This window comes from Deinococcus arcticus, assembly GCF_003028415.1.
Lineage (GTDB): Bacteria > Deinococcota > Deinococci > Deinococcales > Deinococcaceae > Deinococcus > Deinococcus arcticus.
In genome coordinates this window covers 164,822-277,061 of record NZ_PYSV01000003.1, presented here as the reverse complement: position 1 = coordinate 277,061, position 112,240 = coordinate 164,822, and the positions used below count along the sequence as shown (strand labels likewise).

Annotated in this window: 104 protein-coding genes (2 of these 104 cut by a window edge); 59 read left to right on the top strand and 45 right to left on the bottom strand. The window is 70.0% G+C overall.

Translation table 11 applies throughout. From position 1 onward, the window contains the following. Positions 1-183, top strand: partial view of a hypothetical protein gene (locus C8263_RS04955; RefSeq protein ID WP_233218649.1) — the 3' portion only. Its footprint begins 333 nt before the window's first position; 183 of the gene's 516 nt are visible here — the last part of the coding sequence; its start codon lies off the left edge, out of view; its stop codon occupies positions 181-183. A 304-nt stretch (positions 184-487) separates the two neighbouring features. Here C8263_RS04955 and C8263_RS04950 read toward each other — a convergent pair whose 3' ends face one another. The 3 genes from C8263_RS04950 to C8263_RS04940 form a co-directional block, all read right to left on the bottom strand. Further along, a complete protein-coding gene (locus C8263_RS04950) occupies positions 488-754 on the bottom strand; it encodes a hypothetical protein (protein WP_107136993.1) in 267 nt (88 codons plus the stop codon). Positions 755-1,008: 254 nt separating this feature from the next. Continuing rightward, positions 1,009-2,097 (bottom strand): enolase C-terminal domain-like protein, encoded by a 1,089-nt coding sequence (locus C8263_RS04945; protein WP_107136992.1) that lies wholly within the window; start codon positions 2,095-2,097, stop codon positions 1,009-1,011. Next, the gene (locus C8263_RS04940) at positions 2,094-2,885 is read right to left on the bottom strand and encodes a DEAD/DEAH box helicase family protein (protein WP_107136991.1); all 792 of its coding nucleotides are present in this window, start codon (positions 2,883-2,885) and stop codon (positions 2,094-2,096) included. The genes C8263_RS04945 and C8263_RS04940 overlap by 4 nt, the downstream gene beginning before the upstream one ends. 280 nt (positions 2,886-3,165) lie before the next feature. Here C8263_RS04940 and C8263_RS19450 point away from each other — a divergent pair, with 280 nt between their 5' ends. From C8263_RS19450 to C8263_RS04925, 4 genes are all read left to right on the top strand, one after another. Further along, positions 3,166-3,303, top strand: coding sequence for a hypothetical protein (locus tag C8263_RS19450; RefSeq protein ID WP_199188308.1), 138 nt, complete (start codon positions 3,166-3,168; stop codon positions 3,301-3,303). Between the two features lie 116 nt (positions 3,304-3,419). Further along, complete coding sequence (locus C8263_RS04935) at positions 3,420-5,162, top strand: PRC-barrel domain-containing protein (protein ID WP_107136990.1); 1,743 nt, start codon at positions 3,420-3,422, stop codon at positions 5,160-5,162. Positions 5,163-5,246: 84 nt separating this feature from the next. After that, positions 5,247-6,200 carry a cysteine synthase A gene (cysK, locus tag C8263_RS04930; RefSeq protein WP_107136989.1) on the top strand — a complete coding sequence of 318 codons (954 nt, stop codon included), beginning with the start codon at positions 5,247-5,249 and terminating at the stop codon, positions 6,198-6,200. Between the two features lie 147 nt (positions 6,201-6,347). After that, positions 6,348-6,998: an FMN-dependent NADH-azoreductase gene (locus C8263_RS04925; protein WP_107136988.1), complete on the top strand. Its 651-nt coding sequence runs from the start codon at positions 6,348-6,350 to the stop codon at positions 6,996-6,998. Between the two features lie 82 nt (positions 6,999-7,080). On the opposite strand, the gene C8263_RS04920 is transcribed toward C8263_RS04925, so the two are convergent. After that, positions 7,081-7,866, bottom strand: a complete 786-nt coding sequence (locus tag C8263_RS04920; RefSeq protein ID WP_107136987.1) for a DUF937 domain-containing protein — start codon at positions 7,864-7,866, stop codon at positions 7,081-7,083. Positions 7,867-8,187: 321 nt separating this feature from the next. Here C8263_RS04920 and C8263_RS04915 point away from each other — a divergent pair, with 321 nt between their 5' ends. From C8263_RS04915 to C8263_RS04885, 7 genes are all read left to right on the top strand, one after another. Next, complete coding sequence (locus C8263_RS04915; protein WP_107136986.1) at positions 8,188-9,033, top strand: ABC transporter permease; 846 nt, start codon at positions 8,188-8,190, stop codon at positions 9,031-9,033. Continuing rightward, positions 9,026-9,856, top strand: a complete 831-nt coding sequence (locus C8263_RS04910) for an ABC transporter permease (protein WP_233218648.1) — start codon at positions 9,026-9,028, stop codon at positions 9,854-9,856. The genes C8263_RS04915 and C8263_RS04910 overlap by 8 nt, the downstream gene beginning before the upstream one ends. 81 nt (positions 9,857-9,937) lie before the next feature. Then, the gene (locus tag C8263_RS04905; protein ID WP_107136985.1) at positions 9,938-10,903 is read left to right on the top strand and encodes an ABC transporter ATP-binding protein; all 966 of its coding nucleotides are present in this window, start codon (positions 9,938-9,940) and stop codon (positions 10,901-10,903) included. Continuing rightward, entirely contained in the window at positions 10,900-11,304 is a 405-nt protein-coding gene (locus tag C8263_RS04900; protein WP_107136984.1) for a hypothetical protein, read from the top strand. The genes C8263_RS04905 and C8263_RS04900 overlap by 4 nt, the downstream gene beginning before the upstream one ends. Continuing rightward, positions 11,301-11,699, top strand: a complete 399-nt coding sequence (locus tag C8263_RS04895; RefSeq protein ID WP_146160595.1) for a hypothetical protein — start codon at positions 11,301-11,303, stop codon at positions 11,697-11,699. The genes C8263_RS04900 and C8263_RS04895 overlap by 4 nt, the downstream gene beginning before the upstream one ends. Then, positions 11,696-12,304, top strand: coding sequence for a DNA-3-methyladenine glycosylase (locus tag C8263_RS04890; RefSeq protein ID WP_199188307.1), 609 nt, complete (start codon positions 11,696-11,698; stop codon positions 12,302-12,304). Before C8263_RS04895 ends, C8263_RS04890 begins: the two co-directional genes overlap by 4 nt. A gap of 62 nt (positions 12,305-12,366) precedes the next feature. Then, on the top strand, positions 12,367-13,020 hold the full coding sequence (locus tag C8263_RS04885) for a DNA-3-methyladenine glycosylase (RefSeq protein ID WP_107136982.1): 654 nt from the start codon (positions 12,367-12,369) through the stop codon (positions 13,018-13,020). Here the strand turns inward: C8263_RS04885 and meaB are convergent. Genes meaB through scpA form a run of 3 tightly spaced genes read right to left on the bottom strand, consistent with a single transcriptional unit; the run spans position 12,981 to position 16,374 of the window. Continuing rightward, positions 12,981-13,943, bottom strand: a complete 963-nt coding sequence (meaB, locus tag C8263_RS04880) for a methylmalonyl Co-A mutase-associated GTPase MeaB (RefSeq protein ID WP_107136981.1) — start codon at positions 13,941-13,943, stop codon at positions 12,981-12,983. The two genes, C8263_RS04885 and meaB, sit on opposite strands and share 40 nt — an antisense overlap. Positions 13,944-13,948: 5 nt before the next feature. Further along, a complete protein-coding gene (locus C8263_RS04875) occupies positions 13,949-14,206 on the bottom strand; it encodes a hypothetical protein (protein WP_107136980.1) in 258 nt (85 codons plus the stop codon). A gap of 32 nt (positions 14,207-14,238) precedes the next feature. After that, entirely contained in the window at positions 14,239-16,374 is a 2,136-nt protein-coding gene (gene scpA / locus C8263_RS04870) for a methylmalonyl-CoA mutase (protein WP_107136979.1), read from the bottom strand. Between the two features lie 151 nt (positions 16,375-16,525). On the opposite strand from scpA, the gene rpe reads away from it, so the two are divergent. From rpe to nspC, 4 genes are all read left to right on the top strand, one after another. Continuing rightward, the gene (rpe, locus tag C8263_RS04865) at positions 16,526-17,200 is read left to right on the top strand and encodes a ribulose-phosphate 3-epimerase (RefSeq protein ID WP_107136978.1); all 675 of its coding nucleotides are present in this window, start codon (positions 16,526-16,528) and stop codon (positions 17,198-17,200) included. Positions 17,201-17,203: 3 nt separating this feature from the next. Continuing rightward, positions 17,204-17,932 carry a 2-phosphosulfolactate phosphatase gene (locus C8263_RS04860; protein WP_107136977.1) on the top strand — a complete coding sequence of 243 codons (729 nt, stop codon included), beginning with the start codon at positions 17,204-17,206 and terminating at the stop codon, positions 17,930-17,932. Between the two features lie 56 nt (positions 17,933-17,988). Then, positions 17,989-18,483, top strand: coding sequence for a PsbP-related protein (locus C8263_RS04855; protein ID WP_107136976.1), 495 nt, complete (start codon positions 17,989-17,991; stop codon positions 18,481-18,483). A gap of 78 nt (positions 18,484-18,561) precedes the next feature. Further along, a complete protein-coding gene (gene nspC, locus C8263_RS04850) occupies positions 18,562-19,782 on the top strand; it encodes a carboxynorspermidine decarboxylase (protein ID WP_107136975.1) in 1,221 nt (406 codons plus the stop codon). A gap of 678 nt (positions 19,783-20,460) precedes the next feature. On the opposite strand, the gene C8263_RS04845 is transcribed toward nspC, so the two are convergent. Together C8263_RS04845 and C8263_RS04840 are read right to left on the bottom strand one after the other, a co-directional pair. After that, the gene (locus C8263_RS04845) at positions 20,461-21,270 is read right to left on the bottom strand and encodes a glycine-rich domain-containing protein (protein WP_107136974.1); all 810 of its coding nucleotides are present in this window, start codon (positions 21,268-21,270) and stop codon (positions 20,461-20,463) included. A gap of 92 nt (positions 21,271-21,362) precedes the next feature. Beyond that, complete coding sequence (locus tag C8263_RS04840; RefSeq protein WP_107136973.1) at positions 21,363-22,517, bottom strand: GTP pyrophosphokinase; 1,155 nt, start codon at positions 22,515-22,517, stop codon at positions 21,363-21,365. A gap of 35 nt (positions 22,518-22,552) precedes the next feature. Here C8263_RS04840 and C8263_RS04835 point away from each other — a divergent pair, with 35 nt between their 5' ends. From C8263_RS04835 to C8263_RS04800, 8 genes are all read left to right on the top strand, one after another. After that, on the top strand, positions 22,553-24,424 hold the full coding sequence (locus C8263_RS04835; protein ID WP_107136972.1) for an N-acetylmuramoyl-L-alanine amidase family protein: 1,872 nt from the start codon (positions 22,553-22,555) through the stop codon (positions 24,422-24,424). A 14-nt stretch (positions 24,425-24,438) separates the two neighbouring features. Continuing rightward, complete coding sequence (nfi, locus tag C8263_RS04830; protein ID WP_199188306.1) at positions 24,439-25,137, top strand: deoxyribonuclease V; 699 nt, start codon at positions 24,439-24,441, stop codon at positions 25,135-25,137. Then, a complete protein-coding gene (locus C8263_RS04825; protein WP_107136970.1) occupies positions 25,130-25,501 on the top strand; it encodes an inorganic diphosphatase in 372 nt (123 codons plus the stop codon). The genes nfi and C8263_RS04825 overlap by 8 nt, the downstream gene beginning before the upstream one ends. Continuing rightward, the gene (locus tag C8263_RS04820; RefSeq protein WP_107136969.1) at positions 25,498-26,196 is read left to right on the top strand and encodes an SDR family oxidoreductase; all 699 of its coding nucleotides are present in this window, start codon (positions 25,498-25,500) and stop codon (positions 26,194-26,196) included. Before C8263_RS04825 ends, C8263_RS04820 begins: the two co-directional genes overlap by 4 nt. Beyond that, positions 26,193-27,191 carry an NAD(P)/FAD-dependent oxidoreductase gene (locus tag C8263_RS04815; RefSeq protein ID WP_107136968.1) on the top strand — a complete coding sequence of 333 codons (999 nt, stop codon included), beginning with the start codon at positions 26,193-26,195 and terminating at the stop codon, positions 27,189-27,191. Before C8263_RS04820 ends, C8263_RS04815 begins: the two co-directional genes overlap by 4 nt. A 34-nt stretch (positions 27,192-27,225) precedes the next feature. Next, positions 27,226-27,858 (top strand): HAD family hydrolase, encoded by a 633-nt coding sequence (locus tag C8263_RS04810; protein WP_233218647.1) that lies wholly within the window; start codon positions 27,226-27,228, stop codon positions 27,856-27,858. 651 nt (positions 27,859-28,509) lie between these two features. Further along, positions 28,510-30,987, top strand: a complete 2,478-nt coding sequence (gene hrpB, locus C8263_RS04805; RefSeq protein ID WP_199188305.1) for an ATP-dependent helicase HrpB — start codon at positions 28,510-28,512, stop codon at positions 30,985-30,987. Between the two features lie 85 nt (positions 30,988-31,072). Next, positions 31,073-31,573 (top strand): hypothetical protein, encoded by a 501-nt coding sequence (locus C8263_RS04800; RefSeq protein ID WP_107136966.1) that lies wholly within the window; start codon positions 31,073-31,075, stop codon positions 31,571-31,573. Positions 31,574-31,774: 201 nt separating this feature from the next. On the opposite strand, the gene C8263_RS04795 is transcribed toward C8263_RS04800, so the two are convergent. Next, positions 31,775-32,566: a methyltransferase domain-containing protein gene (locus C8263_RS04795; RefSeq protein WP_107136965.1), complete on the bottom strand. Its 792-nt coding sequence runs from the start codon at positions 32,564-32,566 to the stop codon at positions 31,775-31,777. A 193-nt stretch (positions 32,567-32,759) separates the two neighbouring features. Further along, positions 32,760-33,362 (bottom strand): single-stranded DNA-binding protein DdrA, encoded by a 603-nt coding sequence (gene ddrA, locus C8263_RS04790; protein ID WP_107136964.1) that lies wholly within the window; start codon positions 33,360-33,362, stop codon positions 32,760-32,762. A 131-nt stretch (positions 33,363-33,493) separates the two neighbouring features. Here ddrA and hisB point away from each other — a divergent pair, with 131 nt between their 5' ends. From hisB to C8263_RS04735, 11 genes are all read left to right on the top strand, one after another. After that, positions 33,494-34,081 carry an imidazoleglycerol-phosphate dehydratase HisB gene (gene hisB / locus C8263_RS04785; protein ID WP_107137039.1) on the top strand — a complete coding sequence of 196 codons (588 nt, stop codon included), beginning with the start codon at positions 33,494-33,496 and terminating at the stop codon, positions 34,079-34,081. Next, positions 34,078-34,713: an imidazole glycerol phosphate synthase subunit HisH gene (gene hisH / locus C8263_RS04780; RefSeq protein WP_107136963.1), complete on the top strand. Its 636-nt coding sequence runs from the start codon at positions 34,078-34,080 to the stop codon at positions 34,711-34,713. The genes hisB and hisH overlap by 4 nt, the downstream gene beginning before the upstream one ends. A 127-nt stretch (positions 34,714-34,840) precedes the next feature. Further along, positions 34,841-35,884 carry a branched-chain amino acid aminotransferase gene (locus tag C8263_RS04775; RefSeq protein ID WP_107136962.1) on the top strand — a complete coding sequence of 348 codons (1,044 nt, stop codon included), beginning with the start codon at positions 34,841-34,843 and terminating at the stop codon, positions 35,882-35,884. Between the two features lie 159 nt (positions 35,885-36,043). Next, positions 36,044-36,661, top strand: coding sequence for a hypothetical protein (locus C8263_RS04770; protein ID WP_146160594.1), 618 nt, complete (start codon positions 36,044-36,046; stop codon positions 36,659-36,661). Positions 36,662-36,781: 120 nt separating this feature from the next. Further along, positions 36,782-38,683, top strand: coding sequence for a 1,4-alpha-glucan branching enzyme (locus C8263_RS04765; RefSeq protein WP_107136960.1), 1,902 nt, complete (start codon positions 36,782-36,784; stop codon positions 38,681-38,683). An 84-nt stretch (positions 38,684-38,767) separates the two neighbouring features. Then, the gene (locus C8263_RS19800) at positions 38,768-40,402 is read left to right on the top strand and encodes a GGDEF domain-containing protein (protein WP_107136959.1); all 1,635 of its coding nucleotides are present in this window, start codon (positions 38,768-38,770) and stop codon (positions 40,400-40,402) included. Positions 40,403-40,478: 76 nt separating this feature from the next. After that, positions 40,479-40,757, top strand: coding sequence for a hypothetical protein (locus tag C8263_RS04755; protein WP_107136958.1), 279 nt, complete (start codon positions 40,479-40,481; stop codon positions 40,755-40,757). Between the two features lie 153 nt (positions 40,758-40,910). Then, on the top strand, positions 40,911-41,903 hold the full coding sequence (locus C8263_RS04750) for an FAD:protein FMN transferase (protein WP_233218646.1): 993 nt from the start codon (positions 40,911-40,913) through the stop codon (positions 41,901-41,903). 63 nt (positions 41,904-41,966) lie between these two features. Beyond that, a complete protein-coding gene (locus tag C8263_RS04745) occupies positions 41,967-42,788 on the top strand; it encodes a nitroreductase family protein (RefSeq protein ID WP_107136957.1) in 822 nt (273 codons plus the stop codon). Positions 42,789-42,791: 3 nt separating this feature from the next. Next, positions 42,792-43,298, top strand: a complete 507-nt coding sequence (locus C8263_RS04740; protein ID WP_146160593.1) for a hypothetical protein — start codon at positions 42,792-42,794, stop codon at positions 43,296-43,298. Between the two features lie 20 nt (positions 43,299-43,318). Beyond that, positions 43,319-44,500 carry a trans-sulfuration enzyme family protein gene (locus C8263_RS04735; protein ID WP_107136955.1) on the top strand — a complete coding sequence of 394 codons (1,182 nt, stop codon included), beginning with the start codon at positions 43,319-43,321 and terminating at the stop codon, positions 44,498-44,500. A gap of 73 nt (positions 44,501-44,573) precedes the next feature. Here C8263_RS04735 and C8263_RS04730 read toward each other — a convergent pair whose 3' ends face one another. The 3 genes from C8263_RS04730 to mnmC2 all read right to left on the bottom strand — a co-directional run bounded on the left by C8263_RS04730 (position 44,574) and on the right by mnmC2 (position 47,327). Continuing rightward, positions 44,574-45,575, bottom strand: a complete 1,002-nt coding sequence (locus C8263_RS04730) for an isocitrate/isopropylmalate dehydrogenase family protein (RefSeq protein WP_107136954.1) — start codon at positions 45,573-45,575, stop codon at positions 44,574-44,576. Between the two features lie 61 nt (positions 45,576-45,636). Continuing rightward, positions 45,637-46,602 (bottom strand): FAD-dependent oxidoreductase, encoded by a 966-nt coding sequence (locus C8263_RS04725; protein WP_233218645.1) that lies wholly within the window; start codon positions 46,600-46,602, stop codon positions 45,637-45,639. Then, entirely contained in the window at positions 46,599-47,327 is a 729-nt protein-coding gene (gene mnmC2, locus C8263_RS04720; RefSeq protein WP_107136952.1) for a tRNA (5-methylaminomethyl-2-thiouridine)(34)-methyltransferase MnmC2, read from the bottom strand. Before mnmC2 ends, C8263_RS04725 begins: the two co-directional genes overlap by 4 nt. Positions 47,328-47,592: 265 nt before the next feature. Here mnmC2 and C8263_RS04715 point away from each other — a divergent pair, with 265 nt between their 5' ends. Genes C8263_RS04715 through C8263_RS04700 form a run of 4 tightly spaced genes read left to right on the top strand, consistent with a single transcriptional unit; the run spans position 47,593 to position 53,080 of the window. Beyond that, positions 47,593-49,605: an elongation factor G gene (locus C8263_RS04715; protein WP_107136951.1), complete on the top strand. Its 2,013-nt coding sequence runs from the start codon at positions 47,593-47,595 to the stop codon at positions 49,603-49,605. A 19-nt stretch (positions 49,606-49,624) separates the two neighbouring features. Beyond that, a complete protein-coding gene (locus C8263_RS04710; RefSeq protein ID WP_107136950.1) occupies positions 49,625-49,975 on the top strand; it encodes a DUF6915 family protein in 351 nt (116 codons plus the stop codon). Further along, entirely contained in the window at positions 49,972-52,032 is a 2,061-nt protein-coding gene (locus C8263_RS04705; protein WP_107136949.1) for a hypothetical protein, read from the top strand. Before C8263_RS04710 ends, C8263_RS04705 begins: the two co-directional genes overlap by 4 nt. A gap of 34 nt (positions 52,033-52,066) precedes the next feature. Then, positions 52,067-53,080, top strand: coding sequence for a threonine aldolase family protein (locus tag C8263_RS04700; protein WP_107136948.1), 1,014 nt, complete (start codon positions 52,067-52,069; stop codon positions 53,078-53,080). A 113-nt stretch (positions 53,081-53,193) separates the two neighbouring features. Here the strand turns inward: C8263_RS04700 and C8263_RS04695 are convergent, their stop codons facing one another. The 4 genes from C8263_RS04695 to C8263_RS04680 form a co-directional block, all read right to left on the bottom strand. After that, on the bottom strand, positions 53,194-53,562 hold the full coding sequence (locus C8263_RS04695; protein ID WP_146160592.1) for a hypothetical protein: 369 nt from the start codon (positions 53,560-53,562) through the stop codon (positions 53,194-53,196). A gap of 80 nt (positions 53,563-53,642) precedes the next feature. Further along, positions 53,643-54,389 (bottom strand): chlorite dismutase family protein, encoded by a 747-nt coding sequence (locus C8263_RS04690; protein ID WP_107136946.1) that lies wholly within the window; start codon positions 54,387-54,389, stop codon positions 53,643-53,645. A 101-nt stretch (positions 54,390-54,490) separates the two neighbouring features. Further along, on the bottom strand, positions 54,491-55,519 hold the full coding sequence (locus tag C8263_RS04685; RefSeq protein WP_107136945.1) for an aldo/keto reductase: 1,029 nt from the start codon (positions 55,517-55,519) through the stop codon (positions 54,491-54,493). 51 nt (positions 55,520-55,570) lie between these two features. Next, complete coding sequence (locus tag C8263_RS04680; protein WP_233218644.1) at positions 55,571-56,155, bottom strand: hypothetical protein; 585 nt, start codon at positions 56,153-56,155, stop codon at positions 55,571-55,573. 39 nt (positions 56,156-56,194) lie between these two features. Between C8263_RS04680 and C8263_RS04675 the strand changes: the two genes are divergently transcribed. Next, entirely contained in the window at positions 56,195-56,596 is a 402-nt protein-coding gene (locus tag C8263_RS04675) for a VOC family protein (protein ID WP_107136944.1), read from the top strand. On the opposite strand, the gene C8263_RS04670 is transcribed toward C8263_RS04675, so the two are convergent. The 3 genes from C8263_RS04670 to C8263_RS04660 all read right to left on the bottom strand — a co-directional run bounded on the left by C8263_RS04670 (position 56,593) and on the right by C8263_RS04660 (position 60,062). Then, positions 56,593-58,224, bottom strand: coding sequence for a diguanylate cyclase domain-containing protein (locus C8263_RS04670; protein ID WP_107136943.1), 1,632 nt, complete (start codon positions 58,222-58,224; stop codon positions 56,593-56,595). The genes C8263_RS04675 and C8263_RS04670 overlap by 4 nt on opposite strands. Positions 58,225-58,373: 149 nt before the next feature. Then, complete coding sequence (gene lepB, locus C8263_RS04665; RefSeq protein ID WP_107136942.1) at positions 58,374-59,171, bottom strand: signal peptidase I; 798 nt, start codon at positions 59,169-59,171, stop codon at positions 58,374-58,376. Between the two features lie 66 nt (positions 59,172-59,237). Further along, entirely contained in the window at positions 59,238-60,062 is an 825-nt protein-coding gene (locus C8263_RS04660) for a patatin-like phospholipase family protein (RefSeq protein ID WP_107136941.1), read from the bottom strand. Between the two features lie 127 nt (positions 60,063-60,189). Here C8263_RS04660 and C8263_RS04655 point away from each other — a divergent pair, with 127 nt between their 5' ends. Continuing rightward, positions 60,190-60,942 (top strand): serine/threonine-protein kinase, encoded by a 753-nt coding sequence (locus C8263_RS04655; protein ID WP_107136940.1) that lies wholly within the window; start codon positions 60,190-60,192, stop codon positions 60,940-60,942. Positions 60,943-61,047: 105 nt separating this feature from the next. Here C8263_RS04655 and C8263_RS04650 read toward each other — a convergent pair whose 3' ends face one another. The 8 genes from C8263_RS04650 to kdpF form a co-directional block, all read right to left on the bottom strand. Continuing rightward, entirely contained in the window at positions 61,048-62,649 is a 1,602-nt protein-coding gene (locus tag C8263_RS04650; RefSeq protein WP_107136939.1) for an alpha-amylase family glycosyl hydrolase, read from the bottom strand. 84 nt (positions 62,650-62,733) lie between these two features. Continuing rightward, positions 62,734-63,867 carry an LCP family protein gene (locus C8263_RS04645; protein ID WP_442873426.1) on the bottom strand — a complete coding sequence of 378 codons (1,134 nt, stop codon included), beginning with the start codon at positions 63,865-63,867 and terminating at the stop codon, positions 62,734-62,736. 36 nt (positions 63,868-63,903) lie between these two features. Continuing rightward, positions 63,904-64,491 (bottom strand): GNAT family N-acetyltransferase, encoded by a 588-nt coding sequence (locus C8263_RS04640; RefSeq protein WP_107136937.1) that lies wholly within the window; start codon positions 64,489-64,491, stop codon positions 63,904-63,906. 102 nt (positions 64,492-64,593) lie between these two features. After that, positions 64,594-65,694, bottom strand: coding sequence for a histidine kinase (locus C8263_RS04635; protein WP_107136936.1), 1,101 nt, complete (start codon positions 65,692-65,694; stop codon positions 64,594-64,596). 20 nt (positions 65,695-65,714) lie between these two features. Then, positions 65,715-66,353 (bottom strand): potassium-transporting ATPase subunit KdpC, encoded by a 639-nt coding sequence (kdpC, locus tag C8263_RS04630; RefSeq protein ID WP_107136935.1) that lies wholly within the window; start codon positions 66,351-66,353, stop codon positions 65,715-65,717. Positions 66,354-66,442: 89 nt separating this feature from the next. Continuing rightward, positions 66,443-68,485 carry a potassium-transporting ATPase subunit KdpB gene (gene kdpB, locus C8263_RS04625; protein ID WP_107136934.1) on the bottom strand — a complete coding sequence of 681 codons (2,043 nt, stop codon included), beginning with the start codon at positions 68,483-68,485 and terminating at the stop codon, positions 66,443-66,445. Continuing rightward, positions 68,482-70,161, bottom strand: coding sequence for a potassium-transporting ATPase subunit KdpA (kdpA, locus tag C8263_RS04620; RefSeq protein WP_107136933.1), 1,680 nt, complete (start codon positions 70,159-70,161; stop codon positions 68,482-68,484). Before kdpA ends, kdpB begins: the two co-directional genes overlap by 4 nt. A gap of 4 nt (positions 70,162-70,165) precedes the next feature. Then, positions 70,166-70,246, bottom strand: coding sequence for a K(+)-transporting ATPase subunit F (kdpF, locus tag C8263_RS19880; protein ID WP_107136932.1), 81 nt, complete (start codon positions 70,244-70,246; stop codon positions 70,166-70,168). Positions 70,247-70,363: 117 nt separating this feature from the next. On the opposite strand from kdpF, the gene C8263_RS04610 reads away from it, so the two are divergent. From C8263_RS04610 to C8263_RS04600, 3 genes are read left to right on the top strand one after another with little or no spacing between them, the layout of a single operon-like run. Beyond that, positions 70,364-71,863 carry a sensor histidine kinase gene (locus C8263_RS04610; protein ID WP_233218643.1) on the top strand — a complete coding sequence of 500 codons (1,500 nt, stop codon included), beginning with the start codon at positions 70,364-70,366 and terminating at the stop codon, positions 71,861-71,863. Next, positions 71,860-72,507 carry a response regulator gene (locus C8263_RS04605; protein WP_107136931.1) on the top strand — a complete coding sequence of 216 codons (648 nt, stop codon included), beginning with the start codon at positions 71,860-71,862 and terminating at the stop codon, positions 72,505-72,507. The genes C8263_RS04610 and C8263_RS04605 overlap by 4 nt, the downstream gene beginning before the upstream one ends. Before the next feature lie 7 nt (positions 72,508-72,514). After that, the gene (locus C8263_RS04600) at positions 72,515-73,030 is read left to right on the top strand and encodes a hypothetical protein (protein ID WP_107136930.1); all 516 of its coding nucleotides are present in this window, start codon (positions 72,515-72,517) and stop codon (positions 73,028-73,030) included. A 252-nt stretch (positions 73,031-73,282) separates the two neighbouring features. On the opposite strand, the gene C8263_RS04595 is transcribed toward C8263_RS04600, so the two are convergent. Both C8263_RS04595 and ppsA read right to left on the bottom strand, forming a co-directional pair. Beyond that, positions 73,283-74,293: an aminoglycoside phosphotransferase family protein gene (locus tag C8263_RS04595; protein WP_107136929.1), complete on the bottom strand. Its 1,011-nt coding sequence runs from the start codon at positions 74,291-74,293 to the stop codon at positions 73,283-73,285. Between the two features lie 71 nt (positions 74,294-74,364). Further along, entirely contained in the window at positions 74,365-76,746 is a 2,382-nt protein-coding gene (ppsA, locus tag C8263_RS04590; RefSeq protein WP_107136928.1) for a phosphoenolpyruvate synthase, read from the bottom strand. A 170-nt stretch (positions 76,747-76,916) separates the two neighbouring features. On the opposite strand from ppsA, the gene C8263_RS04585 reads away from it, so the two are divergent. Then, complete coding sequence (locus tag C8263_RS04585; RefSeq protein WP_107136927.1) at positions 76,917-77,726, top strand: pyruvate, water dikinase regulatory protein; 810 nt, start codon at positions 76,917-76,919, stop codon at positions 77,724-77,726. A 430-nt stretch (positions 77,727-78,156) separates the two neighbouring features. Here the strand turns inward: C8263_RS04585 and C8263_RS04580 are convergent, their stop codons facing one another. Then, a complete protein-coding gene (locus C8263_RS04580) occupies positions 78,157-80,481 on the bottom strand; it encodes an ATP-binding protein (protein WP_107136926.1) in 2,325 nt (774 codons plus the stop codon). 124 nt (positions 80,482-80,605) lie between these two features. Then, complete coding sequence (pgi, locus tag C8263_RS04575; RefSeq protein WP_107136925.1) at positions 80,606-82,237, bottom strand: glucose-6-phosphate isomerase; 1,632 nt, start codon at positions 82,235-82,237, stop codon at positions 80,606-80,608. 162 nt (positions 82,238-82,399) lie between these two features. Between pgi and C8263_RS18845 the strand changes: the two genes are divergently transcribed. From C8263_RS18845 to C8263_RS04565, 3 genes are all read left to right on the top strand, one after another. Further along, positions 82,400-82,636, top strand: a complete 237-nt coding sequence (locus C8263_RS18845) for a hypothetical protein (RefSeq protein ID WP_146160591.1) — start codon at positions 82,400-82,402, stop codon at positions 82,634-82,636. Between the two features lie 352 nt (positions 82,637-82,988). Then, positions 82,989-84,290, top strand: coding sequence for a thiolase family protein (locus C8263_RS04570; RefSeq protein ID WP_107136924.1), 1,302 nt, complete (start codon positions 82,989-82,991; stop codon positions 84,288-84,290). Next, positions 84,287-85,651, top strand: a complete 1,365-nt coding sequence (locus C8263_RS04565) for a 3-oxoacid CoA-transferase (RefSeq protein WP_107136923.1) — start codon at positions 84,287-84,289, stop codon at positions 85,649-85,651. Before C8263_RS04570 ends, C8263_RS04565 begins: the two co-directional genes overlap by 4 nt. Before the next feature lie 409 nt (positions 85,652-86,060). Here C8263_RS04565 and C8263_RS04560 read toward each other — a convergent pair whose 3' ends face one another. The 5 genes from C8263_RS04560 to C8263_RS04540 all read right to left on the bottom strand — a co-directional run bounded on the left by C8263_RS04560 (position 86,061) and on the right by C8263_RS04540 (position 90,581). After that, the gene (locus C8263_RS04560) at positions 86,061-86,570 is read right to left on the bottom strand and encodes a hypothetical protein (RefSeq protein WP_107136922.1); all 510 of its coding nucleotides are present in this window, start codon (positions 86,568-86,570) and stop codon (positions 86,061-86,063) included. 78 nt (positions 86,571-86,648) lie between these two features. Further along, positions 86,649-88,865: an AAA family ATPase gene (locus C8263_RS04555; RefSeq protein WP_107136921.1), complete on the bottom strand. Its 2,217-nt coding sequence runs from the start codon at positions 88,863-88,865 to the stop codon at positions 86,649-86,651. Positions 88,866-88,896: 31 nt separating this feature from the next. After that, a complete protein-coding gene (gene clpS, locus C8263_RS04550; protein WP_107137035.1) occupies positions 88,897-89,205 on the bottom strand; it encodes an ATP-dependent Clp protease adapter ClpS in 309 nt (102 codons plus the stop codon). Between the two features lie 128 nt (positions 89,206-89,333). Next, positions 89,334-89,987: a YtxH domain-containing protein gene (locus C8263_RS04545; RefSeq protein ID WP_107136920.1), complete on the bottom strand. Its 654-nt coding sequence runs from the start codon at positions 89,985-89,987 to the stop codon at positions 89,334-89,336. A gap of 225 nt (positions 89,988-90,212) precedes the next feature. Next, positions 90,213-90,581, bottom strand: a complete 369-nt coding sequence (locus C8263_RS04540) for a hypothetical protein (RefSeq protein ID WP_107136919.1) — start codon at positions 90,579-90,581, stop codon at positions 90,213-90,215. A 116-nt stretch (positions 90,582-90,697) separates the two neighbouring features. Here C8263_RS04540 and C8263_RS04535 point away from each other — a divergent pair, with 116 nt between their 5' ends. Together C8263_RS04535 and C8263_RS04530 are read left to right on the top strand one after the other, a co-directional pair. Continuing rightward, positions 90,698-91,681 (top strand): DUF1517 domain-containing protein, encoded by a 984-nt coding sequence (locus C8263_RS04535; protein ID WP_107136918.1) that lies wholly within the window; start codon positions 90,698-90,700, stop codon positions 91,679-91,681. A gap of 226 nt (positions 91,682-91,907) precedes the next feature. Further along, positions 91,908-93,515: a catalase gene (locus tag C8263_RS04530; RefSeq protein ID WP_107136917.1), complete on the top strand. Its 1,608-nt coding sequence runs from the start codon at positions 91,908-91,910 to the stop codon at positions 93,513-93,515. Between the two features lie 95 nt (positions 93,516-93,610). Here C8263_RS04530 and C8263_RS04525 read toward each other — a convergent pair whose 3' ends face one another. Beyond that, positions 93,611-95,002, bottom strand: a complete 1,392-nt coding sequence (locus tag C8263_RS04525) for a sensor histidine kinase (RefSeq protein WP_107136916.1) — start codon at positions 95,000-95,002, stop codon at positions 93,611-93,613. After that, a complete protein-coding gene (locus C8263_RS04520; RefSeq protein WP_107136915.1) occupies positions 94,999-96,657 on the bottom strand; it encodes an NAD(P)/FAD-dependent oxidoreductase in 1,659 nt (552 codons plus the stop codon). The genes C8263_RS04525 and C8263_RS04520 overlap by 4 nt, the downstream gene beginning before the upstream one ends. A gap of 168 nt (positions 96,658-96,825) precedes the next feature. Between C8263_RS04520 and C8263_RS04515 the strand changes: the two genes are divergently transcribed. The 6 genes from C8263_RS04515 to C8263_RS04490 all read left to right on the top strand — a co-directional run bounded on the left by C8263_RS04515 (position 96,826) and on the right by C8263_RS04490 (position 104,222). Then, positions 96,826-97,542: a M23 family metallopeptidase gene (locus C8263_RS04515; protein WP_107136914.1), complete on the top strand. Its 717-nt coding sequence runs from the start codon at positions 96,826-96,828 to the stop codon at positions 97,540-97,542. Then, entirely contained in the window at positions 97,539-98,501 is a 963-nt protein-coding gene (locus C8263_RS04510) for a TolB family protein (RefSeq protein ID WP_233218642.1), read from the top strand. The genes C8263_RS04515 and C8263_RS04510 overlap by 4 nt, the downstream gene beginning before the upstream one ends. Before the next feature lie 687 nt (positions 98,502-99,188). Continuing rightward, entirely contained in the window at positions 99,189-102,284 is a 3,096-nt protein-coding gene (gene uvrA, locus C8263_RS04505; RefSeq protein ID WP_107136913.1) for an excinuclease ABC subunit UvrA, read from the top strand. Then, positions 102,281-102,976: a hypothetical protein gene (locus C8263_RS04500; RefSeq protein WP_107136912.1), complete on the top strand. Its 696-nt coding sequence runs from the start codon at positions 102,281-102,283 to the stop codon at positions 102,974-102,976. The genes uvrA and C8263_RS04500 overlap by 4 nt, the downstream gene beginning before the upstream one ends. Positions 102,977-103,069: 93 nt before the next feature. Then, on the top strand, positions 103,070-103,780 hold the full coding sequence (locus tag C8263_RS04495; protein WP_107136911.1) for a DsbA family protein: 711 nt from the start codon (positions 103,070-103,072) through the stop codon (positions 103,778-103,780). A gap of 7 nt (positions 103,781-103,787) precedes the next feature. Next, positions 103,788-104,222 carry a disulfide bond formation protein B gene (locus tag C8263_RS04490; protein WP_107137033.1) on the top strand — a complete coding sequence of 145 codons (435 nt, stop codon included), beginning with the start codon at positions 103,788-103,790 and terminating at the stop codon, positions 104,220-104,222. A gap of 152 nt (positions 104,223-104,374) precedes the next feature. Here C8263_RS04490 and C8263_RS04485 read toward each other — a convergent pair whose 3' ends face one another. From C8263_RS04485 to C8263_RS04475, 3 genes are all read right to left on the bottom strand, one after another. After that, positions 104,375-105,130: an SDR family NAD(P)-dependent oxidoreductase gene (locus C8263_RS04485; RefSeq protein WP_107136910.1), complete on the bottom strand. Its 756-nt coding sequence runs from the start codon at positions 105,128-105,130 to the stop codon at positions 104,375-104,377. A gap of 218 nt (positions 105,131-105,348) precedes the next feature. Continuing rightward, positions 105,349-106,299, bottom strand: a complete 951-nt coding sequence (locus tag C8263_RS04480; protein WP_107136909.1) for an electron transfer flavoprotein subunit alpha/FixB family protein — start codon at positions 106,297-106,299, stop codon at positions 105,349-105,351. A gap of 85 nt (positions 106,300-106,384) precedes the next feature. Then, the gene (locus tag C8263_RS04475) at positions 106,385-107,146 is read right to left on the bottom strand and encodes an electron transfer flavoprotein subunit beta/FixA family protein (RefSeq protein ID WP_107136908.1); all 762 of its coding nucleotides are present in this window, start codon (positions 107,144-107,146) and stop codon (positions 106,385-106,387) included. A gap of 393 nt (positions 107,147-107,539) precedes the next feature. On the opposite strand from C8263_RS04475, the gene C8263_RS04470 reads away from it, so the two are divergent. Beyond that, positions 107,540-108,223, top strand: coding sequence for an alpha/beta hydrolase family protein (locus C8263_RS04470; RefSeq protein WP_107136907.1), 684 nt, complete (start codon positions 107,540-107,542; stop codon positions 108,221-108,223). Here C8263_RS04470 and C8263_RS04465 read toward each other — a convergent pair. After that, entirely contained in the window at positions 108,220-108,633 is a 414-nt protein-coding gene (locus C8263_RS04465) for a carboxymuconolactone decarboxylase family protein (protein WP_107137032.1), read from the bottom strand. The genes C8263_RS04470 and C8263_RS04465 overlap by 4 nt on opposite strands. Positions 108,634-108,887: 254 nt before the next feature. Here C8263_RS04465 and C8263_RS04460 point away from each other — a divergent pair, with 254 nt between their 5' ends. Then, positions 108,888-111,128, top strand: a complete 2,241-nt coding sequence (locus C8263_RS04460) for an ATP-dependent Clp protease ATP-binding subunit (RefSeq protein ID WP_107136906.1) — start codon at positions 108,888-108,890, stop codon at positions 111,126-111,128. A 555-nt stretch (positions 111,129-111,683) separates the two neighbouring features. Then, positions 111,684-111,896, top strand: a complete 213-nt coding sequence (locus C8263_RS18840; protein ID WP_146160590.1) for a hypothetical protein — start codon at positions 111,684-111,686, stop codon at positions 111,894-111,896. A gap of 229 nt (positions 111,897-112,125) precedes the next feature. Here C8263_RS18840 and C8263_RS04455 read toward each other — a convergent pair whose 3' ends face one another. Next, positions 112,126-112,240, bottom strand: partial view of a hypothetical protein gene (locus C8263_RS04455; RefSeq protein ID WP_107136905.1) — the end only. It continues 206 nt past the right edge of the window; the window shows 115 of its 321 coding nt (coding positions 207-321); its start codon lies off the right edge, out of view; its stop codon occupies positions 112,126-112,128.

Below are 112,240 nucleotides of genomic sequence, written 5' to 3'. Positions count from 1 at the left end.
CCGGTGCGCGACGCCCTGCAGGGGGCCCTGGGCGCCAGCGAACACGGCGCCGAGCGGGCCCTGGTGACGTGCCTGCGCAGCCCGCCGGTGCTGCGCAGCATGGAAAGGGTGGTGCGGCGCCTGCTCCGGCCCCCTGATTCGGCGGCAGTGGCCGCGCAGGACGCCGGGCCGCGGCAAGACTGACCAACGCCCTTCCGGGGGTGAAGGGGCGCCACTGGGCTGGGTGATGCGGTGGGAGAGACGGGAGCATCTGCCCTTCGCAGGCAGTCGCCCTGCGAGGCTCTGCCCGTGGGGGCATCCGAGTTCCGAACACTGCCGTCATGTGTTCCGGAATTGTTCCGACCGGAGGGACGCGCAGAGGCGCAGCAGAGCAGGAAAAGAGACGGCTGTCCAGGCATTGGAGGAACATCCGCCTTCTTCCCGGATGTTCCGAAAATGGACGGCCGTCCGTATCAGGGGTGGAAGCCGGGGCTGTGTTCCGGCGGCTTTACTTCTGTTCGGGCTGGGCCACGGGCAGCGGCGCCTGCAGATGACGGGTGAGCAGCACCAGCACGGTCAGCGCATGCACGCACAGCAGCGCGAACAGTTCCAGCGTGGGCTTCATGGCGTAGCCGGCGGCGCCCACCAGTTGAAACAGGGTCAGGATCAGCAGGCCCTGGGCGCGCTGCTCTGGCCGGTACAGAAAAACAAAGGTGCCACCGACCATGCTGAACATCAGCGGCAGCAACAGGGCGTTTAACATCTCTTGATCCATGCCTCATTATTGTCCGCCGTTTCTGACAGGCATATGACCTTTGGCTGGGAAAGCGTCAGCGTCTAGACAGCTGAGGGGAAGGAGGTTCATGGGTGAAAGGTGTTGGGAGATGGACTTGACGCGCTCGTCAGCGTGCTGGCACCTGCTCGGGCGCTCGGGTGGAGCGGCAATGCGGGGCTGCCGCTGGCCGCACAGGAAAAATGGGCCGCTGTCGCAAGACGGCTTGAACCTCGCTGGTTCCCACACCTCTGTGCTCACAGCCGGTAGCGGGCCACCTTCTCCGGGTCCAGGGCGTGGGCACGCAGGGCGGCCACATCCAGCCAGCCGTCTTGAAACGTGATGGGCTGGTTCAGCAGGTCGTCTTGCAGCTTCAGCACAAAGCTCAGTTCGCAGGGCTCGGTTACCTCGCTTTGCGTGGACAGCAGCGCCGCGTGCAGGGTGCCCAGGCCGGTGCTGGCCTGCGAGCCCACCATGCCGCGTTTGCCCGCCGCCGCCGCCCGGCGCAACATGGCCCGGCCATCGGTCAAGCCGTTGCGCGCCGTTTTCACGTTCAGCACGTCAAAGGTGTCAAAGTCCAGTTCGCGTTCCAGGTCGGCGGGGGTAAAGCAGGAATCGTCGGCCACGATGGGCAGGCGGCCCTGGGCGTGCAGCGCTGCGCGGGCGCGCAGGTCACGGGCGGGCAGGGGCTCTTCCACATACAGCAGCCCCGCTTCCCGCATGGCGTCCAGGGCGGCCGGGGCCGTGCCGGGGGTCAGGGTCTCGTTGCTGTCGGCGTACAGCTGCACCTCCGGGCCAAACTCGTCGCGCAGGGCCAAGATCACCGCCAGGTCGCGGGCATGGTCGCGGCCCACCTTCACCTTCAGGCAGCGCACCCCGGCCGCGGCCACCCGCCGCGCCTCGGCCAGCATCTCGGCGGGCGGGGCGATACCCAGGATGAAACTCACGCGCACCCGGGTGTTCGGGCCCAGCAGGGTGTCGAACAGGCTCTGCCCCTGGGCGCGGGCGCGGGCGTCGTGCAGGGCCATGTCCAGCGCCCCGCGCGCCGTATGGTTGTTGGCCACGCTGCCGCGCACCCGGTTCAGGGCCGCTTCATCGGTGATCGGCAGGCCCAGCAGCGCGCTTTCCAGGTGGGCCAGAATCGCCACCACGCTCGCCGGGGTCTCGCCGTAGATGCTGGGCCTGGGGGTCGCCTCGGCCACGCCCACCGTGCCGTCGGACAGGGTGACCTGCACCAGCACATGCTCGGCGGCGTGCAGCGCCGAGTGCGCGCCCCAGGCCAGCGCCGAGGTCAGCGGCAGGCGGTAGGGAAGGGCCGTGACCTGGGCAACCGTGGGCGCACTCACAGCGTTTCACCGGGCCCGGCCCAGCGCCGAGTGGCCGCCGCCACCTCGGCTGGCGACAGCCGGTCCGTGTCCAGCACCAGCGCCCGGGTGGGGGGCAGGGTGCGCAAAAAGGCCTCGGCGGCGGCCGGGTCGTAGTGGCGGCGTTCGCTGAGCACAATGCTGGTCTTGGCGCGCACCTCGGCCGGGGCGTGGCCCTGGGTCACCAGCGCAGCCAGGGCGTCCAATTCGGCTTCCGTAAACACCTCGGGTGCGCCGGGCAGCGCGGCCAGTTCGGCGCGCAGGTCTGGGCCGGTGCGCCCCGGGGCCACCCCATCAAACGCGTCGGCGCGGCCCAGCAACCGGCGCACCCGCACCGCGTCCGGGGCCCCCAGCGCCACAAAGCGCCACGCCGCAAAGGTCTGGGCCGCGTACCGCACCTCGTCCAGCCCACGCAGGCCGTCGAACACCAGCGGGCCGGTCCAGTGCGCGGTGTCGGCCACCAGGGCCCCCAGCGCCTGGGCCATGCCGCCGGGGTGCTCGCGGCGGTAACGGGCGGTCAGGGCGAAGCGCTCCTCGCGGTCGCGCACTGGCCCGCCGGCCAGCGGCGCAATCATCACGGCGTCGGTGACCTCGCGGCGGTCGGGCAATACCTGCATGCCACGGTTCAGGCCCTGCAGGGCCGCCAGGGCGGTACTTTTGCCCACGCCAGTCACCCCCACCAGCACAGTCAGGGGGCAGGTGCCCAGCTGCCGTTCACCGGGGCCGGGTGGGGGCGGAGCCGCGCGCAGAAACGCCAGAGCAGCACTCATGGCCCTGAGCGTACGCCCTGGGCGGGTCCTGGCCCCCGGGGTTGCACAAACGTTGGCTTCCGGGGGGCAGGGGTGGGGGACAGCGCCTGTTCCGCCGGAGCGTGGTGTGCGGCGGTGGGCAGGCGTGCCGGGGGCCCCGGCAAAGGACGGCCACAGCGCCCCCGGGCCCCCGGGCCGCTGCAGGTCATAAAGGGCAGCCCAAGAATGGGTCAAGCGGCGGTAACGCCCGGCCCATGACGCCGGGTGGGCGCCTGTTCTTACACTGCCTGACGGAGGCCCTATGACCCGACTGAAAGGCAATTCTGGTGGCGGCGGTGGGCGCGTGCTGCTCATTGTGCTCATCCTGCTCGTGCTGTTCCTGCTGCTGTACTTCTTCTACCTCAAGCCCCAGGGGCTGCTGGACCTCGGCTTTATCTGAGGCGCCGGGCGGACCGGGCGCGGGTGCTGCGCCCGCACCCTGGCCAGCCATTCCCGGGCGCCTGAAGCGCCCCCACTGTTCTTCTCGCCTCTCAAGTTTCCTCTGGAGCGTGCTGCATGATTAAAGGCAAAGATCTTCTGGGTCGCCCGATTGTCGCTGTGGGTAGCGGCGAGCGGCTTGACCGTGTGCATGACGTGATTTTCGACCATCAGGCCAATCAGGTGCTGGGGCTGCTGGTGGACGAGGGCGGCTGGTTCAGCGCCGCCAAGGTGGTGCCCTTCGAGCGCATTCGCAGCATCGGTGAGGACGCCATCATGATCGGCACCCCCGAGGACGTGACCACCACCCGCGAGGACGGCCGCCTGAAAGACGCGCTGGACAGCAAGGTGAGCCTCGTGGGCCTGACCCTGCTGACCACCGACGGCCAGAACCTGGGCAAGATTGCCGACGTGTTCTTCGACGACCACACGGGCCGCGTGGAGGGCTACGAGTCCACTGGCGGGCTGTTTGCCGACCTGACCAGCGGGCGCACCTTTGTGCCGGCCCCCGAGCAGGTGCAGATTGGTGTGGACACGGCGCTGGTGCCGCCAGCGGTGGCCCAGGCCATGCAGGAGCAGGAGGAAGGCGGCATCAAGGGCGCGCTGGTCTCGGCCGGGCAGAGCATCAAGGGGGCCTACGAGAACATTGCCGAGGCCACCAAGGAGCGCCAGAAGGAATACGTGGTGGGCAAGACTGCGGGCGGCGACATCACCGACGCGGATGGTCACCTGCTGGTGGCCAAGGGTGAGACCATCACCGAGGCCCACGCGGAGGCCGCCGACGGCGCAGGCAAGCTGACGGCCCTGGCCACCGCCGCCACCGGGGGCGTGCTGGCCGACGCCTATGGCAGCGCCCGCGAGCGCGTACAGGACACCTACGAGGACGTGAAGAACGCCACCGCCGAGCGCCAGAAAGCGTATGTGGTGGGCAAGACCGCACGCAGCGAGATCACCACCGACACCGGCGAGATCATTGTGCCTGCAGGCGCCACCATCACCACCCACCAGGCCGAGCGCGCCGAGCAGACCGGGCGCCTGGCCGCCCTGACGGCGGCGGCCACCGGCGGCGCCCTGCAAGAAGGCGTGCAGACCCTGCGCGAGCGCCAGCAGGCCGACCCCAACTCGGTGGAAGCGGCCATTGGGCGCCGCGTGAAGACCGACGTGCGGGCCCCCGGCGGCAGCATCGTGGCGGCCACCGGTCAGATTGTGACTCCGGCCATTGCCGAGCGCGCCCGCCACGTGGGTGTGGAAAGCGCACTGATTGCCGCCACCACCGGCGCGGCCACGGCCGCAGCGGCCCCGGCCGGGGGCGGCCTGGCCGGCGTGACCGAGAGTGCCGGCAGCCTCATTGACCGCGCCAAGGCGTGGCTGGGCGACAAGCGCGATCAGGCCGAGGGTGCCTTGGAGCAGCGCCAGCAGGAGGCCATGGAGCAGCGTGTGCGCGACGCCCTGGGCCGCCCCGTCACCCGCGTGATTCTGGCTCCCGACGACTCGATCATTCTGAACATTGGCGAGATCGTGACCCACAAGGCCGTGCAGGCCGCGCGGGACGGCGACGTGCTGGACATTCTGGTGAGCAGCGTCAGCAAGGACGAGCCGCACCTGGATCCCCTGGCCAGCCGCCCCGAGGCCCACGGTGAGGCGGCGCTGGAGAGCCAGCCCGAGCCCTTTGCCCCCGGCCAGAGTGCCCAGGCTCAGCCCGCCCAGACTCAGGCGACCCCGGGCCAGCCCACCCAGACGCCGGCTACACAGACGCCGGCCACCCAGACGCCGGCCACGCCGGGCCAGACAGACCCGAACCGCACGGACCGGCCTCTCTAACCCGCCCCTGTCCCCGGGCCGCCCCTCTCCGCTGTGTGGGGGGCGGCCCGTTTACTGTCGCGGCTTCCGGCCTATCCTGGGCCCATGATTCAGGCGCTGATTGGTCAGACCCCGCTGCTGCACCTGCAGCGCGTCACCGAGCCCGGGATGGCTGAGGTGTTTGTGAAACTGGAGGGCCAGAACCCGGGCGGCAGCATCAAGGACCGCACTGCCCTGGGGCTGGTGGAAGACGCCGAGCGCCGGGGCCTGCTGCAGCCCGGCGGCACCATCGTGGAGCCCACCAGCGGCAATACCGGCATTGGGCTGGCGCAGGTGGCGGCGGCCAAGGGCTACCGGCTGATTCTGTGCATGCCCGCCAGCATGAGCGAGGAGCGCAAGCGCACCCTGGTGGCCTACGGCGCCGAACTGGTGCTGACCGACCCCGCCCGGCGCATGCTGGCCGCCATTGAAGAGGCCGAGAAGATTGTGCAGGAACGCGGCGCAGTCATGATGAACCAGTTCGCCAACCCTGCCAATCCCGCCACCCACGAGCGCACCACCGGCCCCGAGCTGTGGGCACAGATGGACGGACGCATCGACGCTTTTGTGTACGGCAGCGGCACGGGCGGGACCATCAGCGGGGTGGGGCGCTTTCTGAAACGGCAGAATCCGGCCGCGCAGGTGATCGCCTGCGAACCGGCGCGCAGCAACGTGCTCAGCGGCGGCCAGATGGGCAGCCACGGCTTTCAGGGCATGGGCCCCGGCTTTATCCCGGCCAACCTGGACCGCGCGGTGATTGACGAGGTCATGGAGGTCTGGGAGGAAGATGCCTACCCGCTGGCCCGGCGCCTGGCGCGCGAGGAAGGGGTGTTTGTGGGCATGAGCAGCGGCGCCATGGTCTGGGCTGCGCTGGCGGTGGCCCGGCGCCTGGGCCCTGGTAAGCGCGTGGCGACCATCGCCTGCGACACGGGCGCCCGGTATCTCACCACCAGTCTTTTCGCCGGCGACGACGACACGCCCCCGGGCTATGCCCCGCGCTCCCGCGAGCCCCTGGGCTGAGCCGGGGAAGGCTGCTGCCCACTTGACACGTTAAAAGATAAAGTCGTAGGCCCTGCAATCAACTTGACAAAGTAAACCAGAAGGATTTATGGTGTGCTTCAGACAGAGGCGTCAAGCAGGCGTTGTTTCTGTTCCGGAGGGCACATCATGACCAACGTACTGTTCATTCAGGGCAACCCCAAGAGTCTTTCTGAATCCACCTCGCGCCAGCTGGGTCAGCAGTTTGTGGACGCCTACGTGGCCGCCCATCCTGGTGCGCAGGTCACGTCGCTGGACCTGTATCAGGCCGAGATTCCCCTCATTGACGCCGACGTGATGACCGGCTGGGGCAAGCTGGCCCGTCAGGAAGACCTGCTGCCCCATGAGGCCCAGAAGGTGGCCCGCCTGGGCGAACTGGTGGACCAGTTCCTGGCCGCCGATCTGCTGGTGTTTGCCGCGCCCATGTGGAACTTTGGCTACCCCCCCATGGTCAAGGCCTACATGGACGCGGTGGCAGTGGCTGGCAAGACCTTCCGCTACGGTCCGCAGGGCCCCATAGGCCTGGCCACCGGCAAGCAGGCCGTGATCGTGGAGACGCGCGGCGGCTTCTGGAGCGCCCCCGAGGCCAGTGCCATGGAGCACTCGGCCAGTCACCTGCGCGCCTTCTTAGGCTTTCTGGGCGTGACTGACGTGGAAACAGTCTTTGCCGAGGGCCTGAACTTTGACCCTGGCCGCAGCGACGAGATTCTGGCCGATGCCGGCGAACGCGCCCGCGCCCTGGCCGGGCGCCTGGCCGCCGGGACCCTGCAACCCGCCTGAAGCCCATGAAGCACAGGGCCCCGGACCTCAAGTGTCCGGGGCCTTTCTGTTGCGCGTGTGCGGGTTAATAGCGTGGGTGGTCCTAGCGCCGCCCGCCGCCGAACATGCCAATCAGGTCGTCCAGGGCGCCGCCGTCGCCGTCGCGGTCCAGGGCGCGGTTCAGGGTGCCGAACAGGTCGCCCCCGCCGCGCTGGGCCGGGCTCTGGTTGTGGGGCACGCCCTGGCTGGGGTAGCCAGGAATCACCGGGCCGCCGCCCAGCACGCCCCCGCCCTGGCTGTAGGGGTCGGGCTGCTGACGCGGCGTGGTCTGGGGGTGGCCGCCCCCATTCAACAGCCCGCCCAGCAGGCCCCCCAGGCCGCCCCCGGCGCCGCCCAGCAAACCACCCAGAATGCTGCCCAGATCGCCGCCCTGCCCAGGCATCTGCCCGCCGCTGCCCGGTGTGGGGAAGCCCGGCGCGCCTCCCTGTCCCTGGCGCTGGCGGCTCAGGTAGCCCAGCACCAGCGGCGCCAGCATGGTCAGCAGTTGCATGGCCAGCTGCGGATCAATGCCCGCGCGGCGGCCCACCGCCTGCGCGGCCTGGCTCTGCTGCCCGCCGAACACATGCCCCAGAATCTTCTGGCCATCGGTGGGGTCGGGCAGTTGCCCCTGCCCAAACGCACTGAGGGCCGAGCCGTCGTGGCGCTCCAGGGCTCGGCCCAGGGTGTCCAGGCCGCCGGGCTGCGCCGCGTTGCGCGTCAGGGCGCCCAGCAGCAGGGGCAGGGCCGCTTCCATGGCCGCTTCGGTCTGCTGCGGGCTGGTGCCCAGCTGCCGGCCCATGGTCTGTCCGGCGCCGCCCAGGCCGCCCAGTTGACTGAGAATGTCCATCATGGTGTGTGCCTCCTGTGGCATGGAAAAGATGCAGGTTCCAGCGTAGGGCGCGCGTCTGGGCCCGGCATGCAGGGCGCGTTGAGGAAACCCTGAGACGGCCCCGGGAGAACAGGGATGGTGGGCACAGCGCGGGCCCCGGGTGCAGTAAGTAGGCATTGGGGAGCTGACTCCGGCCTGAGCCTGAGGCGGAACAGCTGCCCAGCCGAAGAAACCCCGTCCCCCCACCCCTCACCCTCCGCCAAGCGGCCTATACCCGGCCCGGGCCCGCGCCCGGTACCCTGAGCGCTTCCGGTTCGGCACACTGGAAGGAGGGGGAACATCATGACCATTGCACCGGCGCCCGCGCGCGCCAGGGGCGCCGTCCTGTGGTCGGCGCTGGCCCTGCCCTGGGCGGTGGCCCGGCTGGGCTTCCGGCGGCAGTTCGCCTATCCGCAGGCGGCGCTCTGGGGCCTGATCACCAACACGTTTTTCGGGGTGCTGCGCGTGGCGGTGCTGCTGGCGCTGTTCGGCACACGCCCCCAGGTGGCGGGCTACACCGCGCAGGACGCGATCACCTACACCGGCCTGACCCAGGCGTTCATCATGGCCCTGAGCCTCTTTGGCTGGACCGATTTCATGCGCACCGTGCACCGGGGCGAGGTGGCGGCCGATCTGCTGCGGCCCCTGAACCTGCTGGGTTTCTGGGCCGCGCAGGACGCCGGGCGCGCGGCCGGGCAACTGGTGCTGCGCGGCCTGCCCATGCTGCTGCTCTTTGAAGGCCTGTGGGGCGTGGTGTGGCCGGCCGGGGCCCTGGCCTGGGTGCAGACGGTCCTGAGCGTGGGGCTGGCCTGGGCCTGCGGCTTTCTGTTCCGCTTTCTGGTCAACTGCGCGGCCTTCTGGTCGCCGGACGCGGCCGGTTTTGGCCGCTTTGCCTGGGCGCTGCTGGGCCTGGGCTGCGGCTTTCTGATGCCGCTGGCTTTCTTCCCGGACTGGTTCCAGGCGTGGCTCTCCTGGACCCCCTTTCCCGCCATGCTGAACACGGTCGTGGAGGTCTGGGTGGGGGTCAGGACGGGCGCCGCCGCCTGGAGCGCGCTGGGCGTGCAGGCGGCCTGGGCGCTGGCCCTGGGCCTGGTCACGGCCTTTACCCTGCACCGGGGTCTGCGGCGCCTGGAGGTGGCCGGTGGGTAGGTGGGTGGCCTCGGCGGGGCACCTGGGCCGCCTGTACCTGCGGCTGCTGGGCGCGCAGGTGCGCTCGCAAGGGGCCTACCGGGGGGCCCTGGTGCTGGACGCCCTGGGCACCCTGCTGATCACGGCGGCCGAGTTCGCGGCGCTGGCGCTGGTGCTGCCCCGCTTTGGCGGCCTGGGCGGCTGGACGCTGGGCGAGATCTGCCTGCTGTACGGCCTGGCCGAACTGTCGTTTGTGCTGATGGACCTGCTGTTCGGCGGCTTCGACGCCCCCAACCTCTCGGCGCATGTGCGCGCGGGTACCTTCTCCACCTTCCTGCTGCGCCCGGTGCCGCTGGTGGTGCAGGTGTTCGGCTCAGACTTTGCGCTGCGCCGGGTGGCGCGCATTGGGCTGGCCGGGGCCATCCTGGCCTACGGACTGGCGCATACCGCCCACGCCTGGACGGCCGCAGACGCCGGTCTGCTGCTGGGCTGCGTGCTGGGCCTGATCTGCTTTTTCGGCGGCCTGTTCGTGGTGGGCGGCACCCTCACCTTCTGGACGGTGGACAGCGTGGAGGCCATGAACGTGCTCACCTACGGCGGGCGCACCCTGATCAGTTACCCCATGGGCATCTATGGCGAGGCGCTGCGCAAGACCTTCACCTACCTGATTCCGGCGGCTTTTCTGTCCTACTTTCCGGTGCTGCACCTGCTGGGCCGCCCCCTGCCCGATGGCCTGCCCCCGGCCGCCGCTTTTCTGTCGCCCCTGGTGGGCCCCACCGTGCTGGCCCTGGCCTTTGCCTTCTGGCGCGTGGGCGTGCGCCGGTATCAGGGCACCGGAACGTAGGGGGGCTGGAGGCCCCGGGGTGGAGGAACAGCCTGTCCCAGAGCCCACACCCCCCCTTCCACACCCCCCAAAGGAGCACCCATGATTCACGTTGAACACCTGCACAAGACCTTCACCAGCCGGGGCGGCCCGCTCCTGCGCCCGGTGCGGCGGGTGCATGAAGCCGTGCGCGACATTTCCTTTCAGGTGGCCCCGGGCGAGATCGTGGGCTACCTGGGGCCCAACGGCGCGGGCAAAAGCACCACCGTCAAGATTCTGACCGGCCTGCTGGTGCCCGACCGGGGCGAGGTGCGCGTGGGCGGGCTGGTACCCTGGCAGGCCCGGCGCCAGCACGTGGCGCGCCTGGGGGCGGTGTTCGGGCAGCGCACCACCCTGTGGTGGGACCTGCCGGTGCGGGACAGCCTGGAACTGCTGCGCCACGTGTACCGGGTGCCTGCCGCGCGCTGGCAGGCCAACCTGCACACCTTTACCGAGCTGCTGGACCTGGGCCCCTTTCTGCACACCCCCGCCCGCGCCCTGAGCCTGGGCCAGCGCATGCGCGCCGATCTGGCCGCCGCCCTGCTGCACGACCCGGACCTGCTGTTTCTGGACGAGCCCACCGTGGGTCTGGACGTGGTGGCCAAGGAACGCATCCGCGACTTCGTGGCGCAGGTGAGCCGCGAGCGGGGCGTCACGGTGTTGCTGACCACGCACGACCTGGGTGACGTGGAGCGCCTGGCCGGGCGCGTGCTGATCATTGACCACGGCCAGCTGCTGTACGACGGCGCCCTGGGCCAGTTGCAGGCGCGCTACGGCAGCGCCCGCGAACTGCAGGTGGATTTTGAAGCCGCCCCCGCCGACCCCCAGGTGCCGGGCCTGACCCTGCTGGGCCACGAAGGACCCCGGGCCCGCTACGCCTTTACCGGGCCCGCCGCTGGTCCCATCGCCCGCGTGACCGCCCACGCCCCCGTGCGCGACCTGACGGTGAAAGAACCCGACATCGAGGCCACCATTCGCCGTATTTACGAGGGCGGGTTGCTGCGGGGAGCGCTACACTCGGGGGCATGACGCGCCGCACGGCCACCGAACCCGCGCCGCGAGGCCGGGACGATTCGCTCCTCCTGCCCCGGGCCCTGGCGGTGCTGGCCCTGCTGGGCACCGGGGTCCAGTTGGACCTGTGGCTGCCCCCCGCCGATCACCACGCCCTGTTCTGGGCCCTGGCGGCCGGGCAGGCCGGGTGGCTGGTGCGGCGGCTGGTGCGGGGCCCAGGGCAAGCCACAGCGCAGGACCACGGCCAGCGCCTCTTGATGACCATGATGGTGCTCCTGACCGCTCAGCTGCTGGGCCGGTGGCTGGTGCGGGCGCTTGAAGCCGGCGTCTCCGTCATGGAGGGCGCCGTACTGACCATGCTGGTGGCGCTGCTAGGACTGTTCGTGGTGTCGGCGTGTCGCCCGGTCACCGCGTCATGACCGGGTCGGAGCCGGAGCAGGAAGTCCACCGGGGCCCGCCGCCCAGTGTGGGGGCGGGGTGGCTGATGGTGGCGCTTGTCACCGCCTCCGCCGGCTTTTCCGCCTTGGGGCTGCTGGTCCTCCCCGACCACCGGGCGCTGCGGCTGGGGCTGGCCCTGGTGCCCTTCGCCTTTATCGTCTGGGCGGGCGCCGGGCTGTGGCGGGCGCGGGGCCGGGCGGCCCCACCCGCCGTGCCCTGGCCGCTGCTGGCGGCGCTGGCGTGGCCTGCTGTGGCACGGCCCATTCTCAAGCTGGCGCGCCAGGAACCGCTGACGGGCCTGGACCTCGGCCTGCTTCTGTTTCTGGGCGCCATGTCGCTGTGGGCGGTGGCCCGTACCCGCCGCCCGGTCCGGTGAGCCTGCCCCCGCGCCACTTTGCCGGCGACCCGGTGCCGGTGGCCCGGGGCCTGCTGGGGGCCACGCTGGTGCGGGTGCTGAACAGCGGCGAGCGCCTGAGCGGCCGCATTGTCGAAACCGAGGCCTACGACTGCCCGCGCGACCCCGCCTGCACTGCCGGCCGCTTTCATGCCGCCCGCAGCGCCGAGATGGCCATTGCCCCCGGCCACTGGCTGTTCTGGGCGGCGCACGGCCACCCGCTGCTGCAGGTCGCCTGCCGGCCCCGGGGGGTGCCGGCCAGTGTGCTGATCCGGGCCCTGGAACCACTGGAGGGGCGGGCGCAGATGCTGGGCTTTCGCCCCGTCACCCGCGAGCGCGACCTCACGAACGGCCCGGCCAAGCTGGTGTACGCCCTGGGCCTGAACCCCGCCCAGATTGCGGGCACGCGGGTGGACAGCCCCGGGCTGCACCTGCTGCCCCCAGAGGGGCCCCTGAACGACGCCGCCGTGCGCGTGACGGCCCGCGTGGGCATCAGGGAAGGGCGCACCCTGCCGTGGCGCTTTACGGTTCGCGGCAACCCGTGGGTGTCGCCGGCCCTGCCCAGCATGGCGCTGGTGGATGGTTGATCGTTGATGGAGGGTCAAGGTGGCTTGGAAGGCCTGGGCCGCCCGGTTGCGTAAGCTCAGGCATGCTGCTTGCGCCTGCCTACCCACATGAGCAGGCCCTGCCCCCCAGTTTTTTTGCGGGTGATCCGCCAGCGGTGGCCCGCGCGCTACTGGGGGCGGTGCTGGTGCGCGTGCTGCCAGACGGCGTGACGCTGGCCGCCCGCATCGTGGAGACCGAGGCCTACGACTGCCCGCGTGATCCCAGCTGCCATGTGATCGCCCGCCTGCCCGGCGCGGCGGCCCAGATGGCCGGGCCCCCGGGGCGGGTGTACTTTCATCTGGCGTACGACCAGCCACTGCTGAACGTGATCTGCCGTCCCCAGGGGGTGCCAGCGTCCATTCTGGTGCGCGCCGCCGAGCCGCTGCTGGGCGAGGAGCACATGCGCGAGCGCCGCCCGGTGAAGCGCCGCCTGGACCTGACCAACGGCCCCGCCAAGCTGGTGCAGGCCCTGCAGCTGGGCCCGGAACTGCGCGGCGAGCCGATAGATGGCCCGGGGTTCTATCTGGTGCCTGGAGAGCCAGTGCCAGACGAGCAGGCCACCACCACCGCCCGCGTGGGCCTGCGCCAGGGGGCCGGGTTGCCGTGGCGCTTTCTGATCACGGGCAACGCGTGGGTGTCGCCCGGCAAGCCCAGCGCTCAGCTGGCAGACGAACCCAGCAGCGCCGCCACGCCCTGAACAGCGGTCAGGCGCCCGGCTTCCACCCCGGCGCGCAGCTGGTGTAGCCGCGCCGGGTTCAGTCCCGCCTGAAACGCGCGCCACGCGGCGTCCCGCAGCAACTCGTCAAACCACACGGCGGTCTGGGCGCGGCGCTTGGCCGCCAGGTCCACCGTGTCCCGGTAGCGCTCCACCGCCGCCCACACCTCGGCCAGTCCCTCCCCAGTCAGCGCCGAGGCGCGCAGGGCCATCGGGCGCCACGGCGCGTCATGCGGCGTCAGCAGGGTCAGGGCGGTGCGCAGTTCTGTCTGGGCGCGCACCGCCGCCTGGGGATTAGAGTCGGCCTTGTTCACCACGCACAGGTCGGCCAGTTCCATGATGCCGCGTTTGATGCCCTGCAGCTCGTCCCCGGCATTCGGCAGGGTCAGCAGCACGAACAGGTCGGTCATGGCGGCCACCTGGGTTTCGCTCTGGCCCACGCCGACCGTTTCCACCAGCACCACGTCGTAGCCAGCGGCCTCGCACAGCGTGATGGCCTCGCGGGTGCGCCGCGCCACGCCGCCCAGGGTGCCGCCTGACGGACTGGGGCGAATAAAGGCCTGGGGGTGCACCGTCAGCCGGGGCATGCGCGTCTTGTCGCCCATGATGGAGCCGCCCGTGCGCGCGCTGCTGGGGTCCACCGCCAGCACGGCCACCCGGTGCCCGGCCTCCGCCAGGCGCAGGCCCAGCGCCTCGATAAACGTGCTTTTGCCCACGCCGGGCACGCCGGTCAGGCCCAGGCGAATGGAGCGGCCCGCGTGCGGCAGCACCTCCGAGAGCAGGGTCTGGGCGCTCTCTTCATGCTCGGCGCGGGTGGATTCGGTCAGCGTGATCGCCCGGGCCAGCGCCCGCCGCTGGCCCGACAGCAGGGAAGAGGTCAGGGGATGGAACGGGGGCCCGGTCATGTGCCTCAGGGCCCGTCCGGCGCCGGTTTCACCAGCGGGTCAAGCCAGCGGGAGAGGATCAGGCAGGCCACCCCGGCCACTGTCAGCCAGAATGCGAAAGCCGCCAGCAGCAGGGCCGGGCCTGCGTCCGGCGCGTCGTTCAGGGCCTCCGGGCCGCCCCCCGACAGCACCAGCAGGAAGCCCAGCCCCAGCCCGGGCAGGGCCAGCAGGCCGCCGATCAGCAGGCCACTCAGGCCCAGCCCCAGGCCCACCCAGCCCGCCATCCGCCATGGCTGCCGGGGTGTGGGGCCCCCGCTCACGCCCGGTCGCGCAGCAGCCGCAGCACTTCACGCGCGCTGTGCAGGATTGGGGTGCCGGGGCCAAAGATGCCCGCCGCACCGGCCTCGCGCAGCGCCGGATAGTCCTGCTGCGGAATCACGCCGCCCACCACCACCCGGATGTCGCCCGCGCCCTCTGCGCGCAGCGCCTGGATCAGCTGCGGCACCAGCGTCTTGTGCCCAGCCGCCTGAGAGCTGACCCCCACCACATGCACGTCGTTCTCGATGGCCTGGCGCGCGGCTTCCTCGGGGGTCTGGAACAGCGGGCCCACGTCCACGTCAAAGCCCAGATCGGCAAAGCCGGTGGCAATCACCTTGGCCCCCCGGTCGTGGCCGTCCTGGCCCATCTTGACCACCAGGATGCGGGGGCGGCGGCCCTCGGCCTCGGCAAAGGCCTCAATCTCGCCCTGCAGGCTGGCAAAGCCCTCGTCGCCCTCGTACCCCGCCGCGTACACCCCGCTCAGGGTGCGAATCTCGGCCGAGTGGCGGCCCCACACCCGTTCCAGGGCGTCACTCACCTCGCCCACCGTGCAGCGGGCCCCCATGGCCCTCACGCTCAGGGCCAGCAGGTTGCCCTCGCCGCTGCGCGCGGCGTGTTCCAGGGCGTCCAGGGCAGCCTGCACCGCCTGCGGGTCGCGGGTGGCCTTGACCTGCGCCAGCCGGGCCAGCTGCGACGTGCGCACCGCCGCGTTGTCAATATCCAGCACGTCCACTGGCGTCTCGGTGCCGGGGCGGTACTTGTTCACGCCGACAATGACGTCCTCGCCCCGGTCAATGCGGGCCTGCTTGCGCGCCGCGCTTTCTTCAATGCGCAGCTTGGGAATCCCGCTCTCGATGGCCTTTGCCATGCCGCCCAGGCTCTCGACCTCACGCATCAGTTCGCGCGCCTTCTCGGCCAGATCGTGCGTCAGGCGCTCCATCAGGTAGGAGCCGCCCCAGGGGTCCACCACATGGGGAATGCCCGTTTCTTCCTGCAGCACCAGCTGGGTGTTGCGCGCAATCCGGGCAGAAAAGTCGGTGGGCAGGCCAATCGCCTCGTCAAAGGAATTGGTGTGCAGGCTCTGGGTGCCGCCGAACACGGCCGCCATCGCCTCGATGGTCGTGCGGATGACGTTGTTGTAGGGGTCCTGCTCGGTCAGGGACCACCCGCTGGTCTGGCAGTGGGTGCGCAGGGCGCGGCTCATGGGCTTTTTCGGCTCGAACTGCGCCATCAGTTCGCTCCACAGCAGCCGGGCGGCGCGCAGCTTGGCCACCTCGGTGTAGAAGTTCATGCCAATCCCGAAGAAAAAACTCAGGCGCCCGGCAAAATCATCAATGTTCAGGCCCTTGCCCAGCGCGGCGCGCACGTATTCCAGGCCGTCGGCCAGGGTGTAGGCCAGTTCCAGCGCGGCGTTCGCCCCGGCTTCCTGAATGTGGTACCCGGAAATGGAAATGGAGTTGAAGCGCGGCATCTCCTTGGCCGTGTATTCGATGATGTCCGCAATGATCCGCATGGAGGGCGCCGGCGGATAGATGTAGGTGTTGCGCACCATGAACTCTTTCAGGATGTCGTTCTGAATGGTGCCCGAGAGTTCGTCCAGGCGCGCGCCCTGCTCCAGCCCCGCCACGATGTACCCGGCCAGAATGGGCAGCACCGCGCCGTTCATGGTCATGGACACGGACATCTCACTCAGCGGAATACCGTCGAAAAGGATCTTCATGTCCTCGACGGAATCAATGGCCACGCCCGCCTTGCCCACGTCGCCCACCACGCGCGGGTGGTCGCTGTCGTAGCCCCGGTGGGTGGCGAGGTCAAACGCCACCGACAGGCCCTTTTGCCCGGCCGCGAGGTTGCGCCGGTAAAAGGCGTTGGACTGCTCCGCAGTGGAAAAGCCCGCATACTGCCGGATGGTCCAGGGACGCGCGGCGTACATGGTGGCGCGCGGCCCCCGGGTAAAGGGCGGCAGGCCCGGCAGCGTGTCGGCCGCCACGCCCTCCAGGTCGGCAGCGGTGTACAGCGGCTTCAGGGTGATGCCTTCCGGGGTTTCGCGGTTCAGGCGCGCGGGGTCGGCGCCTTTGAGGTCCTTGCTGGCCAGGGCTTTCCAGGCGGCCAGATCGGCAGGGGGGTGGGTCATGGGTGGGTGCCTCCGTTCGCGCTTCATGATGCCACGCGCCGCCTAACGGGCGTTTGGACCATGGAGCTGGCTGGCCCGCTGGTTTCGCTCTGGGGAAAATTGGCCCAGAAAATCTGCCTCTGCACAACGTAAGAACTGTTAGAATTCTGGGGTGACCACGCCCGACCCTGCTGCCCGCCGCGTCAAGCTCGCGCCGAGCATCCTCGCCTGTGACTTTGCCCGCCTGGGCGAGGAACTGCGCGCCATCCAAAGTGCCGATTGGGCGCATGTGGACGTGATGGACGGGCAATTTGTGCCCAACATCTCCTTTGGGCTGCCCATCCTGGCTGCTGCGCGCGCCGCGAGCCCCCTGTTCATGGACGTGCACCTGATGATTGAGCGCCCCGAACGCTACCTGAAAGATTTCGCCGCAGCGGGCGCCGACGGCCTGACCGTGCATGTAGAGGCCACCGCGCACATTCACCGCGCGGTGCAGCAGATCAAGGAACTGGGCAAGAAGGCGGGCGTGACCCTGAACCCCGGCACGCCGCTGGAGACCCTGCGCCCCGTGCTGGCAGAGGTGGACCTTGTGCTGATCATGAGCGTGAACCCAGGTTTTGGCGGCCAGAAGTTCATTCCGCAGAGCCTGGAGCGCATTCGCACCGTGCGCCGCTGGCTGGATGAACTGGGCAGCCCGGCCGAGCTGCAGGTGGACGGCGGCGTGGGAGCGGCCAACGCCCGCGCCGCTGTGCACGCCGGGGCCAGCAATCTGGTGGCGGGCAGCGCGGTCTACGGCCGGGACGGCGCGGCGGCGGGGCTTGACCGCCTGCGCGAGGCGCTGAAGTAAGCCATGCGCCTGCGCGTTGACCTGCTGCCGCACGGCACCTACCCCGACGTGGTGGTGGTGGTGGACGTGCTGCGCGCCACCACCACCGCCGTGACCTACCTGGAACGCGGCGCCGACGCCCTGCTGCTGACCGCCACCCCGGAGGTGGCCCTGGCCCTGCGCGGCGGCGAGGAGGGCGGGCCCTACGTGCTGGGCGGCGAGCGCGGGGGCCTGCCCATCCCGGGCTTCGATTTCGGCAACAGTCCGGCAGAAGCGGCCGGCCAGAACTTCACCGGCAAAACGGTCGTCATGAACACCACCAACGGCACCGGCGCGGCGCATACCGCCGCCCAGACGGGCAAGCACATCTTTCTGGCCGCCCTGACCAACGCCCACGCCGCTGCCCGGCGCGCACGCGCTGCGGCCACCGAGGAAATTGCCATCGTGTGCGCGGGCACCGACGGCCACGTGGGCCTGGAAGACGTGTATGCCGCCGGCGTGCTGGCTGAATACCTGCTGGCCATGGGTGAATTCACCGTGGACGACGGCGCCCGCATCGCCCTGACCGTGCGGCGCAACGGCGGTAACCCCCTGGAGGCCCTGAGCAGCAGCGGCCACGGCCAGCACCTGAGCCGCCTGGGCCTGGGCGAGGACGTGCGCTTTGCCGCCGGTCTGAGCACCAGCACGCTGGTGCCGGCGCTGGTGCCCGGCGAGGGCGCCCCCGAAGGCACCCTGAGATTTACGGCAGGTTAAGGATCAGGGCCGCTGCCCCGGTATCCCTGCCCCGCCCCGTCCCCTAGGCTGCAGGCATGACCCCTGCACGCCGACTGCTGGCCCTGCTGCTGCTCTCCAGCACCGCCCACGCCGCCACCTACAAGGACCCGTCCGGCGCCTTTTCGGCCACGGTGCCGTCGGGCTGGCAGCAGGGGTCTTACCCCGGCACGGCGGTGGTCTTTGCCGCCAAGCCCGAGGGCGGCTTTGCTTCCAACATCAACGTGATCGTGCAGCCCCTCCCGGCCGGCATGACGCAGGCGCAGTACCACGCCCTGAGCGTCAAGCAGATTGGGCAGCTGATTACCGACGGCAAGATTGTCAAGACGCAGGCGATGACCCTGGGCGGTTTGAAGGGCAACCAGCTGGTCTACACCGGGCGTCAGGGCCAGTACAAGCTGTACTTCATCGCCACCTACGCCGTGAAGGGCAACCGGGCTTACCTGGTGACCGCCACCAGCCGTCAGGGCCAGGAAGGCCAGCTGGCGCCCGTGAACGCCGCGTTTGTCAAGAGCTTCAAGGTGCTCAAGTAGGCAAGGCGCAAGTCAGGCGCAACCCAGAAAGGAGCAGGGCACTCTGTGCAGGGTGCCCAACCCGCTACCCTGTGCCTCATGACGGCTTCTGATCTTTCCCTGCCGGCGGTGACCCCGGCGGCCTCTGTGGATTTCGCGGCCATTCCCAGCCCGGCCTTCGTGCTGGACGAATCCCGCCTGCGCCGCAACCTCGCCCTGATCTCGCAGGTGCAGCGCGAGAGCGGCGCGCAGATTATCGTGGCGTTCAAGGGCTTTTCGATGTGGTCCGCCTTTCCTCTGCTGCGCGAATACGGCATTACCGGCGCCACTGCCAGCAGTCTGAACGAGGCCCTGCTGGCGCACGAGGAAATGCAGGGCGAGGTGCATGTGTACGCCCCCGCCTACAGCGACGAGGAGTTTCCCCGCATCCTGGAGCTGGCCGATCACCTCGTGTTTAACTCGTTCTCGCAGTGGCAGCGCTTCAGGCCGCAGGTGGACGCTGCGCGCGCCGCCGGAAAAACGGTGCATGTGGGCATCCGCGTGAACCCCGAATACGCCGAGGTGGAAACGGACCTGTACAACCCCGCCGGGCCCTTTTCGCGCCTGGGCGTGACCCGGCGTGAATTCCGCGCCGACCTCATGGACGGCGTGGACGGCCTGCACTTTCATACCCTGTGCGAAAAGGACAGTGACACGCTGGAGCGCACCCTGGAGGTGCTGGAACGCAATTTCGGGGACGTACTGCGGCAGGTGAAGTGGGTCAACTTTGGCGGCGGCCACCTGATGACCCGCGAGGGCTACGACATCGTCCGCCTGATCCGGGTGGTGCGCGCCTTCCGGGAAAAGTGGGGCGTGCATGTGATTCTGGAACCCGGCAGCGCCTTTGGCTGGCAGACCGGCTGGCTGGTCAGCAGCGTGCTGGACGTGGTGCACAACGTCAAGGACGCCGCGCTGCTGGATATCTCGGTCTCGGCGCACATGCCGGACGTGCTGGAAATGCCCTACCGCCCGCGCATTCTGGGCGCCGGTGACCCGCCTGAACACGACCACCGCGAAGCTGTGGACGCGCCCCCCGGCCACGCCTACCTGATTGGCGGCACCACCTGTCTGGCCGGCGACGTGGTGGGCGAATACGTGTTTCCGGCGCCCCTGTCGGTGGGCGACCGTGTGGTCTTTGACGACATGATCCACTACACCATGGTCAAGACCACCTTCTTCAACGGAGTCAAGCACCCGGACATTGGCATTCTGCGCCTGGACGGCACCTACGAGCGCGTCAAGACCTTCGGCTACCAGGAATTCAAGGCCAAGCTGAGCTAGGGCAGAGCCCTGGGTGTGAAGAGGGAGGCCGGCATCGGCGCCCGCTGCTGCCCAGTGGGGCAAACCGGCTCAACAGGGCGATGAACCGGGCTGCGCCTTCCGGACAGGCACAGTTTCACAGCAGGGGCTGGCACAGCGGCTGAGCGGGCCCGGCGTCCTGAACGATGTCTGGCCACCCGCTGACCTCTACAGTGCTGGCACGCTGACTTCTACGAGTTCCGAAACATTCCGGAACACATGACGGAATGTTTCCGACCGGAGGGACGCGCAGCGCTGCACAGCAGAGCAGGAAAAGAGACGGATTTCGGGAAATTGGACCGCCCCCAGCCGAAGGCGGGGAACATCCCCCTTCTTCCCGGATGTGACGCAAATGGACGGCCGTCCGTATTACGCGGACTCCGATGGAATCGTTTCCGCAAACGATTCCATTCAAGCGGACTGGGAGAGCTGCTTCGCAGAGCGAGCAGGAGAAAAACGGGTTCCGTCCATGTCCTGCTCTGCTCTCCAGCGCTGCGAGTGCCTCAGGTCGGAACAATTTCAGGAGGAGCAGCACGAGGATCAGGGCGAGCAGCGCGACCAGCCGCAGCACTGTGGGAGCAAGCGGGGCCATAGCGCCTCCTGAACACAGTGAGGAAGAAGCGGCGCCGCCACAGCCACAGCCACAGCCGGGGGTGTGGCTCAGCTGCCGCAGCCGCCTCCGCCGCAGCTGCTGCCACCACTGTCGCCGCCACCGCTCGCGCCGCTGTCACTGCTGCCGCCGTGGTCGCAGTCGTCGCTGCCCGAGAGGGCGCCCATGCTCAGCAGGGCCGCGCCGCCATCATCGCGGCGCCCCGCGCCGGACACCCGGCGGGGCCCGGGGCGCGCGGCGCTGCGCGCCAGCAGCAGGGCCACCACAAAGACCCCCAGGGCGATCCACAGCGCGGCTGCGCTCCAGGCGAAGGTCATGCCGGCCACCAGGGCGGCCACTGTGGCGAGGCCCAGCGCCCCCAGGTGGACACGGCCCAGGGTGCGGCGCGCGGGCGCCGCCGGGGCGCGGGCGGCCATGGGCCGGGGGCGCGGCCACAGCTCTTCAGGGGCCGGGTGCCCGAAGGCGGCGGCGTAGGCATCCAGCGTCTGCGCGTACTGCGCGGCAAAGCGCGCGGCCTCGTCCGGGCTGCCCTCGCCGGGTTCGTGGTGTAGCGGGCGGGGCAGCAGGGGGGTCAGGCACTCCCAGTAGTCCCGGGTAAAGGTCAGGTGCAGGTGCCAGACCTCGTCCACGGCGCGGGACGGCGTGACCGGGTGCGGGCAGGTGGCGGCCAGAAACACGAAGCGCCGGTACTCCTGCGCCGCCGCCTGGGTCTGGGCCGGGGTCCAGCGCTGCGTGTGGGCCAGCCGCCGCAGCAGGGCTGGAGGGAGGTCATGGTGCTGCAGGGCGGTCCAGAGGGGGTCCACCGGTCGGGGCGACAGGACAGTGTTGACTTGCGGCTGACTGAACGTGTCTTGGCTCATGGCCAGAAGCTCCCCTGACGTGGGGCTCGCCGGGCCGACCAGGACGGTCGGCGCGCGCCCTTCTCCGTCGCCTTCAGCGTGCGCCCAACATGTCAGTCGCCCGTCAGGTCAGGCCCCGAAGCTGCGGGGGCACGGGCCTCATCTTCAGGGGGGCCTGACACACCCGCCTGGGGCGGACAGGTCTGGGTGTAGGCGTCCTGCACTGCCTGCACCAGCTGCTCGCTGCTCAGGACCCCGCTCAGGTCCAGCAGGGCCACGATCTCGTGGGGGTTCAGGGCCGGGTTCATGCAGGCGCGCAGCAGGGCGTAATGCACCACGCTGGTGCCGGGGCGCGCGCCGCCCGCCGGGGTCCAGGCCACCTGCAGCGCGGGCATCACCAGCGAGGCCAGACACACCACCTCGCGCTGGTGGCGCCGCAGTTCCTTGTGCAGCGCGCCCACCGAATGCACGCCCACGTAATGCAGCAGCTTGGCCAGCCGCTGCGGGCGCTCGGGGTCGTTCCAGCCGGTCAGCAGCGGCACATTCAGCTCGCGCGCCACCTCGGCGTCCAGGTCGCGCACCGGGGGCAGGGCCAGCAGGTGGGTCATGCTGGCGGCGTCAATAAACACGCTGTCGGGGGCTTCGCGCACGCGCTGGGGCAGGGTGGCAGCGTAGTCGCGCGACAGGCGGTGCAGGGCCATGAATTCCTCGTCGGCCATTTCCAGCAGTCCGGCCAGCCGGTAAAAGCGCCGCTGCACCTCGCGCGGAATCGCCTCGCGGTTCTTGTAACCCAGGTCGTGCTCAATCTCGGCCCAGGCGTGCTGCAGGATGGAGCGGATCTGCACCTCGAATTTCAGGCCTGCGTACGCCCCGAGGTCCGGGGTCTCCGGCGTCACCTGCACCACGTAATGCACGCCCATGTAGCCGAAGCGGTCCGGGTCGTGCATCTTGCTCTTGTCAATGGAGTTGTCCCAGTCCAGGGTGTGGTGCTCTTCAAGCAGGCGCGACACCAGCCCCACGTCCGACTCGAAGTAGGTGATCACGCGCACCGCCACCAGATCGGTCACGTCGCCCAGCGTGGGATACCGCCCTGGCTTGCGCCGCAGCTTGTCTTCCAGGCTCAGCCGTTTTTTCACCCGGCCCGTGACGTGGTGAAGATTGAGTCCAGCCTCGGCAATCAACCGGGCCGTGTGCGCCACTGCCGCCTCCCGCAGGCCCTCGAAGGCAGGGAGCTGGGCTTCATATGCCGCCAGTAGCCCTTCACTCATCGCCCCGCAGCATACGCCGTGCTATCCCGGGGGGCATGCGCGTTTCTCTGCCCTGCCTCGTTCTGGGTGCGGCGCTGGCCCTGTCCGGGGCGCAGGCGGCCCCCAGCGTGTACGTGGCCTACCCCCCGGACGGCCACCGGGTGCCCTTTGACCACGTGCTGCTTGAAGGCAGCGTGGCCCCCGGCGCGGCCCTGACCGTGGGCGGCGTGGCCGTGCCCACCGGCCCCGACGGGCTGTTTATCACGTGGTGGCCGCTCAAGCCCGGCGCCAACGCGCTGCGGCTGGTGGCGCGCCAGGGCGGCCAGAGTGCCGCCCGGGTGCTGACCGTCATCCGCACCGTGCCCACCCGCCTGCCGGCCACGCCCACGGCCATCGCGCGCGCCAGCGTGCAGCCCGCGCAGCCGCTGGAGTTCTGGGACCCGGCGGGCGACACCGCCGCCGAGCGCCGCGTGCCGGTGCGCTTTGAGGGTTCGCCCGGGGGGCAGGCCAGTGTCCGGGTGGCGGGCGGCCCGGCCCAGCCCCTGACCGAGGGGCCCGCCGGGGTGTACAGCGGCGCCTACACGCTGCCCCCGGGCGCCGTGCTGAACACCGCGCCGCTGGTGGTCAGCCTGCGCGGGCGCGACGGCCGCACGGTGAGCGCCACGGCGCCCGGCCGCCTGAGCAGCGCGCCGGGCACCGCCCGCACGGTTCTGCAGCCCCCCGGCAGCGTGCCGGGGCTGGGCGTGAACGCGGCAGGCACGCGCCTGACCACCCTGAGCGGGCAGCCGCTGCTCTACCCCCGCGAGGCCATGACCTTTCGCGCCGTGGGGCGCGTGGGTCCGGACCTGCGTGTGCGCCTGGCCCCGGGGGTAGGGGCCCTGGTGACAGCGGCCCAGGTGGCGCCGCTGGGCTTTGCCGCGCCGCCCACGCCCGCCGGCGGGGCCATCACGGTGGACGCGGTGCCGGGGCCCCTGGCCCCAGACACGCCGGTCCCGGTGGCCCCTGCCCCTCTGCCCAAAGTCGCCGGCCCGGCCCAGCCTGGCCCCGTCGCCCGGCCCGCCCCCGAACTGCACCTGCGCCTGCCGCTGGGCGCGGCGCGGCCCCCCTTCACCCTGGAGCAGCCCTCGGCGCGGCGGGTGACCCTGACCCTGTATGGGCCGCCCCTGGCGCCGTTCACGCCCCCGGCAGGGCCGCTGCCCTGGCCGCTGGAGCGCCTGGAGGTGCAGCCGCTGGCCGGCGGGATCACCCAGATCAGCGCGGTACTGGCCGCGCCGCTGTGGGGCTTTACCGCCAACCCCGATGGAGACGAGCTGCGCCTGACCCTGCGCCTGCCGCCCACCCTGGACCCGGCGCGGCCCCTGGCCGGGCGCGTGATCACCCTGGACCCGGGCCACGGCGGCAGCCAGAACGGCGGGGCCGGCAGCCTGCGGGTGCCGGAAAAGGACCTGGTGCTGCCTATCGCCCTGCGCGCGGCCGAGCTGCTGCGGGCCCAGGGGGCCAGCGTGAACCTCACGCGCAGCGGGGACGTGACCCTGGGGCTGGTGGAACGCGGCCTGCTGGCGGAGGCCGCTGGCAGCGACCTGCTGATTTCCATTCACGCCAATGCCCTGCCCGACGGCCGCGATCCACGCGGCATCCGGGGCCCGGAGGTGTACTTCACCCACCCGCAGGCGCAGCCGCTGGCCGCCGCGCTGCTCTCGGCCCTGCGTGAGCGCCTGCCCGACCTGGGCCCGGGGACGGGCCTGAAGCCCGGCGCCGATCTGGCCCTGACCCGGCCCACCACCCAGCCCAGCGTGCTGGTGGAACTGGGCTATCTGACCGACCCCGGCAACCTGCGCCTGCTGCACAGCCCCGGCGGCCAGGAGCGCATGGCCCAGGCCATCGCCCAGGGAGTGGCCGATCTGTTTCAGGCCGAGGCGGCGAGATGAGGCCTGATCAGCCCTTGACCAGATCATCGCTGGACCCTGCCACCCTGCTGGAGGTCCCGGCCAGTGCGCAGGCGGCCGAGGCGCTGCAGCGCCGCTGGGCAGGGCAGGTCTTGGCCAGCGATGATCTGGGCCCGGTCACGACCGTGGCCGGAGTGGACGTGGCCTATCACGAGTCCAGCGGTGAACTGGTGGCGGCCGCCGTGCTGCTGGACGCTCCCTCGTTGACGGTGCTGGAGGAGGTGACCCTGCGGGACCACGCGCGCTTTCCATATGTGCCGGGCCTCTTTTCCTTCCGGGAATGCCCACCGGTGGCGCGGGCGGTGCAGGGCCTGAGCCGCCGACCGGACCTGATCGTCTGCGACGGGCACGGTGTTGCCCACCCGCGCCGGTTCGGTCTGGCCTGTCATCTGGGGCTGGCGCTGAACATTCCCACCATCGGCTGCGGCAAAACGCGCCTGACGGGTGAGGACACAGTGCCGGGCCTCCCCCGGGGTGAGTGGACCCCGCTGCTGGACGGCCCCGAGGTGCTGGGCGCGGCGCTGCGCACCCAGAGCGGTGTGCGGCCGGTCTACGTGTCGGTCGGGCACCGGGTGTCGTTGCCCACCGCCCTGGCCTGGGTGCTGCGCCTGAGTCCCCGGTACCGCCTGCCCGAGACCACCCGCGCGGCGGACCGTCTGGTGCGGCGCGCCCTGGCTGAGGTCTCTCATGCGTGACCTGCGCGCCTACCTGGGCCAGCGGGTGCGCGTGGTGGTGGACCGCCCGCTGGGCTCGGTGCATCCGCGCCATCCGGACCTGCGCTATCCCGTGAATTACGGCGAGCTGCCCGGCACGCTGGGCGGCGACGGGCAGCCGGTAGACGCCTACCTGCTGGGCTGGGACACGGCGGTGCCTGAAGCCGAGGGCGAGGTGATCGCCGTGATTGAGCGCCTGAACGACGCCGAGGACAAACTGGTGGTGGCGCGCGACGGCACCGACTGGAGCGACGACGCCATCGGCACCATCATCCGGTTTCAGGAACAGTATTTTCACACGCGGCTGGTGCGTGCTCAAGGCGCTGCAGTAAGGTCGGGGGCATGACCACACCCCGGCCCGTGACCCTCATTACTGGCGCGTCTGGCGGCATCGGGTCGGCGCTGGCCCGCCTGCTGGCCCCCACCCACGACCTGATCCTGACTGGCCGGGGCGGCGCGGCCCTGACCCGTCTGTGTGCCGACCTGGGCGCCCAGCCGCTGCCCCTGGACCTGACGCACCCCGAGACCTTTGCCGGCGTGGTGGGCGGGCTGGGCCGGGTCACGAACCTCGTGCACGGCGCCGGGGTGGTGGACCTGGGCGCGGTGGCCGGGCAGGACCACATGGTCTGGACCCATACCCTGGCCGTGAACACCGTGGCCCCCGCTGAACTGACCCGGCTGCTGCTGCCCCGGGTGCGGGCCGAACAGGGCACCGTGGTGTTCGTGAACAGCGGCGCGGGGCTGCGGGCGAATGCGGGCTGGGGCAGCTACGCCGCCAGCAAGTTTGCCCTGAAAGCCCTGGCCGACGCGCTGCGCGAGGAAGAGGCCGCGCACGGGGTGCGGGTGACCTCGGTGTATCCGGGCCGGACCGCCACTCCCATGCAGCAGAAAGTGCGCGCACAGGAAGGGGCCGCATACACCCCGGAGGCCTTTGTTCAGCCGGAGACGGTGGCAGCCACCATCGCCTTTGCCCTGAACGCCCCGCGTGACGCGACCCTGCCGGACCTCAGCGTGCGCCCCGGGCCCCAGGGGAACCCATGAGCCCGCCGGCCCTGTATGACGCCGTGGTGGTGGGTGCCGGGCCCGCTGGCCTGAACGCCGCGCTGGTGCTGGGCGGCGCCGGGCGCCGGGTGCTGCTGCTGGACGGCGGCCCGCCGCGCAACGTCCGCGCCCAGGCGGCCCACGGGGTCTTTACCCGCGACGGCGCCACGCCCGTGACCCTGAAAACGCTGGGGCTGGGGGACCTGGCGCCTTACGCGGTGACGGTGCGCCCCGAACTGGCCCGCGAGGTGGCCCCCGAGCCGGACGGCTTTGCCCTGCGGCTGGAGGACCGCTGGGTGCGGACGCGGCGGCTGCTGTTTGCCACCGGTGTGCGCGACGTGCTGCCCACAGTGCCCGGCCTGCGCGAACGCTGGGGCGCGACCGTCCATCACTGCCCCTACTGCGACGGCTGGCCCAACCGGGACGCGCGGCTGGGCGTGCTGGGGTCCGGACAGGAGGGCCACCACCTTGCCCTGAGCGTGCGCTCGTGGTCCGAGCGGGTGACCCTGCTGACCGACGGCCCCGACAACCTGACCGACGAGCAGCGGGAAGACCTGCGCCGGGTGGGCATTCCGCTCTATACCGCGCCCGTTCTGCGCCTGGGTGGGCGCCACGACCTGCGGGTGCGCTTTCGCCCGGGGGTCCCGAAGGCCCCAGGAGCCCCTGTCCCCGGGCCGTCTGAAGCCCTGTGCCTGGACGCCCTGTTCCTGAACCCCACCCAGCAGCAGCGCAGCACCCTGCCGGCCGCCCTGGGCTGCGCGCTGAACGACAAGGGCCGCGTGGTGGTCAACGAACACGGCATGACCAGCGTGCGTGGCGTGTGGGCCGCCGGAGACATGACCGGCGCGCCGCAGTACGTGATGAGCGCGGCGGCCAGCGGCATGATCGCCGCCGTGTCCCTGAACACCACCCTGATTCACGAGGAGGTGCGGCACCTGGGCGCCGCCTTTCACAAATCGCCTGGTGAACCGGGCGGGGAAGGGGAGGCGTCCTGAGCCTCTTCTGAGTGTCGTGTGTACGATGCTCATCATGTCCCCACGCGCCATTCTCTTTGATCTGGACGGTACCCTGCACGACCGCGCGGCCACCTTGCAGGCGTGGCTGGCCGAGCACACGGCGCGCTTTGCCCTGCCGGGCGGCTACGCCGAACGCTTTGTGCAGCTGGACGACTTCGGGTACCGCTCCAAGACCCTGGTGGTGCCCCAGCTGGCGCAGGAATTTGGCCTGGGCCATGACCCGCAGGCGCTGCTGGACCACTATGCCAGCCACATGGCCCACGCCGTGCCCATGCCCCACGCCCACGACGTGTTGCGTGAACTGCGCGCCCGGGGGGTGCGCCTGGGAGTGGTCACCAACGGCTGGGCAGCGGTGCAGCGCGCCTGCCTGGACCGCTGCGGCCTGACGGCGCTGGTGGACGATGTGGTGATCAGTCAGGTGGTGGGCCTGAGTAAGCCCGACCCGCGCATCTACGAGCTGGCGCTGGCGCGGCTGGGGGTGGCGGCGGCGGCGGCGTGGTTTGTGGGGGACTCGCCGCGCAATGACGTGTGGGGGCCGCAGGCGGTGGGGCTGCGGGCGGCGTATCTGCCGACAGGGCATGGGCTGGGGGCCGAGGTGCCGGAGGTGGTGCTGGGGGATTTGCGGGGGGTGTTGGGGTTGGGGTGAGGGGGGGCTTTCTGGTTGGGCGATAGCGTTTGCTGGCGTTGCCCCACCCCCCCAGCCCCCCATCCCAGACTCGTAGAGCTGCGCAGCAGAGGGGACGGGGGGAGCAGCGCTGCGCTAGGCAAGAGTTTTTACTGGCGTTGCCAGGCTCGCTCTCTTCGTCAACGTGTCCGGCCTCGACGCCATCCTGCCGTCCAGCGTAATGGCCCGCGCCCTGCGGGCACGACGGCCTCGTCTGGACCTGGGCGGTGGTGTGGCAAAGGAACTTGGTGCGGCCCAGTAGGTTCTACTTTGAAGGGCAAAGGGCCGTAGCCGCTGTTGGCTGTTGTGTTTTTCAAAGGAGAACCTCGTGCCTGAAGCGTCCCCACCTGTCCCCTCTACGGGGCAAGCAACCGAAGCCGTCGTGCGCGCAGCGCGCGGGCGTGGGGCGATGGGCGGAGAAGTGCGACGGCGTGCACCGCAGGGGCGAAGTCTGGCCGCCCTACACCGTCAGTCAACGTTGCCCAGTGGCGACGTCTGCTCCCCCTGCCCCTCTGCTGCGCAGCTCTACGAGTCTGGGGTAGGGGGCTGGGGGGTGGGGCAAACGGGCAAACGACCCCGCCCAAACCACCCCGACCCCCAACCATCCCACAAGACCCCACCTTCCCCCGTACCATGCCCCCCGTGACCCTCCCCATCCACGAAGTCATCCCCGCCGTGCAAACCGCCCTGCACGCGCACTCCCTGGTGGTGGTCCAGGCCCCCCCCGGCGCCGGCAAAAGCACCGCCCTGCCCCTGGCCCTGCTGGATGAACCCTGGCTGGCCGGGCAGAAGATCATCATGCTGCAGCCCCGGCGGGTGGCGGCCCGGGCGGTGGCGGCGCGGCTGGCCGAGGGGCTGGGCCAGCGGGTGGGGGAGACGGTGGGGTACCGCGTGCGCTTTGAGGCGCAGGTGTCGCCCGGGACCCGGCTGGAGGTGGTGACCGAGGGCATCCTGACCCGGCGGCTGCAGCGCGACCCGGAGTTGGCGGGGGTGGGGCTGGTCATTCTGGACGAGTTTCACGAACGGTCCCTGAACGCCGACCTTGCCCTGGCGTTGCTGCGCGACCTGCTGGGCGCCCTGCGCGACGACCTGCGCGTGCTGGTCATGAGCGCCACCCTGGACCCGGCGCTGCCCGGGCGACTGGGAGCGCCCCTGGTGGAGAGTGCGGGGCGGGCCTACCCGGTGGAGGTGCGGTATCTGGCCGCTGACCCGGTGGGCCGCGTGGAGGACGCGGTGGCCCGGCAGGTGCGCGCGGCGCTCCTGGCGCACGAGGGCGACGTGCTGGCCTTCCTGCCCGGCGTGCGCGAGATTCGCGGGGCCATGGGGCTGCTCTCCGGGGTGGACGCGGCGGTGCTGCCCCTGTACGGCGACCTGCCGGTGCGCGAGCAGCACAGGGCCCTGCGCCCGGACCCAGGGGGGCAGCGCAAGGTCGTGCTGGCGACCAGCATCGCGGAAACCTCACTGACCATAGACGGCGTGCGGGTGGTGGTGGACGGCGGCCAGAGCCGCTGGGCGCAGTTTGATCCGGCCACCGGGCTCTCGCGCATGGTCACGGGGCGGGTCACGCAGGACGCGGCGGCGCAGCGCGCAGGCCGCGCCGGACGCACGGCCCCGGGGGTGGCCTACCGCCTCTGGAGCGAGCGCACCCAGGCGCTGCTGCCTGCCGCCCGCCCACCCGAGGTGCTGGAGGCCGACCTCGCGCCGCTGACCCTGGAACTGGCGCAGTGGGGCGTCACGGACCCGGCCGCCCTGTGGTGGCTGGACCAGCCGCCCGCGCGCCGCATCGAGACCGCCCGGGACCTGCTGCGGGGCCTGGGAGCCCTGGACAGCGCTGGCCGGATCACGCCCGAGGGAAAGCGCCTGCTGGACTTTCCCACCCACCCGCGCCTCGCCCACCTGCTGACCGGGCGCGAGGCCCCCGCCCTGGCCGCCGATGTGGCTGCGCTGCTGGAAGAACGCGACCCCCTGCCGCCCGGCAGCGGCGCTGACCTGACCGACCGGGTGGCGGCCCTGCGCGCGTGGCGCCGCCGCGAGGCGCAGGGCGGCGACGCGGCGGTGTTGGAACGCGCCGAGCGCCTCTCCCGGCAGTGGCGCGGCTTGCTGGGCGTGCGCCCGGACGACGCGGCGCCGGACCCCTACGCCGTGGGCGCCCTGGTGGCGCGCGCCTACCCCGAGCGGGCGGCCCTGGCGCGCGAGGCGGCTTCAGGCCTGCGGCGGGGCCGCTTTCTGCTGGCCGGCGGCCAGGGCGCGGCGCTGCCCGAGGGCGACGCGCTGGCGGGCACCCGGGCCCTGGCGGTGGCCCACCTGGACGCCGCGCAGGCCGAGGGGCGCATTTTCCTGGCCGCGCCCCTGGACCCGGCGGTGCTGGCCGCCGGGGCACCGTGGGTGGACGTGGTGCGCTGGGACAGCCGCACCGGCACCCTGGTAGCGCAGCAGGAGCAGCGCTGCGGCGCCCTGGTGCTGGAGACGCGGCCCCTGCGCGACCTGCCCCCGGGTGCCCGCGTGGCTGCGCTGCTGGACGCGGTGCGCCAGGAGGGCCTGGGCGTGCTGACCTTTGGCCCCGAGGCTCAGGCCCTGCGCGACCGGGTGAATGCCCTGCGGCACTGGCGCCCGGACGAGGCCTGGCCGGACCTGACCGACGCCGGCCTGCTGGACACGCTGGACGTCTGGCTCGCGCCGCACCTGGGCAGCGCCCGCACGCGCGAGGATCTGGGGCGGCTGAACCTCCTGCCCGCCCTGCAGGCGAGGCTGCCCTGGCCGCTGCCCGCGCAGCTGGAGGAACTGGCCCCCACCCACCTCACCGTGCCCACTGGCAGCCGCATCCGCCTGAGCTACCGCCCCGGCGAGGCGCCCATTCTGGCGGTGAAGCTGCAGGAACTCTTCGGCCTGGCCGATACGCCGGCCGTCAACGGGGGCCGCACACCGGTGCTGCTGCACCTGCTGTCGCCCGCCGGGCGGCCGGTGCAGGTCACGCAGGATCTGCGGTCGTTCTGGAATTCGTCGTATTTCGAGGTGCGCAAGGATCTGCGTGGGCGTTACCCCAAGCACCCGTGGCCGGATGATCCCTGGAGCCACGCGCCCATGCGGGGCACGAAAAAGCGCGGTGCCTAGGCCGGGCCGGTGCTGGGGGCATGTCCCCCCCAACGGGCCGCACATCCCGCCGCGTGCCGGGCGGTTGGCTGCCATGCTGGGGGCGATGAACACGCTCGCCCGCTTTTCCCGCACCGCACTGGCCGCTGCTGCCCTGGGGGCCGCCGGGCTGGCCCAGGCCGCCGACTACTCGAAAACCATGTGGTCGTATGCCACCGGGCAGGCCAGAACCAAGCCGGTCATGGACACCCGCATGGGCACGGACCTGATCATGCAGCTGTGGGCGCAGCCCGCTGGCGTGCCCACCGAAGCCCTGATGTTCATGTACATGCCCAAGCTCAGCCCCGAGCACTGGGCGATCATGCTGGTTAACCCCAGGGGCAAGGCGGCCGAGTTCGTGGGCGCGCGGCAGCTGATCTTTCTGAAGGCCGCTAAGAAGGACGGCGAGGTCATGAACATGTACCGCCTGGGCGACGGGATGTTCAAGAATCTGTACCTCATGGAAGGCAACGTGAGGGACCGCTCGGGCAAGATGGCGCGGCTGGTCATGCTGCTGACCCCGCAACTGGTGGAACAGAACCTGGACCCCAGGGACCTGCTGGACTGAGGCGGGCGCGGGTGCCCATTACAAGGGGACTGCTTTGACCTGCAGGGATGACCTCCGGCTGTGGGCTCATTGAGAAGAGCCGCATGTTCCATGCCTTGGGCTGGGCAAGTGCCCTTCAGTTCTGCCCGCGATGGCCCTCTGTCCTGTTCACCACCCGTTCGCCCGGAAGGCGCGCTGGGTCGTGAGCGCGGTCACCGGCTTTCAGAGCGCCCGGCCTGACTCTGCCGGTTTGCTGGCCACAAACAGCACCCGGGTAAAGGCGTAATACAGCCGCTCGCCGGGAAAGGCGGCCTGCAACCTTGCCCGGTAAGCGGCCAGGAAGCGCGCCCCGGTGGCGTCATCCAGCCGCGAGAGGTAGGGCACCAGCGCCGTGCCGCGTGTCCAGGCGATCAGGCCTTCAGCGCCGTCCAGCACCACCGGGTACACCTTGCTCAGGGCCGTGATGTCATGGGCCCCCAGGGCGTCCAGATGCTCGGCATAGGCGGCCGGGCTCAGAACCGGCGAGGCGCCGTGCGCGGTGCCAAAGCGGGTATAGCCGCCCAGTTCCTCTGCAAAGTCGGCGGCGGTTTCGCTCAGCAGGCGGTGGCTGGGGTGGTCGTGGTTGGCGGGCACCTGCACGGCCAGCACGCCGCCCGGGGTCAGGTGTCTCCACAGCCTGGGGAGCAGCGCCGGGTGGTCGGGCAGCCACTGGAGCGAAGCATTGGCGTGAATCAGCTCAAAGGTGCCGGACAGCGCCGCGATGTCTCCTGGCACAAAGTGGAGGTTGGGCGCTCCGTGCTGGGCGGCGCGCGCCAGCATCTCGGGGCTGCTGTCCAGGCCCGTCACCTGCGCGCCTGGGAAGCGGCGGGCCAGGGCCAGCGTGTGCTCGCCCGTGCCGCAGCCCAGGTCCACCACGCGGCGGTAGGGCCGCTCGGGAATCAGCGCGTGCAGGTCCTGCACTGGGGCGCTGCGGGCGGCCTTGAACTGGTCATACACCTCGGGGTTCCAGGTCATGCGGCCAGCGTAAGGGTGGCTGCCGAGAACTGTGCGTACTCTGGTGGTGACAAGGCAAGGGCAAATCCCGCCTGGGGCAGGACTCAGAGCAGGCGGGCCAGGGTGCCGCCCAGGAGCATCAGCAGGAGCAAGGAAAGGGTGAAGGTCAGCAGTTGGCCAGCGCCGGGGCGGTCGCCGCTGCGTCCGCGCCAGATCATGCCGCGCGCCCGGTCTGGGGCGAGCCCGGGTGCAGGCTGCCCAGCGCGGCCTTGAGGTGCTTGTAGACCTCGCGCTGCAGTTCCAGGTCCTCGGGCAGTTCGTAGCGCAGCTGTTCCATGGCCTGCATCAGGTGGGCGCCGCCAGGGGTGCGCTCGTGGTCGGGGCGGGCCCAGTCGGGCAGTTCGGGGGTGGTCACGGGCTTGCGTCCCGCATCGTCCCAGTCGGCCCAGGTTTTGGGCAGGTCGTACAGGTAGCGGCCAATGCCAAAGTGCACGGCGCAGCGCTTCAGGGCGTCGCTGCTGGCCGCCTTCAGGGTGCCCAGGTCGCCCTCGGGGGCCTCGCCAATATCTTCACGGGTCACGCCCAGCACGGTCAGGCGGCCCTTGACGGTGGGCAGGCGGGTGCCGGACACAATCTCTACCTCGAAGCTCCAGCCATCGGGGCAGATGGAATCCAGACGGTCCTGCACGGCGCGGGCGTCAATGTGGGCCAGCATCAGGGCGCGCCCCCGGTCCTTGCTGATCGCACCGGGCTTCCACGCCACCATATGAGCGGGAAACGGGGCCTGGAGTCGTTTCTGAACATCGCTCAGTTTCATGGATTTAGTTTATAACAGAATAGAATTACGGTCAAGGCAGAATGGCTGGGGCGTTGTTCTGGGCCTGGGCTCACCTTGCCCCCTCGACAAGCCACGGTCCAGGGGCGCCCGAACGCTCTAGCATGCAGCCCATGAGCCGCTCGGCCACTGTGACCCGCCAGACCAGCGAAACGAACATCACCGTTCGCCTGGACCTTGATTCTGCCGCCTACGACCCGCCCCAGACCGGGCACGGGTTTTTTGACCACATGCTGGACGCGCTGGCCCGCCACGCCCGCCTGGGCCTGAATGTGCAGGCCACAGGCGACCTGCACATTGAGCCCCATCACCTGATTGAAGACGCTGGCATCACGCTGGGGCAGGCGCTGACCCAGGCGCTGGGCGACCGCAAGGGCATTGAGCGCTACGGCAGCGCCTTTGTGCCCATGGACGAAACGCTGGCCCATGTGGTGGTGGACCTTTCCGGCCGGGCGCACCTGGCCTTTGAGCCGGAAACGCTGGACGTGTGGGGCGCGGCGGGCGGCATGAGCCACTACCACCTGCGCGAATTTCTGCGCGGCCTGTGCAACCACGGCGGGGTCACGCTGCACGTGCGCCTGCTGGCCGGGCGCGAGGCGCACCATGTGATCGAGGCGATCATGAAAGCCCTGGCCCGCGCCCTGCGCGACGCGGTGGCCGTGACCTCCGGCGCCATGCCCAGCACCAAGGGGAGCCTGTGAGCGCGCCGGAAGTGCTGCTGCTGGACTACGGCGCGGGCAATGTGCGCAGTGCGGCCAAGGCGCTGGAGCGGGCCGGCATGACCGTGAAGGTCAGCGCCGACCCCGCCGACGTGCCCGGCGCGCGGGCGGTGGTGGTGCCGGGCCAGGGCCACTTCCGGCAGGTGATGGAAGCGTTCGACGAGAGCGGCTTTCGCCAGCCGGTGCTGGACGCAGCAGAGGCCGGCACGCCGCTGCTGGGTATCTGCGTGGGGATGCAGATGCTCCTCTCGGGCTCCGAGGAGGCGCCCGGGGTGCGCGGGCTGGGGCTGGTACCCGGCACCGTGCGCCGGTTCGAGGCCGTGCCGGGCCTGAAGGTGCCGCAGATGGGCTGGAACTCGCTGGACAAGGTGGGCGACAGCCCCCTGCTGCGCGACCTGGCCTGCCCGGCCTACGCCTACTTTGTGCACTCCTATTACGTGCCCATAGAGACGGAGGTGGACGCCGGGGCACTGACCGAATACGGCGTGCCCTTCTGGGCAGCCCTCAGCCAGGGCAACCTGCATGCCACACAGTTTCACCCCGAAAAAAGCGGCGCGGTGGGGCTGGCGATTCTGGAACGCTTCCGGCGGTATGTGGTGGAGGCCGAAGCGTAAAGCGTGTGCTGGGGGCAGGCGGCCCTGGTCGCCTGTTCCGAGGCGCCTCGCGCGGCCAGCCACGTTCCGCCCTCCTGCTGTCCGCTCCTGGTGGACCGGTCCCGGCGCCGTGGTCCACAATCGGGGCATGACGACGCCTGCCACGCCCCGTCCGCCGGTGAACCTCGACTGGTCCACTCTGGGCTTCAGCTATATCCGCACTGATGAACGCTACCTGTCGCACTGGCGCGGCGGACAGTGGGACAGCGGCCAGCTGACCCTGGACAACGTGCTGCACATCAGCGAGGGCTCTACGGCCCTGCACTACGGGCAGCAATGCTTTGAAGGGCTGAAAGCCTACCGCGCCGCCGACGGCAGCGTGAACCTGTTTCGCCCCGACCAGAACGCCGCGCGCATGCAAGAAAGCTGCCGCCGCGTGCTGATGCCCGAGGTGAGCACCGAGCAGTTTATTGACGCGTGCCGTCAGGTGGTCCGGGCCAACGACCACTGGATTCCCCCCTACGGCACGGGCGGCGCGCTGTACCTGCGCCCCTACGTGATTGGCGTGGGCGACAACATCGGCGTGCGCTCGGCGCCGGAATTCCTGTTCGGGGTGTTCGCCATTCCGGTGGGGGCCTACTTCAAGGGCGGCCTGACCCCGCACAACTTCATCACCTCCGGCTACGACCGCGCCGCGCCGCACGGCACCGGGGCGGCCAAGGTGGGGGGCAACTACGCCGCCAGTCTGCTGCCCGGCTTTGAGGCCAAAGAGCGCCACTTCGCCGACGCCATTTACCTGGACCCCGCCACCCACACCAAGATTGAAGAGGTGGGGGCCGCCAACTTTTTCGCCATTACCAAAGACGGGCAGACCTTCGTGACGCCCAAGTCCCCCAGCATCCTGCCCAGCATCACCAAGTACAGCCTGCTGCACCTGGCCGAGCACCGCCTGGGCCTGAAGGTGGTGGAAGGCGACGTGTACATTGACCGCCTGGGCGAGTACAGCGAGGCGGGCGCCTGTGGCACGGCCGCCGTGATCACGCCCATCGGCGGCATTCAGCACGGCGACAGGTTCCACGTATTCCACAGCGAAACCCAGGTGGGCCCGGTGACCCGGCGCCTGTACGACGAGCTGACGGGCATTCAGTTCGGGGACCGCCCGGCGCCGGAGGGCTGGCTGGTGAAGGTGTAAGCGGGAGGCAGGAGGTCGGGTGCGGTGGGGGAGAATCCCGGGCCGCGCCCCAGCCGCTAGAACATGGCGCAAATCGGCGTGAGGCTGGTCACACTCAGACGTGCTGGCCAAATAAATAATTAAAGATTTGTGCAAGAAAGCCCATAATAATCTCATCTCATGACCACGGTGTCCTCAGTCGCGGCCACGTTGACGCCCAAGCCTCCCCACTACTGGTTGGGCCTCTTGTTGACCTTTCTTGCACCAGGAGCTGGATTTACCTACCTCAACCGCTTTCCCATGCATGTGGCCTGGTTGGCCACAATGTATGGGGTTGGATTCGCCGTCATCAACTGGGGCAACGCCGGGCAGGTGCTGGCCTGCGTCGCTATCGCGTTCATGCTCATGCACTACCGCGACACGTATGCCAAAGAGCGGGCGCAGGGGTGGACCCGGGAGGCGCTGTCTCCCCGGATGAAGTGGGGCATTGTGGGTGCTCATCTGCTGTTGTCGCTCTTGCTACAGCTCACGGTGCTCGTGACCTCAGTCATTCCAGGGCTTCTCAGTGCCCGTGAAGAAGCCCAGAGCGCTGGGATCAACGCCTATGTGATGGGCGTTTACATGACGGTGTACGCCGAGAGTCTGAACGGAAAGGCCAAAGGCGGCGACTGCTTCGCAAATTACCCTGACATGACGGCGCCCCGGAGCATTGCCAGCTGCGCCGTTGATGTGTCGAACCCTGCGCGGCCCATCCTGACAGTCACCACCCGCTCAGGCGAGGTCATCACGCGGCCCTGACCCATGCGGCCCCCTTACCCCCTCAACCTTCACCACACCCCCCACCGCATCCCGCCCCCTGTCTTTACCTTCCCGTCAGATTGTGCCGGGCCGCCCCAGGGCGCCGCTAGACTTTGCTCCATGAGTGAACCGCTTCCGCTGGATCATGGGCACCTGCAAAAACTGGTCACGGCGGACCTCGTGCGGCCCGATCATCTGCTGGGGGCACACCCCATGACGGAAAACGGTGTGGAGGGCGTGCGGTTCGGTGTGTGGGCCCCAAATGCCCACCATGTGAGCGTGGTGGGCGATTTCAACGGCTTCAACGGCTTTGACCATCCCCTGCAGCGCCTGGATTTTGGCTTCTGGGGGGCCTTTGTGCCGGCCGCCCGCCATGGGCAGCGCTACAAGTTCCGCATTACCGCCCAGGATGGCCGCACCGAGGACAAGATGGACCCCTACGGCACCTTCTTTGAGGTGCGCCCCGCCACCGCCAGCATCATCTGGAACCAGCCCTTTACCTGGACCGATGACGGCTGGATGAGGGCCCGGGGGCCCGGCCTGGAGCGCCCGGTCAGCATCTACGAGGTGCACCTGCCCTCCTGGGCACGGCGGGACGACGGCTGGTTCATGAATTACCGCGATCTCGCGCACCGCCTGGGCGACTACGTGGCCTACATGGGCTACACCCACGTGGAACTGCTGGGGGTCATGGAGCACCCCTTTGACGGGTCGTGGGGCTATCAGGTGACCGGGTACTACGCGCCCACCAGCCGCATGGGCAGCCCGGAAGACTTCAAGTATTTCGTCAACCACCTGCATGGCCTGGGCATCGGCGTGCTGCTGGACTGGGTGCCGGGGCATTTTCCCACCGACACTGCGGGGCTGGCACATTTTGACGGCGGGCCGCTGTTCGAGTACGCCGATCCCCGGCGGGGCTTTCACCAGGACTGGAACACCTACATCTTCGACTATGGCCGCAACGAGGTTGTGATGTTCCTGATCGGTTCGGCCTTGAAGTGGCTGCAGGACTTTCACATTGACGGTCTGCGGGTGGACGCGGTGGCCAGCATGCTGTACCTGGATTTCTCGCGCACCGAATGGGTGCCCAACATTCACGGCGGGCGCGAGAACCTCGAAGCCATTGCCTTTCTCAAGCGGCTGAACGAGGTGGCGCACCACATGGCCCCGGGCTGCATGATCATCGCCGAGGAAAGCACCTCCTTTCCCGGCGTGACCACGCCCACCCCCTTTGGCCTGGGCTTTGACTACAAGTGGGCCATGGGCTGGATGAACGACAGCCTGCGCTATTTCGAGCAGGACCCGCTGTGGCGCGCGCACCATCACCACGCCCTGACCTTTTTCAACGTGTACCGCACCAGCGAGAACTACGTGCTGGCCATCAGCCACGACGAGGTGGTACACCTGAAAAAGAGCATGGTGGCCAAGATGCCGGGCGACTGGTACGCCCAGCGCGCCGGCTACCGCGCCTTTCTGGCCCTGATGTGGACCACACCGGGCAAGAAGCTGCTGTTTATGGGCCAGGAATTCGCCCAGCCCACCGAATGGAACCACGACGCCCCGCTGCCCTGGCATCTGGCCGACCACCCCGACCACCGGGGCGTGATGAACCTCGTGCGGCGCCTCAACGGGCTGTACCGCACCCGCCCGGACTGGCATGTGGGCGACACCAGGGAAGAGGGCCTGCTGTGGCTGAGCGCCGACGACACCGAAAACAGCGTGTACGCCTTTGTGCGCCGCGACCCCGACAGTGACACCTGGAGTGTGGTGGTGGCCAACCTGACCCCGGTGTACCGCGAGGGCTATCCGGTGGGCGTACCGCAGGGCGGCCCCTACCGCCTGCTGCTGTCCACCGACGACGGCGAATACGGCGGCTTTGGCACCCAGCAACCGGAGCTGCAGGCCAGGGAAGAAGGCTGGCACGGCCAGACCCACCACCTGCGCCTGAACCTGCCGCCCAACAGCGTGCTGGTGCTGGGCCCGGCGCCGGCCCCGGCGCTGGCCGCGCCCGAAGAGCGCTGAGCCCAGCGACCTGGCACAGCTCCAGAAGGTCTTTTCCGCGCGCGCCGTGACAGCCCCGAGAGACGGGCCCTGCCACACTGCCGTATGACCGAGAGGGGGCCGGAAGCCCAGCAGCTGGCCCGGCTGCTGGTGGAGGCCGAGGAGCGCAAGCTGGGCGACCCGGTGCAGGGCGCGGCGCTGGCCCGCGAGGCCCTGGCGCTGGCCGAGGCGCTGGGCGACACCCGGGCGCAGGCGCTGGCCCTGACGATGGTGGGGGCCAGCGCCATCTATCTGGCCGATTATCCGGCGGCCCTGGCGGCGCTGGAACGGGCCCAGACCCTGGCCGACCCCCAGTTTCCCGAACTGCTGGGCAACAACGCCAACGCCCTGAGCGTGGCGTATTTTCGCCTGGGCCACTACCCACAGGGCATGGAACACGCCCTGCGCGGCCTGGAGCGGGCGCAGGTGCACGGTGACCGGGTGCTGGAAGCCAAGGTGCTGTCCAACATGGCGCTGATGGCCTGGGAGCTGCAGGACCACGAGGAGGCGCTGGCGCTGCACCAGCGGGTGGCGGGGGTGCTGGCGGCCCTGGACGCGGCGGGTGAAGGCGGCGGCATGCCCGCGCTGCAGGGCGCCATCAACGACCTGAATATCGCCATTGACCACTATCATCTGGGGCAGCTGGACCGCGCCCACAGTCTGGGGCAGGCGGCGCTGCCCACGCTGCGCGCCCTGGGCTTGCGACAGCCCGAGGCCGTGGCCCTGACCTACCTCACCCTGACCCTGCTGGACCTGGGCCGCCCGGACGACGCGTGGCCGCTGTGCGAAGAGGCGCTGGCCCTGCACCGCGCCGGACAGGAAAAGGATTTTGAAGCCTATACCCTGATGGCCCGCGCCCGCCTGCACCGCCACGCGGGCGCCCCACAGGCGGCGCGGCGCGACCTGGACACGGCCCTGGGCCTGGCCCAGCGCGCGGGCCTGCAGGGCCGCGAGGGCGAGGTGCACGCCGCACTGGCCGAGTGGTACGAACTGGAGCGCGACTTTGAAGCGGCGCTGCACCACCACAAGCGGTATCTGACGCTGGAACGGGCGCTGCACGCCCAGACCCTGGACCGCAAGGTCAAGGTGCTGGCGGTGCAGGCCAAGGTGTCGCTGCTGCAGCGCGAGGCCGAACTGGAGCGCCGCCGCAGCGCCGAGCTGGAGCAGCTGAATGCCGAACTGCGCCAGGCCGAGCGCCACGCGCGCACCCTGGCCACGCACGACCCCCTGACGGGCCTGCCCAACCGCGCGCTGTTTTTAGAGCAAGTGGACCACGCGCTGGCCCGGGCTCAACCGCTGGCCCTGCTGTTTCTGGACCTGGACGGCTTCAAGGCCGTGAACGACGCGCTGGGCCACGCCGCCGGCGATGAGCTGCTGCGCGAGGTGGCGCGGCGGCTGCGCGCCGGGGTGCGCGATTCGGACCTGCTGGCGCGGTTGTCTGGCGATGAATTCGTGGTGATGCTGCGCCATCTGGACGAGGCCGGGGCCGTGCAGGTGGGCGAGCGCCTGCTGGGCGCCCTGCAGGGCGCGGCGCGGCTGGGGGGACAGCTGGTGGAGGTGGGGGCCAGCTGCGGCTGCGCCCTGTACCCGGCGCAGGCCCAGGACCGGGAAGCCCTGTTGCACGCCGCCGATCAGGCCATGTACGAGGCCAAACGCGCGGGCAAGAACCAGCTGCGCGTGTACGCGGGGCCGCCCGGCTGAACCGGGCGCGCACCCTGGGCTGGCCTCGCCGCGCTGCTCCCACCGCGTCAACGGCGGAAGCTGCTGTAATGGGGCCGTGACCTCGCCTGAGCCTGCCCCAGCTGCCCCCGACGCCCTGACCCGCCTGAGTTTCCTGCTGCTGCTGGTGCTGGCCGCGCTGCTGCTGTGGCCGCTGCTGAGCGGCGGGGCGCTGCCCAGCCCGGTGCTGGTGGGCGGGGTGCTGCTGGTACGGCTGGGGGTGCAGGTGCTGCGCGCCCGGCGCGACGAACGCCTGCGCCGCCCGGTGGGGTGGGCGCTGGACCTGCTGATTCTGGCGCTGCTGTTCGGGCAGCTGAGCCGGCAGCCGGGGGGCTGAGGGCGCCAGGTCAGCGGGCCCCGGAGTGCGGCTGGGGGCGCCCCTACAGCCGCTTCAGAGCGCCGCTGTTCGGGCCTCCCCGCGCGGCTCTTCTGGACAGGCTCGCGTGCCTGCTCTCGCGCCGGGCGGCTCTGGGGGCGCACAATACAGGGCGTGACCCTCATCAGCGTGCTGGGCGCGGCGCGGCGCCTGGGTGGGCGGCCGCCCTTCCAGCTGCGCGGCAGCTATGAGCGGCTCCTGGAAGGGCGCCTGGACCTGCAGATTGTGGCGGCCACCCGGGCCCAGGCGCAGCAGGCCGAACACGACGCCCTCAACGAACTGGAGCGGCTGGGGCGAGTGCTGGGGGCCCAGGATCCACACAGTGAGTGGCGGCGCTGGCTGCGGCAGGCCAGCTCGGCGCCCACCCCCCTGAGCCTGGACCTGACGGCGGTGCTGCGCCTGGCTGACCACTGGCGGCTGCGCAGCGGGGGCGCGCTGCACCCGGGCGCCGAGGCCCTGGGGCTGCTGTGGGCCCAGGCCGAGCGCACCGGCCGCCCGCCCGCGCCGCAGGAGTTGCAGCGGCTGGTCAGCGCGGTCCAGGGCGCGCCCTGGACCCTGCAGGCCGATGGCTGCGCCGTTCTGCATGCCCGTGGGCCGCTGGGCCTGGGCCCGCTGGCCCGCGGGTACATGGTGGACCGGGCCGCCGCCGTGGCCTCGCGCGCGGCAGGGGTGCGCTGGGTGCAGGTGCGGGCAGGCGGGGCCCTGCGGGTGGTGGGCCCCGGGTCTGTGACGGTCACCGTGGCCGACCCCTTCACTGCCAGGGACAACGCCCCCTGGCTGGCCCGCGTGCGCGTGCGGCGCGGCGCCCTGGCCCAGCGCCCTGCCCCAGCGCCGGGAAGCGCACCCCTGGTCAACCCACGTACCGGCTGCCCGGCAGCGCCGGCGCCCGGCGTGGTGGTCCTGGCCCCCGAATGCGCCGCCGCCGAGGCCCTGGCCACGATTCTGAGCGTGCTGGATGTCCGGGGCGGTCTGGCCCTGGTGGACAGCACGCCCGGCTGCGCGGCCCTGGTGGTCACCCCGGACGGCCGGCGTCACCCCAGCCGCGCGTGGCCCCGGCGCGATCACCCTCCTGGCGGCGCTCAGGGGCATGAGGATCAGCCGGGCTGAGGCCCGCGCGCGCCTTGTTCCGCTTCCGCGCGCCGCTGGGCCACCGGGGCTATCCTGGCCGCCATGAGTGCACCCCACCCCCTGACCCCGCCGCAGGTCACGGCGTTTTACGATGCCCACCGCACGGTCCGGCAGTATGAAACGCAGCCGGACGGCTCGCCGCTGCCCCTGCCGCCCGGGCATCTGGACGTTCTGCTGCACGCCGCGCAGCGGGCCCCCACCGACGCCACCGCCCAGCTGTATTCCCTGATTCGCCTCACCCGCCCGGCCGTGCGCGCCCGCATGGCCGAACTGACCACGAACGCGCACATGGCCACGGCCAGCGAGGCGTTCGTGGTGTGCGCAGATGTGCGGCGCACCGCCCAGGTGCTGGCGGCCAGTGGCCGCGCGCCCGGTCACTGGCCGGCCATCGCCGTGCATTTCGGTCTTGGGGACGCTGTGATGGCCGGCACCAACCTGCTGACCGCCGCCGAGCTGCTGGGTTACCAGGGCTGCTGGATTGGGGGCGTACTGAACGGCTTAGGCGGCATTCTGGACCTGCTGAAGCTGCCGCCCGGGGTGCTGCCCTTTGCGGGCCTGACCGTGGGCCGCCCGGCCGAAACGCCGCCCCAGCGTCCCCGGGTGCCGCGCCCCCTGGTGGTTCACACCGACGAGTACCGCGACGGCACCGAAGAAGAGCTGAGGGCCGCCGTGGCCGTCATGAACCCCATTGCCGCGCGCGGCGACCGCCCCGGGGACTGGGCGCGGCTGCTGGGCGCCTACTTTGGGGCCGGGGGCAGCATGGAAGGCCGCGAGGCGCATCTGGTGGCCGCCCTGAAACGGCAGGGCCTGTGGGCGGGCGAGGCAGCAGCTCATCCGCCGTCAGCACAGAGTGGCCACGATTGACCCATGAGGCGACGGTGGCTGGTGCTGGCGGTGCTGTGGACGGCTGGCTGGGGGCAGGGCAGCTCCTGCGCTTTTGCCGCCTTTGATCAGGCGGTCAAGCAGGCCGAGGTGGTGGGGCTGGTGGAAATTGAGCGGCATGTGCCCCAGGCCGGCGCCGGATTTCCGGGCGTGCTGGACATGCAGGTGCGGGTGCTGGCCACGTATGTGGGCCAGCCGGACGCCCAGCGCCTGACCGTGCGGGGCGACGACGGCATGTCGCCCTACCCCTATGTGACCCAGTACCCTGTCGGCACCCGCTGGGTGCTGGCGCTGACCCGCAAGGACTGGCGAACCGGCAAACCCATGCCTGCTGGCCGCTACTCACCGGTGGCCTGCACTGGCCTGGGGTTGCTGGTCAGCGGCCCGGTGGCCTACGGCGTCCTGACCCGCTACGGTCAGACGGGGCCCGCTGACGTGCTGCCGCTCAAGCAGCTTCCGGCCTGGATAAAAGCCATGAGGGCCCGGCGCTGAACCGCCCCTAGAATGCTCGCGTGAGTGCCCCCAAGCCCGCCCCCGACCTGACCACCCTGGCTGCCCGCGCGGGCGAGGAGGCCCGCCCGAATCGCTCGGCGCCTCTGGTGGAACCCATCTACCAGAGTACCGTGTACGCCTTTGCCGACCTGGACGACCTGGACCGCGCCATGAGCGGCGAGGAGCCCGCGAGCTTCTATTACCGCAACGGCACGCCCAACGCCGCCACACTGGAACGCGCCCTGGCCGCCCTGGAAGGCACCGAGGCCGCGCTGGTGGCGGGCAGCGGCATGGCGGCCATCAGCGCGGCGCTGCTGGGGGTGCTGCGCGCAGGCGACCATGTGGTCACTGACGCCCGCGTGTACGGCGTGACCTACGCCCTGCTGGCTGAGGAGTTTCCGCGCCTGGGCATTGAAGTTTCCTTTGTGGACGCCTGCAACCACGAGGAGGTGGCGGCGGCGTTCCGCCCCCAGACCCGCGTGCTGCACGTGGAGAGCCTGACCAATCCGCTGATGACCGTGCCGGACCTGCCTGCCCTGGCGGCTCTGGCCCACGGGCGCGGCGCCCTGCTGAGCGTGGACAACACCTTCGCCAGCCCCGCCATGCTGCGCCCCGCCGAACACGGCGCCGATCTGGTCACGCATTCGGTCAGCAAGTACCTCAGCGGGCACAGCGCCGCTTTCGGGGGCGTGGTGTGTGGCCGGGCCGACCTGATGGCGCTGGCCCGCACCCGCCTGCTGCGCCTGGGCGGCACCATGAGCGCCTTTGACGCCTGGATGACCCTGCAGGGCCTCAAGACCCTGGGCCTGCGCATGCGCGCCCACAGCGGCAACGCGCAGGCGGTGGCCGACGTGCTGGTTAACCACCCGCGCGTGAAGGCGGTGTACCACCCGGGCCTCTCGGACCACCCGCAGTTTCACCTCGCCATGGACCTCTTCCCGAACGGCTTCGGCGGCATGCTGAGCGCCGAGATTGAGGACGCGCCGGGCTTTGTCAGGGCGCTGGCCGGCCGGATTCCGCTGGCCCCCAGCCTTGCGGACGTGGTCACCACGCTGTCATGGCCCTGGGGCACCTCGCACCGGCCGCTGCCCGAGACAGAGCGCCGCCGCCTGGGCATCACGCCGGGGCTGCTGCGCCTGAGCATTGGCATTGAGGACATTGGCGACCTGCTGGGCGAGTTTGAAGCCGCGCTGGAGAGTTAAAAGAGTTGATGGTTGATGGAAAAGGAAGAGGCCCGGACGCAACTGGTCCGGGCCTCCTGTCTGTTGAGGGGCGTTACGCCAGCGCTTTGATCACAGCGTTCGTGAACTCTTCCGTGCCGGCGGTGCCGCCCAGGTCGCGGGTGCGGGGACCTTCGGTCAGGACCTTGTTCACGGCCGCGTCAATGCGGCGGGCGGTGTCGTGGTCGCCCAGGTGGTCCAGCATCAGCACGGCGGCCAGGATGGTGGCGGTGGGGTTGCTGACGCCCTGACCGGCAATGTCGGGCGCGCTGCCGTGCACGCTCTCGAAAATCCCGAACTGGTCGCCCACGTTGCCGCTGGCGGCGATGCCCAGGCCGCCCACCAGACCGGCGGCGAGGTCGGACAGGATGTCCCCGAACATGTTGGTCATCACCAGCACGTCGAACTGCTGGGGGTTGCGCACCAGCTGCATGGCGGCGTTGTCCACGATCATGGTGCCGGTGTTCAGGCCGTCCACGCCTGAGGCGTGGTCCAGAATGGTGTTCAGGAACAGGCCCTGGGTCACGGGCAGCACATTGGCCTTGTGCACCACGGTCAGCCGTTTGCCGCGCTTCATGGCCAGATTGGCGGCGAACTGGCCAATACGCAGGCTGGCGTCCTTGGTGATCACGGTGTCGGCAATGGCGGTGTCGCCGTAGCGCCGCTCCTGTTCCACGTACAGGCCCTGGGTGTTCTCGCGGACAATCACGAGGTCCACGTTCTCGTAGGCGCCGGGCACCGGGCGGGTCCTGGTGGGGCGCACGTTGGCGTACAGACCGTACTTCTGGCGCAGGTGGCGAATGGCGCCGAAGAACCCGGCAGGCTTCTCGCCGCTGGGGCTGGTGGCCGCGCCGAACAGGGTGGCGTGGGTGTTTTCCACGGCGTCGTAGGTGGCCTGGGGCACGCTGGTGCCGTGGTCCAGGTAGTACTCGTAGCCGGCCTCGGCGTGCACGTATTCGGCGCTGAAGCCAGCGGCGTCGAGCACGCGGCGGGCGGCGGGAATGACCTCGTGGCCAATGCCGTCGCCTTCAATGAGACAGATGCGGTAGGTCGCCATAACCTGAGCAGTGTAAGCCAGCCGGGTCAGGCGCTTCACCCGTTCCTCGCGCCGTGGCGCGTTACCCGCCGCGTGACGCCAGCACCTGCGCCGCCAGATCGCGCGCCAGCAGCGGCCCCAGCAGGAAGCCCTTGCTGCTCAGCCCGCTCAGGCGCCAGGTGCCGTCCGCCTGCCGGCCCGCCTGCAGCCCCGAGAGCCGCGAACCGGTCCAGCGGCCTGTGACCTGAACACCCTGCAGGTCACTGAGCGCCAGCCCCTTGCCCAGCAGCCAGCCCAGCGAGGGCAGGGGCAAGGTGTCGGGCCGCCACTGCGGCGCAGGGGTCTCGAAGGTGGCGCCCAGCACGCCCCCGCTCTGCGCTGGGGCCAGATACGCCCCGAAACTGACCGGCTGCCGGGTGACGGCGCGGTCCAGGGTCAGCAGGGTGCCCATGCGGTGGGTGGCACTTTCCCCGGTCCAGTGGCGGCCCACCGAGCCGCCGCAGACCACCACGGCGTCGGCGTGCAGAGGGGCGGCGTCCAGCAACTGAACCGTGTGCGCCGTCCAGCCCAGCGCCCGCCCGCGCACGGCCCGCGCCCCCGAGGCCCGCCGCAGCGCCCCGGTGAGTGCCTGCCCGTCCACCCATCCGCCCGGCGGCAGTGACAGCACGTGTGCCCAGCCGGGGGCCAGCGGTTCGGGCGATTCGTCGGGCTTTAACCATACGTGGGCCAGCTCAGGCGGCAGATGGCGTTCAAAGCGGGCCCGGGCCCGGTCATCTGGCACCGGTCGCAAGACGCCGCTCTGCCCGTGGGGAATGGCAAACCCCTGGGCCTCCAGTTCGCGCAGCAGCGCCCAGGTGAACGCCATGCCCGCCAGCGCCCGCGCGTCCACCCCGCCCGACTGCCCCCGCACCGGGTTGACCAGGGCGCTGGGCACGTGGCTGGCGGTGTGGGCGCCGGCGTCCACCACCGTCACGGCGGCCCCCCCCCGCGCCAGAAAATAGGCCGCCGAAGCCCCGGCAATCCCCGCCCCCACCACCACAACGTTCAAAGCGGCCCTTCCTCCACTGCCCACGACCCACCCTCCACTTCCCGCACCGCCCGCAGGCATTCCCGCTTGCCCGGGGCGCCGGGCCGCCGTTCCACACGCAGCCCCGCTGCCACCAGGGCCCGGCGCACATGCCCGGCCGCGCTGTAGGTGCCCAGCACGCCGCCCGGCGCCAGGGTGCTCGCCAGCCGCGCCGCGAAGTCCGGCGTCCAGACCTCGGGGTTGCGCGACGGCGAGAAGCCGTCCAGGTACAGCGCGGTGGCCCAGCTCCGGGGCAACTCGGCCGTCAGGGCGTCGGCAAAGGTGACGGTGAGGGTGGCGCCCCCCGCCTCGACCTCCAGTTCGCCGCGCCCGCCGCCTCCCTCCGGCCACGCGGCCAGCAGGGCGGTCCAGGCCGGGTGGTCGGCGCCCTCTGCGCCCTCGGCCACGGCGCGCAGCACCTCGCGCGGGGCGGGGTCGAATTCATAGGCGCGGTAGTGCAGCCGCGCGCCGCGCCGCGCCGTGTCCGCCAGGGTGGCCCGGCCATTCACGCCCACCCCAAAGCCAATTTCCAGCACCCGGGGCGCAGGGTGAAGGTGGGTGCCCGTGCCCTGCACGAACACATGCCGCGCCTGTGCCGCGGCCCCGTGCCGCGACCCATACGCCTCGCCGTACCGGGCGTTGAACGCCGTGCGCGACCCATCCGGCGTGGGCAGCAGGGCGTAGGCGGGGGGCTCGTCGTGGGTCATGGGGGCCAGGATAGGGGGTTGTGGGCCGTGGGGCGTGGGCTGTGGGACAGCGCGGGGGAGGAGAGGCGGGGGCGTTGGAGGGCCTCCACTTGTCTGGCCCCTTGATCCCTGGAGGGAGCCCTGCGCTCCTGGCCATCGGCCATGTGCCCTGCGCCCCTCAAAAACCCTTACACTCCACCCAACCCTTTTCCCCGTCCGCTGCGGCGTGCGTTCACTGGCTTTCCTTTGCCCCCGGGGCACCCTTCCCGGGAAAGGTCTGGTGCTTATGCCTGTTCGCGTTGTCAGTCTCGCGGGCCACAGCGGGGCCGGAAAAACCACGCTGGCCGAGGCCCTGCTGTTTCGCAGCGGGGCCATTTTACGCGCGGGGCGCGTGGAGGACGGCACGGCCCACAGCGACCACACCGAGGCCGAAAAGGCGCACGGCTTTTCCATTCAGACCGGGGTGCTGCGCCTGACGCACGCGCAGACCAGCGTCACGGTGCTGGATACGCCAGGCTACGCCGACTTCGTGCGCGAGATCCGGGGCGGTATCCGCGCGGCGGACACGGCAGCCGTGGTCGTGAGCGCCCTGGGCGGTGTGGAGGTGGGCACTGAGCGGGTATGGGCCACCGCCGACCGCTTCGAGATGCCCCGGTTGATCGTGGTGAACAAGATGGACCGTGAGCGCGCCGACTTCTTTGCCGTCCTGGCCGACCTGCGGGCCAGCCTGAAGGGGCCGGTGGCTGCCGCGTGGCTGCCGCTGGGCCAGGGCGCCGACTTTGCGGGTGTGGTGAACGTGCTGACCGGCGAGGCCAGCCCGCCGCAGGCCACGCCGCCCGCCCTGGGCGCCGCCCTGCGTGAGGCGCGCGAGGCCCTGACCGACGCGATTGTGGAAACCGACGACGACCTGATGGCGCGGTATCTGGAGGGTGAAGAGGTGGGCGCCGAGGAGCTGCAGGCGGCCTTCTGGCGCGCCGTGCACGCGGGCACCCTGTACCCGGTGCTGCCGGTGAGCGCCCAGAGCGGGGTGGGCGTGGACGTGCTGCTGGACCTGATGGTGCGCGGTCTGCGCTCGGCCCGCGAGCGCGGTCCCCTGACCGGCGTGGACGGCCAGACGCGCGAGCCCCTGCCGGATGCGCCCTTCAGCGCGCGGGTGTGGCGGGTCTCGGTGGACCCCTTCGTGGGCAAGCTGGCCTACGTGCGCGTCTGGAGCGGCACCCTGCGGCCCGGCGACACGGTGCGCAACACCACCCAGGGCACCGAGATGCGCGTGACGCACCTGTATGTGCCCGGCGGCAAGGACCTGACCGAGGTGCCCGAATTGCCGGCCGGCAGCATCGGCGTGCTGACCAAGCTGCCCGAGCTGCACGCGGGCGACACCCTGGCCGACCCCGCGCACCCCATGCAGTACGATCCGCTGTGGCTGCCCGACCCGGCGCACACGCTGGCCATTGTGCCCCTTACCCGCGCCGACGAGGACCGGCTGGGCGCCGCCCTGGCCCGCTTGCGCGAGGAAGACCCCACCCTGGTGTACAGCCGCGAGCCGCAGACCGGCGAACAGCTGCTCTCCGGCATGGGCGAGATGCACCTGAATATTGCCGTGGAGAAACTGGCGGCCCTGGGCGTGAATGTCAGGACCAGCCCCCCCCGCATTCCCTACCGCGAGACCATTCACGCCCCCTGCGAGGCGCAGGGCAAGCACCGCAAACAGAGCGGTGGGCACGGCCAGTACGGCGACTGCCGCATCCGCATTGAGCCCGGCGAGGGCTTTGCCTTCCGCAGCGCGGTGGTGGGCGGGGCCATTCCCGGCAAGTACCTGCCCAGCATAGAAAAGGGGGTGCAGGACGCCATGCAAAAGGGCTCGCTGGCCGGCTACCCCCTGCAGGACGTGCATGTGACGGTGCTGGACGGCAGCTACCACGATGTGGACAGCAGCGACATTGCCTTTCGCACGGCGGGCAGCCTTGCCCTGAAGAATGCCCTGGACGGCGCGCGGCCCGGCCTGCTGGAGCCGGTGTACCAGCTGCGGGTGCGCGCCCCGGCCAGCTTGACCGGCGACCTGATCAGCGACCTGCAGACCCGCCGCGCCCGCGTGCAGGGCATGGACACCAGCGGCACCGTCATTACGGTCACCGCCACCGTGCCGCAGGCCGAGCTGCAGACCTACAGCGCCGACCTGCGTTCCCTGACCGGGGACCGGGGCGCCTTCAGCGTGAAGCCGCACGGCTACCAGCCGGTTCCGGAGCACCTGGCCAGGAAGATCATTGAGGCCAGAAAGGGCGAGCTGGCCGGGGCGTAGGGGCTGCCATACTGGCCGCATGGCGCACCCGTACCACCATGCGGTCAGCTCGGCCCGGACCTTTGGCGGACAGCCCGAGGAGTACCTGCCCATTCACAACTGGTTCGACCAGACCAAGGCCCATCTGCCGGACGTCCGCCACCGCGCGCTGCTGCACTCCAGCTTTGGCATCTTCCTGTGCGAGCAGGTGTTTGGCGCCACGCTGACCCTGGCCACAGGCCGGCAGGTGCCCGTGCGCCTGATTGGCGAGCAGCATGTGCGCGAGGACATGGGCGGCGAGATTCCCACCGTGCAGGACTGGCTGGGCGACCTGCCGCTGAGGCCCTGGATGACCCGGGGCGCGGCGCGCCTGAGCGAGGAGGGAACATGACCATCCCGGCTGGCTTTGCCCGCAAGCTGGCGCGGCTGGGCGTGGCCCGCGTGCGGCTGGCGTACCTGTGGCACGAGGACGAGATGCGCTACGAGGTGCAGGCCCTGGACGGGCAGGGGCGCGCCGTGCCGCTGGACCATGACACCCGGCGTGAGGTGGAGGAGGCGGTGGAGCACGCCGATCTGCCCAGCCAGAGCGCCTACCTGTGGGACCTGAGCACTGGGGTCATCACGCCCTTTGGCGAGGTGACCTATCTGGCGGGCGATTCGCTCAACGGCACATATACCGTGCGCTTTGAGGGCAACGAAGAACTGGTGCTGGCGGTGGCGGCGGCCACAGCACCATCCCAGGCACAGGTGCAGGAATGGGTGGCCCACCCTGACCCCAGCGTGCGCCGCGCCGCCGCGCTGAATCCGGCGATTCCCGACGAGTGGCTGCGGCCCCTGCACGGGGACCTGGTGTTTGAAGTGGCGTCTGCAGTGCACTCCCGGGGGGGGCGCGCGGCGTTCGAGGCAGAGCGGCAGCAGGCGCAGAACCCCCAGACCCTGCCGCGCACCCTGGATGCGTTGTCGCGCAGCCCCTGGGCCAGCGTGCGGCTGGCCGCAGCCCGCAATCCCAGCACCCCGGGCTCGGCGCTGCGTGAACTGGCCCGCGCGCCGCAGTGGCCTTTTCCGCTGGCGGTGCTGAACAACCCCGCCTGCCCGCCAGAGGTGCGCGAACCTCTGCTGAACGCCCTTGGGGGGGTAGAGGCTCCCGAAACACGCCGGGCCATCGCCCAGGCCCAGGATGCCCCGTGGGCGCTGCTGTCCCGGTGGCTGGATGACCCCGATCCCTACCTGCGCGCGCGCATTGCGCGGCACGCCGCCACGCCCACAGAAGCCCTGGCGAGGCTGGCCACTGACCCCGACGAGGACGTGCAGATGGCGGTGCAGGAACGAACGGAGGAAGAACCCTACAACCCGGCCTGGCCCCTGGCCGAGCAGTGGCGGGTGGCCCACAGTCCACTTCAGGAGAGTGCCCTGTGGGCGCTGGGCCATGCCCCCAACCTGCACCCGGAGGTGCTGGCCTTTCTGCTGAACCAGCCGCCGCAGGCATACGTCGTCCTGCACCGTCCAGAGGTGACCGACGACGACCTGCTGCGCCTGATCGAGACGGGGCCCATCGCGACCCACTGGCTTTCAGAGCGGGGTGGCCTTTCAGCGAGGGTACTGCGGCGGCTGGCCCAACGCCCAGAGGCGCACCTGCGGGCCAGCGTGCCCTCTCTGGCCAGGCCCACCGGCTTACCCGGGGACGTGACGGCGGCGCTGGTGGCCGACCCCAGCGATCAGGTCCGCGCGCAGGCGGCGCTGCATCTGCCCCTGAGCCCGGCCCAGGCCCAGGAGCTGGCGGACGACCCGGCCGCCTGGGTGGCCGAAACGTTGCTGCGCAATCCTGCTTTGCCCCCAGAGGTGGCCCGCACGGTCCTCCGGCGCCTGGGGCCGGGGACCCTCAATCCCTACCTGCATACCGGGGACCCGCTGCCAGGGCCGCTGCTGGGCGTGTACAGCGAATTTGCCACGGGCGAGACCCTGCTGGCCCTGGCGCAGAATCCACAGACACCCAGTTCGCCCCTGGTAGACCGGATGCGGGCGCTGGGGGGCGCGGCCATTGAAACCCTGATTGCCGAGCCGCAGACCCCGCCCGGGGTGCTGGCCCGGCTGGTGGTGTCGCCACACGACGGGGCCCTGCTGCGGCACCCCAGCTTCACGGAGGCCATGCTGCGCGACCTGATCACGCAGCGTCTGAAGCGCTTTTCGTTCTGGAACAGCCTGCGTGACGAGGACCGGCTGGTGATGCTCGTGCTGGACTCGCCGCACATGACGCTGGACCTGTGGGAAGAACTGGTCACGCCCCGGAATCTCCAGCCCGAAATCCGCGCGCAGGTGGCGGCCCGCCCGGACCTTCCGCCCCGCATCGCCGCCCGCCTGGCCGAGGACCCGGTGGGCACAGTGGTGGCGGCCCTGCGCCGGAATCCGGCAGTGCCGCCAGAGGTGGTGAATCGGCTGGACGGGCCGTGACCTCCTGGCCCCGCCCCGGCGTAGCATCGCGGGCATGACCCCGCCCGTGATTGCCGATCTGCGCTCCGATACCGTGACCACGCCCACGCCTGCCATGCGTGAGGCGATGGCCCAGGCCCCGGTGGGCGACGACGTGTACGGCGAGGACCCCACCGTCAACGCCCTGCAGGCCGAGGTGGCCCGCCTGACCGGGCACGAGGCGGGGCTGTTCATGCCGTCGGGCAGCATGACCAATCAGGTGGCGATCGCCCTGCACACCCGCCGGGGCGAGGAGGTGATCTGCGCCGAGGGCTCGCACATCTATGAGTGGGAACTGGGCATGATGGCCACCTTCAGCGGGGTGGTGCCGCGCTTCGTGCCCGCGCCGCTGGGCGTGCCGGCCCCGGACGACGTGCGCGCGGCCATTCGCCGCAGCATTCACCAGTCGCCCACCGGGATGATCAGCCTGGAAAACACCCACAACAAGGCGGGCGGCACGGTCATTGCGCCCGAAGTCCTGCACCAGATTCGCGCGGTGGCCACCGGGGAAGGCCTGCCCCTGCACCTGGACGGCGCGCGGGTGTACAACGCGGCGGTGGCCCTGGGCGCAGAACTGCGCGAGATCACGGGCATGTTCGACACCGTCAGCGTGTGCCTCAGCAAGGGCCTGGGGGCCCCGGTGGGCAGCGTGCTGACGGGCTCGGCGGCGGCCATGAAACAGGCGCACCGCTACCGCAAGATGATGGGCGGCGGCATGCGGCAGGCGGGGGTGCTGGCCGCCGCCGCCCTGGTGGCGCTGCAGGAAGGCCCCGCCCGCCTGGCCGGGGACCACCGCCGCGCCCGCGTGCTGGCCGAGGCGCTGGTGAACGCCGGCTTCAGCGTGAATCTGGCCGCTGTGCAGACGAACATTGTGTACGCCACCGTACCGGACGCGGCGGGCCGTGCGGCGACCTGGGCCGAACGCGGCGTGCTGACCAACGCCCTGGGGCCGCAGTCTGTGCGCTTTGTTCTGCACCACCAGATTGACGATGAGGCGCTGGACCGGGCGATTCGGGTGCTGACGGCGTAAGGAGGCCCGCGCCAGAACAGCCCACGCCTGGGGAAGGGGCGTGGGCTGTTGCGGATCCCTGCTGGCGCTGTTCGCCTCAGCCTACGCCGTCCGACCAGATGACCACCCAGGCTTCAGTCCCCCCAAGTTGTTCCAGCGCCCCCAGACGGTGGTTGCCGCCCGCGCACCGAGAGCACGTCGCCACGGCGCTGCGCGATCAGTGGGGCAAATCGGGCGCCGTGCTGGTGGGCCTGAATCAGCGCTTCAAGCCGGGCGGTCCACCGCACGGTGGGTTCGGGGTATTCCATCTCGGGCTCGGGCCCACAGGCCCGCCGCAGGGCGGCAATGGCCACCGGGAGCGGGCCTTCCCACTGGCGAGGAGCCAGCCGCAGCCCATCGGCCAGTCCCACCTTGCCGCCCGGTTGGCGCAGCCAGGTGTCCACCCACGCGCCAATCTCTGCGGGCAGAAGGCAGGGAACGGGAAAGAACTCGTCGGCGGTCATGATGAGCAGGAGTCTGGGCCTGAACAGCAAAACGTCCATCCCAGGGGTCGCCCCAGGATGGACCGCTGCAACGGCTGGCTTCAGCCCAGGTCGTTCAGGACTTCCAGCAGGTCCTTTTTCACGCAGGTGAACATGGGCGTGTCCTGTAGCGTGTACATGCTGGCCTCGGTGTAGCGCAGGCGGTGCACCAGATCCACGAATTCCTGCGGGTGGTCGGAGTCGAAGCTCACCACGAATTCCTGGTCGTCAATGCCGTAAGAGTAGCTGGTGTTGATCCGCACGCCCTTGAAGGGGCCGCTGGCGTAGATGTGCTCGTCCATCATGCCCTGGCGGCTGTGCGGCGTCAGGTCGTACCACGCCCGCGTCTTCACGAAGGGGTAGATGAACAGGAATTTGCCCTGGCCCGGCAGGACTTCCAGGCCGTGCCCGCTGCCTTCCACGCGGTTCACGTACTGGCTGCGCTTGTTCATGGACACGAAGTTATAGGGCTGCGACAGGTAGCCCATCAGGCGCGTGCGGTTCAGCCGGGCCTGCGCCTCCTGAAAGTCGCGCACGTCAAAGGCAATGCGCCACAGCATGAAATCCACGTCGCCGCGCACGCCCACCAGCGAGTAGGGCCGCTGAATCAGGCCCTGTTCGGGCGCGCCGCTCTCCACCCAGCCCTGGGCGGCGGCCAGAAACTCGGCCTTCAGCTCCTCGCGCTCGGCCGGGGGCAGGCGGCGAAACGCCGGGTCCAGCTTGAAAAAGGCGTAGTTCAGGAACTGCCGCTGGGCGCGGTCGGGTTCCCGCTGCGTCACCTGCCCGCTGGGGTCCAGGTCCACCATCATCTTCGGGCGGCCACCCGGGGCGCCGCCAGGGCGCCCGCCCGCCGCTGGAGCACCCTCGGGGCGCTGGCCTTCCGGACGTTCCCCGCTCACCTGTTCACCACTCACTGGGCCACCACCTGACCGCGCAGGTCATGGGTCATGCCGAAGTTGGCGCGGTAGAGCGTCTGAATGCCTTCAAAGTCCTCGTCGGTCAGGGGCGCGGCGTCAAAGGTGGCGGCGTACTCGCGCAGGCCGTCTTCGGAGTAGATGTTGGGCAGCACGCTCGCCATCGCCGGGGAGCGCAGGGCGAACTGAATCGCCAGCTGGCCAATGGTGCGGCCCCGGCCCTCCACAAAGGCGCCTTGCAACTGCTCCACCTTCTGCAGTCCGTCTTCCATCCAGGCCTTGCGGCGGGCGTTGGTGGTCATGCGCCAGTTGCGGTGGTCGCCGGGCTCGAATTCGGTGTCCAGGCTCATGTGGCCTTCCAGCAGCCCCGAGGCGTGCGGCACGCGGGCCATCACGCCCACGCCCACTTCCTCGGCCACCGGCAGAATCTGCTCGCCCAGCGCCTGTTCCAGCAGGTTGTAGATGATCTGGGTGGGCGCGCGGCGGTCACGCACGCTGGCAATACCTTCTTCAATCTGGCGCTCGTGCTGGGCCGGGCCCAGGGCGGTGCCGTAGGCCAGAATCAGGCCCTCGGCCTTGGCCCGGTCCAGCTCGGCCCACAGGTCGTCGCGCAGGATGGCGTCCATGCGCGGGTTGTGCAGCTGGTAGTAGTCAATGCGGTCGGTCCCCAGCCGCTTCAGGCTGCCTTCCAGCGCGCGGCGCAGGTGTGCCGGCGACCAGTCATGGGGGCGCTCCTGTTGCCCGGGGCGGTCGGGGTGGGTGTAGATGTCATAGCCGAACTTCGTGCCAATCACAAGCTGATCGCGCACGTCCCCCAGGGCCTCGCGCTGCAGCTCCTCGGCGCGGCCCGAGGCGTAGGTATCGGCGTTGTCGAAGAAAGTGATGCCCAGGTCAAAGGCCCGCCTCAGCAGCGCCTTGCCCATGCCCTCGTCCCTGACGCCCCACCAGGTGGTGCCCACGGTCCACACGCCAAACCCCACCGCGCTCACGGTGAGGTCGGTGCCCAGCAACTTGCGGTATTCCATATCTGGCACTCTCGCACGGCGCGCCGGGGATGGTTGACCCCGAACGACCGGTCAGGCAGGCGTGGGCACGGGGAAGTGCAGGTGCCCCGTGGGCACGGCCACCGTCAGCAGCGGCCGGGCCGTCTGCAGCCCCGGGTGCAGCGCCTCACCCTCCAGCACCGTCAGCCGGGCCGGCTGCACGCGGCCCCGCAGGCCCACCCGGGTCAGCCACCAGCCGCTTTCGCCGTCCAGCCGGGGCTGGGCCAGGGTGCGCCAGGGTGTGGGGATGGGCCCGGTGGACACGGGCAGCGCGGGCCCAAAGCCCTCGAAGGCGACGTGGGCCAGAAGGCGGCCGTCTTCCTGAATCCGGACCTGCCCGCGCGCCGAGGTGCCCAGCCACTCGAAGCGGGCCAGCGTCTTGGGAATGCCCCAGTTGGCCCGGCCCCAGGCCACACTCTGCGGCGTACTGACGGCAATGCGCGTCACCTGCGGGCGCGGCCCGGCGGGGCTGGGGGCGCCCAGGGCCACCCACATCACCTCGTCGTAGGGACCCACCGGGGAGGTGGCGTAGCGCACCAGCAGCAGCGCGCCGGGCTGGGGACGGCGGTAAACAGCGATCCAGGCGCGGCCCGAAAGCGGCCAGGGTGGGGAAGCCATGGCCCCACCGTACCCCGCCGCGCCGCTACCCTGAACCTCATGCTCAAACACGTGTCGTTCCTGACCCGCGATCTGTCGGCTGCGCTGGCCTTTTACACCCGGCTGGGTGCGGTGGTCGAAAAGCAGCTCCTCACTCCCGAAGGGTATGGCCGCGCGGTGCTGCGCCTGGGGGAGGGCCGCCTGCAATTCTTCGAGGTGCCCGGTGAGGGCCCGGCCCCGCATCCCCACTGGGCCGAACACATCGCCCTGCACGTGCCGGGCCTGCGCGCCCTGCTGCCCACGTTGCGCGCGGCGGGCGTAACGGTCACCCGCGACCTGCAAGCCAGCCCCGGTGGGCGCGACATGGCCTTTGTGCTGGACCCGGATGGGCGGCAGGTAGAGCTGCTGGAAGGGGGAACAGTTGATCGTGATGGAAAAGGATCGCCCGCGCGCCCGCGCTAGCCGGCCTGAGCAGCGCCCTGGACGTCATGTTTTCCCGCGCGCTTGACGCGGTACATGGCCTCGTCGGCGCGGCGTTGCAGGGTGGCAAAGGCCTGACCGTCCTGCGGCGTGACCGCCACCCCGACGGACGCGCTGATCTGCACAGTTTCTCCCTGCACTGTGAAGGGCTTCGTGATCAGCCGGAGCAGCTCCCGGGCCACCCGGTGGGCGTCGTCGGGGCAGCGCAGACCGGGCAGCAGCACCGTGAATTCGTCGCCGCCGGGGCGGGCCACCAGATCCTCGCGGCGCACCCCGGCCCGCAGGCGCGCGCCCACCTGCCGCAGCAGGTCGTCCCCGGCATCGTGGCCCAGGGTATCGTTCACGGCCTTGAAGCCGTCCAGATCCAGAAACAGCAGGCCCACAGGAGCGCTGCCCGCGCGCTGCAGCGCCTGTTCAGCCGCCGCCTGAAAGTGCGCGCGGTTGGCCAGGCCGGTCAGTGGGTCGTGGGCCGCGCGGTGGGCCAGCAGGGCGTGGTCTTCCTGCAGCGCGGCGTGGTCCTGCTGCAGCTGCTGGGCGCGCTGGCGCTCCTGTTCGGCTTCGCGGCGCAGCGTTTCCAGCTGAAACTGGGCGGTCAGGAACCTGGTCTTGCGGTCCACTGCCTCGGCGTGAATCCGGCGTTCCAGGGCGTGGTGGGCGCGCAGATCGGCCAGCGCGCCGCCCAGGTCGCCCAGGGCCTCGCGTACCTCGCTCAGGGCTTTCAGGGCGTCCTGTTCCTGGCGGCCAATGCCGTGCTCGCGGGCCAGGGCCAGGGCGCGTTCCAGGGGGGGCAGGGCCTGTACGGCCTGCCCCTGGCGCTGATGAATCAGGCCCTGCATCAGCAGCAGCAGGCACACGTGCACCTGCTCGGCGATGGCTTCGGCCAGCGGCAGCGTGTCCTGAATCACGGTCTGGGCGGCCTCCAACTGGCCCGTGTGCAGCAGGCTGTGCGCGCGGTAGGCCTGGGTCACCACAGCGTGCTGGCGCATGTCGCTCTCCAGCAGTCGGGGCAGCAGGGTGTCGGCCAGGGCCAGGGCCTGCGCGTGCTCACCCAGAGCGTTATGGTCCACCATCATGTTCACGCAGGCGCTGCTGTGCAGGCTGCGGTCCCCCAGGCGTGCGGCGACCTCCACCACCTCCTGGTGGGCTTCCAGGGCGCTGGCATGCTCGCCCAGTTCCGCCCACACGGCGGCGATGTTGTTCAGCACCCGCACCCGCCCCTGTTCGTCACCGCTGGCCTGCGCCACCTGCGAGCTGTTCAGAAAGTATTCCAGCGCCCCGGCGTAGTCACCCTGATGGCTGACCACGTTGCCCAGGCCGTTCAGGGCCCGCGCCTCCAGCGGGGCGTCGCCGCACTGCCGGGCAGTGATCAGCGCCTGCCCGAATGCCTGCAGGGCCTCGGCGTAACGGGCCTGGAAAAACAGCGTGGCCCCCAGCAGGACCCCGGCGCGCCCCCCCTGCAGGGGCAAGTGAAGACGCTCGGCCTGGGCCGCCGCCGCGCGGGCCAGCGCCTCGGCCCGGGCCGGGTCCACCACCACGAGGTCGTCGGCCTGGGCAATCTGCGCGTCCAGGGTCGCCGGCTCCAGGGGCCTGTCGTTGGCGGCGCGGCTCATGGGGCTCAGGATAGAAAGGCCGCTCTCACAGGGAGCTTGCAAGCCATAGGGGTGAATACAGCCCAGGGGAGGGGTGGGGCGCCTCAAAGCAAGCCGCCCCAGGGTGGCCCGGGGCGGCGCAGCTTGCGTTGTGGTGCCTGGAATCCGTCTTAACGGTTCAGGGCCTGCTGCAGCTCGGTAAAGGCAGCCGGGCGGCTGAGCACGCGCCAGTTCAGCACGCTGTCGCCGCTGAGCTCTGGGTCAACGCCAGGGATACAGGGCCCCTTGGCGTTCACCTTGCGCATGATGGGCCACACCACGGCCGCCGCGCGCCCAGCCACGTCGCGCCGGGGAATGGCGCCAATAATGCGCGAATCCTCCGAGCCGTTGGGGGTGCGGTTGTCGCCAATCACGTAGTAGTGGCCGGCGGGGACGGTAAACGTCTCCTGATCTTGCACCACGCCTGTGGTATAGCCCGCAATGCCCGAGGACTGCGCCAGATTTGCCACCGGGCTTTCGGTATCCCAGCAGCCCTGCTCTTTCCAGTAGTCGGTGGTCCAACCTGAATCCAGGGGCACACCGTTGACCGTGACCTCGCCGCCCTGAACGCGGATGGTGTCGCCGGGCAGACCAATCAGGCGCTTGATCAGGAAGGGCCGGTAGGTCCAGAGGTTCAGGGGCGCGGCCTTGTTCAGGTTTTCAATCTTCGCGCTGGCCGCGCGCGGGGGCTTGAAAATCAGGATATCGCCGCGCTTAAAGTCGCCAATGCCCGCCTTGTGCAGCCACGTTTCGTACTTGGGCACGAACACGCGCTCGCGGTCGCGCAGGTTGGGCATCATGCTCACGCCGTCCACCCCCACCAGCGTGGCGACAAACTGCGTGATCACCACCGCGAACACGATGGGTTCCAGCACTTCCTTCCACAACTTCTGAAGGGGGCTCAGGGCGGGCTTCTCTGGTCTGGTCATGCACCGCGCAGCATAGCGGACGGGGGGCATGACTGCGGGGAAAAGCCCGGATTCCCGGGGGCGCGTTCAGGCCCCGGGCCGCCCCGGCGCGCCCTGCAGGGTCAGCAGGCGCGGCAGGTTGGCCAGGGCCGCCTCGCGTCCAGCGGCGATGGCCTGTTCGGCGCGGCCAAAGGTCATCAGGTCAATGTCGCCCAGTTGCGGGCGCAGCTGCACGTCCGGGCGGTAAAGGTTCACGCGGGCGTCGGTCAGCTGCGCCTGCATGATTTCCACCGCGCGGCGCAGGGCGCGCACCGGCCCCAGCGAGGCCCCCCGGCGCCAGGGCAGCGGCAGCACGCGCCGGCCCTCCAGCTCCAGGGGATCGGGGGCGGTGACGTTCACCGCCAGCACCTGCCGCGCGCCCAGGAACAGCGCGGCGTCCACCGGCAGCTGGTTCAGAATGCCGCCGTCGGACAGCAGCAGGTCCTCGTAGGGCACGGGTTCCAGCGCGCCAGGGTAGGCGGTGGTGGCCCGCAGCGCGGTGTGCAGGTCCCCGCGCGTCAGGTACACCGCGCGCCCCGAGAGCAGGTCGGTGGCGGTGATGGCCAGCGGTGTGGGCAGCTCTTCAAAGGTGGCCGGCAGGTGCTGCGCCAGCCACGCACTGAAGGCCGACTGCCGGATCAGCCCCGGGGTGGGCCGCAGGTCCAGCAGACGCCGCCACGAGACCCCCCGGGCCAGCCGCTGCAGTTCGGCGGCGCTGTAGCCGGCCGCCACAAAGGCCCCCACCAGCCCGCCCATGCTGGTGCCCGCCACCACCGCCGGTTTCAGGGCGTGGGCTTCGAGCACCTCCCACACTCCAAGGTGCGCCAGCCCCCGCGCGCCGCCCCCGCCCAGCACCAGGCCGTAGCCTTTCACGCGCGCTCCTGGGGGCCCCGGGCCAGCCTGTGCTTGGTCATGGCCGAATTCTAGACACAGCCCGGCCGCCCTCTGCCCCCACAGGGGAGAAGCGCACCCCCCCCAAGGTGGTGTAGCTTGAAGGCCGATGCCTCTGGCGGGTCAGGTGGTGGGAGACGGCGTGCGACTGGTCCGGCCGGTGGGCCGGGGTTCGCACAGCCTCGTGTATTTCGCGGTGGACCGCACCGGGCAGCCCTGCGCCGTGAAGATCTTTCCGGCCCACCTTCTGGGCTACGCCGACCGTGAATACCAGCACGGCCACCACCTGGACCACCCCCGGCTGGTGCGGGTGATGGCGCGCACCACCGTGGATGACCAGCCGGCCCTGATCAGCACCCTGGCGCGCGGCGAGGTGCTGTTCGGGCGCTACAGCCAGCGCCCCGCCGCCGCTGCTGAGCGCCGCCCGTTTCTTCTGACCCTCGTGCATCTGCTCGACGCCCTGGGCTACCTGCACAGCCTGGGGCTGGTCCACCGCGACATCAAGCCCGAAAACGTGATTGTCGAGGATGACGGCCGCGCCAAGCTGGTGGACTACGACCTGTCGGGGCCAGCCTTTGAAGCGTTCAGCACGCCCACGCGCATGGGCACCGCCGCGTTTCAGAGCCCGGAAGCCGCGCGCGGCGAGCCGCTGGGCCCGGAAAGCGACCTGTACGGCGTGGGCGTGCTGCTGGGCTGGGGCCTGTACGGCGCGCTGCCCGACCCCGAAGACCCCCAGCCCCTGACCCCCGACCCCCTGGGCGCCCTGCACCTGAGCCTGACCCGCCCCGAACGCCACGAACGCCCTGCCGACGCCGCGCAGGTGCGCCAGGAACTGCTGCGGCTGGCGGGCCTGCCGTACTGAGGGTTGCGGGGAAGCCGGACCCTGAAGCGCCGTGCCGCCTGCTTCTGTGCACGATCAACACACACGGGCGGCTTTTGCACAGGCCGCCCGTGCCCATGCTGTGCCCTAGCGCAGAATGCGCGCCTCGTGGGGCCGCAGGGATGCGCCGCTGGCGGGCAGGTCGCCGCCGCTGCTCAGCAGGGTCTGGCCCACGGTCAGCTCGCCCAGGTCGTGAGAGTCGCCCGTGAAGTTCAGCAGCACCGTCAGGCGCTCGCCGCCGCCCTCACGGAAGTAGGCAAACACACCCTCCCCGGCGTCCACGCTGCGGTAGGTGCCGCCCACCAGCGCCGGGTGGTCGGTGCGCAGGCGGGTCAGGGTGCGGAAATAGTGCAGGTCGCTCTGGGGGTCGGCCTCCTGGGCAGCCACATGGCGCTGCGCGGCGGCCTCGCCCAGGGGCAGCCAGGGGGCAGTGCCCGGCGCACTGAAGCCCGCGTTCTCGCCCGCGTCCCAGGGCATGGGTGTGCGTTCGGGGTCGCGGCTGGCGCCCGGCACGTCCGGCTGCTGCAGCCCGGCCGGGTCCACCATGCGCTCCGGGGGCACCGGCACGTTCTCCATGCCAATCTCATCGCCGTAGTACACGGTGGGCGTGCCGCGCAGGGTCAGCAGCAGGGTCTGGGCCACGCGGTACTGCGCGGGCCCCAGGCGGGTCTTGAAGCGGTGCTGGTCGTGGTTGCCCAGCACCCAGTTGGGCCAGGTGCCCGCCGAGCGGCACGCCGCGTCGTAGCGGTCGGCAAAGGCGCGCACCGCCCCGGCCTCCCAGGGCATCAGAATCAGGTGAAAGTTAAAGGGCAGGTGCACCATCTGGGCGTCCGGCGTGCCCGCGTAGGGCAGCAGCTGTTCGATGGGCAGGTAGATCTCGCCCACCATCATGCGGCCTTCGAATTCGTCCAGCACGGCGCGCATCTGGCGGATGTACGCGTGGGTTTCAGGCTGGTCCTGGGTGTAGGGGTGCAGCAGGCGCCAGTGCTCGGGCTGGCCGGGCTGCCAGTCCGGGTTTTCCGGCTCGTCCAGAAAGCGCTCGTCCTCGGCCAGCAGCCAGATCACATCCACCCGGAAACCGTCCACGCCCCGGCGCATCCAGAAGCGCAGCACCTCGAACATGGCTTCGCGCACCGCCGGGTGGCGCCAGTTCAGGTCCGGCTGGCTTGGCAGAAACTGGTGCAGGTAGTACTGGCCGCTGGCTTCGTCCAGGGTCCAGGCCGGGCCGCCGAAAAAAGACTTCCAGTTGTTGGGCACGCCGCCATCCGGGGCGGGGTCGCGCCACACGTACCAGTCGCGCTTTTCGCTCTCCCGGCCCCCCAGGGCGTCCTGAAACCACGTATGGTCCGAGGACGTGTGGTTGGGCACGTAGTCCAGCATCACCTTCAGGCCCAGGCGGTGGGCCTCGGCTACCAGGGCGTCGAAGTCGGCCAGGGTGCCGAACAGCGGGTCTATGTCGCAGTAGTCGGCCACGTCATAGCCGAAGTCGCGCATGGGGCTGCGAAAGATGGGCGAGAGCCACACCGCCTGCACCCCCAGGCTGGCCACGTAGCGCAGGCGCCGGGTGATGCCGCGCAGGTCGCCCACGCCGTCGCCGCTGTCGTCCTGAAAGGAGCGGGGGTAGATCTGGTAAATAACGCCGCTCTGCCACCATTTCAGTTCGCCCGTCAGGGAGGGAATGCCGGTCATGCGGGCAGGGTAACAGGTGAGCCTGCGGAGCTGAATCGTTTCAGAAAGGGGGTGTCTAGACAGAAGGACTGGGTCCAGGAAGGCCTACTCGCCCGGGGTGTCGTTGCCCAGGCGCACCGTCACGTCGGCGCCGGGGGCGCCGGCTGCCTGGGACACAGCGCCGTGGCCCACGTCCTGCAGCACCCGCGCGGCAGCTTCACCGGTGGCGGTGGTGGTGGCCGGGCCGCGCGCCTCGTTCACGATCCAGACGTTGGTGTAGCCCAGGGCCTCCAGACGGGTTTTCAGGCGCCGGGCGCTGCCGTCCGGGGCGTCGGTGTTGACCACGGCCACGCCCAGGCTGCGGGGGTCGTTGGGATCGCGGAAATGCCTGGCGATGGTCGCCTGCAGCGCGGCGCGGTCCACCGCCCAGGTGCCGCCCGCCCCGAAGGTGCCGGGGACCGGGAAGCTCTGCAGCTTCACGCCGCCCAGCGCCGCGCCGCCCAGGGCCGCCACCTGCGCCCGGGTGAGGTTGGTTTTCATGTGGCGGTCGGTGGCCCCCACCATGGCGGGCAGCCGCCACCAGTTCAGCGGGCTTTTGACCTTCGCGGCCAGCGCCGCCAGAAACTCCTGCTGGCGGGTAATGCGGCCGATATCGCCCAGGTTGTCCTTGCGAAAGCGCAGGAAGCCCACCGCCTGTTCGCCGCTGAGGCGCTGGCGGCCCGGCTTCAGGTCGATGTGGAGGTTGCCGGCGTTGTCGTCGTACTTCATGGCCTGCTTCACGTCCACCGTCACGCCGCCTGCCGCGTCGGTCAGGGCGGGCAGGGCGTTCAGGCTCAGCAGCACATGGGCGTCCACCCGCAGGCCGGTCAGGTTCTGGACGGCGCCCACCAGCATCTCGGGCCCGCCGTGCACGTTGGCGCCGTTGATCTTGCCCCAGCCGTACCCGGGTACATTCACCCACGAATCGCGCGGAATGCCCAGCAGGTTCACGCGCCCGTCCGGCCACGCCTGCGCCAGCATTAGGGTATCGGTGCGGCCTGTGTAGTTTTCGGGCTTGGCGGGGTAGGGCCACACCGGGGCCTTGTCGTTGTAGTCCACGTCCACGCCGGCCAGCAGCACCGTCACCGGGCCCTCTGCCTTCCTGGGCAGGGTGCCGTAACGGCTGAGAAAGGGAACGGCAGGGGCCAGCAGGGCCCCCCCACCCGCCAGGGCAACCAGAGCAAACACAGCGGCGCGCACGCTGCCGAGCATAACGCCCGCGCGCCGGGGCGGGGGTCAGCCGGAAGAGGGAGAGAACGCGCAGGGGCGCACCAGATGCGTGTAGGTGCCGCCCGCCAGCTGCCGTGTGCCCGCCGGCCGGAAGCCCACGCGGGCGTACAGGCGCGCGGCCGGGTTGTCGGCCTCCACCAGCAGGCCCACCCGGGGCAACGCCAGCCCGGCGGCCCACCCGGCCGTGTGGGCCAGCAGCCGCGCGCCCAGGCCCTGCCCGCGCGCGGCGGGCACCACCGCCAGCGTGTCCAGGTACAGCTCGCCCGGGGTGCCCTCGCTCTCTATGTCGTCCGGTTGGCCCAGGGCCCGCAGGCGGGCGCGCCAGAAGCTGTCCAGGGCCGGGGCGTCGGCCCCCGGGTAGGCCACAGCCAGCCCCAGCGGCTGCCCGCTCCGTTCCAGCACCCGCGCGTGCGTGAAGCTCAGGCGGTGATCCGGCTGGGCCCAGTGGTGGGCAATGGCCTGGGCCGCCGCCCGGTCCGAGGCCACGCCCGTCAGCGCCCAGCCAATGCGGCCGATGGTGGCCTGAATCAGCGGCGCGGCGAAGGCGGCGTCCTGGGTGGTGGCCGGGCGAACGAGGGGCGCAGGCGGCGTCATGGCCCTGAGCATAGAGGGAGCGGGGAAGGGGAGCGGGGAAGGGGCCCCGCCGGGCCACGCGGCGCGGCGACGGGGGGGCGTGCTTCCGCCCGGGGGGGGCAGCTACTCCCGCGTGATCACGTACACGTCCACGTTGCGGGTGTCGCGCAGCACGGTCTTGATGATGTCGCCGCGCCACCACTCGTCCCAGCGCGAGCGGCTGCTTTCGCCCAGCACGGCCTGGGTGGCGTGCGCGGCCGTGAGGTAGCGCACCAGCGTCTGCGCCACGCCGCCCTGGGGTTCAAGCACCTCGAAATGCCCGCCCAGCGCCGTGGTGATGGCCCGGAAGGTGTCCAGCAGGCGCGACTGTTCGGGGCTGAGGCGGGGCGGGCGCACCGTGACCACATGCAGTTCCCCGCGCAGCCGCTCGGCCAGTTGCCCGCCCCGGCGAATCAGGCGCGCGCCGCTGCCTTCTGCCGCCACTGCCACCACGACCCGCTCCTGCACGCCGGGTTCGCCGGCCGGGGCGTCCATCTCCACGGCGTTGGCCACCTGCCGCAGCGCAATCTCGCGCAGGGCCATCAGGTTGGGCACGGTAAAAAAGTGCCCCAGCGCCTGCTCAATCTTCTCCGGGCCGTAAATCTTGCCCGCGCGCAGGCGGGCGCGCAGGTCGTCGGGGGGCAGGTCAATCAGCACCAGCTCGTCGGCGCTCAGCAGCACCTGATCGGGCACGCGCTCGCGCACCCGCACGCCGGTCAGGCGGGCCACCGTGTCGTTCAGCGATTCCAGGTGCTGCACGTTCACTGTAGACAGCACGTGAATGCCCGCCGTGAGCAGCGCCGCCACGTCTTCCCAGCGTTTTTCGCGGGCGCTGCCCGGGGCGTTGGTGTGCGCCAGTTCGTCCACCAGGACCAGGGCGGGGCGGCGGGCCAGCAGGCCGGCCACATCCAGCTCGCCCAGCACCACGTCGCCCCGGCGCAGTTCCAGACGTGGAAAGACCGGCAGGCCCTCGGCGGCGCGGATGGTGTCGGCGCGCCCGTGGGTCTCCAGCACGCCGATCAGGGCGTCCTCGCCGGCCAGCAGACGCTCGCGCAGTTCGTGCAGGGCGCGGGTGGTTTTGCCTACCCCGGCCGCCATGCCCACAAACACCTTGTGCCGTCCCCGCGCCGCGTCCGGGGCGGGGCGGCGCGGGGGCAGGCGCACAGGGCCGGGGGGATCGCTCACCGCTTCAGCCTGCCCCGGGCTCAGGGCGCCTGTCCAGGCTGGGCGGCGGGGGCCAGCGCGTCCAGGGCCAGATTCAGCCGCAGCACATTCACGCCGCGCTGGCCCAGGCCCAGCGGGGCACGCTCGGTGGCCTGGGTCACCAGGGCGCGCACCTGCGCCGCGTCCAGGCCGCGTGCGCGCGCCACGCGGGCCACCTGCAGGTCGGCGCCGGCGGGCGAGATGTGCGGGTCGATGCCGCTGCCGCTGGCCGTGAGCAGATCGGCGGGAATCTGCCCCGGGGTCACGCCCTCGCGCGCCGCGATGGCCTGGGCCGCCGCCTGCACCCGCTCGCGCAGCGCCGGGTTGCTGACCGCCAAGTTGCTGCCCGAGACGTTCACTGGGTCGTAGCCGGTCCCGGCGGCACTGGGGCGGCCGATAAAGTACGCCTCGCCGCGAAAGGGCTGCCCCACCAGCGCCGAGCCCACCACGCGCCCGTTTTTGGTGAGCAGCGAACCGTTCGCCTGCCGGGGAAAGAGGGTGTGCGCCGTGACGGTGGTAAGCGCCGGGTACGCCAGCCCCCCCAGCACCAGCCACAGCAGGGCGAAGCGCAGCCACGAGGAAAAGCCGGGTTGGGCCGAGAGGTCAGGGGCGGGGGAAGCGGCAGGAGGCAGGGTGGTCATGGCAAACTCCGAAGGGAAAAGAGAGCAGCGGCGAGCCGAACAGAAGAGAGCGGCGGGGAGGCGGGCGGACCCTCAGGGCACAGGGCCCCTCACATCCCCAGCGCGCCCAGCAGCAGGTCAATGAGCTTGATGCCCACAAACGGGACCACCACGCCGCCCAGGCCGTAGATCAGCAGGTTGCGCGCCAGCAGGGCGTCGGCGCTGCCGGGGGTGTAGCGCACGCCCTTCAGGGCCACCGGAATCAGGGCCGGAATCACCAGCGTGTTGAAGATGACGGCCGAGAGAATGGCGCTCTCGGGGCTGCGCAGGCCCATCACGTTCAGCGGGGCCAGCACCGGCAGCTGCGCGGCGAACAGCGCGGGCAGAATCGCAAAATACTTGGCGATGTCGTTGGCAATGGAAAAGGTGGTCAGGGCGCCCCGGGTCATCAGCAGCCCCTTGCCGATTTCCACCACCTCGATCAGTTTGGTGGGATCACTGTCCAGGTCGATCATGTTGGCCGCTTCCTTGGCCGCCTGGGTGCCGCTCTGCATGGCCAGCCCCACATCCGCCTGGGCCAGCGCGGGGGCGTCGTTGGTGCCGTCGCCCATCATCGCCACCAGCTTGCCCGCCGCCTGCTCCTCGCGGATCATCGCCAGCTTGTCCTCGGGGGTGGCCTCGGCCAGAAAGCTGTCCACGCCGGCCTCGCGGGCAATCGCCTCGGCGGTCAGGGGGTTGTCGCCGGTGATCATCACGGTTTTCAGGCCCATGCGCCGCAGCTGCTCGAAGCGTTCGCGCATGCCGGGCTTCACGATGTCGGACAGCGCCACCACGCCCAGCAGGCGGCCGTTTTCAATCACCACCAGCGGGGTGCCGCCGGCGCGCGCCACCTCGTCCACCAGCGGCGAGAGTTCGGGGGGCACGCTGGCGCCGCGTTCCTGGGCCAGCCGCGCGATCCGGTCCGATGCCCCCTTGCGGATGCTGACCGCGCCCGTGGTGGCCGGGTAATCCACGCCGCTCATGCGGGTCTGGGCGGTGAACTCGATCCACTGGGCGCCGGTGGGTTCCTCGGCCTGCACGCCCTGCTGCCGGGCCAGCGCCACGATGCTCTTGCCCTCGGGCGTGGGATCGGCCAGAGAGGCCACGGCGGCGGCGCGCGCCAGCTGTTCGGCGCTCACCCCGGGCAGCGGGGCAAAGCGGGTGGCCTGCCGGTCGCCAATGGTGATGGTGCCCGTCTTGTCCAGCAGCAGGATGTCCACGTCGCCCGCCACCTCCACGGCCTTGCCGCTCTTGGCAATCACGTTGGCCTGCAGCGCGCGGTCCATGCCCGCGACGCCGATGGCCGGCAGCAGGCCGCCGATGGTGGTGGGAATCAGGCACACCAGCAGCGCCACCAGGGTGACCACGTTCACCTCGGCCCCCACGAAGCGCGACATGGGCAGCAGGGCCGCCACCACGATCAGAAACACCAGCGTCAGGGCGGCCAGCAGGATGCTCAGGGCCAGTTCGTTGGGGGTCTTCTGGCGGCTGGCGCCCTCGACCAGCGCGATCATGCGGTCCAGAAAACTCTCGCCGGGCTGGCTGGTCACCTGCACCACGATGCGGTCGGACAGCACCCGGGTGCCGCCGGTCACGCCACTGTGGTCGGTGCCGGCCTCGCGGATCACCGGGGCGCTCTCGCCGGTAATGGCGCTCTCATCCACGCTGGCCAGACCCTCAACCACCTCGCCGTCGGCGGGAATCATCTCGCCGGCCTTGACCACCACCACGTCGCCCCGGGCCAGCCGGGTGCTGGGCACCACCTCTTCCTGGCCGTTCACCACGCGCCGCGCGGGGGTGTCCTCGCGCGCCGCGCGCAGGCCATTGGCCTGCGCCTTGCCGCGCGCCTCGGCCAGCCCCTCGGCAAAGTTGGCGAAAATCACCGTGAACAGCAGCAGCAGCGTGATCACCGCCTCGTAGGCCCAGGGGCGCCCGGCGACCAGGTTCTGCACGGTCAGGAAGAGGGTCACCACCGCGCCCACCAGCACCACGAACATCACCGGGTTCCTGGCCATGGGGCGGGGGTCCAGTTTCAGCACGGCGGCCTTCAGTGCGGCGCGCAGCAGCTCCGGGGCAAACACGGAATTCTTCTTGGGGTGCGGCGCAGCGGTCATTTCGTCACGTCCTGGGTGGCCTGCACGCTCAGGTGTTCGGCCACCGGGCCCAGCACCAGCGCGGGGGCAAAGTTCAGCAGTTGCAGCAGCACCATCACGCTCAGCAGCATCCCGGCAAACACCGGGGTGTCCACGCGCAGGGTGCCGCTGGTTTCGGGGGCGGCCTTTTTGGTGGCCAGCAGTCCGGCGATCGCCAGCGGCCCCACGATGGGCAGGAAGCGGGCCAGCAGCAGCGCGGCGGCGCAGGTCAGGTTCCACCAGGGCGTGTTGTCGCCCAGACCCTCGAAACCGCTGCCGTTGTTGGCAAAGGCAGAGTTGTACTCGTAGAGCACCTGCGACAGCCCGTGAAAGCCGGGGTTGGAGTTGGCGGTCACGGCCGGATTCGCCAGCGCGGCGGCCGTGAGGCCCAGCACCAGCAGCGGTTGCAGCAGCAGAATCAATGAGGCGATCTTGATCTCGCGGGCCTCAATCTTGCGGCCGAACAGTTCCGGGGTGCGGCCCACCATCAGCCCGGCCACGAACACGGTGATCAGCACAAACACCAGCATGTTGATCAGCCCCACGCCAATGCCGCCGTACACGTCGTTCAGGAACATGCCCAGCTGCGGCACCAGCCCGCCCAGCGGCGTGAACGAATCCAGCATGGCGTTCACCGAGCCGCTGCTGGTCTGGGTGGTGATGGCGCCCCACAGCGCCGAAACGTCGGCGCCGAAGCGCACCTCCTTGCCTTCCAGGTTGGGCCCGGCGGCGGCCAGCCCGCCCAGCGCCGCGTTCGGGGCGCGCTCGGCCAGCACGGCGGCCAGCGTCAGCCCCGCCGAGAGCAGGCTCATGACGCCCATGATCACCACGCCAAAGCGGGGGCGGCGCAGAAAGCGCCCGGCGGCCACCACCAGCGCCACGGGAAACAGGAGAATGCTGATCATCTGCAGCAGGTTCGACAGGGGCGTGGGGTTTTCCAGCGGCGTGGCCGAGTTGGGGCCGTACCAGCCCCCGCCGTTGGTGCCCAGTTGCTTGATGGCCACCATGCTGGCCACCAGGCCCACCGGAATGGTCTGGGTGGTCACGGCCTGCCCCTCCACCGTCTGCGCTTCAATCAGCGTGGCGGTTGTTGCGCCGCCAAAGGTGCTGGGTACGCCCTGCCACGTCAGCAGCAGCGCCAGCACGACCGAGGCCGGCACCAGAAAGCCCAGGGCGCGCGTGACATCCAGGTAGTAGTTGCCCATGTTGGTCTGCCCGCGCAGGCCGCGCAGAATGGCGAACAGGGCGGCCATGCCCACGGCCGGGGTGAACAGCTGCAGCGCCGTGATGCCCAGCAGCTGCGACAGGTACGACAGGCCGTTCTGCCCGCTGTAGTGCTGCTGGTTGGTGTTGGTGATGAACGAGGCCATGGTGTGCACCGCCGTGTCCCAGCGCAGGCCGCCAATGGCGTCGGGGTTCAGCGGCAGTCCGCCTTGCAGCAGGTAGGTGGCCAGCGCCGCCAGGCCCACGAGCAGGTTGGTGCCCAGCAGCGCCGCCGCGTAGCCTGTCCAGCTCATGCCGCGCGCGGCGTCCACTCCGCACAGGCGCAGCAGCCCCGCACTCAGGCGCGAGGCCGGGCCGTCGTACACGCGGGCGATCAGCAGGCCCAGGGGAAGGGCCAGGCCAATGGCCAGGGCGTAGGTCAGAAAGATATCCATGGCCTCAGAACCTCTCGGCGCGCACCAGGGCGTAGAGCAGGTAGGCCCCCAGGGCCAGCACCAGAATCAGCAGAAAAGCGTCCATACCCGCCAGGGTGCGCCGCCCCCCGGGCCCCGGGGTAGCGCCGCCTGGCCGGGGGGATGGCCATCTGGCCAGCCCCTGGGGGGGACGCAGCGGGTAGGCTGGGCAAGCTTCTTTCCTATGCCCCAGACCCCCCCCACCCCTGAAGTCCCTTCCGCGCCCCGCTGGGGTGAGCGGTCCTGGCTGAGCCTGAGCCTGACCGCGCTGATTACCGTGGCCGACATGCTGACGCCCTCGGGGCTGGTGGTGGGCACGCTGCTGAGTGCGCCCGTGGCGCTCTCGGCGCTGGGGGGCACGCGGCGCACCACCCTGCAGCTGCTGGGGGTGGCCATGGCGGGCAACCTGCTGGCCATGGTGGTCAACGCCCTGCGCGACGGCCTGACCCCCAACGATCTGGGCAACCGCGCCGTGAGCATGCTGGCGGCCCTGCTGGTGGGCGGCCTGACCCTGCGCGCCCGTGAAGCCTCGCTGCGCGCGGCGCGGCTGGAGGAAGAAAGCCGCCGCCTGGCGCGCGAGCGGGCCCTGCGGGTGCTGGTGGAGACGGTGAGCGGGCCCTACGGACAGGCCGAATTCGTGGCGCGCGCGGCCCAGGCCCTGCGCGAGCTGACCGGCGCGGCCAGCGTGGAAATTGGCCGGGTGGACCGCGCGGTGCTGCGCGCGCCCCACGCTCTGGCTCCGGCCGGCGGCCCGGGGCGGCTGGGCACGCGGCTGCCGCTGGACGTGCTGGCCCGGCCGCCCGGCAGCACCCAGGTGTGGGCGGTCAACGGCGGCGACACCCTGCTCTCGCGCCTGACCCGCCCCCATGAACAGGACCTGCTGCTGATCGTGACCGGGGCCGCCGCCCCCCCCGACGTGCTGGCCGAGGCGGTGCAGACCCTGCAGCCGCTGCTGGACCGCACCGCGCTGCTCGACGACCTGCAGGAGCGGCAGGCGCAGCTGCAGGCCCGGGGCGAGGTGCTGCAGGATCTGGTGTACGCCTTTTCGCACGACCTGCGCACGCCCCTGATGGCCAACGCCGTGAACATGCGCGCAGCGTTGAGGGGTGCCTACGGCCCGCTGCCCGAGGCGTACCGCGCCACCCTGCACAACGGCCTGGACGCCAACGGCGCGCTGCTGGCCCTGGCCGATCAGCTGCTGCTGGTGGCCAAGTACGAGAGCGGCGACGCCCAGGACGAGGCGCGCAGCGTGGCCCTGCGCGACGTGGTGCTGGGGGTGGTGACCCAGGTGGAGCCCCGGGCGCAGGCGCGCGGCGTTACGCTGGAGCCGGTGCTGGAGGGTGTGCGGGTGCGCGGGCAGGCCCACGACCTGCGCCGCGCCGTGCAGAATCTGCTGGACAACGCCGCGCGTTTTGCGCCGCCGGGCAGCACCGTGCAGATCAGGCTGCGCCGAGACGGGGACGAGGCGGCCCTGAGCGTGCTTGATGGTGGCCCCGGGGTGCCGCCGGGGCGCGAGGCCACGCTGTTTCAGCGCTTCCGGGCGGGCGGGGCCGGGGGCGGCACGGGCCTGGGCCTGTACCTCACCCGCCGCATTGCCGAGGCCCACGGCGGGCGCGTGACCTACACCCGCACCGCCCGCGCCCAGAGCGTCTTTACCCTGACCCTGCCCCTGGAGGACCTGTGAGCCCTGCCCCCATCCGCGTGCTGCTGGTCGAGGACCACGCCTTTACCCGCGACGGCCTGCGCGCGGCGATCAACCTGGAAGCCGATCTGCGCGTGGTGGCCGAGGCGCGCAGCGGCGAAGAGGGCCTGGAGGTGCTCGCGCGCACCCAGGCCGGGCCGCAGCCGGTGGATGTGGCGGTGCTGGACATTGGCCTGCCGGGCATGGACGGCATCCGGGCCGCCGCCGAGATCGCCGCGCGCTGGCCCGGGGTGCGCACCGTGATGCTCACCGCCCACGACCTGCGCGGCGAGGTGCTGGCGGCCCTGGCCTCCGGGGCGCACGCCTACTGCCTGAAAAGCGCCGACCCCGAACTGCTGCTGCTGGCCATCCGCGCGGCGGCGGCCGGCAGCGCCTACCTGGACCCGCAGGTGGCCCATCACGTGCTGGGCGGCATTCGCGCCCCCAACGCCGCCTCGCCCCTGAGTGCGCGCGAAACCGAGGTGCTGCGCCTGATTGCCGATGGCCTGGGCAACCGCGAGATTGCCCAGACCCTGGGCATCAGCGTGAGCACCGTCAAGCTGCATGTGCAGGAACTGCTGGTGAAACTGCGCGCCGCCGACCGCACCCAGGCGGCCGTACAGGCGCTGCGCCAGGGGTTACTGTAGGGGCAGCATGCCGCCTCGCCTGCTCCTCTGCGCCCTTCTGCTGACCTCGTGCCAGCTCACGAATCCCCATTCCGACATCCTGCCCTATATCGTGGAGATGACCACGGCGGTGGGCGCTCCGGCTTCTGTCGGAACATCCGTGAACGCTGCCGTCGGCGCCGACGTTCTGATGGATTCCGGTGCCAACTTCACGTCTCTTTCGTACGACCTGGAGTTGGGCGTCTGCGTCTTTGAGGGGGCGGTGGCATACAGCGACGCTGTGGCCAGAGCGTGTCTGGCCCAACAGGCCCTGCCCACCACGGTCGCTCTGTCGCCGGGTGCAGCCCGATCAACATTCTGGTCAGACAAGAACAACAGGGGCGAAAGCAAGTCCTTCTCCTTCAGCACCAATCTGGTGTTTGCCAGGCCGGGCACCTATACCGTGTTGGGCTTTGGAAAATCCTGGTACGGCAGCCGCGAACAGGCGCTCGGCCCAGCCATCACGGTGGTGGACCGGACCCCCAGGGTGATCACCGTCAATTGAATGTGTCCACCTCGCAGTACGTCGGGCCCTTTGCCTGCAGCGATGCGGCGGAGAGTCGTGCTCGTTACCAGACTGACCGAGAGAGGCATGAGGCGCAGGCGGCCAGCTTGACGGGCAGGGCGTAGCGGACCACTGATCGGGGATTAGCCCAGTTGACCTCTTGACCCGCTCCCCTCGTGGGACTTGAAGAGCTGCGCCGCAGCGAGGGGTGAGGGGGTCAGCTTCCCAGAGCCGCGCCGCCTATGGTCTGCCTCACCCCTCCAGCGCGGCCACGTCCGCCTCGGCACTCAGCAGGGCGGGCAGCATGAAGCGCTCGATGAGGGCCAGCGAATGCGCCTCGGTCTGGGGGGTGGGGGCTTCGTGCAGCAGCCAGCGCACGTCCTCGGCCAGATCTTCCAGGGCGCGGCGGCGCACATAGAAGGCCAGCCGTTCGGGGTCTGGGGTAAAGGGGCGGCCCAGGCCCCGGGCGTAGGCCGGCAGCAGCGCCGGCAGCTGGCGCCCCAGCAGCCACAGGTCATGCTCGGGCGGGGCCAGCCGCGCCGTTTCCCAGTCAATCAGCCACAGCTCACCGTTCCGGCCGCGCATCACGTTGCCGCTGTGGGCGTCGGTGTGGCAGACCACGAACGGGGGCGCACTGGCCTGGGCGCGCGCCGCGCCCTCGCGGGCCCGGGTCAGCAGCGACCGGATCAGAGGCGCGTGGGGCAACAGCAGCCCAGCCAGCCGGACCAGGGCGGGGCGCGCGTGCGCGGGCAGGCGGGCCAGCGTGTCCAGCGCCCCGGTCAGCCGCTCGTCGAAGGGCAGGGCAAAGTCCTCCGGGGGCACGGGCAGGGCGGGAAGCGCGCGCGTCAGCTCGCCGGCCATCCGGTGAAGCTGGCCCAGCCGCTCTGCCAGTTCGGGCAGCGCGTTCGCCCAGCCCTCGCCCAGGGGCTCGCCGTCAATCCACGCAGAGGCGAATACGGTCAAGCCCCCCAGCGGAGCGGCCCAGCCCCCGGTGCGGGTGGGAATGGGCCGGGGAACATGGGGCAGCCCCGCTGCCCGCAGGGCGCCCAGCAGCGGCGCCTCGGCCAGGGCCCGCGCGGTGGCCCGCACCCCGTACGGCGAATCGGGCTGCACCTTCAGGAACAGGGGCCCATCCGGTCCCTGGGCGCGGTAGGCGTGCGAGGTGCCCTGCGGCAGGAACGTCACCGTGTCGGCGGCCCACCCGAAGTGGGCGCGCACCACAGCCAGCAGCGCGGCAGGGTCCAACCCGGGGTCGGCGCTCATGGGGGCAGTGTAGGCAAACGGGGCAGGGGCGGGCGCCCGTGAAGGCCCCGCCCCTGCCCACCGGCGCTGTTTCAGCCTGCGACGGTCGCCCGCGCTTCGGCGCCCTCGCCGGCCAGGTGCAGCCACGTCCCCAGCACCGAGTCGGGGTTCAGGCTCACGGAATCAATGCCCTGCTCCATCAGCCACTGGGCCAGCGCGGGGTGGTCGCTGGGGCCCTGGCCGCAGATGCCCACGTATTTGCCCGCGCGCTTGGCGGCGGCAATGGCCAGCGCCATCAGCGCCAGCACCGCCTCGTTCTGCTCGTCAAACAGGTCGGCCACCAGCCCCGAGTCGCGGTCCAGGGCCAGGGTCAGCTGCGTCAGGTCGTTGCTGCCAATCGAGAAGCCGTCGAAGTATTCCAGAAACTGGTCGGCCAGGATGGCGTTGCTGGGAATCTCGCACATCATGATGAGTTTCAAGCCGTTCTCGCCGCGCTTCAGGCCGTTTCGGCCCAGAATCTCGATGATCTGCCGGGCCTCGTCCACGGTGCGCACGAAGGGAATCATCACCTGCACGTTGGTCAGGCCCATCTCGTCGCGCACCGACTTGATGGCCTCGCATTCCAGCGCAAAGGCCGCTGCAAAGTCGGCGCTGCGGTAGCGGCTGGCCCCCCGGAAACCGATCATGGGGTTTTCCTCGGTGGGCTCGTAGGCGGCCCCGCCGATCAGGTGCGCGTATTCGTTGCTCTTGAAATCCGAGAGGCGCACGATCACCGGCTTGGGGGCAAAGGCGGCGGCAATCGAGGACACGCCCTCGGCCAGCTTCTCGCGGAAAAAGTCGCGCGGGCTGGCGTATCCGGCCGTCTTCTCGTCAATCTGGGCCTTCACGTCCCCGGGCACCTCCGGGTAATCCAGCAGCGCCCGGGGGTGAATGCCAATCACGTTCGAGCAGATGAACTCCACGCGCGCCAGCCCCACGCCCTCGTGCGGCAGCGCGGCGAACGAGAACGCGCGGTCGGGCGAGGCCACGTTCATCATGATCTTCAGGCCCACGTCCGGCATGTTGCCCAGTTCCACGCGGTTGACCCGGTAGGCCAGCTGGCCCCCGTAAACAAAGCCGGTGTCGCCCTCGGCGCAGGAGACGGTCACGGCCTGGCCGCTGGCCAGTTCCCGGGTGGCGTTGCCGGTGCCCACCACGGCCGGAATGCCCAGTTCACGGGCAATGATGGCCGCGTGGCAGGTGCGCCCGCCCCGGTTGGTCACGATGGCGCTGGCCCGCTTCATCACCGGTTCCCAGTCGGGGTCGGTCATGTCGGCCACCAGCACGTCGCCGTCCCGGACCTGATCCATCTGCGAGACGTCCCGGACCACGCGCACGACCCCGGCCCCGATGCGGTTGCCCACCGCGCGGCCTTCGACCAGTACCGGCCCCTTGCCGGTCAGTTCAAAGCGTTCCAGCACGCCCCCGGTGCGGCTCTGCACGGTCTCGGGGCGGGCCTGCAGAATATAGATCTGGCCGTCTCGCCCGTCCTTGCCCCATTCAATGTCCATGGGGCGGCCGTAGTGCTCTTCAATGGTCACGCACTGCCGGGCCAGTTCGGTCAGGTCCGCGTCCGAAAGGCTGAACGCGCGCTGCTGTTCACCGGGCACCTCCACAGTCTGCACGCCGCCCCCTTCCGCGTAGATCATCTTCCTGGCCTTGCTGCCCAGGGTGCGGCGCAGAATCGCCTTGTGGCCGGCTTTCAGCGCGGGCTTGTACACGAAGAATTCATCGGGGTTCACGGCGCCCTGCACCACCATTTCACCCAGGCCGTAGGCGCTGGTGACCAGCACGGCGTCCCTGTATCCGCTTTCGGTGTCCAGGGTAAAGGCCACGCCGCTGGCGCCCAGGTCGGTGCGGACCATGCGCTGTACGCCCGCCGACAGGGCCACGTCGCTGTGGGCAAAGCCGTGGTGCACGCGGTAGGAAATCGCGCGGTCGTTGTACAGGCTGGCAAACACCAGCCGGACATGGTGCAGCACGCTGTCAATGCCGCGCACATTCAGAAAGGTTTCCTGCTGGCCGGCAAAGCTGGCTTCGGGCAGGTCCTCGGCGGTGGCGCTGGAGCGCACGGCCACGTCCGGCTCGGTGCCGCCCGATTCGGCCGTCAGCCCGGCGTAGGCGGCGCGAATCGCCTCTTCCAGTGCGGCGGGCAGGGCGGCGGCCTCCACCTGCGCGCGGATCTCGCGGCCCGCCTGGGCCAGGGCCACCACGTCGTTCACGTCCAGGCTGTGCAGCCGGGCGTTGATGCTCTGCTCAATCTGGTTGTCCTGCAAGAACAGCCGGAAGGCGTCGGCGGTGGTGGCAAAGCCCCCGGGCACGCGCACCCCGGCCTCCGCAAGGCCCTGGATCAGCTCGCCGAGCGACGCGTTCTTGCCGCCGACAAGCTCCACGTCGGTCATCCTTAGTGTCTGGAACGGGCGAATCATATCCATAGGTTTTCTCCGTTGCGTTGCGGGTTTTCCTGAGTGGAAGCGGGTGGGTTTGTGTGCCGTGCCCTCAGCTTACCCGACCCTGCTGCCCCGCCCTGCCACCCGGGGGGTGACAATGTCCCCGCACGCCAGACGCCCCCCCTCTTCCGGGCGCGCCGTGTCAGGCTGGGCCCATGCCCGAGCCGCGCACTGTGCTGATTGTCAGCGACCACACCGGTCTGACCGCCGAGAACATTGCCCGCGCCCTGCTGGCGCACTTTCCGGGCCAGCCGCTGGTGTACCGGCGCCGCCCCTTCACGGCCGACGTGCCGGCCGCGCAGGCCGTCACGCGCGAGGTGGCGCTGCTGGCCGCGCGCGGCGAGCGCCCGCTGATCTTTACCACCGTCACCCGCGCCGACGTGCTGGCCGAGCTGCAGGCGTGCCCGGCCGAGGTCTTTGACCTGCTGGGGCCCGGACTGGGGGTGCTGGAACGCGAATTCGGCATTCCCGCCGTGCGCGAGGTGGGCCGCCACCACGACATGCACGACAGCGAGGCGTACCTGTCGCGCATGGACGCCCTGGATTTCGCCCTGGCCACCGATGACGGCGTGGGCGACAAGCAGTACGGCCTGTCCGACGTGATTCTGGTGGGCGTGTCCCGGGCGGGCAAGACGCCCACCAGCCTCTTTCTGGCGCTGCAACACGGCATTCGCGCCAGCAACTATCCCCTGGCCGAGGACGACTTCGAGCGCACCGGCCTGCCGCTGCCCCTGGAACCCTGGCGCGCCAAGCTGCACGGCCTGACCATTGACCCCCGGCGCCTGCACGCCATTCGCACCCAGCGCAAGGCGGGCAGCCGCTACGCCAGCCTGGAACAGTGCGAGCACGAGGTTCGCCGCGCCGAGCGCCTGTTTCAGCGGGTGGGCATTCCGGTGCGCGACACCACCACCGCCAGCGTCGAAGAGATCGCCGCCGGCATCCTGCAAACGCTGCGCCAGGGGTAGAGGGGCGCGGCAGCGGCCCACACAGCAGAAGCCAGAAGCGCGGTGAGACGCTTCTGGCCAGGCGGCGGAGCGGGAAGGGTGCAAGACGGTGCAGGGAAAGACGCTGGGGAAGGCGGATGCTCGCGCCGCGTGAGAGGAGGGGTCAGGGGCAGAGCGGCAGCCGCTAGCGCGGCGCAGGAGAAGAGGCGGGGCTGCCCCCCGTGATGCAACACGGGGCGTTCAACGTGGCACTGGCGGGCGCTGCCGAAACGAGCAGCAGCGACACGACCATGAGGGTTCGAGTCAGCAGAGTCTTCATGTCAGCAACCTCCGAAAGCGCAGATGAACTGCGTGCAGTCTGCCGCAGGCCCGGTTAACCTGGGGACAACCCGGCACCCTGGACCCAGCCCCCGGGGGCCACGCGGCCCTTACGTGGCCCAGAGTCCCCTGCTCAGTTCACCTCGGCGGGCCACAGCCCCAGTTCCTGCTGGAGTGCCAGCGCCTGCTGGGTGCGGACGTGCTGGGCCAGATGCGGCGCCCCCGCCCGTTCGTAGGCCTGCGCCGCCGCGTCCCAGGCCAATTCAAACAGGGGGTTGAGTGTGGCCGCTTGCAGATAGGCGCGCGCCGCTGCCAACGGATTCCCATCTTCCAGGCTGCGGCCCAGGGCCATGGCCAGCGCCTGGGCCTGGGCATCCAGCTCTGAGCGCATCTGGGCGGCCCAGTCGGTGTCCACCTCGGGCAGAAAGGGGCCGGCGTAGCGCTGCAGCAGCTCGCGCAGCTGCCCGGCGTCCTGCGCGGGGGCGCCGCGCAGGGCCAGGGCGTCGCTTTGCAGTGCAAACCGTTCAGACAGGTGGTACAGCCCGCCCAGGTGCGCCACCGGCTCGGCGGTGGCCGGCACGAAGGGCCGCAGGGCCTGGCGCAGCGCGTGCAGCGCCTGCTTGAAATACGAGCCCAGTTCGGGCCGCGCCTCGCCGTTCCACAGGGCAGTGATCAGGGTTTCGCGGCTGGCCGGGCCGTGCAGCAGCAGGTAGGCCAGCAGTTCGCGCGCCTTGCTCAGGCGAATATGCACCGGCTGGCCGTTCACGCTGGCCGCAAAGCCCCCCAGGGTACGCACGCTCAGCAGAGGCCGCAGACGCTGCGCGAGGCGCTGCACCGGGCGTCCCCCGATGCCGCGCTCGGCGCAGGCGGCGTACAGGGGGGCCAGCCGCCCGGCGTCCACGGCCAGCGCCAGTTCGCCGCCCACATGGTTCAGGGCGCGCCGCAGCTCGGCGCTGGCCGCTTCCAGCGCCTCGCCAGCGGCCCAGCGCTCGAAGGCCAAAAAGGCGTAGGAGCGCAGGCGAAAGCCGTCCAGTAGGGCCACGCCGCCCGTCACCTGCTCAAACGCGGCGCGCGCCGCTCCCCGCTGCCCCGCCTCAAAGGCCAGCAAGCCGGTGTAAAACGCCTTGACCACATGATCAAAGTCCTGGGCCGGCTGCAGCGCCTCAATGCGGCGCTCGAAGTCCGGCCGGCCCAGGCGGCCCAGGCGCCACAGGCACTCGGCGGCAAAGGCGCGCGCCGGCACGTCCAGGCGGTCACCCGCATGGCGCCCCTGCGCCGCGTGCACCTGGTCCAGATGCGCCAGGGCCGGCCCGAATTCCTCACTCAGCAGGTGCAACTCGGCGCAGATCAGGTGGGCCACGCCCGCGCGCGGGTCGTCCAGGCGGGCCGTCATGTCCAGCACTTCGCCAATCATGGCAAAGCTCTCGTCGGCGCGGCCCTGGAAATACAGGCGGTAGGCCAGATCCAGCCGCAGCGACAGGCCCTCGCCGCCCAGGCCCAGCAGGTCGAACAGGCGCAGGGCCTCGCGCCCGTAGCGGTCCTGACCGGCAAAGTCGTCCAGCGCGGCGCAGACCCCCTGGGCGAAATACAGGGCCCGCGCCCGCGACCGCAGTTCCGAGGCCGGAAGGTCGCGCAGCACCGCGTCCATGATGGGCTGGGCTTCGGGGGCGCGGCCCAGTTCCACCAGGGCGCGTGCCTGTGAGCAGCGCAGCCACCACCCTGTGAAGTCGTCGGGCGCCGCCTGCAGGCCGCGCCCGGCGTGCAGCAGCCGGGCCTGCGGATCGCGGCGGCTGCCGGCCAGCAGGCTCAGGCCCAGGTGAATGCGGGCGTCGGGCGCTTCTCCCCCCAGCGCGGTCAGCAGCAGCAGCTCGGCCTCGTCGGTCTGTCCGGTGTCCAGCAGCGCCAGGGCCAGCTGCCCCTGCTGGCGGGCCCCCAGCCGGGGGCCGCGCAGGCGCCGGATCACCTCACTGAACAGGCCCTGGCGTTCCAGCGCGTCCACACTGGTGGGCGCCGCGCGCGGGGCCAGTTGCACCCGCACATACCACTCGCCCGACCGGGCGCGCGTGATCCGGCCCCCGCGCACCACGCCTGTATTGAGCAGGTGACGCTGGTAGTTGCCCAGCCGCGCGTCCAGGGTCAGGCGGCCACGCAGCGTCCACACGCTCACCTGGGCCGCCGCCGTATGAACGCGCACGCTGCGGGCGTCCAGCCAGAAACTGTCGGTTTTCAGGCCGCCACGCGCCCAGTGCCGCGCCCGCTCCACCTCGTCGGCCACCGCGCGCCGGGTGCAGTGCGGCAGGGCCTCGCCCAGGTCCAGGCTGCGGCCCAGCGTCCCGGCCCGCTCGCCCGGGCGGCCCCGGGCCAGCACCAGCAGCGCGTTGGCATACTCGCGCGTCCGCACCCGGGTGTCTTCCAGGGCGGCCTCGGCGGCGGGGTCGGTGATCAGGGTCAGGCGCATGGGGGGAAGGGGGGGCAATTCAAAGGGGGGCTTGAACGGGCCTCCATTCCCTCTTTAGCAGACCGGGGCGCCGCAGAATGTGCCGCCGCCCGCCGGGGGGCCGGCGCGGGCGGCGGCTGGACCCTCAGCGCCGGGCGCGGTAGCGGCGAATCAGGGCGTTGGTGGAGCTGTCGTGCGCCAGTTCAGGTTCAGCCTCGCCCAGTTCCGGCACAATCTGGCTGGCCAGCACCTTGCCCAGTTCCACTCCCCACTGGTCGAAAGAATTGATGTTCCACACGGCGCCCTGCACAAAGACCTTATGTTCGTACAGGGCAATCAGGGCGCCCAGGGTGCGCGGGGTCAGGCGGTCGGCCAGCAGGGTGTTGGTGGGCCGGTTGCCCTCAAAGACGCGGTGGGGCGCCAGGTCCGGGCTCACCCCCCCCTCGGCCAGCACCTGGGCCTGGGTCTTGCCAAAGGCCAGGGCCTCGGTCTGCGCGAACACGTTGGCGCTCAGCAGGTCGTGGTGGGGGGCGCCGCCGGGCAAGGGCAGGGGGTTGAGCGTCTGGCAAAAGGCGATGAAGTCGCAGGGAATCAGCTTGGTGCCCTGGTGAATCAGCTGGTAAAAGGCGTGCTGGCCGTTGGTGCCGGGCTGGCCCCAGACCACCGGCCCGGTCTGGTAGTCCACCACCTCGCCCTCCAGGGTGACCGATTTGCCGTTGCTTTCCATGTCCAGTTGCTGCAAGTAGGCCGGGAAATACGCCAGATACTGGTCGTAGGGCAGCACCGCGTGCGTCTGGGCGCCGAAAAAGTTGTTGTACCACACCCCCAGCAGTGCCAGCAGCGCGGGCAGGTTGTGCTCCAGTGGCGCGGTGCGGAAATGCTCGTCCATGTCGTGAAAGCCCGCCAGCAGCTCGCGGAAGTGCCCGGGGCCCACCGCGATCATCAGGCTCAGGCCAATGGCGCTGTCCATGGAATAGCGCCCGCCCACCCAGTCCCAGAACCCGAACATGTTGGCCGTGTCGATGCCGAAGCGCTCCACCTCGGCGGCGTTCGTGCTCACGGCCGCGAAATGCCGCGCCACCGCCGCCTCGTCCCCCAGCGCCGAGAGCAGCCACGCGCGGGCCGAGCGGGCATTGGCCATGGTCTCCTGGGTGGTAAAGGTCTTGGAACTCACGAGAAACAGTGTCTCTTCCGGCTTCAGGTCGCGCGTCTTTTCCACCAGATCCGTGCCGTCCACGTTCGACACGAAGCGCAGGGTCAGGTCGCGCTGGGCATAGAACTTCAGCGCCTCGTAGGCCATGACCGGCCCCAGGTCGCTGCCGCCAATGCCGATATTCACGATGTTTTTCAGCGGCTTGCCCGTGTGGCCCCGCCACGTGCCGCCGCGCACCGCCTCGGCAAAGGCCGCCATGCGGTCCAGGACCCCGTGCACGTCAGGCACCACGTTGCGGCCGTCCACCGACACCGCCGCGTCCCGGGGCTGGCGCAGGGCGGTGTGCAGCACGGCGCGGTCCTCGGTCACGTTGATCTTCTCGCCGGCCAGCATGGCGTCGCGTCTGCGCTCCACCCCCGCGGCCCGCGCAAGGTCGCACAGCAGTTCCAGCGTCTGCCGCGTGACGCGATTCTTGCTGTAATCCAGATAAAGGCCCGCGCCCTCGGCGCACAGCGTCTCGCCGCGCGTGGGGTCAGCGGCAAACAGGTCGCGCAGATGGGCGGCTTTCAGTTCGTCGTGGTGTTCCTGCAGGGCCTTCCAGGCGGGGGTGGTGGTGATGCTCATCGTGGGGTTCTCCCTTCAGGCAGGCGAATACAGCCGTGCCTCTGGCGCCCGCGAGCATACCGGCTGCGGGCTGCCGGGCGTTCAGGGGCTGTCCACATGCGCGCTTCATGCCGCGCTCAGTTCGTCAGAGAATTGTGTGAACCCGGCGCCTACCCTGTGCCCATGACCAGGAAGGCCAGGGACGCGGATCAGTCGACATGGGGGGCGTGGGGGACGCCTTACCTGAATGGCGACGCACAGCCCCACACCCCGGCCCGGCCGTCTGCCCCGCCCCCGGCACAGGCCGAGGCGGCGGTGCGGCCCCTGTCCCCCGAGGCCCTGCGCCGGGCCATTCAGGCCGAAGAGCAGCGGCAGGTGTTTGCCCTGCTGGGCCGTCTGCGCCGCAGCCGGCCCTCCTGATCCGGCCCCCCGGCACTACCGCTGACAAAAGCGATTTCATCAGCGCGCGGGGAAAAGTCACGGCCCACTGGCCGTGACGCCGGCCCTCCGGCGGTGTTGCGATGGGGCGGCGGAACAGACGGCCGTGTGGATCAGGACGGGCCCTCACCTTTCTTTCAGCAGTGTTCGCCGCCCCGGCACCTCACGAATGCCTGGGGCGGCGTTCCGTTTGCCAGGCCGCCGGCCCTTCCAAAGTGCCCGCAGGCGCGCTTGAATGCGGCTGTTGATTCCTGGCCTGCCGGTGGCTCCCCCGTCCCGGGCGGCGCCCAGGCCCCTTTCGCTGCCCTGACCCCCCCCCAACCGGAGTGTGTGCATGACTGCCCCCCAGACCCCCGCCCCCCTGACCCTCCAGACCCTGCACGACCGCGACGTGGTGATTGTCTCGGCGGTTCGCACCCCCATCGGCGCCATTCGCGGCGCCCTGGCCAGCGTGCGCCCCGACGATCTGGCCGCCCTGGTGATCCGCGAGGCGGTGGCCCGCGCCGGGGTGAGCGGCGACGAGATTGAAGAGGTGATTTTCGGCTGCGCCAATCAGGCGGGCGAGGACAACCGCAACGTGGCCCGCATGGCGGCGCTGCTGGCCGGGCTGCCCGACACAGTGGCGGGCCTGACGGTCAACCGCCTGTGTGCCAGCGGCCTCTCGGCTGTGAACACGGCGGCGCGCGCCATTCGCAGCGGCGACGGCGACGTGTATGTGGTGGGCGGCGTGGAAAGCATGACCCGCGCGCCGCTGGTGATGCCCAAGGGCCCACAGGCGTTTGCCAACGGCAACGTGACTGCCTATGACACCACCCTGGGCTGGCGCTTTCCCAACCCTGCCCTGGAAGCCCTGTTTCCCCTGGAAGCGATGGGGGAGACGGCCGAGAACATCGCCGGGCGCAGCCGCGACGGGGCCTATGCGGGCGGCGAGATCACCCGCGCGGCGCAGGACGCCTTTGCCCTGGAGAGCCAGGGCAAGGCCGTGGCCGCGATCAACGCCGGTCACTTCAAGTCCCAGATCGTGCCGGTGGAGGTGAGGGGCCGCAAGGGCGTGACCGTATTTGACACCGACGAGCACCCACGCATGAAAAAAGAGGGCGACACCTACACCCTGGCCACCGATGAAGCCACCCTGGAGGGCCTGAAACCCGCCTTCCGCAAGGGCGGCAGCGTGACGGCTGGCAACGCCAGCGGCCTGAACGACGGCGCGGCGGCCCTGGTGCTGATGTCGGCCGCCCGGGCGCGCGAGCTGGGGATCACCCCGCTGGCCCGCTGGGTGGGCGGCGCCTCGGCAGGCGTGGAGGCGCGCGTGATGGGCCTGGGGCCCATTCCCGCCACCCGCAAGGTTCTGGCGCGCACCGGCCTGAGCGTGGCCGACCTGGACCTGATTGAGCTGAACGAGGCGTTTGCCGTGCAGGCACTGGCCTGCATCCGTGAACTGGGCCTGCCCGAGGAGAAGGTGAACGTCAACGGCGGCGCCATCGCCCTGGGCCACCCGCTGGGCATGAGCGGCGCCCGCCTGATCGTGGCCCTGACGCACGAACTGGCCCGTCGGGAAGGGCGCTATGGCCTGGCCACCCTCTGCGTGGGCGTGGGCCAGGGCGAGGCCGCCATCATTGAGCGGGTGGAGGCATGAAAATCGTTCCCGTGATCACCCCGCAGGAAGCCGCTGCCCAGGTGAAAAGCGGCCAGACCCTGCTGGTGGGGGGGTTTGGCATGACCGGCAACCCGGTGCATCTGGTGCATGCGCTGGCCCAAACGGACGTGCGGGGCCTGACCTACGTGGCGAACAACGTATCCGAGCCCGGGCTGAGCGGGGGAAGACTGCTGCGCAACCGGCAGATTGCCCGGGCGGTGGGCTCGTACTTCACGTCCAACCCCGAAGCCGTAAAGGCGAACCAGGAGGGCTGGCTGGAGGTGCAACTGCTGCCCCAGGGCACACTGGCCGAGGCGCTGCGGGCCGGGGGCGCCGGGCTGGGCGGCTTCTACACGCCCACGGCCGCCGGCACCCTGATTGCCGGGGACGCCGACGTGCGCACCCTGAACGGACAGGAAATGATCTTCGTGCCTGCCCTGCGCGGCGACGTGGCCTTTGTGCGCGCGTGGCGGGCCGACACAGCGGGCAACCTGCAGTACCGCCTGACCGAGCAGAACTTCAACAAGGCGATGGCCACCGCCGCCGACCTCGTGATTGCCGAGGTGGAAGAAATCGTGCCGGTGGGGACCATCCCACCCGAGCAGGTGCACACGCCAGGGCTGTACGTGGACTATCTGGTGCAGGCGCCGCTGTTGCCTGAACACCTGGGGTCCAGTGCCAGCGTGAAGGCCAGTGCCAAGCGGGTGGACGAGGCGCGCATGAACATGGCCCGCCGCGCCCTGAGGGAGCTGAACAGGGGCGACGTGGTGAACCTGGGTATTGGCATTCCTACGCTGGTGGCCGACCTGATCACGCCCGAACACGGCGTGAACCTGCACACCGAGAACGGCATGCTGGGCGTGGGCCCCGCCCCCGAGGACGGCGGCGCGCTGGACTATCCGGTGAACGCGGGCAAGATTCCGGTGACTGCCCTGCCAGGGGCCAGCTACTTTGACAGCGCCGATTCCTTTGCCATGATTCGCGGGCGGCATGTGGATGTGGCGGTGATGGGCGGCCTGCAGGTGGACGCCTGCGGCAACCTGGCCAACTGGGCGGTGCCTGGCAAGCCGCTTCTGGGCGTGGGCGGCGCCATGGATCTGGCGGGCGGGGCGCGGCGCCTGATCATCACCATGAGTCATACCGACCCCGACGGCACGCCCAAGATCGTCCCGGACTGCACCCTGCCGCTGACCGCACGCGGCGCGGTGGATCTGGTGATTACCGACAAGGCGGTGTTTGAATTCCGGGGCGGCGTGCTCACCCTGACTGAACTGATGCCCGGCGCCACCCTGGACGAGGTGCGCGCCAGCACGGGTGCGGCCTTTATTGAGGCCCTGCCAGCGGAGGTGGCCCCGGTTTAATCGGTGCTCATCACAGCAGACCGGGCCGCACCAAAGCCCGGTTTTTTCTGTTATACGGATTCTGTCTGTAACGCCCACAATCCGGAACAGAACCGAATTGCTCACGCCACGCCCGGGGCGACGTGTTCCTCCTGCTCGCGCTGTGAAGCAGCTCTCCGAGTCCGCTCGAATTGTATCGTTTCTGCCAACAATTCCATCGAAGTCCGTACTATGCGGAGGCAGGAAGGAGGACGGCCCCTCGGGTGGTCATGTGGCGTCCTCCCCGATTGGCCAGCGTGGCGAACAGGGCCGCCCAGCGGCAACAGGGCGTGTCGGCAAAGGGGTGCCTGTGGGCTTCGTCTTCCGGGCAGCTTTGCGGGCACACACAACACCGGCCTCCATCAAGGAAGGCCGGTGCCAGGGCTGCAGCTCAGTTCAGGGTGATCTTGGTGGCGTTCAGGGTGTTGGTGCTCTCGTCGATGTCGCCTTCAACGGCCACGTTGGCGTCGGCGCGGTCGGTGCCGAAGAACTCGTCGGCGCTGGTGGCGGTGCCTTCATACACCGTGTCGGCCGAGACCTGCACAGCGTAGTTGGCGTCGTTCTCATTGAGGGTGAAGGTCTGGGCGGTGCCGTCAAAGTCGGTCACGGTGCCTTCCAGGCCGTCGCCCACGGCCATATCCACTTCCTCGCTGGCGTTCGCATCGTCGCTGTTGGTCAGGGTGCTGTCGGCGCCGGGGTCGGCGGCATCGTCGGCGGCGTCGGTGGTGCCCTCGGTGGTTGCCGTGTCGGTGCTTTCCGTGGTGGTTTCGGTGGTCTCCGTGCCCGTGTCGGTCGTGGTTTCCGTCGTGGTGGTTTCGGTGGTGGTGGTCTCGCCTTCGTTCTGGGGCGCGCAGGACGCCAGCAGGGCAGCGGTGATCAGGGCCAGCAGGGTGGGTTTCATGCCTGCCATCTTCCCGGCTGACCCCGGGGAGCGGTATGAGGAAAGTGGCAACACGTCTTTAGGTCTTCCCCCACCAGCTCAGGAAAGGGTGAATTCACCCTCTTTGATGTCCACCGTCACGGGGCCGCCCCCCTCCAGGCGCCCGAACAGCAGGGCGTCGGCCAGGGGCTGTTTCAGGTGCGTGTCAATCACGCGCGCCAGCGGCCGGGCCCCCAGCGCCGGGTCGTAGCCCAGGGTCGCCAGCCGGGCGCGGGCAGCGGGGGTCACGCTCAGGCTCACGCCGCGTTCCTGCAGCTGCACCTGCAATTCGCGCAAGAATTTGTCCACCACATCGTTCATCACCGCCGGGGACAGCGGCGCAAAGTGCAGCGTGGCGTCCAGCCGATTGCGGAACTCGGGGCTGAAGGTGCGCTTCACCGCCTCGGCTTCCTCGCCGGCGCGGCCCACGCGGGAAAAGCCCAGGGCGGGGCGCGCGGCGTCGGCGGCCCCCGCGTTGGTGGTGAACAGCAGCAGCAGACCCCGGCCGTCCACCTTCTTGCCGGTGTGGTCGGTCAGGGTGCCGTGGTCCATCAGCTGCAGGAAGAGGTTGTACACGTCCGGATGGGCCTTTTCAATCTCGTCCAGCAGCACCACAGCGTGCGGATGCCTGGCCACGGCGTCTGTGAGCAGGCCACCCTGGTCAAAACCCACGTAGCCGGGCGGGGCGCCAATCAGGCGGGCCACGGTGTGCGCTTCCTGGTACTCGCTCATGTCAAATCGCGCCAGATGAATGCCCAGCCGCTCGGCCAGCGCGCGGGCCAGCTCGGTCTTGCCCACGCCGGTGGGGCCGGCCAGCAGAAACATGCCCTGGGGCTTGTTCAGGTCTCGCAGGCCAGCGCGGGCCAGTTTCACGGCGCTCGCCACGGCTGCCACCGCCGCGTCCTGCCCATACACGCGCGTCTTCAGGTCCGCTTCCAGGGTCGCCAGCGAGGTGACTTCTTCGGCCTTCACAGCGCCCAGCGGCACCCGGGCCATGCGGGCCACTGTGGCCTCAATGTCGCTGATCTCAATGCTGCCCCCTGTGCTGTTGCTGGACCGGGCCGCTCCGGCCTCGTCCAGCACGTCAATGGCCTTGTCGGGCAGGAAGCGGTCGCGCAGATGGCGCACCGACAGGCGCACGGCCGCTTCCAGTGCCCCCGGGGTGTAGCTCACGCCGTGGTGGGCGGCGTAGCGGCTGGCCAGCCCCTGCACGATGGCCAGGGCGTCGTCCTCGCCGGGCTCGGGCACCTCCACCGTCTGAAAGCGGCGCCACAGCGCGCGGTCTTTTTCCAGGTGACGCACCTCGGCGGGCGTGGTGGCGCCCAGCACCCGCAGCCGCCCCCGGGCCAGCGCCGGTTTGAGGAGGTTGGCGGCGTCCACGCTGCCGCCCTCGGTGGCCCCGGCGCCCACCAGGGTGTGCAGTTCGTCAATGAACAGCACAGCGTTCTGGCCATCCAGGGCGGAGAGCACGGCCTTGAGCCGCGCCTCGAAATCGCCCCGGTAGCGGGTGCCGGCCAGCAGCGCCCCCAGGTCCAGGGCGTACACGGCGGCGCCGCGCAGGAACCCCGGGGCCTGCCCGCCCACCACGCGCTGCGCCAGCCCCTCGGCCAGCGCCGTTTTGCCCACGCCGGGTTCGCCCACCAGCACGGGGTTGTTCTTCGTGCGCCGCGCCAGCACATGCACCATGCGTTCCAGCTCCGCCGCGCGCCCGATCACCGGGTCAAAGGCGCCCGCGCGGGCCTGGGCGGTCAGGTCGGTGGCGTAGGCGGCCAGGGGATCGGGCTCGGCCTCGGGGGCGGCTTCGCCGGGGCCGTCCACCCCGGCCACGCGGCGTTCGCGCTCGCGGCCCGGCACCCGGGCGACCCCGTGCGACAGGTAACTCAGCACGTCCAGCCGCGTCACCCCCTGCGCTTCCAGGGCGGCGCGCGCGGCACTGTCCTCTTCCTCCAGCAGTTCGGCCAGCACGCGGGCGCCGTCGGCCTGCTCGTGGCTCTTGCCGCTGGCGTGCAGTTGCAGCACGGCGCCTTCCACCACCCGGTGCACCCCCAGGGTGAAGTCTGGTTCGGCGTCTGGCAGCGCCTCCAGGCTGGACAGCGCCGCCTGCAGCTCATCACGCAGGCGCGGCACGTCCACGCCCAGGGCCAGCAGGGCGTCTCTGGCTTCAGGGTCGTGGGTCAGGGCCAGCAGCAGGTGTTCCTGGGTCACGTATTCGTGCCCCGCCTCGCGCGCATAGTCGGCTGCGCGGGCAATCGTGACTTGCAGGTGGTCTCCAATCATGTGCGCCTCCGGAAGGGGTTCGTGGGGGGCTTCATTCCGGCTCGGCCACCACCCGCAGCGGGTGGCCCTCCTGCCGGGCGTGCGCGGTGACCTGCGCCACCTTGGTCTCGGCCACGTCGCGCGGGTAGACCCCGGCCACCCCCTGGCCCTTGCGGTGGACCGCCAGCATGATCAGCTCGGCGTCGGGCTGGGCCTTGCGAAAGTAGCGCCGCAGCACCATCACCACAAAGTCCATGGGCGTGTAGTCATCGTTCAGCAGCAGCACCCGAAACAGCCGGGGCTTCTCGGTGTGCGTGCGCTCCAGTGTCTGGGTCTGGCCCTGCTCATCCCGGCGCGTCATGGGGCGAGTGTAGCGGGCAGTGCTCAGGGCGGGCAGGAACACGCCTTACGGTGCGGGGCCTGCACAAAGAGAACCGGGCAAAGAGAACAGCCCCCCCAGGCAGAGGGAGGGGCCGGGGAGAGCGCCGTTCAGGCTTTGCCGTTGCTGCCGGGTTTGGGGCCGGTGCCTGCGTTCCCCTGCTGGCCCTGGTTCGTCTGGGGCTGGGTGCCTGCTGCGCCCTGGCTGTTCGCCTGGGCCGGGGTGCCGCCCTGGGCAGCGGGTTTCTGGGTGCTCTGACCCGCACCCTGCGCGGCTGTCTGGGCAGTGGTCCTGGCCCCTTCAGCGGCTTGCTGCGCGCCCGCCTTCAGGTCGCTGGCGGCCTGCTGGGCGCCTGCCTTGGCGTCGGCCTTCAGGTCCTGGGCCTTGTCGCTGGCGGTCTGGGCCACGCCCTGGGCCGCGGCTCCGGCCTGGGTGGCGGCGCCCCCCACGGCCGTTTTCACGTCGCCGGCCACGTCCTTGGCCTTCTCGGCAGCAGCCTGAACCCCGCCCGTGCTCGCCGCGTCCTTGACCTCACTGGCCTTTTCGGCCAGCACGGCGCCCGCGTCCTTGGCGGCTTCCTTGGTCTTTTCCCAGCCCTTGGTCACGCTCTGGCCCACGTCGTGCGCGGCGTCTTTCAGGCCCAGTTCGGCCAGCTTGGCGTCCAGCGCGCGGCGGTTCTGCTCGCGGCTGAAGTAGTACGCGCCGGCGCCCACCAGGGCACCCAGCACCAGCAGACGTTTCAGGGGAAAATGATGCTCTCTCATGAGAAAGAGCCTACGCCCCCCTCATCTGTACGGGATGAGGCGCGATTTACACGCGGTTCACGCCGGGGCCAGGGCAGGGACCGGACGGCGCTGCGCTGGGCGCGAGCGCCATTGCGGGCAACACCGATTCACTTCGGGCAGCGCAGAGGGTTCTCGCCTCCCCTGCGGGTGTGGGGGCTCTCTGCTTCTGCTCTGGACCGGCCAGGCAGCAGCCAGCCGTGCCCCTCAGTCCACCGGCAGGCCCAGGCGGCGGGCCAGCGTTTCGCTGAGAATCCAGTCCTCGGGCTCGTCCAGGCCCCGCACCTGCACCAGCACGCAGCCGCGGTCCAGGTAAAAGGCCACGATCCTGGCCCACGCCTCCTCCTCGGACCCCGCGCTTTCCTCCAGGTCCTGCAGGGTGCCCCATAGGTCGCCGTCCACCTCGGCGCTGCGCAGCGCCTCGGCGTGGCCGCTGAGTACCCAGGCGTCCACCAGCTCATCTGCCGCGTAGGTCTGGCCTTCCTGGCGCACGTCCAGCCGGTCGTCGCGCTCGTACAGGCGGCCCAGAAAGGCCGTCCAGGCGTCGGGGGTCAGGATGACGGCGCGTGCACTCACGCCGGCCAGTGTACGCCGCCTGGGCGCCTACGCCGGACAGCATTCGTGAACAAAATCCATCACCACCCCATAAGAAACGGTGCAGCTGCGCTTCTGGAGGGCCAGTACACTGCGGTATGACCGCACAGCCGCCCCTGTTTGCCCCGCTGCGCCGCTTCCTGCTGCTGAGTACCCTGCTGCTGCCCCTGCTGCTGGGGCTGGCCCACGCGCAGTCCGGCGGCGGTTTTGGGGGCCGCAGTTCAGGCAGTTCGGGGGGTGGCTATGGCGGTGGGGGTGGGTATAGCAGCCCCTCGCGCGGGGGCGATTACGGGGGTGGGTACAGCGGCGGCTACGGCGGCGGCTATGGCGGTGGATACAGCGGGCCCATCATCATTGGCGGGGGCGGCTACGGCGGCGGGTTTGGCTCTGGCGGCGGCGGCTTTGGCCTGATCGGCCTGCTGATCATGGGCGGCGTCATTTTTATGGTGGTGGGGGCCCTGCGCCGGGGCCTAGGCGGCAGCGGCGCGCGGGGCCTGAGCGCGGTCAGCGGCACCGCGCAGGCGCTGAGCGTACAGGTGCTGCTGGCCGAGGGCGAGGAGGTCAAGCGGGCCCTGGCCCGGGTGGCCCAGACCGGCGACCCCGACACGAACGAGGGCCTGACCCGCATGTTGCAGGAAGCCGCGCTGGTGCTGCTGCGCCACCCCGAACGCTGGGTGTACGGCAATGTGCAGCGCGCCCAGGGCTCGGCCACCACGGCCGACAGTCAGGTGGGCGCCTGGGCCACCCAGGCCCGCGCCGCCTTTACCGAGCAGACCACCAGCAACTACCAGAACAATGATCCGCGCAGCGGCTACCAGCAGCGCAGCGACTACACCTTCCAGCCTGAGGCCGGCGACCAGTATCTGGCCGTGACCATCGCCGTGGCGGCGCACGCGCTGGCCGCCCTGCCCCCGGCGGGCGTGACCACCGCCCAGGAGGCCCGCGCGGCCCTGAGTGCCATCAGCAGCGTGGCCCCCGGCGACCTGATCCGGGCTGAAGTTATCTGGAGCCCCGACGCCCCGGGTGAATTCCTGAGCGAGGACGAGGCCATTCAGAAATACCCGGACCTGACACGGCTGTAGGCAGGGAGCGGTGGGACAGGGCGAGCGGCGCGATCGTTCGCCCTGCCTCTTGCAGTGGAATGGGCCGGGGGCCGTGCTGTCTGTCCGGGGCAAAAAGTTTCACTCTAGCCAGTTGGTGGTCCACCGCTGTACGCCGTCCCACAAAGGCCAGCGCGGCGCCGCCCTGTCCCTGCACGCGGAACCCGGCGCGCGTGCAGGCCCGGCCAACTTGGGTATAACCGGGCCTATGGACGACCACACCCCACAGGGCCCCGCAGCGGCCCAAGGCGAAGCCACCCCGGCCTCAGCGCCCCGCGAGCAGGAGGGCCAGACCACCCTCACCACCCGCCAGGGCCACCCGGTGACCGACAACCAGCATGTGCGCACTGTGGGCCCCCGCGGCCCAGTGACGCTGGAGAACTATCACTTTCTGGAGAAAATCAGCCACTTTGACCGCGAGCGGGTGCCCGAGCGCGTGGTGCATGCCCGGGGGGCCGGCGCCCACGGCGTGTTCGAGGCGTACGGCACGGTGGGGGGCGAGCCGATCAGCCGGTACACCCGCGCGAAGCTGTTTCAGGAGGCGGGCCAGCAGACCCCGGTGTTCGTGCGCTTTTCCAGCGTGATTCACGGCGGGCACTCGCCCGAAACCCTGCGCGACCCGCGCGGCTTTGCGGTGAAGTTCTACACCGAGGACGGCAACTGGGACCTCGTGGGCAACAACCTCAAGGTGTTCTTCATCCGCGACCCCATGAAGTTTCCCGATCTGGTGCACGCCTTCAAGCCCGACCCCGTGACCAACCGCCAGGATGGGCAGCGCATCTTCGATTTCATCAGCCAGACGCCCGAAGCCATGCACATGATCACCTTCCTGTTCTCGCCCTGGGGTATTCCGGCCAACTACCGCCAGATGCAGGGCTCGGGTGTGAATACCTACAAGTGGGTGAACAAAGACGGCGAGGGCGTGCTGGTCAAGTACCACTGGGAGCCGCTGCAGGGCATTCGCAACCTCACGCAGGCCGAGGCCGAGGCGGTGCAGGGCAAGAACTTCAACCACGCCACCCAGGACCTGTTTGACCACATTGCCGCCGGGCAATTCCCGCAGTGGGAACTGTGCGTGCAGATCATGAGCGACGGCGAGCACCCCGAGCTGGATTTTGACCCTCTGGACGACACCAAGCTCTGGCCCGAGGACCAGTTCCCGTTCCTGCCCGTGGGCAAGATGACCCTGAACCGCAACCCGGAAAACTACTTTGCCGAGGTGGAACAGGCCGCCTTTGGCACCGGCGTGCTGGTGGACGGGCTGGATTTCAGCGATGACAAGATGCTGCAGGGCCGCACCTTCTCGTACTCGGACACCCAGCGCTACCGCGTGGGCACCAACTACCTGCAGCTGCCCATCAACGCGCCCAGGAAGGGGGTGGCGACCAACCAGCGCGACGGCCAGATGGCCTACCGGGTGGACACCGCGCCCGGCCAGAACCCCCACGTGAACTACGAGCCCTCGGTGCTGGGCGGCCTGCGTGAAGCGCCGCGCGCCGGCCAGCCGCACACGCCGTATGTGGCCGGCCACCTCGTGGGGCAGACACTGGACCGCACCAACGACTTCGGGCAGGCGGGCGAGCGCTACCGCGCCTTTGAGCCCTGGGAGCGCGACGAACTCATTCGCAACCTCGTGGACGCCCTGGCGCCGGCAGACACGCGCATTCAGGAGCGCATGGTGGAGCTGCTGACCCAGTGCGACGCCGACTATGGCCGCCGCGTGGCCCAGGGGCTGGCGCAGGCGCAGCCCGCAGACAAGCAGGCCCAGGCCGTACAGGACGCCGAACAGCACAGCGAGCCCGCCCAGCCGTACTGATCAGCGGGGAAGAGGGACGCCCACTATTCCCTCTTCCTGACAGCGGGTGGGCCCTTTCTGCCGCAGAGAGGGCCCACCCGCTCTTTCCCATCCGGTCACCCGCCGCCTTCCAGGGGCAGGCGTACCTGAAAGCGCGTTTCCCCGGGGCGTGAGGTCACGCTGATCTCGCCCCGGTGGCCCTGCACGATGCGGCGGGCGATGTCCAGGCCCAGGCCGCTGCCCTCGCCCACGCCCTTGGTGGTGAAGAAGGGATCGAAGATCTGGGCGCGCACCTCCTCGGGAATGCCGGGACCGCTGTCCACGATTTCCACCAGCAGGTGCGCGCCGCCCTCGGTGAGCGCGCGCACCTGCAACTGGCCCTGGCCACCCAGGGCGTCGGCGGCGTTGGCCATCAGGTTGGTCCACACCTGGTTCAGCTCGCCGGCGCTGGCCTCCAGGTGCGGCAGGTCCGGGGCGTAGTCGCGCTCGACCCGCACGCCGCGCAGCTGGTGCCCCAGCATGGTCAGGGTGCTGTCCAGGCCCCGGCGCACATCGGTGGGCGCGCGCGGGGCGCGGTCCAGGTGGGTGTGTTCCTTGATGGCGCCCACCAGCCCCGAGATGCGCCCCGTGCCTTCCTCCACCTCGCTGATCAGGCCCGCCAGCGTCAGGTGGGCCCCCAGGTGGCGCAGGGCGGCGTTCATGGCGGGGCGGGACAGCGCCGCCAGCGGGGTCAGGTCGGGCACGCCCAGCCCGGCCTCGATCAGCACAGGCGCCAGGTCCGGGGCCTCTTGCACGCCCTGGTCTTCCAGCCAGTCCTGCAGGGCGTCTTCCTGCTCCGCGCGGGCCAGGGCCGACAGGTGGGGGGGCGCGGCGCGCTCACGCGTTTCCAGCGCGGCCAGGTGCGCGCGGACAGCGCCCTCCAGGGGCCACGCAGCCAGTTCGCGCTCGGCGCGGTTCAGTTCAGTCAGGGCGGCGCGCAGGCCCCGCGCGGCGCGGCGGCTGGCGGCAGCAGGGTTGTTCAGTTCGTGCGCCAGCCCCGCCGCCAGCCGCCCCAGGGCCAGCAGGCGCTCGCGCTGCACCTCGTTCTGCGCCGAGTCGCGGATGCGGTCGGCCATGACCGCCACCAGCCGGGGGCCCAGTTGCGGCGCGCGGCACAGCAGTTCCTCAAAGGCCGTTTCCGGCACCCGGAACACCCAGCTGGGTTCCAGGGCGCGGGAGGTGGACGGATAGACCGTCAGGCGCGAATACGGCAGCTTGCCGCTGACCTCGAAGGCCTCGCCGGCGCGGGCCACGTAGCGGGTGCCCAGCAGGCCCTGCTCGTCTCGCCGGGCTTCCACGGCGCCTTCCAGAAACAGCAGCATCTCGGTGGCAGGATCGCCCTGGTGGTTGACCACCTCGCCGGGGGCGTAGCGGCTCTCACGGCCCTGCGCCATCAGCCAGTCCAGCGTGTCATCCGGCAGGTCCGAGAGCACGCCAACGCGCCGCAACGCTTCGCGCAGGGCGCTCATACGCGCGCCAGATACTGATGCACGAACGAGATGGCCACCGAGCCCTCGCCCACCCCGGAGGCCACGCGCTTGACCGAGCCCCGGCGCACGTCGCCCACGGCAAACACGCCCGGCAGGCTGGTTTCCAGCAGCCCCGGGTCGCGGTCCAGCGGCCAGCCCCTGGGGCGCTTGCCGCCGCGCATCAGGTCTGGTCCGGACAGCACGAAGCCCTGTGGGTCCCGTTCCAGGGTGCCGGCCAGCCACTCGGTCCCCGGCACCGCGCCAATAAAGAGAAACAGCGAGTTGGCGTCCAGCGTCTGGGTCTGCCCGGTGGCCGAGCAGTGCACCTCGATGGCCTCCAGCCGCTCCTGGCCCTGCACGCCCACCACGCTGGTGTTCAGCTCCACGCGGATATTGGGGGTCTGCTCAATCTGTTCAATGAGGTACTGCGACATGCTGGCCGCCAGTGACCCGCCGCGCACCAGCAGCACCACCTCGCGTGCGTAGCGCGAGAAGTTCATGGCCGCCTGCCCCGCCGAATTGGCCCCGCCCACGATGTACACGGTTTCGTCCTTGCAGGCCAGGGCCTCGGTGGTGCCCGCCCCGTAGTACACCCCCGCGCCCTGCAGCGCGGCGAGCCCCGGCACGTCCAGCGCGCGCCACTGCACCCCGGTGGCCAGGATCACCGCGTGGCCGCTTACGCTGGAGCCGTCTGCGAGGTCCAGCACCCGGTAGGACCCCGCCGCGCGCAGGGCGGTGACAGCCTGGGTCACGATTTCCACGCCAAAGCGTTTGGCCTGCGTGACCGCTTCCTGCGCCAGCCGGCTGCCGGAGATCCCCGTGGAAAAGCCCAGATAGTTCTCGATGCGTGAACTCAGCCCCGCCTGACCGCCGGGTGCTTCCCGCTCCACCAGCAGCGTGCGCAGGCCCTCGGAAGCCCCGTACACGGCCGCTGCCAGCCCGGCCGGGCCACCCCCCACGATCAGCAGGTCATAAAAGTCCTGCTCGGCGCGGGTGTGCAGGCCCACGTGCTCGGTGAGCTCGGCCGGGGTGGGGGCTGAGAGGCGGGTGCCGTCCGGCAGTTCCACCAGGGGCAGCCCCTGCCCGGCTTCCGGGGTGGCCTGCAGGCGGGCCACATCGGGGTCGCTACCTTCCACGTCCAGCCACAGGTAAGGCACATGATTGCGCGCCAGAAACTCGCGCAGTTCGTAGGCGCGGGGCGACCAGCGGCTGCCCAGCACCCGCACCCCTTCAAAGGCCGGGCGGTAATGGCTGTGCCACTCGGCCAGCAACTCGTCCAGCACCGGGTACAGCCGCTCTTCGGGTGGGTCCCAGGGCTTGAGCAGGTAGCGGTCCACCCCCGCCTGGTTGATGGCGCCGATGGCCGCGTCGGTATCGGCGTAGGCGGTGAGCAGCACGCGCCGGGCCGACGGGTGCAGGGCCAGTGAGGCGGTCAGGAATGCCACTCCGTCCATCTCCGGCATGCGGTGGTCCGAGAGAATCAGGGCCACCGGTACGCCCCGCGTGGCCAGTTCCTGCAGGGTCTCCAGCGCCTCGGGCCCCGAAGCCGCGCGCAGCACGCGGTAGTCCTGGCGGTAGTGGGCGCGCAGGTCGCGTTCCACGGCCCGCAGCACCTGGGGGTCATCGTCAACAGTCAGCAGCACGGGCCTGGGCATGGTGGTCCCAGCCTACGCTCCGGCGGCGGCCGGGGGCAGCGGCCCCGGCCGCTGGAGCGCAGGCCGGGCCAAAGCCTCAAGACTGGGTCAAGGTGCCGGGGTGGCTGGGCGCTGGCAGATGGTGCGCGTGCCTACGTCCGGCAGCCCCCAAACGCGGCAGCATCGGCTATGCTGCCCCGCCGCCTGATTGCGCTGCCCCTGGCCCTGCTGGGCGTGGCCCTGGCCCATTACGCCGCGCCCCTGCCCCTGAGCGCTGTGGCCCCGCCCCGGGCGCAGTTTGGCCTGCCGTTCGGCGGGCCGCCGGGCCCCGATACCTGGCTGCTGGGGCAGGGGTACGGCAACACCACCGGGGCCTACCGCCAGCGCCGCAGCACCTACGGCAACCTGCAGGGCATTCATGCGGGGCTGGATTTCAGTGCGCCGTGTGGCACGCCCGTGCTGGCCATTGGCGACGGCGTGGTGGCCGAGGTGGACGGGCCCCACGGCAGCCCGCCGCACAACCTCGTGATCAACCATGCGGGCAACCTGTCGAGCCTGTACGGGCACCTGCGGGTCCGCTCCAAGCTGCGCGTGGGGCAACAGGTGAAGCGCGGTCAGGTGGTGGGGGAGAGCGGCGACTCGCAGGGCACCTGTGTCAGCGCGCCGCACCTGCACCTGGAACTGCGCGACCGCTCGCACCAGCGCTTTTTTAACCCGCTGCCCTATATTGCCGCCGACTGGAGCACCCTGGCGCTGGCTGGCTCGTTTGGGCGCGGCTATCAGTACGACCTGACCCAGCCCAGAAAGTGGCAGTCGCCGGACAGCCAGCCTCCGGCCCTGCGGGGCGGCGCCCTGCTCAACGAGTTCCGCAATCCCTGGCCGCCCGCGCCTGGGGGGGCGCGGTGAAGCGGGCCCTGTCTCTGGCTGCCCTGCTGATGGCCCCAGCCCTGGCGGCCACCCTGCCCTCCCGCGCGGTCCTGAGTGGCGAATGCTGCCCCGGGGTGGTCTGGACCCCCGATTCACGCGCCCTGCTGTTTCTGGACGGCCCCCCGACGCGCGGGCGCACCGCGATCTATCAGGTGGGCGCGGGCGGCGGCCCGGTGACCCAGCGCTTTTCCAGCGTGGCCTTCTTCTCGCCGGCCCTGAAGTGGGCGGTGCGGCCCGGGGGGGGCGACGCCACCACCCTGGAACGCCTGGCCGATGGCCGCCGGTTCACCCTGCCCACGCGCGGGGCGGACGTGACCTGGAACCGGGCCGAAACGCGCGTGGCGTATACGCGAAGCGACACCAGCGGCAATTTTGACCGCCGCGCCTCGCGGGTGTTCGTGGCCGACGTGTTTGGGGCGCCCCGGCAGGTGGCCACCGTGTATGGCGGCGGTGTGAGCGCCTGGCTGAATGACACCACGCTGCTGATGAGCGGCAAAACCACCCCCCAGGCCCGTGACCGTGAGCTATTCACGCTGGACATCCGCAGCGGCGCGCGCCGGGTGCTGCGGCAGGCCCTGAGTGTGCGCGCCGTAACGGTCAGCCCGGACGGCCGCTTCGTGGCCTACACCATCGCCTTCGATTCGGCGGCCCGCAACGGCCTGTGGGTTCAGGCGACGGGGGGCGGCACCCCACGAGAACTGAACGACTACGGTTCCTACCGCTGGCGGGACGGAGGGCGCCTGCTGCTGATTCCGCTGAGCACCACTGGCGGCCCGCATGTGCTGCGGCAATACACCGTGCAGACGGGCGCCTGGGCCACCCTGGGCGACCTGGGCGATCAGGTGCGCCAGAGCGACTGGAACGTGAGTCCCAATGGCAAGCTGCTTAATTACCTGAGCGCCAGGGATGGGAACGTACGGGTGCTGACGCTGCCGTAGAGCAGACGAGTGAAGCCGTGAGTGCTCTTTGCGACTTAAGTAGCTCGCTGTTGATCTTTAGATCAACCGAGCGGAGCGAGTCTCGAAAAAAGGACGTTGCACCGGGAGTGGAGACTTTGCGGTGCTCTCCTGCAAAGTCGTAACGTGAGGTGCAACGTACTTAGAGGTGGCTGTGTTTCTCAAGATGGCCTGCCTGCTCCCTCTGCCCTCGCGGGACTCGGAGAGCTGCGCCGTACAGAGGGCTGGGGTGGCTTGAAGAGCTGCGGAGCAGAGGGGGAAGCCGAGCGGCTTTCCCGCTCATCCGGACTCCGACTGAATCGTTTGCCGCAACGATTCAATTCGAGCAGACTCGGAGAGCGGCTTCGCAGTGCGAGCAGGAGAGAAACGTCCCTCCGGGCGTGGCGTGAGCCATCCGGTTCTGTTCCGAAGTGTGGGCGTGACAGACGGCAGTCCGTCTCACTCCCTTCCAGCCTTCCCCCTCAAGGAAGGGGAAAAACCTGTTCCTCCCGGGACCACCGTGTTCATTTCCCGCCTCTCTCCCGCCCTCTCACCCTGCCCTATCTCCCTCCTGCCATGACCTGCTAGACTGTCTCGTTTCAGAAGCGGGGGCCATGCCTTACGCACGCAGCAGAACTCACAGCGGCCCCGCCATGCTGTCCTGGCCGCACAATTCAAGGAGACAAGGCCTTGCAGAACAACCTGATTGTGAAGGGTGCCAAGGAACACAACCTCAAGGACATCACCGTGGAGTTGCCGCGCGACCAGTTCGTGGTGATTACCGGGGTGTCCGGCAGTGGCAAAAGCACCCTGGCCTTCGACACCATTTATGCCGAGGGCCAGCGCCGCTACGTGGAAAGCCTGTCGGCCTACGCCCGGCAGTTCCTGGGCCTGATGGAAAAACCGGATGTGGAGAGCATCACGGGCCTATCGCCGGCCATCTCCATTGACCAGAAAACCACCAGCCACAACCCCCGCTCCACGGTGGGCACCGTCACCGAGATTCACGATTATCTGCGCCTGCTGTATGCCCGCGTGGGCACCCCCTATTGCCCCATCTGTGGCCGCAAGATTGAGAAACAGAGCCCTAGCGAAATTACGGACCGGTTGCTGGCCGGCTTTGGAGACAAGCGTGCCATTCTGCTGGCCCCCGTGGTGCGGGGCCGCAAAGGCGAGTACCGCAAGCTGTTTGCCGACCTGCGCCGTGAAGGCTTTGCCCGCGTGCGGGTGGATGGCACCCTGTACGAACTGGAAGAAGCCGAGAAGCTGAAGCTGGAAAAGTTCGAGAAGCACGATGTGGACGTGGTCATTGACCGCGTGACCCTGCGCGAGACCGACCGCAGCCGCGTGGCTGAGAGCGTGGAACTGGGCCTGCGCCGCGGCGAGGGCCTGTTGCGGGTCCTGTTACCCGATGCGGGCGAGGACGGCGGCGCCCACGAGGAACTGTACTCCGAGAAGTTCGCCTGCCCGGAGCACGGCAGCGTGCTCGAAGAACTGGAGCCCCGCTCGTTCTCCTTTAACTCGCCCTACGGGGCCTGCGGCGACTGCGCGGGCCTGGGCAGCAAGCGGGAGTTCAGCCCCGACCTCGTGATTGACGAGAAGCTGTCTATTGCCGAGGGCGCCATTCTGCCCTGGAGCAAGAAGGGCACGGGCGGCGGCGTGTACTACTGGGACAAGTTGCAGGCGCTGGCCGAGCACATGGGCTTTAGCGTGAAAGTGCCCTGGCGGGAGCTGCCGAAAGCCGCTCACGAGGCGATTCTGAAAGGCCCCGGCGCGCCGTTTGAAGTGGTGTACCGCCGCGCGGGCAAGGAAACCATGCGCTTCATGACCGAGTTCGAGGGTGTGCTGGCGAACCTGGAGCGCCGCTACGCCGACACCGAGTCTGAATTCATGCGCGAGAAGCTCGAAGAACTGATGGAACTGCGGCCCTGCCCCACCTGCGGCGGCACCCGCTACAAGCCCGAGATTCTGGCCGTGCGCGTGGGCGGCATCAACATCTCGCAGGCCAGCGGCATGAGCGTGCTGGAGGCCGACGCCTTCTTTACCGGTCTGCAGGACAAGGGGCTGAACCACGACGCCATTGCCCCTTTCTTAAAAGGCCACCTGGGCGGCACGGCCAGGGCCCACGGCCCGCTGCGCTACGAGTACCAGCTGAACGACTTCGGTTCGGCGGTGGCCGCGCCCATCCTGAAGGCGATCCGCACCCGCCTGAAGTTTCTGGTGGATGTGGGCCTGGACTACCTGAGCCTGGACCGCACGGCCAATACCCTCAGCGGCGGTGAAGCCCAGCGTATTCGCCTCGCCACCCAGGTCGGCAGTGGCCTGACCGGCGTGCTATACGTGCTGGACGAACCCAGCATTGGCCTGCACCCCAAGGACAACGGCCGCCTGATCGGCACCCTGAAAAACCTGCGCGACCTGGGCAACACCCTCTTGGTGGTGGAGCACGACGAGGACACCATGATGGAAGCCGACTATCTGGTGGACATGGGGCCGGGCGCGGGCGTACACGGCGGCCAGGTCGTGGCGGTGGGCACGCCCGAGCAGGTCAAGAAGAACAAGCACAGCCTGACCGGCAAGTACCTGCGCGGCGAACTGAAGATCGAGGTGCCCCAGAGCCGCCGCCGGGGCAACGGCAAGCGCCTGAAGGTGTTTGGCGCCCGCGAGCACAACCTGCAGAACGTGGACATTGACATTCCGCTGGGCACCATGACGGTGGTCACCGGGCCGTCGGGCAGCGGCAAGTCCACCCTGATTCATGACATTCTGCACGCCACGCTGGCCCGCGAACTGAACGGCGCCAAGACCACGCCGGGCCGTTATGACCGCATTGAGGGCATGGACCATCTGGACAAGGTCATCGAGATTGACCAGAGCCCCATTGGCCGCACGCCGCGCTCCAACCCGGCCACCTACACGGGCGTGTTCACCGAAATCCGCGACCTGTTTACCCGCACGCCGGAAGCGCGGCGCCGGGGTTACCAGGCCGGGCGCTTCTCCTTCAACGTCAAGGGCGGGCGCTGCGAGCACTGCAAGGGCGACGGCGTCATGAAGATCGAGATGAACTTCCTGCCCGACATCTACGTGCCGTGTGAGGTCTGCAAGGGCGCGCGCTACAACCGCGAAACGCTGGAAGTGAAGTACAACCACAAGACCATTGCCGACGTGCTGGACCTGACCGTGGAGGACGCCCAGAAGTTCTTCGAGGCGATTCCGGCCATCGAGCGCAAGATGAGCCTGCTGTGCGACGTGGGCCTGGGCTACATGCGCATCGGGCAGCCCAGCACCACCCTCTCCGGCGGTGAGGCGCAGCGCATCAAACTGGCCAGCGAGCTGAGCAAGCGCGCCACCGGCAAGACCATCTACATCCTCGATGAACCCACCACGGGGCTGCACTTCGAGGACGTGCGCAAGCTGATGGAAGTCCTGCAGCGGCTGGTGGAGGGCGGCAACACCCTGGTCATCATCGAGCACAACCTTGACGTGATGAAGTGCGCCGACCACATCATTGACCTGGGGCCGGAAGGCGGCGTGCGAGGTGGTACGGTTGTTGCCCTGGGCACCCCTGAGGAAATGGCCGCGCACCCCACCAGCCACACGGGCGAGTACCTGCGCCGGGTGCCGGGCATTGAGCCCGCTGCCGCGCGCGTGGCAGACGCAGAGCCCGAGGCCAGGCCCGCCAAGCGCAGCTCCCGCAAGGCCGCCCCCCAGCCTGCACAGGAGGACGGCGAACTGGTGGCCGCTGCGCCAGCCCGCAAGACTCGTGCTAAGAAAGAAAGCGCATGACCGTTCCGCCCGACCCCCAGACCGACGCCCCCACCCCCCACGCCGAGGCGGGGGGCCGCCCGGCCGCCGGTCCCCCTGCCAGCCGGTCCCTGGGCCGCCCCGCGCCGGAAACTGGGACTCCGGCGCCCGCCCCTACCGCGCCTGAGCTGGCCCCCGCCCAGCCCCAGGGGCCCACGCGCGGCACCACCCACGCCCTGATTCACTTGCTGGGCGGCGTGCTGGTGCTGGGGTTGCTGGCTTACTTCATGTGGACCCCGGGCGAGTGGACCACCCGGCTGTTCGCCTGGGTGCTGCTGACCATCGTGGCCGATGAGTTTGGCGGCTGGTACGGCTACGGGGGGCTGGCCCTGGGCGCCCTGGGCTATCTCAGCCCGGTCACTCCGCCCGAACAGTGGTCGGTGATTCTGCCGCTGGTGGGGGGTGCACTGGGGGGGCTGCTGCTGCTCAAGCACTCGGGGGGGCTGTTCGTGCTGCCGTTTGCGGGGGTGTTGTTCGCCGGCACCCTGCTGGTGGCCGCGCGCCTGGGCACCCGCCTGGACCCCGAACTGACGCTGCCGGCGCGGGTGGAGTTTCAGCGTACGGCCCTGGTGGCCCTGGGGCTGGGCCTGCTGGTGAGCGCCGTGCGGCAGACGGTGGACTGGGTGCTGCGGGTGCGGGCGCGGCGCCGCCACCCGGTGCCCCTGCCTGGGTAAAGGCCCCCGCCTCTGGCCGCGCCGCCGCCTGTACGCCAGGCGGCGGCGCAGTGTGGGCACGTGGGGGCCGGGGGCAACCGGTAGACTCGCGCCATGACCAGATTGCAGGGCAACAACCAGAACCGCACGTTCCTTGTCGTGGGCACCCTTGTGGCCGCCGTGCTGATAGCGCTGGCGGTGTTTGCGGTGCAGGGCAAGCCTGCCGCTGGCGGCGCGCTCAGGGGCAACTTTGATCTGGCCGGACAGGCTTACATTGGCCAGGACAGCGCGCCCGTGAACGTGGTGGTGGTGGAAGACTTCAAATGCCCGGTCTGCAAGACCTTTGAAGAAACCGTGGCCCCGCAGCTGAAAGAGAAGTACGTGGACACCGGCAAAATCAAACAGTACAGCCTGATCTGGCCCTTCCTGGCCGATACGCGCGGCCTGCCCAGCGACGACAGCAAGTTCGCGGCCCAGGCGGCCAAGTGCGTGTATGACCAGGGCGGCAACGACGCCTTTGCCAGCTTCAAGACCATCATGTTCCGCGCCCAGGGCGACGAGGGCCAGGTGTGGGCCACCAAGACCCGCCTGAAGGATCTGGCTGCCAATGTCGAAGGGCTGGACGGCGCCAGGTTCGCCACCTGCCTGGACACCGACGCCACCGCCGCTCGCGTGGACGCCGACGAGCAGCAGGTCAGCAGCGCCCGGGTGAACGCCACCCCCACGGTGTTTGTGAATGGCCAGCAGGTGATGACCGCCGACGGCAAGGTGGGCAGCTACGCCTTCGAGGACATCAGCCGCGCCATTGACGCCGCCAGCAACTGAGATGCGCCTGACCCCTGACAACCGCTTGTATCTGGCCTGGGTGGTGTCCCTGGCGGCCACCCTGGGCAGCCTGTATTTCAGCGAGGTGCGGCAGTTCAATCCCTGCATCCTGTGCTGGTTCCAGCGCATTTTCATGTACCCGCTGGCCATTGTTCTGGGCGTGGCAGCGCTGGGCGCTGACCTGCGGGTGCGCCGCTACGTGCTGCCGCTGGCCGGGATTGGGCTGCTGATCGCCCTGTACCAGAACCTGGAAACGTGGGGTGTGGTGCGGGCCCCCCTGGCCTGCACCATCAATCCCGCTGCGTCCTGCGGCACCCCCTGGCCGGTGTGGGGCCTGGGCTCGCCCCTGAACACGGTGCTGACCATCCCGGTCCTGAGCATGATCGCGTTCGCGCTGATCATTGCGCTGCTGAGCTGGAAACGGGAGCCGAAGGGGCTGTAAGGCAAGAGGCCATGAGCCATGAGCCATGAGCCATGAGCCATGGGCTCTGGGCCAGAGGGAACAGAGGGGGCAGGCGTCAACGGCGCCTGCCCCCTCTGTGTTCTCTTCTCTGTTCTTCCTCATGGCTCATGGCCCAGAGCCCATGGCCCCCTTCACACCGGCCGCCCCGCCATCATGAAACTCGCTGTCATGCCGCCGTCCACCGTCAGCACCGCGCCCGTGACAAAGCTGGCCTCGTCGCTGCCCAGGAAATACACCGTCTGGGCCACCTCGCGCGGGGTGCCCAGGCGGCGCAGGGCGTGCAGGTCCTCGTAGTCGCGGCGGGTCTGGGCGGGGTCGGGGCTTTCCTGAATGCTCTGCAGCACGGCCTCGGTGCTGATGGCGCCGGGGGCCACTGCGTTCACCCGCAGGCCGTGCGGCGCGAGGTCCAGGGCCATGGCGCGCGTCAGGTTGATCAGGCCGCCCTTGCTGGCGTTGTAGGCCGCGTTGTTCTGCTCGGCAAACAGGCCCTGCACACTGGCCACGTTCACCACGGCGCCGCCGCGCGGCAGCAGTTCGGCCACGGCGCGCGTCAGCAGCAGCGGGGCAGTCAGGTTCACGTTCAGGGTGCGCGCCCAGCCGCGTTCGCTGACCTCCAGCACGCTGCCCGGGGCCCCCTGGTAGGCGGCGTTGTTCACCAGCACACTCACCTGCCCCAGTTCCCGCGCGGCGCGCACAATGCGCTCCCGGCCGGCCGGCGTGCTGATGTCGGCCTTCACCCGCCGCCCACCGCGCAGGGGGGCCGAGGGCGTCAGGTCCACGCTCAGCACGCGCCAGCCGCGCTCCACATACAGCTCGGCAATGGCGCGGCCAATTCCCCGCGCCGCGCCGGTCACGATGACCCCAGGGGGAGAGGAAGAGTCGCTCATGCCCCAGTGTCAGGCGCGGGCCGGGCAGGCATGCAGCTTTGCCAAGACTCGCTTAATGGGGGTGGGGGGGTGGGCTGCGGGTTGTAGGAAAGGCAATGGAGCAGCGCAGCGTGAAAGGACAGAGGAGACCGGAGGCAGGGCGCCGGGGGCGGTGAAAAAAGAGGAGGTGGGCTGCCGGGTTCTCCCCACAGCCCACCTCTCACAACGGAAACCCCGCTTTACTTCTTGCTGGCCTCGATCAGCGCGGGCACGATCTCGTTGATGTCGCCCACAATGCCGTAGTCGGCCACCTTGAAAATGGGCGCCTCGGCGTCCTTGTTGATGGCGATGATGTTCTTGCTCTTGCCCATGCCGCTGAGGTGCTGCACGGCGCCGCTGACCCCCAGGGCAATGTAGGCGCCGGGCTGCACGGTCTTGCCGGTCTGGCCCACCTGCTCGGCGTAGGGGCGCCAGCCAGCGTCCACCACGGCGCGTGTGGCGCCCACGCCAGCGCCCAGGGCGTCGGCCAGGCCCTCCACGTACTTCGTGAAGTTCTCGGGGCTGCCCACGCCGCGCCCGCCAGTCACGATCAGGTCGGCTTCTGCCAGGGCCACGCGGCTGCTCTTTTCCACGCTCTTGCCGGTGATCTCCACGCGGGGGGCGGGCAGGTTCAGCTCCACGTCGTACTGCTCGCCCGCCGCACCGGCGGGGGCTGCAGCGGCAAACGAACCGGGCTTGACCGTCACGACCACCACGGGGCCCTCGGCCTCCACGGTTTCGGTCACGCGGGCCAGGTAGGTGTAGCGCTGACCCTGCAGGGCAGCGCCGTTCCCCTTGAGGCTGGTCACGTCTTCCAGGTAGGGCGCGTCCAGTTTCACGGCCACGCGGGGCGCGTATTCCCGGCCAGATCGGCTGCCGCCCATGATGATGGTGTGCGCCTCGCCTTCCTGCGCAATCTGGGCAGCAGCGGCGGCCCAGGTTTCGGCGTTGTAGGTGGCCAGCCCCGGCAGATCAGCGACCAGCACTTGGTCGGCCACGGCGGCGGCCTCGGTGGCCACGCTGGCGACATTCTGGCCCAGCACCAGCACCGTGATGGGGCCCTCGCGGCCCGAGTCGCGGGCGGCGCTCACCATTTCCAGGGTGGCCTTGCCCAGCTTGCCGGCGGTGTGTTCAGCAACAATCAGGATCATCTGGGAACCTCCGGTTCCGTCAAAGAGTCAAAGGGTCGAGAAGTCAAGGAGGGCGGGGCGTTGAAAGCCAGGGCCCCGGGCCTGTTCAGGCCAGCACCTTGGCTTCGCTGCGCAGCAGTTCCAGCAGCTGGGCGGCGGCGGCCTGGGGGTCCTTGCCGTCAATCATGGTGTTACGCCGGGCGCGGGTCTGGATCTCGGCGCCCACGGTGCGCACGCGCGCCTGCAGGCCGTAGGCCGCTGCGTCGTCCTTGCGCAGTTCCTTTTTCTTGGCCTTCATGATGTTGGGCAGCGTGGGGTAACGCGGCTCATTCAGCCCCTGCTGGGTGGTGACCACAGCGGGCAGCGTCACGCGGAAGCTCTCGTTGCCGTCGTCCACGTCGTGGCGGCCGGTCAGGGTGTCGCCGTCCAGCTTCAGTTCGTTGGTCCAGGTCAGCTGCGGCCAGCTCAGGCGCTCGGCGCTGGCGGCGCCCAGGGCCTGAGAGTCCCAGTCGGCTTCCTGGCCGCCCACCAGGATCAGGCCCACGTTCTCGCTCTGGGCCACCTGGGCCACCACCTTGCTCAGGGTCACGGCGTCAAAGTGCTCATCCGTTTCCACGTGAATGGCGCGGTCCACACCCATGGCCAGGGCTGTGCGCAGGGCGTCCTCGTTGCGCTTGGGCCCAATGGCCAGCGCGATGATCTGTTCCACGCCCGCGCCACTCTCGCGCAGACGCAGCGCCTCTTCCACGCCGTATTCGTCCATGCCGTCCACCACCAGCGTGGTGCCGTCCAGGTCCACGGTCTGCTGGTTGATCTTCACGCGCGCTTCGGCGTCAGGAACTTGGCGAACAAGGGTCAGGATATTCATGCAGCCTCCGAAGAAGGTTGAGGTGAGATGCTGGCGTGCCCAGCATGACAAATTGGACTCAGTTCAAGTTTAGCAGTTCGGGCCAACCCTGACCAGTGTGCCCGAAGACAGAAAAGAACGCAGCTATAGGCGTCCCCCCGGCGCAGACACCTGTGTCTGAGGGGGACGGTCCCAGGGCCTCATACCCCTCAGGCAGCATTGTGAGTGGACGGTCACACCAGCCTGCTTCTCCTCAACCCTGAACCGTCCGGGTTGGCCAAGCGTCTGACCGCTGCAGCGCCGTTCTCCGGTCGTTGGTCAGATACAGAGGCAACCTTTAGGCTCACCGTGTTCTTAATGTTCCGTCAACTGCTTCAGGGTTCCCTCTCATGTTGACCCCCGAGGCTACTTCTCATGAAGATGCTTCTCCCCGCGACCCTCCTGACCCTCGTTGCCGGCACCGCTGGCGCCCAGTCCCTGAACGGCATCGAGCTTGGCCTGACCGGCGGCTACGCTGGCGGCCTGAGCGGCGAGTTCTTCGTGCATGCGCCCAACGTGGTTGGCCCCATCGGCGTGAAAGCAGGCGTGGCCTACACCCGCGCCGCCGACGCCATCAACGACAGCGCGCCCACCGGCCTGGGGCCGGGCTCCCTGGCCACCTACGGGGACCTGAAAAAGCCCACCAGCCAGGGCGGCCTGGGCTACACCGAAAGCGGCAGCCACACCGTGGCCTCGCTGGACGGCACCTACAGCGTGGGCGAGCTGGCTCCTGGGGTGGGCGCGGCCCTGTACGCCGGTGGCCGTTACGGCATGTTCCGTTCGGACATCGGGGACAGCTCGCAGCGCACGAGCTACAGCAGCAACGCCTTTGGTCTGGGTGCGGGCGTGATGCTCAGCTACGCCCTGACCGGCGGCCTGAGCCTGGTGGGTGACCTGGGCGTGGACACCTTCTTCCAGTCGGGCATCACCACCAATGACAACCGGGGCAACACGACCACCACCAACCCCGGCCAGGGCGACTACAATACCGTCAGCAACATCTTCGTTCGCCCCGGCACCGTGTTCAAGGCGCGCATCGGCGTCAAGACCACGTTCTAAACCTTATCTTCCGGGCCGGCCCCTTGTGTGGGGCCGGCTTTTGGTGTGGCCTGCCCGGCCGCCTGCAGGTGCTGACGCAGCACCTCGAAGCCCGCCACCGCCCGGGGAAAGCCCAGATACGGCACGCAGGTCATCAGGGCGCCGCGCACCTCGGCCTCGGTGGCGCCGGCGTTCAGGGCCCCGCGCAGGTGCGTGCGCAGCTCGGGCGGGCTGCCCAGCGACACCAGGAGGGCGCAGGCGATCAGCTCTCTGGTTTTCAGGTCCAGCCCCGGTCGGTCATACACCGTGTCGTAGGCGTAGGTCTGGATGTCGTGGGCCAGATCGGGGTCCAGTTCGTGCAACCGGGCCAGAATACGTGCCTGCTGGCTGCCGAAAATTATGTCGCGCGCGTGGGGGGATTCGTCGCTCATGCCTTTACGGTAGCGGTCAGCGCAGGCGCCCAGCCAGCTGGGGCCACGAAAGAAGTCCGTCACACCCCGCGCGCTACAGTCGCAGGTGTGAGCAGACAGATGTAAACAGAACGTAAGGTTTCCCCTGCCTGACACGCCGGCGCGGCGATAGTCTACCCTCAGGGTGGTTCTCCTCAGCTGTCCGGGGCGCTGCCGCACCCACCGCACCTTTTCCCGCCTTTTTTGCGCCCTCGCGCTTGCTCTGGGGGTTACCCATGAACAGATACGACGACCGCGCCCGCCTCGTGTTTCATTACGCCCGGGAAGAAGGGAACCGCCTGGGCCACGCCATGGTGGGTCCCGAACACCTTCTGCTGGGCCTGATGCGCGAGGGCGGCACCGCCGCGAGCATCCTGGGCGAATTCGGCGCCTCGCTGGACGGCCTGCGCCGCCGCGTCGAGGAAATTATCGGGCGCGGCGAGGGCAACCGCCTGAACGACGCGCCCAGCATTACCCCGCGCGCCCGCCGCGTGATGGAACTGGCCAGCACGGAAGCCCGCGCCCTGGGCGCGCAGGTGACCAGCACCGAGCACATCCTGCTGGGCATTATCCGCGAGGGCGACGGCGTGGCCTTCCGCATCCTGCAGGAACTGACCAAGGACGTGGACACCATTCGCTGGCGCATTCTGGCCCAGGGCGAGGGCAGCGGCGCCAAGCCCGCCAAGCCGGTGGCCACACCCTTTCTGGATGAATACGGCCGCGACCTGACCAAGTGGGCGCGCGAGGGCAAGCTGGACCCGGTGATTGGCCGCAGCGAGGAAATTCGCCGCGTGACGCAGATTCTCACCCGCCGCACCAAGAACAATCCGGTCCTGATTGGCGACCCCGGCGTGGGCAAAACCGCCATCGTGGAAGGGCTGGCCCTGGCCATCCACGAGAAGCGCACGCCCCCCAACCTCCACGGCGTGCGGCTGGTTAGCCTGGACCTGAGCGGTGTGGTGGCGGGCACCAAGTACCGGGGCGAGTTTGAGGAACGTCTGCGCCAGATTATTGAGGAACTGCGCAACGCCAAGGTCATGGCCTTTATTGACGAGCTGCACACCCTGGTGGGGGCGGGCGGCGCCGAGGGCACGCTGGACGCCGCGAACATCCTGAAGCCCGCGCTGAGTCGCGGTGAAATTCAGGTGATCGGCGCAACCACCACGGGCGAATATCACCGCTATATCGAGAAGGACGCCGCGCTGGAGCGCCGCTTTCAGCCGGTGATCGTGCTGGAGCCCAGTCCCGCCGAAACGCTGCAGATTCTGCGCGGCCTGAAGCCCAAGTACGAGGAACACCACGGTGTGCAGATTCCCGAGCAGGCGCTGGAGCTGGCTGTGCGCATTGGTGAGCGCAGCCTGCCGGGCCGCAATTTTCCCGACAAGGCCATTGACCTGATCGACGAGGCCGCCAGCCGCGTGCGGCTGAACATGAGCATCGGCCTGCCGGTCGCAGAAACCGAGGACGGCGAGCCGTTTGTCACCCGCGAGGACATCGAGAGCGTTATCAACTCCATGGGCGGGATCTACTCTGAGGAAACGGCCGCGCAACTGGCCGACCTGGAAACGCAGCTGACTGAGCAGGTGTACGGCCAGCCCGACGCCATCCGCGCCCTGAGCAGCGCCCTGCGCCGCGCCCGCGTGGGTCTGGGGGGCCGCACCCGCGTGGCCGCGAGCTTCCTGTTCGTGGGGCCCAGCGGCGTGGGCAAAACGCACCTGGCCAAGGCGCTCTCGCGCACCCTGTTTAACAGCGAGCGCAGCCTGATTCGCATGGACATGAGCGAATTTCAGGAAAGCCACTCGGTGAGCAAGCTAATTGGTTCGCCCCCCGGCTACGTGGGCTTTGAGCAGGGCGGCCGCCTGACCGAAGCGGTGCGCCGTCAGCCGTTCAGCGTCATCCTGCTCGACGAGATTGAAAAGGCGCACCCGGACGTGTACAACACCTTCTTGCAGGTGCTGGACGACGGCCGCCTGACCGATGGCCTGGGCCGCACCGTGGACTTCCGCCGCACCATCATCATCATGACCAGCAACACGGGCTTTAACGTCAATCCCACCGTGGGCTTCAGCCCCGTCACGCCCGACAACAATGCGCCGCTGCGCCACATCTTTACGCCCGAATTTCTGGACCGCCTGGACGAGGTGATCCGCTTCAAGTCGCTGGGCGAGGAAGAACTGGTGCGCGTGGCCCAGCAGCTGATGGGCGAGATGCGCGAGGAACTGGCCAGCCGTGAACTGACCGTGACCTTTGACCCGGCCATTGCCGCGTGGCTGGTGAGCAAACTCAAGGCGCGCAGCCCGAAGCACGCTGTGGGCAGCAGCCGCCAGCTGCGCACGCTGGTGCGCGAGGAGATCGAGGACCCGCTGGCGCTGGAACTGGCGCACAACCACGGCGAGGAAGTGCGCGTGGTGCTGGGCCAGGACGGCATTCAGTTCGAGAAGGGCGAGGAAGCCGCGCCCCGGCAGATTCTGGCGTAAGCAAAGCTCAGGTGGCCGCCGCTGTGCTCTGTCCGGGCACAGCGGCGGCGTCATAGTGATGAGCGGCCTTGGGGCGGCACAGAGGGCATCAACGCGCCTTGCTGGGCAAGCCCTCCAGAATGACAGGCGATCATCCTGGGTCCTGGCGAACTGAACAGGAACGCTCTGCGTGGTACGACTTCCGAAATATTTCGCAAGACGAGTTCCGAACAATGTCGGACCACAGGACGGAATTGTTCCGACCGGAGGAACTCGCAGAGTTGCAGAGCAGCGCAGCAACAGAGACGGATGTCCGGGAAGTGGACTGCAACAACGCCGAAGGCGGGGAACGTCCCCTTCTTCCGGAATGTTCCGGAACTGCACGGCCATGCCTATGAGGCCTGATCTCAACGCCGACCCCACCATTGGCAAAGACGATTCAGGTGCGGCCACAGAGCAGGAGAAAAACGCGCTGGCGACGTGACAGTGTTTGGCCCCGGCGCTGTCCCAGTTTCGCGGCGTTCCAATGGCCCGGGCAACCAGGGTTGGCCTGACCACGTACGAGGAGCTATGAAAATGGCCCCCCCGCAAGAGGTTCCTGGGCGCCCGGGCCCGGTGCTCCGCGCGCTCCAGAGCGCCAGTGTCCTGCTCAGGCGCCTGTTGAAGAAAACCGGTGAGTTCGTCCTGGGTATCTGCGATGTTGTGGCGTTTATCGTGGATACAGTCGTGACCATTTTCCGCGTGATCTGGGCGCTGGTGTGTGGCATCGGTAGGCTGTTTGAAGGCTGAACAGGGTGGTCCGCTGCCCAGGGTCAGGCGGAGACTGTGCCCCACCTTATACGGATTCCGTCCATTTCCGTAACATCCGGGACAGCGCCGGATGTTCCCCGCCTTCGGCGCTGTTCCAGCCCAATTCCCGGAAATCCGTCTCTTTTCCCTCTCCCTCTGGTCGAAAAAATTCCGTAACATGTTACGGAATTTTTCGGAACCCGTATTATCCAGAGGCCCCATGACAGCTTCAGCCTCGCGCTGTCACCTGCTTGCGGATTGCCTCCAGAATGCTCCTGAAATAGGTCAGGTCGGCCTCGTCGGGCGGAGACCCACTGTGACGTTCACGGCGCCTCTCGAAAAAC

Bases quoted from the DNA above. Each gene is read 5' to 3' on its own strand.
- C8263_RS04950 (WP_107136993.1), bottom strand. From the start codon at position 754: ATGGATCAAGAGATGTTAAACGCCCTGTTGCTGCCGCTGATGTTCAGC.
- C8263_RS04940 (WP_107136991.1), bottom strand. From the start codon at position 2,885: ATGAGTGCTGCTCTGGCGTTTCTGCGCGCGGCTCCGCCCCCACCCGGC.
- C8263_RS19450 (WP_199188308.1), top strand. From the start codon at position 3,166: ATGACCCGACTGAAAGGCAATTCTGGTGGCGGCGGTGGGCGCGTGCTG.
- C8263_RS04935 (WP_107136990.1), top strand. From the start codon at position 3,420: ATGATTAAAGGCAAAGATCTTCTGGGTCGCCCGATTGTCGCTGTGGGT.
- cysK (WP_107136989.1), top strand. From the start codon at position 5,247: ATGATTCAGGCGCTGATTGGTCAGACCCCGCTGCTGCACCTGCAGCGC.
- C8263_RS04925 (WP_107136988.1), top strand. From the start codon at position 6,348: ATGACCAACGTACTGTTCATTCAGGGCAACCCCAAGAGTCTTTCTGAA.
- C8263_RS04920 (WP_107136987.1), bottom strand. From the start codon at position 7,866: ATGATGGACATTCTCAGTCAACTGGGCGGCCTGGGCGGCGCCGGACAG.
- C8263_RS04915 (WP_107136986.1), top strand. From the start codon at position 8,188: ATGACCATTGCACCGGCGCCCGCGCGCGCCAGGGGCGCCGTCCTGTGG.
- C8263_RS04905 (WP_107136985.1), top strand. From the start codon at position 9,938: ATGATTCACGTTGAACACCTGCACAAGACCTTCACCAGCCGGGGCGGC.
- C8263_RS04900 (WP_107136984.1), top strand. From the start codon at position 10,900: ATGACGCGCCGCACGGCCACCGAACCCGCGCCGCGAGGCCGGGACGAT.
- C8263_RS04895 (WP_146160595.1), top strand. From the start codon at position 11,301: ATGACCGGGTCGGAGCCGGAGCAGGAAGTCCACCGGGGCCCGCCGCCC.
- C8263_RS04885 (WP_107136982.1), top strand. From the start codon at position 12,367: ATGCTGCTTGCGCCTGCCTACCCACATGAGCAGGCCCTGCCCCCCAGT.
- meaB (WP_107136981.1), bottom strand. From the start codon at position 13,943: ATGACCGGGCCCCCGTTCCATCCCCTGACCTCTTCCCTGCTGTCGGGC.
- C8263_RS04875 (WP_107136980.1), bottom strand. From the start codon at position 14,206: ATGGCGGGCTGGGTGGGCCTGGGGCTGGGCCTGAGTGGCCTGCTGATC.
- scpA (WP_107136979.1), bottom strand. From the start codon at position 16,374: ATGACCCACCCCCCTGCCGATCTGGCCGCCTGGAAAGCCCTGGCCAGC.
- C8263_RS04860 (WP_107136977.1), top strand. From the start codon at position 17,204: ATGCGCCTGCGCGTTGACCTGCTGCCGCACGGCACCTACCCCGACGTG.
- C8263_RS04855 (WP_107136976.1), top strand. From the start codon at position 17,989: ATGACCCCTGCACGCCGACTGCTGGCCCTGCTGCTGCTCTCCAGCACC.
- nspC (WP_107136975.1), top strand. From the start codon at position 18,562: ATGACGGCTTCTGATCTTTCCCTGCCGGCGGTGACCCCGGCGGCCTCT.
- C8263_RS04845 (WP_107136974.1), bottom strand. From the start codon at position 21,270: ATGAGCCAAGACACGTTCAGTCAGCCGCAAGTCAACACTGTCCTGTCG.
- C8263_RS04840 (WP_107136973.1), bottom strand. From the start codon at position 22,517: ATGAGTGAAGGGCTACTGGCGGCATATGAAGCCCAGCTCCCTGCCTTC.
- C8263_RS04835 (WP_107136972.1), top strand. From the start codon at position 22,553: ATGCGCGTTTCTCTGCCCTGCCTCGTTCTGGGTGCGGCGCTGGCCCTG.
- C8263_RS04825 (WP_107136970.1), top strand. From the start codon at position 25,130: ATGCGTGACCTGCGCGCCTACCTGGGCCAGCGGGTGCGCGTGGTGGTG.
- C8263_RS04820 (WP_107136969.1), top strand. From the start codon at position 25,498: ATGACCACACCCCGGCCCGTGACCCTCATTACTGGCGCGTCTGGCGGC.
- C8263_RS04815 (WP_107136968.1), top strand. From the start codon at position 26,193: ATGAGCCCGCCGGCCCTGTATGACGCCGTGGTGGTGGGTGCCGGGCCC.
- C8263_RS04810 (WP_233218647.1), top strand. From the start codon at position 27,226: ATGTCCCCACGCGCCATTCTCTTTGATCTGGACGGTACCCTGCACGAC.
- hrpB (WP_199188305.1), top strand. From the start codon at position 28,510: ATGCCCCCCGTGACCCTCCCCATCCACGAAGTCATCCCCGCCGTGCAA.
- C8263_RS04800 (WP_107136966.1), top strand. From the start codon at position 31,073: ATGAACACGCTCGCCCGCTTTTCCCGCACCGCACTGGCCGCTGCTGCC.
- C8263_RS04795 (WP_107136965.1), bottom strand. From the start codon at position 32,566: ATGACCTGGAACCCCGAGGTGTATGACCAGTTCAAGGCCGCCCGCAGC.
- ddrA (WP_107136964.1), bottom strand. From the start codon at position 33,362: ATGAAACTGAGCGATGTTCAGAAACGACTCCAGGCCCCGTTTCCCGCT.
- hisB (WP_107137039.1), top strand. From the start codon at position 33,494: ATGAGCCGCTCGGCCACTGTGACCCGCCAGACCAGCGAAACGAACATC.
- C8263_RS04775 (WP_107136962.1), top strand. From the start codon at position 34,841: ATGACGACGCCTGCCACGCCCCGTCCGCCGGTGAACCTCGACTGGTCC.
- C8263_RS04770 (WP_146160594.1), top strand. From the start codon at position 36,044: ATGACCACGGTGTCCTCAGTCGCGGCCACGTTGACGCCCAAGCCTCCC.
- C8263_RS04765 (WP_107136960.1), top strand. From the start codon at position 36,782: ATGAGTGAACCGCTTCCGCTGGATCATGGGCACCTGCAAAAACTGGTC.
- C8263_RS19800 (WP_107136959.1), top strand. From the start codon at position 38,768: ATGACCGAGAGGGGGCCGGAAGCCCAGCAGCTGGCCCGGCTGCTGGTG.
- C8263_RS04745 (WP_107136957.1), top strand. From the start codon at position 41,967: ATGAGTGCACCCCACCCCCTGACCCCGCCGCAGGTCACGGCGTTTTAC.
- C8263_RS04740 (WP_146160593.1), top strand. From the start codon at position 42,792: ATGAGGCGACGGTGGCTGGTGCTGGCGGTGCTGTGGACGGCTGGCTGG.
- C8263_RS04730 (WP_107136954.1), bottom strand. From the start codon at position 45,575: ATGGCGACCTACCGCATCTGTCTCATTGAAGGCGACGGCATTGGCCAC.
- mnmC2 (WP_107136952.1), bottom strand. From the start codon at position 47,327: ATGACCCACGACGAGCCCCCCGCCTACGCCCTGCTGCCCACGCCGGAT.
- C8263_RS04715 (WP_107136951.1), top strand. From the start codon at position 47,593: ATGCCTGTTCGCGTTGTCAGTCTCGCGGGCCACAGCGGGGCCGGAAAA.
- C8263_RS04710 (WP_107136950.1), top strand. From the start codon at position 49,625: ATGGCGCACCCGTACCACCATGCGGTCAGCTCGGCCCGGACCTTTGGC.
- C8263_RS04705 (WP_107136949.1), top strand. From the start codon at position 49,972: ATGACCATCCCGGCTGGCTTTGCCCGCAAGCTGGCGCGGCTGGGCGTG.
- C8263_RS04700 (WP_107136948.1), top strand. From the start codon at position 52,067: ATGACCCCGCCCGTGATTGCCGATCTGCGCTCCGATACCGTGACCACG.
- C8263_RS04695 (WP_146160592.1), bottom strand. From the start codon at position 53,562: ATGACCGCCGACGAGTTCTTTCCCGTTCCCTGCCTTCTGCCCGCAGAG.
- C8263_RS04690 (WP_107136946.1), bottom strand. From the start codon at position 54,389: ATGATGGTGGACCTGGACCCCAGCGGGCAGGTGACGCAGCGGGAACCC.
- C8263_RS04685 (WP_107136945.1), bottom strand. From the start codon at position 55,519: ATGGAATACCGCAAGTTGCTGGGCACCGACCTCACCGTGAGCGCGGTG.
- C8263_RS04680 (WP_233218644.1), bottom strand. From the start codon at position 56,155: ATGGCTTCCCCACCCTGGCCGCTTTCGGGCCGCGCCTGGATCGCTGTT.
- C8263_RS04675 (WP_107136944.1), top strand. From the start codon at position 56,195: ATGCTCAAACACGTGTCGTTCCTGACCCGCGATCTGTCGGCTGCGCTG.
- C8263_RS04670 (WP_107136943.1), bottom strand. From the start codon at position 58,224: ATGAGCCGCGCCGCCAACGACAGGCCCCTGGAGCCGGCGACCCTGGAC.
- lepB (WP_107136942.1), bottom strand. From the start codon at position 59,171: ATGACCAGACCAGAGAAGCCCGCCCTGAGCCCCCTTCAGAAGTTGTGG.
- C8263_RS04655 (WP_107136940.1), top strand. From the start codon at position 60,190: ATGCCTCTGGCGGGTCAGGTGGTGGGAGACGGCGTGCGACTGGTCCGG.
- C8263_RS04650 (WP_107136939.1), bottom strand. From the start codon at position 62,649: ATGACCGGCATTCCCTCCCTGACGGGCGAACTGAAATGGTGGCAGAGC.
- C8263_RS04640 (WP_107136937.1), bottom strand. From the start codon at position 64,491: ATGACGCCGCCTGCGCCCCTCGTTCGCCCGGCCACCACCCAGGACGCC.
- kdpC (WP_107136935.1), bottom strand. From the start codon at position 66,353: ATGACCACCCTGCCTCCTGCCGCTTCCCCCGCCCCTGACCTCTCGGCC.
- kdpB (WP_107136934.1), bottom strand. From the start codon at position 68,485: ATGACCGCTGCGCCGCACCCCAAGAAGAATTCCGTGTTTGCCCCGGAG.
- kdpA (WP_107136933.1), bottom strand. From the start codon at position 70,161: ATGGATATCTTTCTGACCTACGCCCTGGCCATTGGCCTGGCCCTTCCC.
- kdpF (WP_107136932.1), bottom strand. From the start codon at position 70,246: ATGGACGCTTTTCTGCTGATTCTGGTGCTGGCCCTGGGGGCCTACCTG.
- C8263_RS04610 (WP_233218643.1), top strand. From the start codon at position 70,364: ATGCCCCAGACCCCCCCCACCCCTGAAGTCCCTTCCGCGCCCCGCTGG.
- C8263_RS04600 (WP_107136930.1), top strand. From the start codon at position 72,515: ATGCCGCCTCGCCTGCTCCTCTGCGCCCTTCTGCTGACCTCGTGCCAG.
- C8263_RS04595 (WP_107136929.1), bottom strand. From the start codon at position 74,293: ATGAGCGCCGACCCCGGGTTGGACCCTGCCGCGCTGCTGGCTGTGGTG.
- ppsA (WP_107136928.1), bottom strand. From the start codon at position 76,746: ATGGATATGATTCGCCCGTTCCAGACACTAAGGATGACCGACGTGGAG.
- C8263_RS04585 (WP_107136927.1), top strand. From the start codon at position 76,917: ATGCCCGAGCCGCGCACTGTGCTGATTGTCAGCGACCACACCGGTCTG.
- C8263_RS04580 (WP_107136926.1), bottom strand. From the start codon at position 80,481: ATGCGCCTGACCCTGATCACCGACCCCGCCGCCGAGGCCGCCCTGGAA.
- pgi (WP_107136925.1), bottom strand. From the start codon at position 82,237: ATGAGCATCACCACCACCCCCGCCTGGAAGGCCCTGCAGGAACACCAC.
- C8263_RS18845 (WP_146160591.1), top strand. From the start codon at position 82,400: ATGACCAGGAAGGCCAGGGACGCGGATCAGTCGACATGGGGGGCGTGG.
- C8263_RS04570 (WP_107136924.1), top strand. From the start codon at position 82,989: ATGACTGCCCCCCAGACCCCCGCCCCCCTGACCCTCCAGACCCTGCAC.
- C8263_RS04565 (WP_107136923.1), top strand. From the start codon at position 84,287: ATGAAAATCGTTCCCGTGATCACCCCGCAGGAAGCCGCTGCCCAGGTG.
- C8263_RS04560 (WP_107136922.1), bottom strand. From the start codon at position 86,570: ATGAAACCCACCCTGCTGGCCCTGATCACCGCTGCCCTGCTGGCGTCC.
- C8263_RS04555 (WP_107136921.1), bottom strand. From the start codon at position 88,865: ATGATTGGAGACCACCTGCAAGTCACGATTGCCCGCGCAGCCGACTAT.
- clpS (WP_107137035.1), bottom strand. From the start codon at position 89,205: ATGACGCGCCGGGATGAGCAGGGCCAGACCCAGACACTGGAGCGCACG.
- C8263_RS04545 (WP_107136920.1), bottom strand. From the start codon at position 89,987: ATGAGAGAGCATCATTTTCCCCTGAAACGTCTGCTGGTGCTGGGTGCC.
- C8263_RS04535 (WP_107136918.1), top strand. From the start codon at position 90,698: ATGACCGCACAGCCGCCCCTGTTTGCCCCGCTGCGCCGCTTCCTGCTG.
- C8263_RS04530 (WP_107136917.1), top strand. From the start codon at position 91,908: ATGGACGACCACACCCCACAGGGCCCCGCAGCGGCCCAAGGCGAAGCC.
- C8263_RS04525 (WP_107136916.1), bottom strand. From the start codon at position 95,002: ATGAGCGCCCTGCGCGAAGCGTTGCGGCGCGTTGGCGTGCTCTCGGAC.
- C8263_RS04520 (WP_107136915.1), bottom strand. From the start codon at position 96,657: ATGCCCAGGCCCGTGCTGCTGACTGTTGACGATGACCCCCAGGTGCTG.
- C8263_RS04515 (WP_107136914.1), top strand. From the start codon at position 96,826: ATGCTGCCCCGCCGCCTGATTGCGCTGCCCCTGGCCCTGCTGGGCGTG.
- C8263_RS04500 (WP_107136912.1), top strand. From the start codon at position 102,281: ATGACCGTTCCGCCCGACCCCCAGACCGACGCCCCCACCCCCCACGCC.
- C8263_RS04495 (WP_107136911.1), top strand. From the start codon at position 103,070: ATGACCAGATTGCAGGGCAACAACCAGAACCGCACGTTCCTTGTCGTG.
- C8263_RS04485 (WP_107136910.1), bottom strand. From the start codon at position 105,130: ATGAGCGACTCTTCCTCTCCCCCTGGGGTCATCGTGACCGGCGCGGCG.
- C8263_RS04480 (WP_107136909.1), bottom strand. From the start codon at position 106,299: ATGATCCTGATTGTTGCTGAACACACCGCCGGCAAGCTGGGCAAGGCC.
- C8263_RS04475 (WP_107136908.1), bottom strand. From the start codon at position 107,146: ATGAATATCCTGACCCTTGTTCGCCAAGTTCCTGACGCCGAAGCGCGC.
- C8263_RS04470 (WP_107136907.1), top strand. From the start codon at position 107,540: ATGAAGATGCTTCTCCCCGCGACCCTCCTGACCCTCGTTGCCGGCACC.
- C8263_RS04465 (WP_107137032.1), bottom strand. From the start codon at position 108,633: ATGAGCGACGAATCCCCCCACGCGCGCGACATAATTTTCGGCAGCCAG.
- C8263_RS04460 (WP_107136906.1), top strand. From the start codon at position 108,888: ATGAACAGATACGACGACCGCGCCCGCCTCGTGTTTCATTACGCCCGG.
- C8263_RS18840 (WP_146160590.1), top strand. From the start codon at position 111,684: ATGGCCCCCCCGCAAGAGGTTCCTGGGCGCCCGGGCCCGGTGCTCCGC.